95 protein-coding genes, 2 tRNA genes and 1 pseudogene (1 of these 98 only partly in view) are annotated in these 97,675 nt (G+C 64.8%); 55 read left to right on the top strand and 43 right to left on the bottom strand.

Annotated elements, in window-relative coordinates; genetic code table 11:
* The 3 genes and pseudogenes from IE00_RS19700 to IE00_RS06315 all read left to right on the top strand — a co-directional run.
* Window positions 1-568: pseudogene (locus IE00_RS19700) on the top strand (transposase); the annotation flags it as partial.
* Between the two features lie 572 nt (window positions 569-1,140).
* Window positions 1,141-1,830 (top strand): phosphoglycolate phosphatase, encoded by a 690-nt coding sequence (gene gph / locus IE00_RS06320; RefSeq protein ID WP_240493804.1) that lies wholly within the window; start codon window positions 1,141-1,143, stop codon window positions 1,828-1,830.
* 110 nt (window positions 1,831-1,940) lie between these two features.
* On the top strand, window positions 1,941-2,369 hold the full coding sequence (locus tag IE00_RS06315) for a TIGR01244 family sulfur transferase (RefSeq protein ID WP_072296234.1): 429 nt from the start codon (window positions 1,941-1,943) through the stop codon (window positions 2,367-2,369).
* A gap of 25 nt (window positions 2,370-2,394) precedes the next feature.
* Here the strand turns inward: IE00_RS06315 and IE00_RS06310 are convergent, their stop codons facing one another.
* From IE00_RS06310 to IE00_RS19455, 6 genes are all read right to left on the bottom strand, one after another.
* Window positions 2,395-2,739: an arsenate reductase family protein gene (locus IE00_RS06310; RefSeq protein ID WP_083554123.1), complete on the bottom strand. Its 345-nt coding sequence runs from the start codon at window positions 2,737-2,739 to the stop codon at window positions 2,395-2,397.
* A 146-nt stretch (window positions 2,740-2,885) separates the two neighbouring features.
* A complete protein-coding gene (locus IE00_RS06305) occupies window positions 2,886-4,190 on the bottom strand; it encodes a DUF3422 family protein (protein WP_072296233.1) in 1,305 nt (434 codons plus the stop codon).
* Window positions 4,191-4,203: 13 nt separating this feature from the next.
* Window positions 4,204-5,637, bottom strand: a complete 1,434-nt coding sequence (locus IE00_RS06300) for an NCS1 family nucleobase:cation symporter-1 (protein ID WP_072296232.1) — start codon at window positions 5,635-5,637, stop codon at window positions 4,204-4,206.
* 186 nt (window positions 5,638-5,823) lie between these two features.
* Window positions 5,824-7,266, bottom strand: a complete 1,443-nt coding sequence (locus IE00_RS06295) for an NAD(P)(+) transhydrogenase (Re/Si-specific) subunit beta (RefSeq protein ID WP_072296231.1) — start codon at window positions 7,264-7,266, stop codon at window positions 5,824-5,826.
* 10 nt (window positions 7,267-7,276) lie between these two features.
* The gene (locus IE00_RS06290) at window positions 7,277-8,851 is read right to left on the bottom strand and encodes a Re/Si-specific NAD(P)(+) transhydrogenase subunit alpha (RefSeq protein WP_072296230.1); all 1,575 of its coding nucleotides are present in this window, start codon (window positions 8,849-8,851) and stop codon (window positions 7,277-7,279) included.
* Between the two features lie 212 nt (window positions 8,852-9,063).
* Window positions 9,064-9,744 (bottom strand): hypothetical protein, encoded by a 681-nt coding sequence (locus tag IE00_RS19455; RefSeq protein ID WP_083554121.1) that lies wholly within the window; start codon window positions 9,742-9,744, stop codon window positions 9,064-9,066.
* Between the two features lie 181 nt (window positions 9,745-9,925).
* On the opposite strand from IE00_RS19455, the gene pepN reads away from it, so the two are divergent.
* Together pepN and IE00_RS06275 are read left to right on the top strand one after the other, a co-directional pair.
* Window positions 9,926-12,505, top strand: coding sequence for an aminopeptidase N (pepN, locus tag IE00_RS06280; protein WP_072296228.1), 2,580 nt, complete (start codon window positions 9,926-9,928; stop codon window positions 12,503-12,505).
* Window positions 12,506-12,543: 38 nt separating this feature from the next.
* Window positions 12,544-13,455, top strand: a complete 912-nt coding sequence (locus tag IE00_RS06275; protein WP_072296227.1) for a 1-acyl-sn-glycerol-3-phosphate acyltransferase — start codon at window positions 12,544-12,546, stop codon at window positions 13,453-13,455.
* Between the two features lie 10 nt (window positions 13,456-13,465).
* Here IE00_RS06275 and proB read toward each other — a convergent pair whose 3' ends face one another.
* Window positions 13,466-14,584 carry a glutamate 5-kinase gene (gene proB / locus IE00_RS06270; RefSeq protein WP_371328431.1) on the bottom strand — a complete coding sequence of 373 codons (1,119 nt, stop codon included), beginning with the start codon at window positions 14,582-14,584 and terminating at the stop codon, window positions 13,466-13,468.
* On the bottom strand, window positions 14,581-15,618 hold the full coding sequence (gene obgE / locus IE00_RS06265; protein WP_072296226.1) for a GTPase ObgE: 1,038 nt from the start codon (window positions 15,616-15,618) through the stop codon (window positions 14,581-14,583). Before obgE ends, proB begins: the two co-directional genes overlap by 4 nt.
* 111 nt (window positions 15,619-15,729) lie before the next feature.
* Between obgE and IE00_RS06260 the strand changes: the two genes are divergently transcribed.
* The 3 genes from IE00_RS06260 to eno all read left to right on the top strand — a co-directional run bounded on the left by IE00_RS06260 (window position 15,730) and on the right by eno (window position 19,170).
* Window positions 15,730-17,130: a YdiU family protein gene (locus tag IE00_RS06260; RefSeq protein WP_072296225.1), complete on the top strand. Its 1,401-nt coding sequence runs from the start codon at window positions 15,730-15,732 to the stop codon at window positions 17,128-17,130.
* A gap of 15 nt (window positions 17,131-17,145) precedes the next feature.
* Window positions 17,146-17,826 (top strand): endonuclease/exonuclease/phosphatase family protein, encoded by a 681-nt coding sequence (locus tag IE00_RS06255; RefSeq protein ID WP_072296224.1) that lies wholly within the window; start codon window positions 17,146-17,148, stop codon window positions 17,824-17,826.
* Window positions 17,827-17,895: 69 nt separating this feature from the next.
* Window positions 17,896-19,170 (top strand): phosphopyruvate hydratase, encoded by a 1,275-nt coding sequence (gene eno, locus IE00_RS06250; protein ID WP_072296223.1) that lies wholly within the window; start codon window positions 17,896-17,898, stop codon window positions 19,168-19,170.
* Window positions 19,171-19,175: 5 nt separating this feature from the next.
* Here the strand turns inward: eno and IE00_RS06245 are convergent, their stop codons facing one another.
* On the bottom strand, window positions 19,176-20,600 hold the full coding sequence (locus tag IE00_RS06245; protein ID WP_072296222.1) for a PLP-dependent aminotransferase family protein: 1,425 nt from the start codon (window positions 20,598-20,600) through the stop codon (window positions 19,176-19,178).
* Between the two features lie 226 nt (window positions 20,601-20,826).
* Here IE00_RS06245 and IE00_RS06240 point away from each other — a divergent pair, with 226 nt between their 5' ends.
* The gene (locus IE00_RS06240) at window positions 20,827-21,963 is read left to right on the top strand and encodes a TRAP transporter substrate-binding protein (RefSeq protein WP_072296221.1); all 1,137 of its coding nucleotides are present in this window, start codon (window positions 20,827-20,829) and stop codon (window positions 21,961-21,963) included.
* A gap of 56 nt (window positions 21,964-22,019) precedes the next feature.
* Here IE00_RS06240 and IE00_RS06235 read toward each other — a convergent pair whose 3' ends face one another.
* The 5 genes from IE00_RS06235 to cobU form a co-directional block, all read right to left on the bottom strand.
* Window positions 22,020-23,831, bottom strand: a complete 1,812-nt coding sequence (locus IE00_RS06235; RefSeq protein WP_072296220.1) for a TRAP transporter large permease subunit — start codon at window positions 23,829-23,831, stop codon at window positions 22,020-22,022.
* A complete protein-coding gene (locus IE00_RS06230; RefSeq protein ID WP_083554137.1) occupies window positions 23,828-24,454 on the bottom strand; it encodes a TRAP transporter small permease subunit in 627 nt (208 codons plus the stop codon). The genes IE00_RS06235 and IE00_RS06230 overlap by 4 nt, the downstream gene beginning before the upstream one ends.
* A gap of 102 nt (window positions 24,455-24,556) precedes the next feature.
* On the bottom strand, window positions 24,557-25,273 hold the full coding sequence (locus tag IE00_RS06225; RefSeq protein WP_083554115.1) for an adenosylcobinamide-GDP ribazoletransferase: 717 nt from the start codon (window positions 25,271-25,273) through the stop codon (window positions 24,557-24,559).
* Window positions 25,266-26,219, bottom strand: coding sequence for a nicotinate-nucleotide--dimethylbenzimidazole phosphoribosyltransferase (gene cobT, locus IE00_RS06220; protein ID WP_072296217.1), 954 nt, complete (start codon window positions 26,217-26,219; stop codon window positions 25,266-25,268). The genes IE00_RS06225 and cobT overlap by 8 nt, the downstream gene beginning before the upstream one ends.
* Complete coding sequence (gene cobU / locus IE00_RS06215) at window positions 26,206-26,736, bottom strand: bifunctional adenosylcobinamide kinase/adenosylcobinamide-phosphate guanylyltransferase (RefSeq protein ID WP_072296216.1); 531 nt, start codon at window positions 26,734-26,736, stop codon at window positions 26,206-26,208. The genes cobT and cobU overlap by 14 nt, the downstream gene beginning before the upstream one ends.
* A gap of 129 nt (window positions 26,737-26,865) precedes the next feature.
* On the opposite strand from cobU, the gene IE00_RS06210 reads away from it, so the two are divergent.
* The 6 genes from IE00_RS06210 to IE00_RS06185 all read left to right on the top strand — a co-directional run bounded on the left by IE00_RS06210 (window position 26,866) and on the right by IE00_RS06185 (window position 34,392).
* Entirely contained in the window at window positions 26,866-28,467 is a 1,602-nt protein-coding gene (locus IE00_RS06210) for a peptide ABC transporter substrate-binding protein (RefSeq protein ID WP_072296215.1), read from the top strand.
* A gap of 88 nt (window positions 28,468-28,555) precedes the next feature.
* Window positions 28,556-29,479 carry an oligopeptide ABC transporter permease OppB gene (gene oppB, locus IE00_RS06205; protein WP_072296214.1) on the top strand — a complete coding sequence of 308 codons (924 nt, stop codon included), beginning with the start codon at window positions 28,556-28,558 and terminating at the stop codon, window positions 29,477-29,479.
* 24 nt (window positions 29,480-29,503) lie between these two features.
* Complete coding sequence (locus IE00_RS06200; RefSeq protein ID WP_072296345.1) at window positions 29,504-30,409, top strand: ABC transporter permease subunit; 906 nt, start codon at window positions 29,504-29,506, stop codon at window positions 30,407-30,409.
* Between the two features lie 2 nt (window positions 30,410-30,411).
* A complete protein-coding gene (locus IE00_RS06195) occupies window positions 30,412-31,518 on the top strand; it encodes an oligopeptide/dipeptide ABC transporter ATP-binding protein (RefSeq protein WP_083554113.1) in 1,107 nt (368 codons plus the stop codon).
* Entirely contained in the window at window positions 31,515-32,537 is a 1,023-nt protein-coding gene (locus IE00_RS06190) for an oligopeptide/dipeptide ABC transporter ATP-binding protein (protein ID WP_072296213.1), read from the top strand. Before IE00_RS06195 ends, IE00_RS06190 begins: the two co-directional genes overlap by 4 nt.
* A gap of 1 nt (window position 32,538) precedes the next feature.
* Window positions 32,539-34,392, top strand: a complete 1,854-nt coding sequence (locus IE00_RS06185) for an ABC transporter ATP-binding protein (RefSeq protein ID WP_072296212.1) — start codon at window positions 32,539-32,541, stop codon at window positions 34,390-34,392.
* An 18-nt stretch (window positions 34,393-34,410) separates the two neighbouring features.
* Here the strand turns inward: IE00_RS06185 and IE00_RS06180 are convergent.
* Window positions 34,411-34,487: transfer RNA gene (locus tag IE00_RS06180), tRNA-His, on the bottom strand.
* Window positions 34,488-34,588: 101 nt separating this feature from the next.
* Between IE00_RS06180 and IE00_RS06175 the strand changes: the two genes are divergently transcribed.
* On the top strand, window positions 34,589-34,789 hold the full coding sequence (locus IE00_RS06175) for a DUF6324 family protein (RefSeq protein WP_072296211.1): 201 nt from the start codon (window positions 34,589-34,591) through the stop codon (window positions 34,787-34,789).
* Here IE00_RS06175 and IE00_RS06170 read toward each other — a convergent pair.
* Window positions 34,770-35,237, bottom strand: a complete 468-nt coding sequence (locus tag IE00_RS06170; protein WP_072296210.1) for an MmcB family DNA repair protein — start codon at window positions 35,235-35,237, stop codon at window positions 34,770-34,772. The genes IE00_RS06175 and IE00_RS06170 overlap by 20 nt on opposite strands.
* Window positions 35,238-35,348: 111 nt before the next feature.
* On the opposite strand from IE00_RS06170, the gene IE00_RS06165 reads away from it, so the two are divergent.
* Both IE00_RS06165 and IE00_RS06160 read left to right on the top strand, forming a co-directional pair.
* Window positions 35,349-36,110: a sulfite exporter TauE/SafE family protein gene (locus tag IE00_RS06165; RefSeq protein ID WP_072296209.1), complete on the top strand. Its 762-nt coding sequence runs from the start codon at window positions 35,349-35,351 to the stop codon at window positions 36,108-36,110.
* Window positions 36,107-36,454: a RidA family protein gene (locus IE00_RS06160; protein WP_072296208.1), complete on the top strand. Its 348-nt coding sequence runs from the start codon at window positions 36,107-36,109 to the stop codon at window positions 36,452-36,454. Before IE00_RS06165 ends, IE00_RS06160 begins: the two co-directional genes overlap by 4 nt.
* Here the strand turns inward: IE00_RS06160 and lpxB are convergent.
* The 8 genes from lpxB to IE00_RS06120 all read right to left on the bottom strand — a co-directional run bounded on the left by lpxB (window position 36,438) and on the right by IE00_RS06120 (window position 46,540).
* Entirely contained in the window at window positions 36,438-37,592 is a 1,155-nt protein-coding gene (gene lpxB, locus IE00_RS06155) for a lipid-A-disaccharide synthase (RefSeq protein ID WP_072296207.1), read from the bottom strand. The two genes, IE00_RS06160 and lpxB, sit on opposite strands and share 17 nt — an antisense overlap.
* Window positions 37,593-37,668: 76 nt before the next feature.
* The gene (locus IE00_RS06150; RefSeq protein WP_072296206.1) at window positions 37,669-38,478 is read right to left on the bottom strand and encodes an LpxI family protein; all 810 of its coding nucleotides are present in this window, start codon (window positions 38,476-38,478) and stop codon (window positions 37,669-37,671) included.
* A gap of 24 nt (window positions 38,479-38,502) precedes the next feature.
* Window positions 38,503-39,291 carry an acyl-ACP--UDP-N-acetylglucosamine O-acyltransferase gene (gene lpxA, locus IE00_RS06145; RefSeq protein ID WP_072296205.1) on the bottom strand — a complete coding sequence of 263 codons (789 nt, stop codon included), beginning with the start codon at window positions 39,289-39,291 and terminating at the stop codon, window positions 38,503-38,505.
* Complete coding sequence (gene fabZ / locus IE00_RS06140) at window positions 39,284-39,763, bottom strand: 3-hydroxyacyl-ACP dehydratase FabZ (protein WP_072296204.1); 480 nt, start codon at window positions 39,761-39,763, stop codon at window positions 39,284-39,286. The genes lpxA and fabZ overlap by 8 nt, the downstream gene beginning before the upstream one ends.
* A gap of 78 nt (window positions 39,764-39,841) precedes the next feature.
* Window positions 39,842-41,926 carry a hypothetical protein gene (locus IE00_RS06135; RefSeq protein ID WP_072296203.1) on the bottom strand — a complete coding sequence of 695 codons (2,085 nt, stop codon included), beginning with the start codon at window positions 41,924-41,926 and terminating at the stop codon, window positions 39,842-39,844.
* Window positions 41,923-44,670, bottom strand: coding sequence for a DUF4159 domain-containing protein (locus tag IE00_RS06130; protein WP_072296202.1), 2,748 nt, complete (start codon window positions 44,668-44,670; stop codon window positions 41,923-41,925). Before IE00_RS06130 ends, IE00_RS06135 begins: the two co-directional genes overlap by 4 nt.
* Window positions 44,670-45,536, bottom strand: a complete 867-nt coding sequence (locus IE00_RS06125) for a DUF58 domain-containing protein (RefSeq protein ID WP_072296201.1) — start codon at window positions 45,534-45,536, stop codon at window positions 44,670-44,672. The genes IE00_RS06130 and IE00_RS06125 overlap by 1 nt, the downstream gene beginning before the upstream one ends.
* The gene (locus IE00_RS06120) at window positions 45,533-46,540 is read right to left on the bottom strand and encodes a MoxR family ATPase (RefSeq protein WP_072296200.1); all 1,008 of its coding nucleotides are present in this window, start codon (window positions 46,538-46,540) and stop codon (window positions 45,533-45,535) included. Before IE00_RS06120 ends, IE00_RS06125 begins: the two co-directional genes overlap by 4 nt.
* 64 nt (window positions 46,541-46,604) lie before the next feature.
* Between IE00_RS06120 and IE00_RS06115 the strand changes: the two genes are divergently transcribed.
* The 7 genes from IE00_RS06115 to metK all read left to right on the top strand — a co-directional run bounded on the left by IE00_RS06115 (window position 46,605) and on the right by metK (window position 53,649).
* Window positions 46,605-47,150, top strand: coding sequence for a DUF1285 domain-containing protein (locus tag IE00_RS06115; protein WP_072296199.1), 546 nt, complete (start codon window positions 46,605-46,607; stop codon window positions 47,148-47,150).
* Entirely contained in the window at window positions 47,150-47,914 is a 765-nt protein-coding gene (locus tag IE00_RS06110; RefSeq protein ID WP_072296198.1) for a hydroxypyruvate isomerase family protein, read from the top strand. Before IE00_RS06115 ends, IE00_RS06110 begins: the two co-directional genes overlap by 1 nt.
* 75 nt (window positions 47,915-47,989) lie before the next feature.
* Window positions 47,990-48,112 carry a hypothetical protein gene (locus IE00_RS20760; RefSeq protein ID WP_256374802.1) on the top strand — a complete coding sequence of 41 codons (123 nt, stop codon included), beginning with the start codon at window positions 47,990-47,992 and terminating at the stop codon, window positions 48,110-48,112.
* Window positions 48,113-48,268: 156 nt separating this feature from the next.
* The gene (gene typA / locus IE00_RS06105) at window positions 48,269-50,089 is read left to right on the top strand and encodes a translational GTPase TypA (RefSeq protein ID WP_072296197.1); all 1,821 of its coding nucleotides are present in this window, start codon (window positions 48,269-48,271) and stop codon (window positions 50,087-50,089) included.
* A gap of 277 nt (window positions 50,090-50,366) precedes the next feature.
* Window positions 50,367-51,002: a TetR-like C-terminal domain-containing protein gene (locus IE00_RS06100; protein WP_170864093.1), complete on the top strand. Its 636-nt coding sequence runs from the start codon at window positions 50,367-50,369 to the stop codon at window positions 51,000-51,002.
* A gap of 78 nt (window positions 51,003-51,080) precedes the next feature.
* On the top strand, window positions 51,081-52,466 hold the full coding sequence (gene ahcY / locus IE00_RS06095; protein ID WP_072296195.1) for an adenosylhomocysteinase: 1,386 nt from the start codon (window positions 51,081-51,083) through the stop codon (window positions 52,464-52,466).
* 4 nt (window positions 52,467-52,470) lie between these two features.
* Window positions 52,471-53,649: a methionine adenosyltransferase gene (gene metK, locus IE00_RS06090; RefSeq protein WP_072296194.1), complete on the top strand. Its 1,179-nt coding sequence runs from the start codon at window positions 52,471-52,473 to the stop codon at window positions 53,647-53,649.
* A gap of 45 nt (window positions 53,650-53,694) precedes the next feature.
* On the opposite strand, the gene IE00_RS06085 is transcribed toward metK, so the two are convergent.
* Window positions 53,695-54,048, bottom strand: a complete 354-nt coding sequence (locus IE00_RS06085; RefSeq protein ID WP_083554110.1) for a hypothetical protein — start codon at window positions 54,046-54,048, stop codon at window positions 53,695-53,697.
* Between the two features lie 15 nt (window positions 54,049-54,063).
* A complete protein-coding gene (locus IE00_RS06080; protein WP_072296193.1) occupies window positions 54,064-54,525 on the bottom strand; it encodes a type II toxin-antitoxin system RatA family toxin in 462 nt (153 codons plus the stop codon).
* A gap of 70 nt (window positions 54,526-54,595) precedes the next feature.
* Here IE00_RS06080 and IE00_RS06075 point away from each other — a divergent pair, with 70 nt between their 5' ends.
* The gene (locus IE00_RS06075) at window positions 54,596-54,781 is read left to right on the top strand and encodes a hypothetical protein (protein WP_072296192.1); all 186 of its coding nucleotides are present in this window, start codon (window positions 54,596-54,598) and stop codon (window positions 54,779-54,781) included.
* A gap of 132 nt (window positions 54,782-54,913) precedes the next feature.
* Here IE00_RS06075 and IE00_RS06070 read toward each other — a convergent pair whose 3' ends face one another.
* Window positions 54,914-55,747 (bottom strand): neutral zinc metallopeptidase, encoded by an 834-nt coding sequence (locus tag IE00_RS06070; protein WP_072296191.1) that lies wholly within the window; start codon window positions 55,745-55,747, stop codon window positions 54,914-54,916.
* A gap of 157 nt (window positions 55,748-55,904) precedes the next feature.
* Here IE00_RS06070 and IE00_RS06065 point away from each other — a divergent pair, with 157 nt between their 5' ends.
* The 4 genes from IE00_RS06065 (at window position 55,905) to IE00_RS06050 (ending at window position 60,968) form a co-directional block, all read left to right on the top strand.
* Complete coding sequence (locus IE00_RS06065; protein WP_072296190.1) at window positions 55,905-56,483, top strand: YqaA family protein; 579 nt, start codon at window positions 55,905-55,907, stop codon at window positions 56,481-56,483.
* Window positions 56,480-56,956 carry a disulfide bond formation protein B gene (locus IE00_RS06060; protein ID WP_072296189.1) on the top strand — a complete coding sequence of 159 codons (477 nt, stop codon included), beginning with the start codon at window positions 56,480-56,482 and terminating at the stop codon, window positions 56,954-56,956. Before IE00_RS06065 ends, IE00_RS06060 begins: the two co-directional genes overlap by 4 nt.
* Before the next feature lie 172 nt (window positions 56,957-57,128).
* On the top strand, window positions 57,129-59,822 hold the full coding sequence (gyrA, locus tag IE00_RS06055; RefSeq protein WP_072296343.1) for a DNA gyrase subunit A: 2,694 nt from the start codon (window positions 57,129-57,131) through the stop codon (window positions 59,820-59,822).
* Between the two features lie 81 nt (window positions 59,823-59,903).
* Window positions 59,904-60,968 (top strand): AI-2E family transporter, encoded by a 1,065-nt coding sequence (locus tag IE00_RS06050; RefSeq protein ID WP_240493803.1) that lies wholly within the window; start codon window positions 59,904-59,906, stop codon window positions 60,966-60,968.
* Window positions 60,969-61,061: 93 nt separating this feature from the next.
* On the opposite strand, the gene IE00_RS06045 is transcribed toward IE00_RS06050, so the two are convergent.
* From IE00_RS06045 to IE00_RS06030, 4 genes are all read right to left on the bottom strand, one after another.
* A complete protein-coding gene (locus IE00_RS06045; protein ID WP_072296187.1) occupies window positions 61,062-63,500 on the bottom strand; it encodes a DUF3772 domain-containing protein in 2,439 nt (812 codons plus the stop codon).
* Window positions 63,501-63,508: 8 nt separating this feature from the next.
* A complete protein-coding gene (locus IE00_RS06040; protein WP_072296186.1) occupies window positions 63,509-64,540 on the bottom strand; it encodes a cysteine synthase A in 1,032 nt (343 codons plus the stop codon).
* Between the two features lie 107 nt (window positions 64,541-64,647).
* Window positions 64,648-65,727 carry an NUDIX domain-containing protein gene (locus IE00_RS06035; protein ID WP_072296185.1) on the bottom strand — a complete coding sequence of 360 codons (1,080 nt, stop codon included), beginning with the start codon at window positions 65,725-65,727 and terminating at the stop codon, window positions 64,648-64,650.
* Window positions 65,724-66,605: a hypothetical protein gene (locus IE00_RS06030; protein ID WP_072296184.1), complete on the bottom strand. Its 882-nt coding sequence runs from the start codon at window positions 66,603-66,605 to the stop codon at window positions 65,724-65,726. The genes IE00_RS06035 and IE00_RS06030 overlap by 4 nt, the downstream gene beginning before the upstream one ends.
* Window positions 66,606-66,714: 109 nt before the next feature.
* Between IE00_RS06030 and IE00_RS06025 the strand changes: the two genes are divergently transcribed.
* Window positions 66,715-66,804, top strand: a tRNA-Ser gene (locus IE00_RS06025).
* A 305-nt stretch (window positions 66,805-67,109) separates the two neighbouring features.
* Here IE00_RS06025 and IE00_RS06020 read toward each other — a convergent pair.
* A complete protein-coding gene (locus IE00_RS06020; protein ID WP_072296183.1) occupies window positions 67,110-67,796 on the bottom strand; it encodes a FadR/GntR family transcriptional regulator in 687 nt (228 codons plus the stop codon).
* 147 nt (window positions 67,797-67,943) lie between these two features.
* Here IE00_RS06020 and IE00_RS06015 point away from each other — a divergent pair, with 147 nt between their 5' ends.
* From IE00_RS06015 to IE00_RS05955, 13 genes are all read left to right on the top strand, one after another.
* A complete protein-coding gene (locus IE00_RS06015) occupies window positions 67,944-68,738 on the top strand; it encodes an ABC transporter substrate-binding protein (RefSeq protein WP_205949654.1) in 795 nt (264 codons plus the stop codon).
* Window positions 68,739-68,783: 45 nt separating this feature from the next.
* Window positions 68,784-69,455, top strand: a complete 672-nt coding sequence (locus IE00_RS06010) for an amino acid ABC transporter permease (RefSeq protein ID WP_045982421.1) — start codon at window positions 68,784-68,786, stop codon at window positions 69,453-69,455.
* 1 nt (window position 69,456) lies between these two features.
* The gene (locus IE00_RS06005; RefSeq protein WP_072296182.1) at window positions 69,457-70,194 is read left to right on the top strand and encodes an amino acid ABC transporter ATP-binding protein; all 738 of its coding nucleotides are present in this window, start codon (window positions 69,457-69,459) and stop codon (window positions 70,192-70,194) included.
* A 12-nt stretch (window positions 70,195-70,206) separates the two neighbouring features.
* On the top strand, window positions 70,207-71,436 hold the full coding sequence (locus IE00_RS06000; protein ID WP_240493802.1) for a cysteine desulfurase-like protein: 1,230 nt from the start codon (window positions 70,207-70,209) through the stop codon (window positions 71,434-71,436).
* Window positions 71,433-72,845, top strand: coding sequence for a dihydropyrimidinase (gene hydA / locus IE00_RS05995; protein WP_072296180.1), 1,413 nt, complete (start codon window positions 71,433-71,435; stop codon window positions 72,843-72,845). Before IE00_RS06000 ends, hydA begins: the two co-directional genes overlap by 4 nt.
* Window positions 72,846-73,098: 253 nt before the next feature.
* Window positions 73,099-73,707, top strand: coding sequence for a response regulator transcription factor (locus IE00_RS05990; RefSeq protein ID WP_072296179.1), 609 nt, complete (start codon window positions 73,099-73,101; stop codon window positions 73,705-73,707).
* A 12-nt stretch (window positions 73,708-73,719) separates the two neighbouring features.
* Window positions 73,720-76,824, top strand: coding sequence for a hypothetical protein (locus tag IE00_RS05985; RefSeq protein WP_072296178.1), 3,105 nt, complete (start codon window positions 73,720-73,722; stop codon window positions 76,822-76,824).
* A 22-nt stretch (window positions 76,825-76,846) separates the two neighbouring features.
* Window positions 76,847-77,863: a hypothetical protein gene (locus IE00_RS05980; RefSeq protein WP_205949653.1), complete on the top strand. Its 1,017-nt coding sequence runs from the start codon at window positions 76,847-76,849 to the stop codon at window positions 77,861-77,863.
* Window positions 77,860-79,413, top strand: a complete 1,554-nt coding sequence (locus IE00_RS05975; RefSeq protein ID WP_072296176.1) for a hypothetical protein — start codon at window positions 77,860-77,862, stop codon at window positions 79,411-79,413. The genes IE00_RS05980 and IE00_RS05975 overlap by 4 nt, the downstream gene beginning before the upstream one ends.
* Window positions 79,414-79,510: 97 nt before the next feature.
* On the top strand, window positions 79,511-80,746 hold the full coding sequence (locus tag IE00_RS05970) for a glycosyltransferase (protein ID WP_072296175.1): 1,236 nt from the start codon (window positions 79,511-79,513) through the stop codon (window positions 80,744-80,746).
* Between the two features lie 121 nt (window positions 80,747-80,867).
* Complete coding sequence (locus IE00_RS05965) at window positions 80,868-81,686, top strand: glycosyltransferase (RefSeq protein ID WP_083554108.1); 819 nt, start codon at window positions 80,868-80,870, stop codon at window positions 81,684-81,686.
* A gap of 4 nt (window positions 81,687-81,690) precedes the next feature.
* Window positions 81,691-82,944, top strand: a complete 1,254-nt coding sequence (locus tag IE00_RS05960) for a hypothetical protein (RefSeq protein ID WP_072296174.1) — start codon at window positions 81,691-81,693, stop codon at window positions 82,942-82,944.
* Window positions 82,945-82,952: 8 nt separating this feature from the next.
* Window positions 82,953-83,756, top strand: a complete 804-nt coding sequence (locus tag IE00_RS05955) for a hypothetical protein (RefSeq protein WP_072296173.1) — start codon at window positions 82,953-82,955, stop codon at window positions 83,754-83,756.
* 76 nt (window positions 83,757-83,832) lie between these two features.
* Here IE00_RS05955 and IE00_RS05950 read toward each other — a convergent pair whose 3' ends face one another.
* Window positions 83,833-84,345 carry a superoxide dismutase family protein gene (locus tag IE00_RS05950; protein WP_072296340.1) on the bottom strand — a complete coding sequence of 171 codons (513 nt, stop codon included), beginning with the start codon at window positions 84,343-84,345 and terminating at the stop codon, window positions 83,833-83,835.
* A 200-nt stretch (window positions 84,346-84,545) separates the two neighbouring features.
* On the opposite strand from IE00_RS05950, the gene IE00_RS20080 reads away from it, so the two are divergent.
* The 3 genes from IE00_RS20080 to grxD all read left to right on the top strand — a co-directional run bounded on the left by IE00_RS20080 (window position 84,546) and on the right by grxD (window position 85,509).
* Window positions 84,546-84,713, top strand: a complete 168-nt coding sequence (locus IE00_RS20080) for a hypothetical protein (protein WP_170864092.1) — start codon at window positions 84,546-84,548, stop codon at window positions 84,711-84,713.
* 126 nt (window positions 84,714-84,839) lie between these two features.
* A complete protein-coding gene (locus IE00_RS05945; RefSeq protein ID WP_072296172.1) occupies window positions 84,840-85,082 on the top strand; it encodes a BolA/IbaG family iron-sulfur metabolism protein in 243 nt (80 codons plus the stop codon).
* A 64-nt stretch (window positions 85,083-85,146) separates the two neighbouring features.
* Complete coding sequence (gene grxD, locus IE00_RS05940; protein WP_072296171.1) at window positions 85,147-85,509, top strand: Grx4 family monothiol glutaredoxin; 363 nt, start codon at window positions 85,147-85,149, stop codon at window positions 85,507-85,509.
* 38 nt (window positions 85,510-85,547) lie between these two features.
* On the opposite strand, the gene IE00_RS05935 is transcribed toward grxD, so the two are convergent.
* Window positions 85,548-86,174 carry a phage holin family protein gene (locus IE00_RS05935; RefSeq protein ID WP_139291345.1) on the bottom strand — a complete coding sequence of 209 codons (627 nt, stop codon included), beginning with the start codon at window positions 86,172-86,174 and terminating at the stop codon, window positions 85,548-85,550.
* Between the two features lie 40 nt (window positions 86,175-86,214).
* Window positions 86,215-86,646, bottom strand: a complete 432-nt coding sequence (locus IE00_RS05930) for a YqjD family protein (RefSeq protein WP_072296169.1) — start codon at window positions 86,644-86,646, stop codon at window positions 86,215-86,217.
* A gap of 305 nt (window positions 86,647-86,951) precedes the next feature.
* Here IE00_RS05930 and IE00_RS05925 point away from each other — a divergent pair, with 305 nt between their 5' ends.
* The 8 genes from IE00_RS05925 to IE00_RS05895 all read left to right on the top strand — a co-directional run bounded on the left by IE00_RS05925 (window position 86,952) and on the right by IE00_RS05895 (window position 93,595).
* Window positions 86,952-87,449 carry an Lrp/AsnC family transcriptional regulator gene (locus IE00_RS05925; protein ID WP_072296168.1) on the top strand — a complete coding sequence of 166 codons (498 nt, stop codon included), beginning with the start codon at window positions 86,952-86,954 and terminating at the stop codon, window positions 87,447-87,449.
* Window positions 87,450-87,654: 205 nt separating this feature from the next.
* Window positions 87,655-88,797, top strand: a complete 1,143-nt coding sequence (locus IE00_RS05920; RefSeq protein WP_072296167.1) for a glycine cleavage T C-terminal barrel domain-containing protein — start codon at window positions 87,655-87,657, stop codon at window positions 88,795-88,797.
* A gap of 64 nt (window positions 88,798-88,861) precedes the next feature.
* Window positions 88,862-88,999: a hypothetical protein gene (locus IE00_RS20075; RefSeq protein WP_170864091.1), complete on the top strand. Its 138-nt coding sequence runs from the start codon at window positions 88,862-88,864 to the stop codon at window positions 88,997-88,999.
* Window positions 88,989-89,789, top strand: a complete 801-nt coding sequence (locus IE00_RS05915) for an enoyl-CoA hydratase (protein ID WP_072296166.1) — start codon at window positions 88,989-88,991, stop codon at window positions 89,787-89,789. The genes IE00_RS20075 and IE00_RS05915 overlap by 11 nt, the downstream gene beginning before the upstream one ends.
* A 4-nt stretch (window positions 89,790-89,793) precedes the next feature.
* Window positions 89,794-91,425, top strand: coding sequence for an acyl-CoA synthetase (locus IE00_RS05910; RefSeq protein WP_072296165.1), 1,632 nt, complete (start codon window positions 89,794-89,796; stop codon window positions 91,423-91,425).
* Between the two features lie 48 nt (window positions 91,426-91,473).
* Window positions 91,474-92,052 carry a methylenetetrahydrofolate reductase C-terminal domain-containing protein gene (locus IE00_RS05905; RefSeq protein WP_072296164.1) on the top strand — a complete coding sequence of 193 codons (579 nt, stop codon included), beginning with the start codon at window positions 91,474-91,476 and terminating at the stop codon, window positions 92,050-92,052.
* Window positions 92,049-93,035, top strand: a complete 987-nt coding sequence (locus IE00_RS05900) for a methylenetetrahydrofolate reductase (protein ID WP_072296163.1) — start codon at window positions 92,049-92,051, stop codon at window positions 93,033-93,035. Before IE00_RS05905 ends, IE00_RS05900 begins: the two co-directional genes overlap by 4 nt.
* Before the next feature lie 263 nt (window positions 93,036-93,298).
* Window positions 93,299-93,595 (top strand): PRC-barrel domain-containing protein, encoded by a 297-nt coding sequence (locus IE00_RS05895; RefSeq protein ID WP_072296162.1) that lies wholly within the window; start codon window positions 93,299-93,301, stop codon window positions 93,593-93,595.
* A gap of 578 nt (window positions 93,596-94,173) precedes the next feature.
* On the opposite strand, the gene IE00_RS19695 is transcribed toward IE00_RS05895, so the two are convergent.
* The 8 genes in view from IE00_RS19695 to IE00_RS05860 are tightly spaced (at most 15 nt apart) and all read right to left on the bottom strand, a layout consistent with a single transcriptional unit that may run on beyond the window.
* Window positions 94,174-94,404, bottom strand: a complete 231-nt coding sequence (locus tag IE00_RS19695) for a hypothetical protein (RefSeq protein ID WP_139291344.1) — start codon at window positions 94,402-94,404, stop codon at window positions 94,174-94,176.
* Window positions 94,352-94,633 (bottom strand): hypothetical protein, encoded by a 282-nt coding sequence (locus tag IE00_RS05890; RefSeq protein ID WP_072296161.1) that lies wholly within the window; start codon window positions 94,631-94,633, stop codon window positions 94,352-94,354. Before IE00_RS05890 ends, IE00_RS19695 begins: the two co-directional genes overlap by 53 nt.
* On the bottom strand, window positions 94,630-95,121 hold the full coding sequence (locus IE00_RS05885) for a lysozyme (protein WP_072296160.1): 492 nt from the start codon (window positions 95,119-95,121) through the stop codon (window positions 94,630-94,632). Before IE00_RS05885 ends, IE00_RS05890 begins: the two co-directional genes overlap by 4 nt.
* A gap of 2 nt (window positions 95,122-95,123) precedes the next feature.
* Entirely contained in the window at window positions 95,124-95,381 is a 258-nt protein-coding gene (locus IE00_RS05880; protein WP_072296159.1) for a hypothetical protein, read from the bottom strand.
* A gap of 15 nt (window positions 95,382-95,396) precedes the next feature.
* Window positions 95,397-95,804 (bottom strand): hypothetical protein, encoded by a 408-nt coding sequence (locus IE00_RS05875; RefSeq protein WP_072296158.1) that lies wholly within the window; start codon window positions 95,802-95,804, stop codon window positions 95,397-95,399.
* Entirely contained in the window at window positions 95,797-96,240 is a 444-nt protein-coding gene (locus tag IE00_RS05870) for a hypothetical protein (protein ID WP_072296157.1), read from the bottom strand. Before IE00_RS05870 ends, IE00_RS05875 begins: the two co-directional genes overlap by 8 nt.
* On the bottom strand, window positions 96,240-96,629 hold the full coding sequence (locus tag IE00_RS05865) for a hypothetical protein (protein WP_072296156.1): 390 nt from the start codon (window positions 96,627-96,629) through the stop codon (window positions 96,240-96,242). Before IE00_RS05865 ends, IE00_RS05870 begins: the two co-directional genes overlap by 1 nt.
* A protein-coding gene (locus tag IE00_RS05860) for a hypothetical protein (RefSeq protein ID WP_072296155.1) crosses the window boundary here: on the bottom strand, window positions 96,629-97,675 show its end. The gene runs 1,254 nt beyond the window's last position; the window shows 1,047 of its 2,301 coding nt (coding positions 1,255-2,301); its start codon lies off the right edge, out of view; the stop codon is at window positions 96,629-96,631. Before IE00_RS05860 ends, IE00_RS05865 begins: the two co-directional genes overlap by 1 nt.

Here is a 97,675-nt window from a genome sequence, read left to right as displayed (position 1 = left end):
CCACAAGACCTATCCCTGTCTGCCGAGAGGGTTGCGGGTGGACCGGCACAACCAGGTCTGGTGCCGGGACATCACCTATCTGCCGATGCGGCGTGGCCTTTCCCTATCTGGTGGCCAGTTTGGACCGGTTCACGCGCAAGGTGCTGGCCTGGCGCATCTCGAACACGCCGGAAGCCGAGTTCTGCAAGCGGCCCTGAACCAGGCCATCCATAGGTTCGGCCCGCCCGAGATCATGAACACCGACCAGGACAGCCGGTCCACGTCCTTCACCAGGACGGACCGACTTCGCAAATCAGGGGTGCGAATGTCGATGGATGGGAAAGGCGTTCGCAGGCTCACCCTCGACACCATCTTCATCGAGAGGCTGTGGCGGAGCCTGAAATACGAATGCGTTGACTTGCATGCCTGGGAGACCGGATCGGAGACGAAAGCGGCCATCAGGCCATGGATGACCTTCTACAATCACCAGCGCCCTCACTCAGCCCTCGGCGCCAAGCCACCGGCGCTGGTCCATTGGCAGCGAAATGATCTCAACCAACCCGATCAGCAGGTGCAGCGAGTGGCTTAGATTACGCCAGATCCCGTCCAAGAGATGGCGAGTGGCTCAGTCCGTACTAGCGAAGCAATTCGCATGTAGGCTGTGACAAGCGGACACTGCAGACTGGGCTCGTCTGGATTCTTAATAATCCGTATTATGTATCATGCCGACATCTTGAAATTGTAGTAGCGTTTCTATCCGGCCTTGCAGCTCCCGATGCCAACGCGCATGCTGAAGGCAATCGAACTCCGTAAGGAGTATGATAGCAGTCTCGATCTCGGAATGTGATTACAATGTTTCAATATGTGATTTTAGCTTGGTGTCACAGGAAGAAAGCTTAGAATGCTGAAGGATATCGTCGGGGCCAAGGCCGTGCTGGCGACGTTTACGGCCGATTATCGTTCCTTCGTCCGTCCGAACCTTAGGCAGTTCAACCTTTTCACTAGTGAGACAAATCCTAGGTATCTCGGCAACCACCCCATGTGCAGTGACACGTCGGCGCGACATGCCATGCCCTCAACCGATTGCGGCGGGCTTTATGAGACCCATCATGCCGGTTGGGCCGCGGTAACAACCCAGGCATCCCTAGACTGCTCGTACACATGGAAGACAATATGACGATGAACACGCCCTGCCCGATTATCTTCGACCTGGACGGCACACTGATCGACAGCGCCCCGGACATCCACGGTTGTGCTAACAAGGTTCTTGACCAGTTCGCGCTGCCCTCGTTGACACTGCCGCAAGTTCGCAGCTTCGTCGGGGGTGGTGTCGATATCCTTTGGACCCGTATTATCGCCGCGCAGGATATTGACCCCGTTCAAAAGCCGGCTCTGGTTGCGGCTTTCATGCAGCGTTACGAGCATGCCCATGACCTCACCCGAATGTATCCCGGCGTGCAACAGGCCTTGGAGCGGCTTTCGGACAATGGACATCCGCTCGGCATCTGCACGAACAAGCCGCTTCATGCCACGCACAGCGTCCTGCGCCATTTCGGGCTGGATCGCATGATGCGGACGGTCGTCGGAGGAGATTCTTTACCGCAGAAAAAGCCCGATCCCGCGCCGTTGCGGCTGGCCATGAGCCAGATGGGCGTCACGTCCACAGATCCCGACGCGATCTTTGTGGGCGACAGCGAATTTGACGCCGAATGTGCAGCGGCGGTGCCGGTTCCTTTCCTCCTCTACACCGAAGGCTATCGAAAAAGCCCCGCGAAGGATTTGCCGCATCGCGACATGTTCGATCGATTTGAGGATCTGCCAGGATTGGTCCTGTCGGTGGCCAACGCCTGAAATCCGTGCAGATCGTTGTCGGCGGGACCGCTTCAGGGGCATGGGCTTGACAACACGGTGCAAAAGTCGGCAGTTCCGGGGGTGAACTTGTGTCTTGAAAGGGCCCCGCCATGGATCTGCGTCAGCTGAGCGCCACTCTTGCCGTTTCGCCTCAGATCCTGCCCGAGGATGTTCCGGCGCTTGCCGAAGCCGGCTTCAAGGTTCTCGTCAACAACCGTCCCGATGATGAGGTCGGGCCCGATCTGGACCATGATGTGATGGCCAAGGCCGCCGCCGATGCCGGCATGGGCTATCGCTACCTGCCCTTTCATCCCGGACAGGTGACGCCGCAGCTAATCTCCGATTTTGCCGCAGCGACGGCAGGCCAAGGTCCGGTCATCGCGTATTGTCGCTCGGGGAACCGTTGCAGCGTGCTTTGGGCGCTGACCCAGGCAGGCAAAATGCCCGAAGATGACATCATCCAGACCGCGGAAAAGGCCGGTTACGACCTTGACGGCATCCGGCCCCTGATCGCCTCCCTGGCCAGCCGCAAGGGCTGAAAAGCCCCTGCCCTGCGATCTCTTTTCAGGCCGGGACGTCCAGCGCGCGCTTGACGTTTGCGGTCCACCCCAACAGGTGCAGATCGCCCGCGATGATGGCCGGCCGCTTCATCACGCTTGGCTTATCGCCCATCATCTCGACAGGATCGGCAGTACGTTCGTCCTCGGACATGCCACGCCATGTCAGGCTGGCCCGGTTGATGATCTTGTCGCCGAATTGCGCAACCAGATCCGCGCGTTCAGCGCCTGACAACGGCTGCTGCTGAACGTCGTGAAACGCGACCGTCCAGCCGTGTTCCTCCAGCTGAGCCTTGGCATTCTTACAGGTCGAACATTTTGCAAGACCAAGTATTTTCAATGACTTGTTCATAGGATGCCGCCTCAGATCAGGGGAACGAAAGGCACTCCGCAGGCGGTCAGCGCCAGCAGAGAAGCAAGGGACAGGATGATGCGCATGTGATGTCCTTGGGGTAATGTCTTCACAAGGTTATGAAACGCGGCCCATCCGTCATCAAGTCACAAATCACCTGATCCCTCATGGTGAAGCCTGCGACGGATGCGCCCCATCGCCAGCCAGACCAGCAGAACGGTCAGTGGCGTGATGACTGCCACCAGATGGGATTTCGGAGCATTCATCATGGCAGCCACAGGTTCCAGCGCATGTCCCAGCAGGCCGACGGCGTAATAGCTGATTGCTACGACCGACAGGCCTTCGACCGTATGCTGCAGCCGCAATTGCAGGTCGGCGCGGCGGTCCATGCGGGTCATGATGTTCTGGTTCTGCGCGCTGCGTTCGACATCGACGCGGGTCCGCAGCAGTTCGGCGGCGCGCGCCGCCCGTTCCATCATCTTGCCCAAGCGCAATTCGACCGATTTCGTGGTGCGCATGGCAGGCTGATAACGACGACGCATGAATTCCGTCATCATCTGGCGGTCCATGAAACGCGTTTCGCGCAGCGCCTCGATCCGGTCGCTGACGATCGCCTCATAAGCCGATGTCGCGCCGAAACGAAAGGAATGCTGCACCGCCTCGGCCTCCAGCTGGGTCGAGACCGACAGCAATTCGTGCAGCATCTGTTCCGCGGGGCGATCGTCGTCGGTCATCGCTTCCAGGATCGCGCTCAGACGCGGCTCGATATCGTTCAGCCGATGCGCCAGCTTGCGGGCCCGACCAAGTCCCAGCATGGACATGGCGCGATAGGTTTCCAGTTCGACCAACCGGTGCACCAGCCGCCCGATACGGCCCTCGGACGTGCCGGGACGGACGAATACCGCGAAACGCATCCAGCCATCCGCATCGATGCGGAAATCGCTCGCGACCATCGCGGCCTCGTCCAGCACCCAAACCGCCGCCATGCTGTCGCGCGCGAACCAGCCCGACAACCGCTCCAATGCTTCGGAAGGGTCGTCGGGCAACCAGTCCACCTGCACCAGAACGGCCGCAACCCGCTTGCCGGGCGCCCGCACCTGCCATTCCGAGGAAAAGATGGCCGCCGCCGACGGATCGAAGGGCCGGATGGGCAGGCCGGGAGTCATCGCCATATAGGTCACGAACTCGGTATGGCTTTCCCATTTCAGATCGTGACGACCCAATTTGCCCTGATAGTGGCTGTCCTGGGGATCTGGGCGCGGTCCGCCGTGACGCGACACCAGCAAGGCCAGATGTTCGGCGTCCTTGCTGTGATCGCGGTTGGCGGCCTCCTTGGGTTCCTTGAAGGCCACGAAGGCGGCCGTCGCGGGCGCGGAGAGCCGTGGCGAGGGCCGGGCGTGCAGCTCATTCACCAAGGCATAGCGCAAGGGATGTTCCAGTGCCGGGTCCACGCGAATTCTCCTGTCAGGGGCGCTTGTTCAGGACCACGTATAGCAGGCCGCCGAGGAATGCACCGATCAACCAGCCGAAGCCCGACAAAGATTGCAGACCGGGCAGCCAAACCGTGCCCACCGAAAACAACGCCGCCAGCGCCAGGGCGATCAGCGCGCGATGGTTCCATCCGTTCCGATAGTAGTACCGCCCAGCCTTGTCTTCGGAAAACAGCGCGTCGACGTCCAGTTCGCGCTTCTGCACCAGATAATAGTCGGCGATCAGGATGCCATAAAGCGGCGCCAGCAGGGCGCCCACAGTCTCGACGAAACCGGCGATCCCGATGGCCGAGATGAAGGCGACCCAAAGCGCACCGATAAAGAAGGCGATGCCCGCGGCGATCAGCCCGCCCGCCTTAGCGTTGATCCGCGCGGGCGCCATGTTGGCGATGTCATAGGCAGCCGGGATGAAGTTCGCCACCAGGTTGATGCCCACCGTCGCCGCAAAGAAGGTGACTGCGGCAATCAATGTCAGGGCCAGGTTGTCCACCCGCGCGACGATCTCGGTCGGGTCGGTCAGGCGTTCGCCGTAAAGCACCACCGCGCCCGCCGTGATGAACAGCGCGATCAGCGAAAAGAACGCCATCGAAACCGGCAGCCCCCAGAAATTGCCCGCGCGCATCTGGCCTTCAGTCTTCACGAAGCGCGAAAAATCGCCGAAATTGATCACCACCGCCGCGAAATAGGCGACCATGACGCCGACCACCGCGACAAAGCCCGACAGGTTGTTCCCGTCGCCCTCGCCCTGGAAGATGACGCCGATCTCGGACCAGATGCCGTTGCCGGCCTGCCACCAGATCATCAGCGCCAGCGCGATCATCACGGCATAGACGAAGGGGCCTGCCCAGTTCAGGAAACGGCCCACCCATTCGATGCCCATCAGGAACAGCCCGATCTGGAAGGCCGCGACGATCAGATAGGCCAGCCAGTCGACCCCCGCCATGCCTAGGAACGTCCCTGCCCCATCCGCCGCCAGCGCATCGATGCCAAAGACCGCGCGCAAGGCCAGCGCCACCGCGGTCGAGGCGAAATAGGTCTGCACCCCGTACCAGAAGATGCCGACGATCCCGCGCGCCAGCGCCGGAAAACGTGCACCATGAACCCCCATCGACGCCCGCGCCATCACGGCATAGGGGATGCCATAACGGACCGACGGACGTCCCGACAGGTTCACCAGAAACATCACGATGAAGCCCGCAAGGATGATTGCGGCAAAGGTCAGCCAACCGTTCAACCCATAGGTCAGAAACAGCGAAGCCGCCAACGTATAGCCGAACAGGCTCTGGATGTCGTTGTTCCAGACGTTGAAGATCTCGAAGGCACCCCATTGCCGCTTTTCGGGTGGGACCGGTGCCAGATCCTCGTTGTAAAGCGCAGATGCGTCCCGTGGCGTGCCTGTCGGTATCATGATGCCGTCCCCGTTCTCGTTTTACGGTCATGACAGCGCGCATGACGCCGTCGTCGCAAGCACAAAGGCGTGATCAACTTTCCCTTGGGGAAAGAAACAGAGTTCGGGAAATATGATGAATGGTTCTGCCTGATCCGCAGGCATTCGGAAAATGGTGCGGCGAACAGGCCGCCGCACCAAGAGCGGTCAATCGACCATGGGAAGCAGCTTGTTGATGCTGTCCTTGGCGTCGCCATAGAACATCCGGGTGTTCTCCTTGAAGAACAGCGGGTTCTCGATGCCGGAATAGCCGGTGCCCTGGCCGCGCTTGGACACGAACACCTGCTTGGCCTTCCAGACCTCCAAAACGGGCATCCCGGCGATCGGGCTGTTCGGATCATCCTGCGCCGCCGGGTTCACGATGTCATTGCTGCCGATGATGATCACGACGTCGGTCGAGGGGAAGTCCTCGTTGATCTCGTCCATCTCCAGCACGATGTCATAGGGCACCTTGGCCTCGGCCAGCAGCACGTTCATGTGCCCGGGCAGACGCCCCGCGACGGGATGGATCGCGAACCGCACCGACTTGCCCGCCGCGCGCAGCTTGCGCGTCAGTTCGCTGACGGCGCCCTGCGCCTGCGCCACCGCCATTCCGTAACCCGGCACGATGACCACGCTGTCGGCCTCGTTCAGGGCCGATGCCACGCCGTCCGCATCGATGGCGATCTGTTCGCCCTCGATTTCGGCCGCAGGTCCGGTCTCGCCGCCGAAACCGCCCAGGATCACGCTGACAAAGTGACGATTCATCGCCTTGCACATGATATAGGACAGGATCGCGCCCGACGAACCGACCAGCGCACCCGTCACGATCAACAGGTCATTGCCAAGCGTAAAGCCGATGGCCGCAGCCGCCCAACCGGAATAGCTGTTCAGCATCGACACCACGACCGGCATGTCGGCGCCGCCGATACCCATGATCAGGTGATAGCCGATGAAGAAGGCCAGAAGCGTGATCAGGATCAGCCAGAAGACGCCTGCGCCGAACCCCGTGAAATAGAGGATGCCGAACAGCACCGCCAGCGCCAGTGCGCCCGCATTCAGCATGTGGCCGCCCGGCAGCTTCTTGGGCTTGCCATCGACGCGTCCCGACAGCTTGGCGAAGGCCACGACCGAACCCGTGAAGGTCACGGCACCGATAAAGATGCCCAGAAAGACCTCGATCTTCAGCATCGCGATCTCGGCCGAGGTCTTGTCGGCCAGCACGGCGGCAAAGCCGTGGAAGACCTCCTCCAGACCCTGCGCGCGGGCGCGCATGACGCGGCCCAGCTCGATCTGGGCGTTGAAGCCGACAAAGACGGCAGCGAGGCCCACAAGGCTGTGCATGGCCGCGACCAGCTGGGGCATTTCGGTCATCTGCACGCGCTTGGCCACGATCCAGCCGATCGTGCCGCCGATGGCGATCATGATGACCGACAGCAGCCAGTTTCCGGCACCAGGGCCGAACAGCGTTGCAAGCACGGCCAGCGCCATGCCCGCGATCCCGTACCAAATGGCACGTTTCGCGCTTTCCTGTCCCGACAGCCCGCCAAGCGACAGGATGAACAGGACCGAGGCGACCACATAGGCCGCGGTGGTGAATCCGTATTCCATCACCCTCTCCTTACGACTTCTGGAACATGGCAAGCATGCGCCGGGTGACCATGAAGCCACCAAAGATGTTGATGCCCGCCATCAGCACGGCCAGCGCGCCCAGCAGCACGACCCACCAAGACCCGGACCCGATCTGCATCAGCGCACCCAGGATGATGATCGAACTGATCGCGTTGGTGATGGCCATCAGGGGCGTGTGCAGCGAATGGGCCACGTTCCAGATCACGCGGAAACCGATGAAGCAGGCCAGCACGAAGACGATGAAATGCGACATGAAGCTGACAGGCGCGACAAGTCCGATCAGCAGCAGCAGCAGACCGCCGCCGACCAGGATGCCGACCTGTTGGCGGGTGTCGGCCTTGAAGGCGGCGGCCTCGGCGGCGCGGCGCTCCTCGGGGGTCGGTTCCTTCTTCTTTTCCTTGGGCTTTTGCGCCGCAATGGCTGCGACCTTGGGCGGGGGTGGCGGCCAGGTCACGTCGTGATCGCGTGCGACCGTCGCCCCACGGATGACGTCATCTTCCATGTTGTGGTCGATGACGCCGTCCTTCTTGGGGGTCAGGTCGGCGATGAAGTGGCGGACATTGTTGCCGTAAAGCTCGGACGCCTGCGCCCCCATCCGCGACGGGAAATCGGTATAGCCGACGATCACCACGCCGTTGTCCGACACGATGCGTTCGTCCATCACCGTCAATTCGCAGTTTCCGCCCTTTTCGGCGGCCAGATCGACGATGACGCTGCCGGGCTTCATCGCCGCAACCATGTCGGCCGTCCACAGAACCGGGGCATCGCGTCCCGGGATCAGCGCGGTCGTGATGACGATGTCCATCTGGGGCGCCAGTTCGCGGAACTTGGCCAGCTGCTTTTCACGGAATTCAGGGCTGGAGGGGGCCGCATAGCCGCCCGTCGCGGCGCCATCCGCCGTCGGCTGGTCGAATTCCAGAAAGACGAACTCGGCGCCCATCGATTCGATCTGTTCCGACACTTCGGGGCGCACGTCGAATGCATGCACCTGCGCGCCCAGACTGGTCGCCGTACCGATGGCGGCCAAGCCCGCGACGCCCGCACCGACGACCAGGACCTTGGCCGGCGGCACCTTGCCCGCCGCCGTCACCTGCCCTGTGAAGAAGCGCCCGAAATTGTTCGCGGCCTCGATCACGGCGCGATAGCCCGCGATATTGGCCATGGATGACAGCGCATCCATCTTCTGGGCGCGGCTGATGCGTGGAACCATGTCCATCGCGATCGCCGTGACGCCCTTCTCCTTGGCCCGGGCCAGCAGTTCTGAGTTCTGCGCGGGATAGAAGAACGAGATGACCGTCTGCCCCTCGCGCATCTGATCCAGCTCGGCCTCGGTGGGTTGGCGGACCTTGGTCACCACGTCGACGGCACCGATCAGCTCGGATGCCGACTGGCAGATGGACACGTCGGCCTTGCCATAATCATCGTCGGAAAAGCCCGCGCCCGTTCCGGCACCGGCCTGGACAAAGACCTCGTGGCCCAGCTTGGCCAGATGCCCGGCCGAGGCCGGGGTGATCGCCACCCTCGCCTCTCCGGGATGGTTTTCTTTCAGTGCGCCAATCTTCATGGCTTGCTCAGCCCCCCGCCTTGTTGGTTTCGCAGTCGCAGAATTAATAGCATCACGAAATTATATTTCACAAGTCCGTGCCCCTGCGAAGATAGTTGTACTTGTAATGCCCGTCACAGGACGGAAACGGATCAATTGCCCGTTTCGACCCGTCAGACGTGAAAAAGCCCGGACGATGAACGTCCGGGCCTGTCTTCAGACCTGCGCAGGTCTCAGTTCGCGGGTGCGGTCGTGGTGTCGGCCTCGACATCCGCTTCCGGAGCGACGGCGGGCTCTTCCTCGACGGTGATCGCATCGTCCAGCGCGTCGGCTGCATCCTGAGCGGCCTCGGCAGCTTCATTTGCAGCATTGGCAGCGGTCTCGCCAGCGCTGTCCAGCGCGTCGTCCACAGCGTTGCCAGTTGCTTCGGCGGATTCCTCGGCGGCGTCAGCTGCGCTCTCGGCGGCGGATTCAGCCTCTGCAGCCGCATCCTCGGTCGCCGTTTCGGCGGTGGTGCCTGCACTTTCGGCGGCGTCATCGGCTGCCGCAGCAGCGTCTTCGGCTGCCGCTTCGGCATCGGCTGCGGCCTGATCGGCTTCGGCTTCCGCCTCAGTCTCGACGGCGGCGGCATCAGCCTCGGGCTCGGCCACGGGCTCGGTCACCACGGCGGGTGCCTCGGGCTCGGTCGGATCGGCGTTTTCAGACGTGGTGACGGTGGTGGTGTCGCCATCGACGGTCACCGTGTCGTCGGTCATGAAGCGCTGCAGGACGAAATAGGCCAGGGCCAAGGCCAGAAGCACACCGATGATCAGCGGCAGCGCCGAAGACTTGCGCTCGACAGGCTCGACATAGGTTTCCTTGTGATCCGGGGTGCCGGGTTTCGGGCGGTTGGGATCGTTGGGATCATAGCTCATGGTGGCCTCCAAATTAATGCTGTCAAATGACAGGTTTAGGTCGCAGTTATGTGCGGCGGCATCCTGCGCAAGTCAATCTTGCAATCCCAGCACCCGGCTTGCGACCCGGCTTTCAGGCGATTAACACCGGCTCAAGGCAAGGGTTCCGCCCACGCCACATTTTTCAGAAAGGTCGCCGCCGATGTCCTTGACCAAAAGCCAGCCGGTTCAGTTGTTGTCCGACTATGCCCCCTACCCGTTCGTCCTGTCGCAGACGCGGCTTGATTTCACGTTGGCGGCGCAGGGAACGCGGGTGATCGCGCAGCTTGACCTGGCCCCGCGCGACGCCGATGCGGTGCAGGATCTGGTCCTGGATGGTGGCAAGGATGTGACACTTTTGTCACTGACGATCGACGGGGCGGCCATCGACGCCACCCATGTCACCCATGATGACGAACGGCTGGTCATCGCGGCAGCTGCCCTGCCCCGCCAGCCCTTCACCCTGGCATCCGAGGTGTCGATCGACCCCGCCAGCAACACGGCCTTCGAGGGCCTCTATCAATCCGGCGGCATCTTCTGCACCCAGTGCGAGGCCGAGGGCTTTCGCCACATCACCTTCTATCCCGACCGTCCCGATGTCATGACGACCTTCCATGTGACGGTGCGCGGCGCCCTTCCGGTCCTTTTGTCGAACGGCAATCCGGTCAGCGCCGAAGATGGCGTGGCCGTCTGGCACGACCCCTGGCCCAAGCCCGCCTATCTCTTCGCGCTGGTCGCAGGTGATCTGAAAGCTGTCAGCGACAGCTTTACCACCACCTCGGGCCGCAAGGTCGATCTGAATGTCTGGGTCCGTCCCGGCGACCAGGACCGCGCGGGCTTTGCCATGGAATCGCTGATCAAGTCGATGAAATGGGACGAGGACGTCTATGGCCGGGAATACGACCTGGATGTCTTCAACATCGTGGCCGTCGATGATTTCAACATGGGCGCCATGGAGAACAAGGGGTTGAACATCTTCAACTCAAAACTGGTCCTGGCCAGCCCGGAAACCGCGACCGACACCGACTACGAACGGATCGAGGCGGTCATTGCCCATGAATATTTCCACAACTGGACCGGCAACCGCATCACCTGCCGCGACTGGTTCCAGCTGTGCCTCAAGGAGGGGCTGACCGTCTTCCGTGATCAGAGCTTTACGAGCGACCTGCGCAGCGCGGCCGTCAAGCGGATCGAGGACGTCCGTGCCCTGCGCGCCCGCCAGTTCCGCGAGGATCAGGGTCCCTTGGCGCATCCCCCGCGGCCCGACCGCTATGAGGAAATCAACAACTTCTACACGGCGACCGTCTATGAAAAGGGCGCCGAGGTGATCGGCATGCTGAAACGCCTGGTTGGCGACGCCGATTACGTCAAGGCGCTTGACCTGTATTTCGACCGCCATGACGGCGACGCCGCCACGATCGAGGACTGGCTGAAGGTCTTCGAAGACGCCACAGGTCGCGACCTGACCCAGTTCAAGCGCTGGTACACTGACGCAGGCACCCCCACCGTCACCCTGTCCGAGGAATGGCAGGACGGCACGCTGACCCTGACCCTGTCGCAATCGACCCCGCCTACGCCCGGTCAGGATCAAAAGCCCCCCCGCGTCATCCCGGTCGCCGTGGGCCTTCTGAGCCCGAACGGGCAGGAAGTGCAGACCACCCGCGTCCTGGAACTGACCGGAGAGCGTGACAGCTTTACCTTCGAAGGGCTGTCGGCCCGCCCGGTCGTGTCGGCCCTGCGCGGGTTCTCGGCGCCGGTGATCCTGCAGCGGCAGATGGACGACGCCACGCGTGCCTTCCTGTTCGCCCGTGACACCGATCCCTTCGCCCGTTGGGAAGCCGGTCGTGAACTGGCGCTGTCGGCGCTGGTCGCCTTGGCGCGGGGCGAGCAGGCGGGTGCGGATTACGTCCAGGCCATTGGCGCCCTGGCCGGCGATCACGCCGCCGATCCGGCCTTTCGCGCCTTGTGCCTGAACCTGCCCGGAGAGGATGAGATCGCGACCCGTCTGACCGCCCTCGGGGACGTGCCCGATCCCGACGCCATCCATGCGGCGCGGGGCGATCTGGCGCGCAGGGTGGCCGAAACCCATCGCGACCTGCTGGTCCAGATCTATGACGCGATGCAGGTTACCGGCCCCTATTCGCCCGACGCGACGTCGGCGGCGAAACGGTCGCTGCGCATCGCGGCGCTTGGCCTTCTGGGGCGCGTCGAAGGGTCCGACCGCGCGCAGGCGCTGTTCGACACCGCCACCAACATGACCGAGCGCATGGCCGCGCTGGCCGTGCTGCTGCGCCTTGGCCAGGGCGACGCGGCGCTGCAGACCTTGCACCGGGAATTTGCCGATAACCGCCTGGTGATGGACAAATGGTTCAGTATCCAGCCGATGGCCGCGCCGCCCGCCGATGCGGTGCGCATCGCGCGGGACCTGGCCCAACGCGATGATTTCGACTGGAAGAATCCCAACCGTTTCCGCGCGCTTCTGGGCGGTCTTGCGGCCAATCATGCGGGGTTCCACGCGGCCGACGGATCGGGCTATGATTTCACGGCGGATTGGTTGATCCGCATGGATGCGGCCAATCCGCAGATCGCCGCGCGCATGTCGACCGCGTTCGAGACCTGGCCGCGTTATGACGAAAACCGCAAGGCTCTTGCGCTGGCCGCCTTGGAACGTATTGCAGCCGTTACGGGTTTGAGCCGTAATACGCGCGAAATGGTCTCGCGGATGATCGGGGCGGGCCGCTGAGGCGGCGCGCCCGCGAGGGGGGAAGGATGGCACAGACCATGACTGCAAATGATGACGCCCGCGCCGAAATGCATGCGCGGATCGACCCCCTGATCGCCGAACGTGCGCCGTGGCTCTATTCAGGCAAGCTGCACCATCGGCTGATCCGTCTTGGGATGATGGGTCTTCTGCATTATCCCAAGACCGTCACGCTTGGCGTGGAATTCCGCGACCTGCCTGCGGCCGAAATCATGCGCCGCATGTCGGACCTGATCGTCCACGATCTGCAGGTCGAGGGGTTAGAGAATCTTCCCGCCACCGGTCCCGCGCTGATCGTGGCCAATCATCCGACAGGCATCGCGGACGGAATCTTTCTGCATGCGATGATATCGCAGCTGCGCGATGACCTGTTCATCTATGCCAACCATGACATGATCCGCGTTTTGCCACAGACGGTCGAGATGATCGCCCCTGTGGAATGGCGCGTGGAAAAGCGCAGCCACGCCAAGACCCGCGCCACCATGGATTACACCCGCGACGCCCTTGGCGCGGGGCGCATGGGCCTGATCTTTCCCTCGGGGCGTCTGGCCAAGCGTCAGGGACTGACCCTGCATGAGCGTCCCTGGATGGCCAGCGCGGCAATGATCGCGCGCAAGTTCGACGTGCCGATCATCCCGTTGCGGATCAGGGCGCGCAACTCGGCGCTGTTCTATCTGCTGGATGCCATTCACCCGACGCTGCGCGACGTGACCCTGTTCAACGAGGTTCTGAACAAGACCCGTCATCCCTATCGCGTCACGGTGGGCCGCCCGGTGGATCCCGCCGATCTGCCGCGCAACAGCGAAGAGGCAATTGCGCTGTTGCGGGACAAGGTCCTCAGCCTGCCCGCGCCCGCACCGGGATGCGCCAAGCTGACCCGCGAACGCGGCATCACGCGGTTCCGGCGCGCCGTCAGCCCCGTCAGGGGCTGACAAAGGCTTCTCAGACCGCCATGTCGTCGCGGTGGACCAAGGCCGCGCGGCCCGAATACCCCAGAATATCCGCGATCTTGGCCGATTGGTGCCCCGCAATCCGGGCGGCTTCGATGGCGGTATATCGCGTCAGACCGATCGCCAGGCGCTCACCCGCCGGACCTTCGATCTGCACCGGATCACCACGGCCGAAATCACCGATCACGCGCGTCACCCCTGCGGGCAGCAGCGATTTTCCGCGCGACAGGGCCTGCGCCGCGCCGTCGTCGATGATCAGCGTGCCACGGGGTTTCATGGCTGCGATCCAGCGCTTGCGCGCCAGTTGGGGATCGGCCTCGGGCAGGAACCAGCTGCTGCGCGCACCATCCGCCACCGCCGATAACGGATGCAGGACCGAGCCTTCCGCGATGGCCATGGCGCAACCGCCCGCCACGGCGGTCCGCGCGGCCATCAGCTTGGTCTTCATGCCGCCCTTGGACAGGCCCGAAACCGGATCGCCGCCCATCGCCTCGATCGCGGGGGTGATCGCCTCGATCACCGGCAGGTGACGCGCGGTCGAATCCGTCTTGGGGTTCGCGGTGTAAAGCCCGTCGACGTCGGACAGCAGCAAAAGCTGGTCCGCCCCACAGGTGACCGCGATCTGTGCCGCAAGGCGGTCGTTGTCGCCAAAGCGGATCTCATCGGTGGCAACGGTGTCGTTTTCATTGACGATCGGCACCACCCCAAGCGACAGAAGCGTCTGCATGGTGGCACGGCTGTTCAGATAGCGGCGGCGGTCGGCGCTGTCCTCAAGGGTCAGCAGGACCTGTGCGGTCGTGACCCCATGCGGTGCCAACGCCTGTTCATAGGCGCGCGCCAGCCGGATCTGGCCAACGGCCGCGGCGGCCTGCGCCTGTTCCAGCGCCAGCGGGCCGTCGGGAAGGCCCAGCACCCGGCGACCAAGCGCGATCGATCCCGACGAGACCAGCACCACGTCGCATCCCATGCCGCGCCATTTCGCGACATCATCGCACAGCGCGCCCAACCATTCGTCGCGCAATCCGTCGGGGCCGACCAGCAGGGCCGACCCGATCTTGACGACCAGCCGCCGGGCTGCCTGCAGTCGCGGCGCCGTCACGGCTTCGCTCAGGGCTGCCACGGCGTGTCTTCCGCGTCCCGATCCGCCTTCGGCGCACGCGAGGGCGCGATTTCGGTCCAGAGCGACCGCAACACCTCGGTCACGCCCTCGCGCGACACGCCCGACATCAGCATGACCGGCATGCCCAACTCGGCCTCGACCGCGGCGCGGCGTTCGGCCAGCAGATCCTCGTCGATGGCATCGATCTTGTTCAGGACCGTGACGCGCGGCTTTTCCATCAGCACCGACGAATAAGCGGCCAGTTCGTTCAGGATGGTGCGCGCATCGCCCGCCGGGTCCTCCGACGTGCCGTCGATCAGGTGCAGCAGGACCGAACAGCGTTCGATATGACCCAGGAAGCGGTCCCCGATGCCGCGCCCTTCATGCGCGCCTTCGATCAGGCCCGGAATGTCGGCCATGACGAATTCGCGCCCGTCAATTCCCACGACGCCCAGGTTCGGGTGCAGCGTGGTAAAGGGATAATCGGCGATCTTGGGGCGGGCGTTCGACACCGCCGCCAGAAAGGTCGACTTGCCGGCATTGGGCAGACCCACCAGCCCGCCATCCGCGATCAGCTTCAGCCGCAGCCAGATGGTGCGTTCCACCCCTGGCAGGCCTGGATTGGCGGTGCGCGGCGAACGGTTGGTCGAGGTCTTGAAATGCAGGTTGCCCCAGCCCCCGTTGCCGCCCTTGGCCAGAACGACCCGCTGACCGGGCTCGGTCATGTCGGCGATGACGGTTTCCTCGTCCTCGTCCAGGATCTCGGTGCCGACGGGAACGCGCAGGATGACATCGTCGCCCGAACGGCCGGTCATCTGGCTGCCCATGCCGTGCTGGCCGGACTTGGCAAAGAAGTGCTGCTGATAGCGGAAATCGATCAGCGTGTTCAGGCCTTCGACGGTTTCGACGATCACGTCGCCGCCACGGCCGCCATCGCCACCATCGGGTCCGCCATATTCGACGAATTTTTCGCGCCGGAACGACGCGCAGCCCGCACCGCCGCCGCCCGAACGGATATAGACTTTCGCAAGGTCAAGAAATTTCATGGACACGGCTCCTTTTGCGGACTGCCGATACGCTTTTGTGGGCATTCGCGCAAGGGTGGCGGGCTGGCAATGCGGATGATGCACCTTATGTAAAGGTCAAAGGAGACCGCCATGATCCGTTTCGACAACAGCTATGCCCGCATGCCCGACGGCTTTTTCGCGCGGGTCCGCCCCACGCCCGTCAGCGCTCCGGCATTGCTGGCGCTGAACGACGCGCTGGCCGAACGGCTGGGATTGACGCCCGCGCAGCTGCGCAGCACCGAGGGTGTGTCCGTCCTGGCGGGCAATGCCGTCCCGCGCGGTGCCGAACCCATCGCCCAGGCCTATGCCGGCCATCAGTTCGGCGGCTTTGTGCCCCAGCTGGGCGACGGGCGTGCCGTTCTGCTGGGCGAGGTCGTCGCCCCTGACGGCGCCCGCTTCGACCTGCAGCTGAAGGGCAGCGGACCGACGCCGTTTTCCCGCCGGGGCGACGGCCGGGCCTGGATGGGACCGGTGCTGCGGGAATATCTGGTCAGCGAATTCATGGCCGCGATGGGTGTCCCCACGACCCGCGCGCTGGCTGCGGTCGGCACCGGCGACATGGTCTGGCGCGAAGAGGGCGGCCTGCCCGGAGCCGTGTTGACCCGTGTCGCCGCCAGCCATATCCGCGTTGGCACCTTCCAGTATTTCGCGGTGCGCGACCGCCGCGATGCCTTGGCAGCGCTGACCGATCACGTGATCGAACGCCATTATCCCGATGCCACGGGCCCGCTGGATCTTCTGAACAAGGTGGTGGCACGGCAGGCGCAGACCATTGCCGACTGGATGTCGCTTGGCTTCATCCACGGCGTGATGAACACCGACAACATGGCGATCTCGGGTGAGACGATCGATTACGGGCCTTGTGCCTTCATGGATGTCTATCACCCCGACACGGTCTTCTCCTCGATCGACCGGAACGGGCGCTATGCCTGGGCACAGCAGCCGCAGGTCGCCGTCTGGAACCTGGCGCAGTTCGCCACCTGCCTGATCCCGCTGATGGGCGACGAGGAACAGGCCGTCGAAGATGCCACCAAGGCGGTCCACAGCTTTGGCCCGCTTTATCAGGCGGCATGGCAGCGGCGCTTTGGCGACAAGCTGGGCATCGAAGGCGCGCCCAACCAGCAGCTGATCGAACGGCTGCTGACGCTGATGGCGCAGCAGCGGGCCGATTTCACGCGCGTCTTCTCGGGCCTTGCCGCGGGGACCGCGCGCGACGAATTCACCGACCGCGCGGCCTTCGACGCATGGGCGCGCGACTGGCAGGCCCTGTCGCCCGACATGGCGACGATGCGCCGGGTCAACCCGGTCCGCATCCCGCGCAACCACCGGATCGATGAGGCGATCGCCGCGGCCGTGGCGGGCGACATGGCCCCTTTCGACCGGCTGTTCGACGCCGTCACCCATCCCCGCGACCCGCGTCCGGAATGGGACGACCTGTCCCGCGTCCCGTTGCAATCCGAGGTGGTTCGGGCGACGTTCTGCGGAACCTGACGGACATCGCGCGACATGCTGAAACTGGCCAGCTACAACCTGCATAAATGTCGGGGCCTGACGGGACCGCACGCGCCGGAACGCAATCTGGCCGTCATCCGCGCATTGAACCCCGACATCATCGCCCTGCAAGAGGTCGATTTCCGCCTTGGCCCCCGCATCGAGGCCCTGCCCCGCAAGCTGATCCTGTCGGAGACGGGGCTGGTCCCCGCCGACATCTTCGGCACATCCGAAAGCAGCTTGGGCTGGCATGGCCAGACGATCCTGATGCGCCCCCACCTGGCCGCACAGGCGACCCTTCGCCGCCTGCCCCTGCCCGGCCTGGAACCGCGCGGTGCCGTCGCCCTACGGCTGCCGCACCTGACGATCATCGGGATCCACCTTGGGCTGGCGCGGTCGTCGCGGCGGGCGCAGCTGGCCCGCCTGACGGCACAGGCCGCGCGCATCGGGTCCGATCACGTGGTGATGATGGGGGATTTCAACGAATGGCGCGATGATCGCGGGCTGGAATCGCTGGCGGGGTTCCGGGTCGTCGCCCCTGGCCCGTCCTATCCGGCCCCGATGCCGCAACTGCGTTTCGACCGGATCGCCATGTCGCGCGACCTGACATTGCTGGAGTCGGGTGTCTTTCACGGGGCGGGTGCGCGCGATGCATCCGACCATCTGCCGATCTGGGCGCGGATCGCGCTTCCGTGAAAATTGCGACTTTCCGATAGGGGCCTGCGCTTGTATGTAAGCGCTAACGCAGATCAACGGAGGGTCCTCATGACTGCCATTATCGACATCTATGCCCGTGAAATCCTTGACAGCCGTGGCAACCCCACGATCGAGGTCGACGTGACGCTGGAAGACGGCACGATGGGCCGCGCGGCGGTCCCTTCGGGCGCATCGACCGGCGCGCATGAGGCCGTCGAGAAGCGCGATGGCGACAAGTCGCGCTATATGGGCAAGGGCGTCCTTGAGGCCGTCGCCGCCGTCAACGGCGAGATCGCCGAAGCCCTGATCGGCGAAGACGCGACCGAACAGCGTGCCATCGACGCGATGATGATCGACCTGGACGGCACCCCCAACAAGGGCCGTCTGGGCGCGAATGCGATCCTGGGCGTGTCCATGGCCGTGGCCAAGGCCGCCGCCGAGGCGACCTCGCAGCCGCTCTTCCGCTATATCGGCGGCACCTCGGCCCATGTCCTGCCCGTGCCGATGATGAACATCATCAATGGCGGCGAACATGCCGACAATCCAATCGACATCCAGGAATTCATGATCATGCCGGTCAGCGCGGAAAACATCCGCGAAGCCGTCCGCATGGGTTCGGAAATCTTCCACACGCTGAAAAAGGAACTCTCGGCGGCGGGCCTGTCCACGGGCATCGGCGACGAGGGCGGCTTTGCGCCGAACCTGTCATCCACCCGCGACGCGCTGGACTTCATCCTGAAGGCCATCGAAAAGGCCGGCTACAAGCCCGGTGACGACATCATGCTGGCGCTGGACTGTGCCTCGACCGAATATTTCAAGGACGGCAAGTACGAGATGAAGGGCGAAGGCAAGTCCCTGACGCCCGCCGAGAACGTCGACTATCTGGCCGCGCTGTGTGACGACTATCCGATCCTGTCGATCGAGGATGGCTGTGCCGAGGATGACTGGGACGGCTGGAAATTGCTGACCGACCGTCTTGGCGACAGGGTCCAGATGGTCGGCGACGACCTGTTCGTCACCAACCCGACCCGCCTTGCCGATGGCATCGAAAAGGGCTGTGCCAACAGCCTGCTGGTCAAGGTCAACCAGATCGGCACCCTGTCGGAAACGCTGGACGCCGTCCGCATGGCCGACCGCGCAGGCTTCACCAGCGTCATGTCGCACCGTTCGGGCGAAACCGAGGACGCGACCATCGCCGACCTGGCCGTCGCCACCAATTGCGGTCAGATCAAGACCGGTTCGCTGGCCCGTTCGGACCGGTTGGCCAAATACAACCAGCTGATCCGCATCGAGGAAATGCTGGGTGCCACGGCGGTCTATGCCGGCCGCAGCATCCTGCGCTGATCCTCTCAGTCGGGGCCGTTCGTCGGCCCCGACCTTGCCAGATCGGCCAGCGTGCCAAGCGCCGCTGCCAGGATCTGCGGCCCCATCCGACAATTCAACGCGATGCGGACCCCCTGCGGCATGCGCGCTGTCACCGTGCCATCCGTCATGAAATCCGTGGCGGGACGCACGATGATGCCTGCGGCGGCAGCCCGGATCACGAAATCCTCGGACCGCCAGGGGCCGGGCAGTTCCAGCCAGATCATCGGCACGCCGGGCCTGCTGGCGATCTTCAGACCGCTCAGCTGCGACAGCGCCATATGGCGGCGTTCCTCGACGCGCTTGTGGACATCGGCGGCGATGCGGCGCGCGTCGCCGGACCCGATCAGGCGCGTCACCAGTCCCGTGATCGGCAAGGACAGACCCATGTGGCTGTGCTGAGCCCCGATGCGCCCCGCCTGCCCCATGCCCGGCGGACACAGAAGGATGCCAAAGCGCAACCCCGCGGCGATGATCTTGGACAGGCTGGTCACGTACCAGACGCGTTCGGGCGCCAACGCGCGCAGGCTTTGCGGGGCATCGGGATCAGGGCCGGTGGAATAACATTCATCCTCGATCACCTGCAGGTCGTGCCGCCGCGCGATCCGCATCAGCTCCGCCCGCCGTTCTGGCCCCATTCCCGCCATCGTCGGGTTCTGCGCCGAGGGCGTCAGGCAGACCAGCCGCGCGCCGCTTTCACGCGCGACGCGGTCCAGATCATCGGGCAGCATCCCCTGTTCGTCCATCATCACGGGCAGCGTCTCGGCCCGCATCAGGCGCGCGGCATGGGTGATGCCGGGATAGGTCAGCGCCTCGGTCATTACCTTGGCGGGCTGATCGGCCAGGCACAGGGCCATGACCAGCATGATCGCGTTCTGGCCGCCATGGGTCAGGACCAGGTCCTGGGCCGAAACCTCGCCCAAGGGGCGCACCGACATCCAGCGCAGCAGCGATTCCCGGCAATGCAGATCACGACTGAGCGGCGTGTAATCAAGGATGTCGGCCCCCAACTCGGCGCCGATATCGGCCAGGTGGCGGCCGATGATGCGCGCCTGGTCGCAATCAGGCAGCTGAGGGATGCGCAGATCGGCCGGACCGTCCGCGTTCAGGGGCCGGTCCAGGCTTTCATAGAGCAGCGGTTCCGGCACCGGCCTGCGCGGCTTGGGGGCGGCGATGAAGCTGCCGCGCCCGACATGGCTCTCGATGACCCCCTCGGTCGCGGCCAGCTGATAGGCGCGCGCGACGGTGCCGGTGGTCACCTTCAGCCGCCATGCCAGATCGCGCATCGGTGGCAGGCGCGTGCCGGGGGCCAGTTCCCCCGAACGGGCCGCCTGACGCAGCGCATTGGCCAGCGCCCGGAACTTGGGACCCTTGTGCAGGGTCAGGTCCGGTTGCCAATCTTCGATCCGCATCTGGGCCCCCTTCATCTGCGCGAAGCACAAGGTAATACGCGAAAAAGGCGGGCACAATCATCGCTTTGGCCCATATCGCCCCCTTGCCCGCCCCGACCCGCATTTTTTAGTCCCGAAAGCGGACCTGCACACTCGACACATGGGGAACTGCGGCTAAACTGCCTTCCATGCAGGGCGGGTTTACGATGGACCGCAGAGTCCACCCGACCCGAGCGGAGGAGAAAACATGAAAGATTCCAAGACGCTTGACCGCCGGTCCTTTCTGACCCGTGCCTCGGTCGGTGGTGCCGCCGCAGCCGCGGGCGGGGTGCTGGCAGCACCCGCCATAGCGCAGGCCAGCCAGAAGGTGACGTGGCGACTGGCCTCGTCCTTCCCCAAATCGCTGGACACGATCTATGGCGGCGCCGAGGAGCTGTCCCAACGCCTGTCCGAGGCCACGGATGGCCGCTTCACCATCCAGGTCTTTTCGGCCGGTGAAATCGTTCCGGGCCTGGACGCCATCAACGCGACCACCGAAGGCACGGTCGAATGTTCGCATTCCGTCGGCTATTACAACTGGGGCAAGGACCCGGCATTCGCCTGCGGCGCCGACCTGCCCTTCACCTTCTCGGCCCGGTCCAAGGCTGCCTACAACTATCACGGCGGCGGCATCGACAACTACAACGAATTCCTGCAGCAGTATAACCTGGTGGCCTATCCGGGCGGTAACACCGGCACCCAGATGGGCGGCTGGTACCGCAAGGAGGTCAACACCCTTGACGACATGAAGGGCCTCAAGCTGCGCATCGCGGGCCTTGCCGGTCGCGTCATGGAACGTCTGGGCGTGGTTCCCCAGCAGATCGCCGGCGGCGACATCTATCCCTCGCTGGAACGCGGCACGATCGACGCGGCCGAATGGGTCGGTCCCTATGACGATGCCAAGCTGGGCTTCCAGAAGGTCGCGCCCTATTACTACTATCCCGGTTTCTGGGAAGGCGGCCCGACGGTCAGCTTCTTCGTCAACCAGTCGGCATGGGATGCGCTGTCGGAATCCGACAAGGCGCTGTTCCGCACCTGCTGCCAGTCCGTCGATCAGAACATGCTGGCCAAATACGACATGAAGAACCCGACCGCCCTGAAGGAACTGGTCGGATCGGGCGCGCAGCTGCGCTCCTTCAGCGAGGAAATCCTGACTGCCGCCTTCAACGCGTCGCAGGAGGTCTATGCCGAACTCAGCGCGGAAAACGCGGCCTTCAAGAAGATGTATGAGGCGATGCTGGCCTATCGCGACGACTGGTATCTGTATCAGCAGACTGCGGAATACACCTTCGACACCTTCATGATGATCCAGCAGCGCAATGGCGGCCTGGCCACCGAAGGCTGATCGCCGGACGTCACGACCATGAAAAAGGGCCGGATGATCCGGCCCTTTTTTGCATCCTAGTTTCCGCCAAGCCCCGGCGGGGGACCGCCAAAGCCAAGGCCCATCCCGCCCGACGGCGCGGCTTCGGACCCGGTCTCGGGTTCGGGCGGCGTTTCTGCACCGGGCTGGGGCGCATCGGCCGCCGGCTGGCCGCCGAAGGGCGATCCGCCCAACCCGCCAAGCGAACCGAAGCCAGATCCACCCTGATTGCCGCCGCCCAGGCCCCCCATCGGGATCTGGACCTTGATCGTCGATGTATCCACGACCGGCCCCTTGTAGTGCATGACCATGCCCGGGAAGATGATGACCGCCGCGATCATCAGGATCTGCAGCCCCACGAAGGGCACCGCCCCGCGATAGATGTCCAAGGTGCTGACCTCGGTCATGGTCTTGCCGGTCACGTGATCCTTGTAGGGTTTTCGCGGCGCCACCGATCGCAGGTAGAACAGCGCGAAGCCCACGGGCGGCGTCAGGAAGGATGTCTGCATGGTCACGGCCAGGATGACCCCGAACCAGACCAGGTCGATCTCCAGCGCGTTGGCCGCAGGGATCAGCAGCGGCACGATCACGAAGGCCAGTTCGAAGAAATCCAGGAAGAAGGCCAGGAAGAAGATGATGATGCAGACCGCGGCCAGAAAGCCGTATTCCCCGCCCGGCAGCGCCGTCAGCAGGTCCTTGACCCAGATATGCCCGTTGATCGAGTAATAGGTCAGCGAAAAGACCGTCGCCCCGATCAGGATGAACATGACGAAGGCCGACAGCCGCACGGTCGCCAGCAGGGCCTGGTTCACCACGTTTAAATCCAGGCGGCGCTTGAAGGCCGCCAGGATCAGCGCGCCGGTGGCCCCCATGGCGCCGCCCTCGGTCGGGGTGGCGATGCCCAGGAAAATCGTGCCCAGCACCAGAAACACCAGCGCCAGCGGCGGGATCATCACGATGATCACCTGACGCGTCATGGGCGACATCATCCCGGTGCGCAGCTTTTCATCCGCCAAGGCCAGCACCAGCATGATCAGAACGGTCAGGGCCGCGGCCCAGATCTGGCTGTCATCGCCCAGATGGTCGCCCATCAGTCGCACCGACAGGACATAGATCGCGACCGAAGCCAGGATGGCCCCCAGCAGCGACCAGCCGCCGCTGCCCAGGCTGCGCGCCTCGGGCGGCAGGGCCGGCATCAATGACGGGCGCAGGATCGACATCACCATAACATAGACCAGATAGATCCCGGTCAGCGCCAGGGCGGGGATCATCGCCGCCTTGTACATGTCGCCCACCGAACGGCCCAGCTGGTCGGCCAGCACGATCAGCACCAGCGAGGGCGGGATGATCTGCGCCAGCGTGCCCGACGCCGTGATGACGCCGCTGGCCAGACGCTTGTCATAGCCATAGCGCATCATGATCGGCAGAGAGATAAGCCCCATCGAGATGACCGATGCCGCCACGACGCCCGTCGTCGCCGCCAGCAGCGCGCCGACCAGGATGACCGCATAGGCGAGGCCGCCCCGGATCGGGCCGAACAGCTGACCGATCGTGTCCAGCAGTTCCTCGGCCATGCGGGACCGTTCCAGCACGATGCCCATGAAGGTGAAGAAGGGAATGGCCAGCAGCGTGTCGTTGCGCATCACGCCAAAGACCCGGTCGCCAAGCGCCCCCAGCAGGTTCCAGCCCAGGTTGATCTGGTCCGACAGCGGGGTCAGGAAGACGCCGAAAAAGAAGAACAGCAGGCCGTTCGCGGCCAGCGCGAAGGCGATGGGGTATCCGAACAGCAGGAAGCCCACCATCGAGAAGAACATGATGGGGGCAAGGTTATGGGCGATGAGTTCGATCACGGGCGGTTCCTCGGGTCGGCAGAGGCGGCGTCGGCCCGATCTTTTTCAAGACCGACGGTCATGATGGCGGCCTCTTTCAGGACCGAGTCGTGGCTGCTGGCATGGGGGCTGGGATCGGGGATGATGCCGCGCATGACGGCGATCTTCTTGATCAGCTCGGATATGCCCTGGATGAACAGCAGCACGAAGCCCGCGACCAGAATGGCCTTGGCGGGCCAGATCAACAGCCCGCCCGCGTTCATCGAGATCTCGTTCGTGCGCCAGCTGATCAGGAAGGACGGAAACAGCAGCCAGATCATGATCGCCGTGAAGGGCAGCAGGAACAGGATCGTGCCGATCAGGTCGATCCAGTGCTGCACCCGGCGCGACCAGCGGCCATAGATCACGTCGATGCGGATATGTTCGTTTTCCAGCAGCGTATAGGCCGAGGCCAGCATGAACGCGCCCCCGAACAGATACCATTGCAGTTCCAGCCAGGCATTCGACGAAACGCTGAAGACCTTGCGCACGATCGCGTTGATCGCGCTGACCAGGATGGCCAGCAGGATCAGCCACGCGACGCTACGCCCGATCGCGGTGGTGGCGCGGTCGATGCCGCGCGACAGGGCCAGTAGGCCGCCCATGAAATCCCCTCCCTCATGGATCATGCCTTGTTGGGCCGGCATGAGTTCCCATGTGCAGGGATATGCGGCATGGGGACGGTGCGGGTCAAGCGCGACGGCGGATCACGCCGTCAGGGCAAGCGTCGCCAGCACCGCGATTTCAGTGACAAGAACGGCCGCGCCCAGCACATCCCCGGTCTGCCCACCGACAAGACGCAAGGCACGTCTGGCCACCATCCAAGAGGTCACGGGCATGATCAGCATGGCCGCCAGAACCCCGGTGACGCCGGTCGCCAGCGCGATGACAAGAGCGGCCAACCCTGCGGCGACGGCACAGGCTGCGCCTCCCGGACGCCCCGCACCCTGGCCCAGGCCGTCAGTGCGAGCGGGCGGGATGGTCTGCATCAGCAGGACGGGCGCCAGACGCCCGGCGGTCGCCGCCGCAATCAGCGCCATCGGCCCCAATTCCGACAGCGCTGCCACGCGGATCAGCGTCGCGCAGACCAGTGCCGCCGCGCCGAAGCTGCCGATGGTGGAATCGCGCATGATCCGCAGTCGATCGGCCCGGTCGCGTCCCCCGCCCGCATCGGCGAAATCGGCCAGCGCGTCTTCGTGCAGGGCGCCGGTCAGCCAGATGGTCAGCGTCACGGCCAGCGCTGCGGGCAGCAATCCGTGACCCACCCACAACGGAATGCCCGCGATGGTCCCGACGACCGCCCCCGCCACCGGAAAGGCCCAGGCCGCTCCCGCCAGCGGCAGCACCTTGGGCGGCAGAAAGCGCCCCAAGGGCAACCGCGTCAGGAAGACCAGCGCCAGGATCAGCTGCTGCAGCCTAGCCAATGCCGGCCTCGGCAAAGGTGGCCATGCCGTTATGGCAGGCCAGCGCCGCGCGCAGCACCAGCAGCGCGACCCCTGCCCCCGACCCCTCGCCAAGACGCATGTCCAGCGACAGGATGGGCTGCTTGCCAAGGGCGGCGATCAGCTGCCTGTGGCCCGGCTCGGCGCTGACATGGCCGATCAGGCAGTGATCCAGCGCCTGCGGATCGTCGCGGGTCAGCACGGCGGCGGCGGCACAGCAGATGAAGCCGTCCAGCATCACCGGAATGCGCAAGTCGCGCGCCTTCAGAATGGCACCGCAGATGGCCGCCTGTTCGCGGCCCCCGAAGGCGGCCAGGGTTTCCACGGCGCTTCGTGGCGCATGCAGGGCAAGCCCTTCGGCCACGGCGGCGATCTTGGCCTGCAGCATCGCCCCCTGCGCGCCGGTGCCGGGACCGACCCAATCTTCGGCACGCCCGCCCAGCACCGATGCGGCCAAGGCTGCGGCGACGGTCGAATTGCCGATGCCCATCTCCCCCAGCATCACAACATCGGCGGCGGGGTCGACAGCATCCGCGCCGGTGGCCATCGCATGCCGGACCTCGGCCCCGGTCATGGCGGGGCCCGCGGTGAAATCGGCGGTCGGGCGGTCAAGGTCCAGGGCGACGACCTGCAGTTCGGCCCCCGCGACCGTGCAGATCTGGTTGATGGCCGCCCCGTCATTGCGGAAATTGCGGACCATCGCTTCGGTCACGGCGGGGGGAAAGGGCGTGATGCCGCGCGCGACGACGCCGTGATTGCCCGCAAAGACGATCGCCTGCGCATGATCCATGACGGGCCGCGACGTGCCGCGCCATCCGGCCATGAAGATCGCCAGCTCCTCCAGCCGTCCAAGCGAGCCTGGGGGCTTGGTCAGATTATCCTGCCAGACTTGGGCGGCGTCGGCGGCTTCCTGGTCAAAGTTGGTCATGCATTCCCTCGGGCATGGGTTTCAGTCGCAGGGGTTGGCCGCTGACGGCCATCCAGACCTGATCGGCCAAATCGCCGATGGTCTGGTTCATCCAGCCGTGTTCATCGCGGAACCGGCGCGCAAGGGCGTTGTCGGGCACGATGCCCTGCCCAAGTTCATTGGTTACAAGAACGACAGGACAGGATTGCTGACGTAACGTCACCGCCAATGCGCTGATATCCGCCTGTCCCATCATGTTCGACATCCACAGGGTCAGGCAATCGACCAGCCGAACGCCTTGGCCATCGGTTGCGCGCAACGCCCCGCAAAGGTCATAGGGCTCTTCGACGGTTTTCCAGTTTCCACCGCGACCTGCCTGATGTCGCTGGATTCTTTCGCGCATTTCCCCGTCGCGCGCTTCGGCCGTGGCGATATAGATGCGCGGCAGGGCGTGGCGCGCCACAAGCCGTTCGGCCAAAGCCGACTTGCCCGACCGGGCGCCGCCCGTCACCAGCGTGATATGTCCGTGATGCGTCATGGCGGCATCTGTTCCACAAGGCGGGACGGTTGAAAAGCGGCAAAGCCCGCTTGCTCATCGCGCAAGTTTGCGTAACGTCGCGCCATTCGGGCGCAGAAGACGCCCACACGCAACAAGGAGGAGCTGGCCATGACCAGACTTTTCACCACCACCGCGCTGTTGGCAGCGCTGGCCCTGCCCGCCTATGCCGTCCAGCCCGCCGAGGGCGAGACGCTGGCCGACAGCCAGACCTATACCTATTGGCTGCTGGACGCGATCAAGTCGCTGGACCCGGCCAAGAACACCGATGTCGAAGGGTCGGACGTGCTGCGTTCGCTGTTCGAAGGGCTGATGAACGAAAACGCCAAGGGCGAGATGATCCCCGGCGTCGCCGAGAGCTATGACGTCAGCGACGATCAGCTGACCTATACCTTCAAGCTGCGCGACGCCAAGTGGTCGAACGGCGAACCCGTCACCGCGCAGGATTTCGTCTTTGCCTGGCAGCGCGTCGTCAATCCTGAAACCGCGTCGGAATACGCGTGGTACATGGAGCTGATGAACGTCAAGAACGCGACCGAAATCGTCGCCGGCGAAGCCAAGCCCGAGGAACTGGGCATCACGGCCATCGACGACAAGACGCTGGAAGTCACGCTGACCACCCCGACCCCCTATTTCGTCAGCACCCTGTCGCATGCCACGACCTATCCCGTGCCGCAGGCCGTGGTCGAGGAGTTCGGCGACAACTGGACCCAGCCCGACCACCTGGTCGGCAACGGTGCCTTCACGCTGGCCAGCCACAATCTGGGCGTCGAGATCGTGATGGAGAAGAACCCGGAATATTGGGATGCGGAAAACGTCCTGATGGAAACGGTCCGCGGCGTCACCGTGAACGACAACAACGTCGCCCTGACCCGCTATCAGGCAGGCGAGCTGGACCGCGTGCAGATCCCCGCAGGCCAGTTTCCGCGCCTGTCCGAGGAATTCCCCGACCAGGCCGTTTCGGTGCCTTACGGCTGTTCCTATGCCTATGTGATGAACCTGTCCGACAAGGGCCCCGAGGCGCTGAAGGACGTGCGCGTCCGTCAGGCCATGGCGCTTGGCCTGAATCGCGAGGTGATCGTGGACCAGGTCCTGCAGGGCGGCCAGAAGCCCGCCTATACCTGGACGCATTGGGCCATCAACGGCTTTACCCCGCCCGAAGGCAGCATGGGCGACATGTCCATGGAAGACCGGATGGCCAAGGCCAAGGAATTGCTGACCGAGGCCGGATACGGTCCCGACAACCCGGTCAAGGTTTCGCTGCAGTACAACACCGATGACAGCCACCGCCTGCTGGCCATCGCCGCCCAGCAGTTCTGGCGCCCCCTGGGCATCGAGGTCGAGCTGAACAACGTCGAATGGAAGGTCCATACCGACCGCCTGCAGTCGCAGGATTTCGACGTTGCCCGCTATGCCTGGTGCGCCGATTACAACGAAGCCTCGACCTTCCTCGACTGGTTCCGCACCGACGGCTACAACAGCGGCAAGTGGTCGAACGAGGAATATGACAAGCTGCTGGTCGATGCCCGCACCGCCGAGGACACCACGCCGCTTTACCAGCGCGCCGAGGAGATCCTGGCCGAGGAGATGCCCGCGGTCTTCGTCTATCACTATGCCAAGGTCGACATGATCAACCCGGCCATCAAGGGCTTGCCGCGCGAGAACCTGCTGAACACGTGGTACGCCAAGGACCTGTACCGCATCGCGGAATAAGGCGGCCGAACCTCAACCACCGGGCCGGGGCGGGTTTTGACCTGTCCCGGCCCTCGGTTTTCAACCATCCCGCAGGGAGCCCAACGCGATGATCGCATTCATCCTGCGACGGCTGGCGGTGGCGATACCCACGCTGCTGCTGCTGATCGTCTTTTCCTTCGTCCTGATGCATATGGCACCGGGCGGTCCCTTCACCGCCGAACGCGCTCTGCCACCCCAGGTGATCGCCAACCTCGAGGCGCAATACGGGTTGAACGACCCGCTGTGGCTGCAGATCTGGAACTATCTCTACAACATCGTGGTGCATTTCGACTTCGGTCCCAGCTTCGTCTATCCCGACCGGACCGTGAACCAGCTGATCGCCGCGGGCTTTCCCGTGACGCTGACCTATGGCGTGCTGTCCTTCGTGTCGGCCATCGTGCTGGGCGTGTCCCTGGGCGTGATCGCCGCCATCTGGCACAACAGCTGGGTCGATTACATCGCGGTGGGGATTTCCATCGGCGCGCAGGTGCTGCCGAATTTCGTGATGGCACCGCTGTTGGTGCTGGTCCTGACGCTGTGGTACGGCCTGCTGCCGGGCGGCGGCTGGAGCTTCAGCGACCCCAGCTTCTGGATCATGCCGGTGATCGCGCTGGCGACCAGCTATATGGCATCGATCGCGCGCATCACCCGGTCATCCATGCTGGAGGTGCTGGGCAGCAACCATATCCGCACGGCCCGCGCCAAGGGGATGCCGGAATACCGGGTCATCATGCGCCACGCGCTGAAGCCCGCGATGCTGCCGGTGATCAGCTATCTGGGACCGGTCTTCGTGTCGATGATCACCGGGTCGGTGGTGATCGACATGTATTTCTCGACCGGCGGGATCGGCAAGGCCTTCGTGGATTCGGCGCTGAACCGGGACTATGCGGTGATGATGGGCGTGACCATTCTGGTGGGGGCGCTGACCATCCTGTTCAACCTTATCGTCGACGTGCTCTATGCATGGATCGACCCCAAGATCAGGTACTGAGCCATGGTCATTGACGAACAAAAGATGAAATCCCTGTCCGACCGGCTGGTCCAGGACGAGGTTCGCGGCCGCAGCCCTTGGGCGGATGCCCGCAAGCGGTTCCTGAACAACAAAGGCGCGATGCTGGGTCTGATCATCCTGATCCTGGTCGCGATCTTCGCGATCGTCGGCAATTACTTTGCCGTCTGGTCGAACGAGGAGCTGGACTTCAGCGTCATGGGACAGGTCGCCCAGATGGGCCAGCCCTCGCTGGAAAACGGCCATTATTTCGGCACCGACAACCTGGGCCGCGACCTGTTCGCGCGGGTCGTTCAAGGCACGCAGATCAGCCTGATGGTCGGCGTCGTCGGCGCGGGCATCGCCGTCATCGTCGGCACGCTTTACGGCGCGACGGCCGGATATGTCGGCGGGCGCACCGACCAGATCATGATGCGGACCGTCGATATCCTGATGTCGATCCCCTACATGTTCGTGCTGATCCTGCTCTTGGTGATGTTCGGGCGGTCGATGTCGATGCTGTTTCTGGGCATCGGCCTGATCAGCTGGCTGGACATGTCGCGCATCGTGCGCGGCCAGACCCTGTCGCTGAAGAACCGCGAATTCATCGAAGCCGCCCGCGCCACGGGCGTACCGGCATGGAAGATCATCATCCGCCACATCGTCCCGAACCTGCTGGGCGTGGTCGCGGTCTATGCGACGCTGCTGGTGCCGCTGATGATCCTGACCGAAAGCTTCATCAGCTTCCTTGGCCTTGGGGTCCAGGAACCGCTGACCAGCTGGGGCGCGTTGATTTCCGAAGGGGCGGGCACGATGAACTATGGCACCTTGTGGCAGCTGGCCTTCCCGCTGTTCTTCTTTGTCATCACGCTGTTCGGCTTCTTCTTCGTGGGCGATGGCCTGCGTGACGCCCTCGACCCGAAGGAGCGCTGAACATGAGCCTTCTAGACATCCGGGACCTTTCGGTCCGCTTCCAGACCAACGATGCCGAGGTCTGCGCCGTCAACGACGTGAACCTGTCGGTCGAAGCCGGCCAGACCCTTGGCATCGTGGGCGAATCCGGCAGCGGCAAATCGCAACTGTCCTTCGCGATGATGGGCCTTCTGGCGCGTAACGGGCGCGCCTCGGGCTCGGTCATGTTCGACGGCCAGGAAATCCTGAACGCCCGGCCCAAGGTGCTGAACAGCATCCGCGCCGAAAAGATGGCGATGATCTTTCAGGACCCGATGACCTCGCTGAACCCCTATATGCGGGTGGCCGACCAGATGGCCGAGGTGCTGACCCTGCACAAGGGCCTGTCCAAGCGCGACGCTGTCGCGCAGGCCGTCCAGATGCTGGACGCCGTCAAGATCCCCGACGCCAAGGGCCGCGTGCGGCTTTATCCGCATGAATTCAGCGGCGGCATGCGTCAGCGCGTGATGATCGCCATGGCGCTTCTGTGCAAGCCCAAGCTGCTGATCGCGGATGAACCGACCACCGCGCTGGACGTGACGGTTCAGGCGCAGATCATGCAGTTGCTGAAGGAATTGCAGCGCGATTTCGGCATGGCGATGATCCTGATCACCCATGATCTGGGCGTCGTGGCGGGGTCCTGCGAACGCGTGGCGGTCATGTATGGCGGGCGCATCCGCGAAACCGGACCGGTCCGCCCGATCTTTGCCGCACCCACGCATCCCTATACCCAGGGTCTGCTGGACGCGATCCCGCGCGTCGATCAGCAGGACGAGGAATTGCGCGCCATCCCCGGCCAGCCCCCGAACATGAGCCGACCCCCAAGTGGCTGCGCGTTTTCCCCGCGCTGCCCCTATGCGCGCGAGGGCTGCGACACGATCGATCCGCCGCTGGAAGGCTTTGCCCCCGAGCAGGCCCGCGCCTGTCACGCCCCCGTGGCCGAGGTCATCGCCCGGCAGATCCGACATGTTCCTGACGAAGACCAGCCCGCCCGCAACCCCGGCGCCGGTCCCGGACAGGCCATTCCCCGCGGTGCCGTCGCCGGAGCAGGCGCGGCAGGAACCCCCAGCACGGTGGAGGGACAGCAATGACCCCGCTTCTTGATGTGCGCGACCTGCGCGTGACCTTCCAGATCCGTCGCGAAGGCGATCTGCCTTGGGCCAAGCCCCGGCCCCTGCATGCCGTCGCAGGCGTCGATTTCACCCTGAACCCCGGTGAAACGCTTGGCGTCGTGGGCGAATCAGGCTGCGGCAAATCCACGCTGGCCCGCGCCCTGATCGGGCTGGTCCCTGCCGAGGGTCAGGCGGAATGGATCGACGGCAAGGACCTGCTGGCCATGTCGCCGCGCCAGATGATGAAATATCGCAGCGACATCCAGATGGTCTTCCAGGACCCGCTGGCCAGCCTGAACCCGCGCATGACCGTGGGCCAGATCATCGCCGAACCCCTGGCGACGCACCGCCCCGACCTTGGCCGCGCCGAGGTCCGCGACCGCGTCAAGGCGATGATGGAGCGGGTGGGCCTGCTGCCGAACCAGATCAACCGCTATCCGCATGAATTCAGCGGCGGGCAGTGTCAGCGCATCGGCATCGCCCGCGCGCTGATCGTGGAACCCAAGCTGATCATCTGCGACGAACCGGTTTCGGCGCTGGACGTGTCGATCCAGGCGCAGGTGATCAACCTGCTGATCCGGCTGCAGAAAGAGCTGGGGCTGGCGCTGGTCTTCATCGCCCACGACCTGTCGGTGGTCAAGCATATCAGCGACCGGGTGATGGTGCTGTATCTGGGCAAGGTGATGGAGGTCGCGTCCTCGGCCGATCTCTATGGCGATCCGCAGCACCCCTATACGCAGGCGCTGCTGTCGGCGGTCCCGGTGCCCGATCCCACGATCGAGACGGCCAAGACCATCGTGCCGCTGGCGGGCGACCTGCCCTCGCCGATGAACCCGCCCTCGGGCTGCGTCTTCCGGACGCGCTGCCCCCGTGCGCAGGCCCGCTGCGCCGAGGAAGTGCCCCAGCCCCTAGGCGGCGATCACAAGATCGCCTGCCACTTCCCCGGCCCTCTGACCGAGGCCGAGATCGCCCACGCCCGTCGACACGAGGCCGCGTAACATGCCGCCGTCCGACCCGACTGCAACCACATTTGCGGCGCGTTGGGCGGCGCTGAAGAACATCCCGCCCTTCCTGGCGATGGTCTGGCAGGCCAGCCGGACCCTGACCCTGGCGATGATCATCCTGCGGCTGCTGCGGGCTCTGATGCCCGTCGCGATGCTGTGGGTGGGCAAACTGATCATCGATCAGGTGGTGGGCCTGTCATCCCTGCCCGGCCACCCCGAAACCCTATCCGGATGGTGGGACAGCGGGCTGGCGTCCGGGCTGATCGCGCTGGTCGCGGCAGAGCTGGCGCTGGCGCTGACCCAGGACATCCTGGGGCGGCTGGTCAGCTATACCGACAGCCTGCTGCAGGAAAAGCTGGTGATCGACATCTCGATCCGGCTGATGGACCACGCGGGCGACCTGGACCTTGCCAGCTTTGAAGACCCCGCCTTTCAGGACCGGCTGGACCGCGCGCGCCGCCAGACGATGGGGCGCATCCCGCTGGTCAACCAGGTCATGCAGCAACTGCAGGATCTGGTCACCGTGGGCAGTTTCGCGGTCGGCCTGCTGGTCTATAACCCGTGGCTGGTCCTGCTGCTGGCCGTAGCGCTGATCCCTTCGCTGTTCGGAGAGATGCATTTCAACGCGCAGACCTATGCGCTGAACCACCGCCGCGCGCCCGACCGGCGCGAACGCGACTATCTGCGCATGATCGGGGCCAGCGCGGAAACCGCAAAGGAGGTCAAGATCTTTGGCCTGTCGCCCTTCCTGCGCGACCGCTACCTGACGCTGGCGCGGCGCTTCTATCTGGAAAACCGCGCCATCCAACGCCGCCAGCTGACGGTGATGGCGGGGCTGACGGCCATGGGGACGCTGGCCTATTACGGGGCCTTCCTGTGGATCATCGCCAATGCCCTGACCGGCGATCTGACGCTTGGCGACCTGACCTTCCTGTCGGGCAGCTTCCTGCGGCTGCGCGGGCTGCTGGAAGGGCTGCTTAGCAGTTTCTCCAGCATGGCGGGACAGGCCATGTATCTGGACGACCTGTTCGAGTTCTTCACCTCGACCCCCGCCATCGCGTCGCGCCTCGATGCGCTGCCGGTCCCCGCGCCGATCCGGCGGGGTTTCCGGTTCGAAAACGTGGGCTTCCGCTATCCCGGGCGCGACGATTGGGCCATCCGCGGCATGAGCTTTGACCTGCATGCGGGGGAAACCGTCGCGCTGGTGGGGGAAAACGGCGCGGGCAAGACCACCATCGTCAAGCTGCTGGCGCGGCTCTACGACCCCGACGAAGGGCGTATCCTGCTGGATGGCCGCGATCTGCGCGACTATGACCTGGACCAGCTGCGCGGCGCCGTGGGCGTCATCTTCCAGGATTTCGTCCGCTATGCCGTCACCGCGTCGGAAAATATCGCCATCGGGCGAATCGAAGAACGCGACGACCGTCCCCGCATCGTCGCCGCCGCCGAACGATCGCTGGCCGATCAGGTCATCGCGAAGCTGCCGCAGGGATATGACCAGATGGTCGGCAAGCGCTTCAGCAAGGGCTTGGACCTGTCGGGCGGCGAATGGCAGAAGCTGGCCATCGCGCGCGCCTATATGCGCGACGCACAGCTGCTGATTCTGGACGAACCCACCGCCGCCCTGGACGCACGCGCCGAATACGAGGTGTTTCAGCGCTTCAAGGAACTGACGCATGGGCGCACGGCCCTGCTGATCTCGCATCGCTTCTCCAGCGTGCGGATGGCCGACCGGATCATCGTGCTGGAAAAGGGCCGTGTGGACGCACAGGGCAGCCATGACGAATTGCTGGCGCAGAACGGCCGCTATCGCGAGCTGTTCGAGCTGCAGGCCCAAGGGTATCGGTAACTATCGGGAGGGTGGTGGTGGTACCGCCTACCCGTCTCGAACGGGTGACCTCTAGATCCACAATCTAGCGCTCTAACCAACTGAGCTAAGGCGGCACTGGGCGGTTCAATAGCCCCAGTGCGCGGCGGTTGCAACCCTCGCTTGCCGTGAAATTGCGTCCGCGTTACAGAAAGTTTCTCAGCTGAAAGGACAGACCATGGGTATCAACAGCGAAAGCGATGTCACGGCCAATCTACAGATCGGCCCGACCGATCAGGGAATGGTCCGCATCTACGTCCAGGGCGACGGCATCGACCTGCCGATGGATTTCGACGCCGAAGAAGCGACCGAGATCGCCGAAGAACTGCTGGCAGCCGCCGAGGCCGTCCGCAGCACCTCTAAAAAGCCCCGGCGCTGAGCCCTTCCGGGTCGCACAGCCCCTGCAGGCGCAGGGCCGCGGCCCGGGCAAAGTCGCGTTGCACCTTGGTGCGGCGCGCGGATGCAAGCCGGGTTTCGGGCGCCATGCGGACAATGTCGGCACCATAGGCATCGGCCATGATCAGGCCGGTGTCCTGGGGCAGCAGATCGATGGGGAAATCACCGTCCACCGCCCAGAAATAGCGGTCGCACCATTCCAGATATCCCTGCCACTTGCGGTCGGACTGGAAATCGGCGCGGCTGCTTTTGCATTCGACGATCCACAATTCGCCCTTGGGACCAAGGCTGATCAGATCGACGCGCAACCCGCGCGCCGGCACGAATTCGGTCAGCACGGCATGGTCCAGCGACCGCAGCATCCGACCGGTGCCGCGCGCAAGCCGTTGTCCCGGCATGCCGGGAAGGCAGGTCTGTTCAACTGCGTCCATGGGCCGAAACTAGAACGAAGCGGAAACGATCTCAAGCCGCCTTGCCGCTGGCTGACGCGGCGTATAGCGTCTGGCAAAACGCGAATTGCCGAAGCCGCCTGAAAGGATTGCATGTTCGATATCGCCCTGCTTTTCCTTGCCGGGCTGGTCGGCGGCATCCTGAATGCCGTGGCGGGCGGGGGCACCTTCATCACCTTTCCGGCGCTGGTCTTCGTGGGCGTGCCCCCGGTGATCGCCAATGCCACGGCGACCGTGGCCGCCCTGCCCGGCTATCTTGCCGCGACCTATGGCTTCCGTCGCGATCTGGCCGCGATGGAGGACGTCAGGATGCGGCACCTGACGCTCTGGACCATGGCGGGCGGCGTGATCGGGGCCGGGTTGCTGCTGGTCAGTTCGAATCAGGCATTCTCGGCGCTGGTCCCCTTTCTTCTGCTGATCGCGACGGTCATCTTCATCTGGGCCCAGCAGGTCCGGGCATGGGCCGCGCGCTATGCGCGGGTCGTGACGCCCTTCGGGCTGGGAACACTGCTGCCGGTGGCGGTCTATGGCGGGTATTTCAACGGCGGGCTGGGGATCATCCTGCTGGCGCTGTTCGCGATGTGGGGACTGCGCGACATCCACCAGATGAACGGGCTGAAAAGCTGGCTCAGCGTCGCGTTGTCGCTGATCGCCTGCGTGATCTTCGCCCTTGGCGGATCGATCGCCTGGGGTCCCGGCGCGCTGATGGCGCTCGGCACCGTTCTGGGCGGGTTTGTCGGCCCGTCGGTCGCGCGGCGCATCCCCATGCCGACCCTGCGCGCGCTGATCGCCTGCATCGGCTTCGGCACCACCGCAATCTTTTTCTGGCGTCTCATTCAAGGAGCATCAACATGAGCGACATCACCCGTATCGAAACCGGAACCCGCATGAGCCGCGCGGTCATCGCCAACGGCTTCGTCTTCCTGGCAGGCCAGGTCGGCGAACCGGGCAGCTCGGTCGCCGATCAGACCCGCGAATGCCTGGCGCAGATCGAGGATCTGCTGGCCAAGGCCGGCACCGACAAGACGCGCATCGTCTCGGCCCAGATCTGGATGGCCGACATGGCCGATTTTGCGGAAATGAACGCGGTCTGGGACGCCTGGGTGCCGGAAGGTTATGCCCCCGCCCGCGCCACCGGCGAATCCGCGCTGGCGACCCCCGACTACAAGGTCGAGATCATCGTCACCGCGGTCCTGTGATCGCCTGAATGACCGAGCGCGCCGCGCGATGGCCCGGCGCCTCACCACCCCTGCCAAGGCGGTCCATGGTCAGATCCATGGCCTGCAGCTGCGCGGCGCGCGAGGTCGGATCCTCAAGCGCCGCCTGCAGCGCCAGTGAAATCGGGCCGGGCTGACAGTTGCGGCCCAGATATTCCGGCACCGCGCGCGTATCGCTGACCAGATTGACCAGCGTCACCGTATCGGTCCTCAGCAACGCGCCCAGGATCCAGCGGCTGAAGGGCGCCATGTCATAGCCGATGACCATCGGAATGCGGTTCGCGGCCAGTTCCAGACTGACCGTCCCCGATGCCGCCAGCGCCAGATCGGCAGCCGCGAAGGCGGCACGTTTCTCACCCGCCTCCTCGATGACGATGGGGGCGGTGGGCCAGCGGCGCGTCATGTCGCGGACCATGCCGGCAACGCCGGGAACGGTAGGCAGGACGACCCGAATTTCAGGGACGCGGTCGCGAAGCCGCATCAACGCCTCGTCAAAGCGGGGGCCAAGGCGCGACACCTCGGACCGGCGCGATCCCGGCAGGCAGAGGACGATCGGCGCATCACGCGCGATCCCATGCGCATTCCGGAACAGGGTGGCATCGTCGCGACCGGCCACATCCGCCGTGGCGACCGGATGACCCACGAAATCGCAGGTCATGCCCGCGGCCTGCATCAGCGGCGGTTCGAACGGCAATATCGCCAGGACATGGTCGATGACCTTGGCCATCTTGACCGCCCGCCCCGGCCGCCAGGCCCAGACCGACGGCGCGACATAATGCACCGTCCGAAGTTCGGGCCGCGTCGCACGCACGATCTTGGCCACGCGCAGACAGAAATCCGGGCTGTCGATCGTCACCAGGACATCGGCCCCCGATTGAAGCACGGCTTGGGCGGTTTCCGCGATGCGACGCTTCAGATGGCGATACTTGGGCAGCACTTCCCAAATGCCCATCAGGCTCAGTTCATCCATGGAAAACAGGCTGTCCAGCCCATGCGACTGCATGCCATGCCCGCCGATGCCGATGAATTCGGCGGCAGGGTCGAAATGCGTCAGCCCCGCCATCAGGGCGGCGCCAAGCTGATCACCTGAGGGTTCGCCTGCGATCAGGAAATACTTCATGCCGGTTCACCTTGCTGCTGTCTGGCCATAGGTATTGGCCCGCAGGCCAAGAAGCCAGCGCTTCCTGACGACGATCCTAGGCTTCGGCGTCCACTGCCCACAGGAACAGCCCGGCTGCCTCTGCCCGACGCATGGTTTCGGCCCGGTCCAGCAGGATCGTGCCGCCCGCCTCCCACGCGATGCCCGCAAGCCCTGCGCGCGCGGCCTGATCGACGGTATCGGGACCGATGGTCGGCAGGTCGATGCGGCGGTCCTGTCCGGGCTTGGGCGCCTTGTAGAGAACGCCTTTCGCGCCGTCGGGATTGGGACGCATGTCCGCATGCAGCGCCGCAAAGTGCAGCATCGCCTCGGTTCCCGGCAGGGTTTCCAGCGCAAGGCAAAGTCCCTGCGCCACGACCGCGCCCTGACCGATATCCAAGCCACCCGTGCCGGCAAGGATCTGCGCGGCGCGCTGGACGTCGCGTTTGTCGGCCGCCGAAGGTGTCCCGGCAAGAATACCGGCATCCGGCACCATGTCGGGGCAGATTTCCTGTACGGAACAAATGCTCAGATCATTTTCTTCGAAGATGTCGAGGACAGTCCGCAGGGCCGCGTCATCGCCCGATTGCATCGCCATCAGGATGCGCGGGACCATTTGCGCGGTACGTGGATCGAAGGCCTCGGGGTCCAGCCGAGGACGGCGGATGGCCCCTGCAAAGATAACCTGCGTGATGCCCTGGTCGATCAGATCGTCGATGAAGGGCAGCAGGCGTTCCAAACGGAATGTCTTGTGGTCCAGGCCTTCCGGCGCAAAGCCGTCCAGCGCATAGACGGCAGGGTCCGTCAGGGCGCGCGCTATGGCGGGGGCAAGATGGCCCTTGCCTGCGATCACTGCGATGCGTGTCATCTGTTCTGCCTTGTTGCGCGAATTTCAGGTGCTGCGCGGCGTCAGGAAACTGCGATCGGACGGTCCCAGGATGAATTCCAGGACGTCTCGCTCCATCGCGGAAACCTCGGTCTCGGCGCGGCTGCGGGCGGTGTCGCGGAACGACCCCTGCCCCAGGGCGGCCAGCAGATCCCGCAAGGCCATGATATCGGCGCGGCTTGCCCCGCGCCGCTTCAGACCCACCAGGTTCAGCCCGTCCAGATGGCCGCGCGGCCCCTGCACCAGACCATAGGGAATGACATCGGCCGTCACCATCGTGACCGCGCCGATCATTGCCCCGCGCCCGATGCGCACCCATTGATGCACACCCGACAACCCGCCGATGATGACGTCATCCTCCAGGTGGCAATGTCCCGCGACCGAGGCGTTGTTCACCAGGATCACGCGGTCGCCAACATGGCAATCATGCGCGACATGCGATCCCGACAGGAACAGCCCGTCATTTCCGACGGTCGTGATGCCGCCGCCGCCTTCGGTGCCGGGGTTCATCGTGACATATTCGCGGATGCGGTTGCGCGCGCCGATACGCAGGCTGACTTCCTCGCCCCGGAACTTCAGGTCCTGGGGGACTTCGCCGATACAGGCGAAGGGAAAGACGACCGTGTCCTGCCCGATGCTGGTATCACCGGCCACGACGACGTGGGACTTCAGAACCACCCCCTGCGCCAGCTTGACCTTGGCACCGACGACGCAGAAAGGCCCGATGGTGACGCCATCGGCAATCTGGGCGCCCGGTTCGATGACCGCAGTGGGGTGGATCAGGGTCTCAGGCATCGGTTTTCCGCGCCATCATGGCGGTGAACTCGGCCGAGGCGCAGAGCTGGCCTTCGACCAGGGCCCGGCCCTCGAATTTCCAGATCTTGCCGCCGCCGCGGATCGCCTTGACATGCAGCTCGACCACGTCGCCCGGAACCACCATGCGGCGGAACTTGCATTTGTCGATGCCCATGAAATAGGTCAGCATTTCCTCGTCCAGGACGTTGATGCTGATGCCCACCACCACGGCAGCGGTCTGCGCCATCGCCTCGATGATGGTGACCCCCGGCATGATCGGCTGATCGGGGAAGTGCCCCTGGAAATGGGGTTCGTTGCAGGTGACGTTCTTGATGCCGACGGCGCTTTCGAACGGCACGATGTCGCGCACCTTGTCGATGAACAGGAAAGGGTAACGGTGCGGAATGATCCGCTTGATCAGCGACAGGTCTGCCTCGGTATAGGGGGCGGGATTGCGCGCGTCGTCGGCCATTTTCGTTCCTTCAGGCGGTTTTCAACGGGTTACCAACCGGATGGACGGTTGGCAAGCATGCAGGGTGGCCACAGGCGATCATGCGCCGCGGCCCCGCCGACCCTCGGCCAGCCATCCGGCCAGCGCCAGCCCCGCGATGATCGCGAGCCATAACCAGTCCGGCATGACGGGGCGGCGCTCAAGTCCGGTGACGGTGGCGGCATCGCGCGGGGTGATCCCGATCCAAGGGCCGCCGACGCCGCTGCCGGTGGCGCGTCCGGGACGCGCCTGTCGGACATCCGGCACGCCCTCGGACAGGGCCAGCACCGCGCCTCCGGATGCCGTCACCAGCGGCTCCAACAGCGCCGCATCCGCCACCGTCTGTTCGAATTCGCGCGGTGCTGCGGGCCCAAGCGCCAGCACGCGGCTTTCATTGCCGTTCTGCAGACGATAGAGACCCGGCGCGTCGGCCGTCCAATCGGCGACAAAGCGCCCCGGCCCGTCAGGCTCCAGCGGCAGCGACCGCGTCGTCCCATCGGGCGTGATCACCACCAGCGGACCGATCCGATCCTCCATCGACCGACGGGTCACCCGAACGTCCAGGCCGTTGGTCACCTCGGCCAGCAGGGCTTCCTCCTCCAGCTCGGGTTCCTTCATCGACCAATGGGCGATGCGGCGCAGCAGCTCGAGCTGCGGACCACCGCCTTCGAAGCCGCGTCCCCACAGCCATGCCTGGTCCGAGGTCAGCAAGGCCACCCGACCTTCCCCCACCCGGTTCAGGATCAGCAGCGGATCGTCGTCCACCCCCGTCATGGCGACCTGGGCATCGGGGTTGGGTGTCACCTGCGCCATGCGTAACCAACGGCCCCAATCGGGATCGCCTTCGGCCGCGACGCCGGGCAGATCGGCGGTCACGGGGTGGCGGCGACCTTCGGCCGTCAGGCGCGGCAGGAACGGTTCCTCGATCACGCGACCGGTCGGACGGGCGGGCAGGATCTGGCCCATCGGCGACAGGTTCAGGCTTTCGACCGAGGCCATCTCGGGGCCCGCCGCCACCAGAACCGCCCCCCCGTCGCGCACATAGCGGACAATGTTCTGATAATATTCGGGCGGCAGGATGCCCCGCACGCGATAGCGGTCAAAGATGATCAGATCGAAATCGTCGATCCGTTCCAGGAACAATGCGCGCGTCGGAAAGGCGATCAGGGCCAGTTCACTGATCGGCACGCCGTCCATCTTGTTGGGCGGGCGCAGGATGTTGAAATGGATCAGATCGACGGATGCATCCGATTTCAGAAGGTTGCGCCATGTTCTTTCACCGGCGTGCGGCTCTCCGGACACCAGCAGAACGCGCAACCTGTCGCGCACGCCATTGATGCTGATGGCGGCGGAATTGTTGCGATCGGTCAACTCGCCTTCGATCTGGGGCAGGATGATCTGCACGACGTTCTGCCCCGCATGGTTCAGCGTGACCGGCAGCGACAGCGTGGTGTTCAGGGGAACCGCGAAGGTCTGTTCATCCTTGCCGTCCAGGGACAGGCGCAACGTGGCGCTGCCTTGACCCAGACCGGGTGGAACGGCGCCTTGGTCTTCGACACGCAGCCGGATCGTGACCTCCTGGTCGATCAGGCCAAAGGCGGGGGCCTGTTCGATGACCAGGCGGCGGTCCCAGTCCTGCGGCTGGCCGGTCAGCAGCACATGCAGCGGCGCGGGCAGACCCGTCGGCACCATCTGCGGGTCATGCAGGCGGCCATCGGTCAGCGCGATGACCCCGGCCAGGCGGGCGTCGGGTTCGGCGGCGACGGCGCGGGTGATCGCCGTGCCCAGCATCGTGCCATCCTCATCGTCGCCCACCGTGACGCGGCGCAGTTCGGTGTTCGGCAGCGCGCCGATCGCATCGCTCAGCTGCGCGACCGCGCGATCGACCTGTTCGCGCCGCCCCGGCAGATCCTGGCTGGCCGATCGGTCGTCAAGCAGGATGACGATATCGGACAGGCCGGCGCGCGTGCCGATCTCGAAGGCGGGGCCGGCAAGGGCGATGGCTGCGGCCATCAGCGCCAGTCCGCGCCATGCCCAACCGCGCAACCCGCGCCACAGCGCAAATCCCGCGACCAGCAGCGCCAGCGCCGCAAGTCCGGCGATGGCCCACCAGGGCAAGGCAGGGTCGAAACGCAGCGCGGTCATCGGGTCAGGGCCTCCTCGGTTCTCAGGCGGTCCAGCAGGGCGGGCACGTGGACCTGATCCGACTTGTAGTTGCCGGTCAGCACATAGGTGATCAGGTTCACGCCAAAGCGCAGTGCCATTTCCCGCTGTTCCTCGCCCTCCCAGCCCGATCCGATGGGAAAGACGGGATAGCCGTCATCGTCGATGGCCCAGGCCTCGGCCCAGCTGTTGCCGCCGATGATGACCGGGCTGACACCGTCGTTCAGCTGGCGGAAGGGGTTGCCTTCGGCGGCCTGTGCCCCCACCGGCGGGGCCTCGACCCAGACCGGGTTGCCGCGCCATCTGCCGGGGAAATCGTCAAGCAGATAGAAGGTGCGGGTCAGGACGTGATCCTGGGGGATGGGGGCCAAGGGGGGGATGTCCAGGGGGGCGGCCAGGGCCTGAAGGGTATCGCTCATGTCGGGGCCGCCGACACCCGCCACATCGCCGTCGCGGGTGTCGAACATGATGACCCCGCCCGACCGCATGAAGGCGTTCAGCCGCATATAAGCGCGCGGCGAGGGCGCCGGTTGATCCGCGGTGATCGGCCAATAGAGGAATGTCAGCAGGGACAGGTCGTCGCTGTCCAGATCCACGCCGATCGGGGCGCCCGGCTCGACCGAACTGCGCTGCCGCAGCGTTGCCGACAATCCGCGCAGACCCTGTTCGGATGCGGTATCGATCCGGTCGTCGCCCGTCACGACATAGGCCAGGGCAACCTCGTTGGCGGCGCGCATCAGGTCGGGGTCAAGTTCCTGCGCCATGGCGGCCGGCCTTGGCAGCAGCGCCAAAGCCAGCATCACCGCCGCGACCCGTCCGCCACGACCCAGCCAGGCCGAGCCGACCGCATCCAGCGCCAGCAGCACTGCCGCGCAAGCCAGCAGCAGTCCCATCAGGTCACGCCCCGACGTCGCATCGGGACGCGCGACGCTGGCCTCGGGCCAGTCGGCAAGGGTGATCGGACCACCGGCATTCAGCGCCTGCTGGCGTTCGCCCGCCACATAGATGCCCGCGGGACGGTCCGCGCCCGGACCCTGCGCCATCTGGGCCGCCGGGACCGGGGCCAACCCTTCGACCGCAGCCGCGTTGCCGAAACCATCCAGCACCTCGACCGGCGTCCAGAAGGGCTGCTGGCGGTCGTCGGCGCCATCGTCGCGCGCGGCGGCGCCCGCGGTGGCCACAAGGCGCTGCATCATCTGGACGAACAGCTCGGACAGGGGCAGCGACGACCATTCCGCATTGGCGGTGACATGCACCAGAACGACCTGTCCCTGCCCCAGGCGGTCGCGGGTCATCAGCGGCGTGTCGTCGGTCAGCGCGGCGATGGTCTTGCCCGCCAGATCGGGCGCGGGCTGCGCCATCAGCTGGGCCCGCACCGTCACGTCATCGGGAATGCGCAGCCCCGCGAAGGGGCCTTCCTGATCGAAGGGCTTGATCCCCCGCTGTTCCCCCCAGCTGAGCGCCCCGCCGATATCGCGCCCCCCTTGCCGCAGATCGACCGGCAGCAACGGTTCCTGGTCCAGTCGGTCGTAACCGGCCATTCGCGGTCCGCCGAACCTTATCAGCAAGCCGCCCTGGTCCACCCATTCGGCCAGCTCTCCGATTTCGGCCAGCTGGACCTGGTCGGCCAGAACGATGACATCGGGCGCGGCATCCAGGACATCGCCCAGGCTGCCCTCGATCAGGTCCGATGTCGGGGCCAGCGCCTGCCGCAGATAGTGAACCTGCGACAGCAGTTCCTGCGCCTCGGATTGTTCGGCGGGATCACCGACCAGTGCCACCTTGCGCCGCTTGACGCGATCATCGGCCAGGACGACCGCACCGGCATGGGTGTCACCCTGAATGCGAAAGCTGGTGATGCGGTTGCGCAGCTCGGGCGGAAGATCGATGGCGACCCGGCGCGTGGTGATGCCGCCGCTTGTCTCCGGGGCATCTGGCGTCAGCTGCGCCAGCGCGCGGGGAATGCCCTGCGGGTCGGGGCCGATCGCCTCGACCTGCGGGGCGGCGTCGGTCGTCCCGCGCAGGATCAGGGCGGGCATCTGCCCGTCCTGCAGTACCAGCGTCCGCAATGCGCGGGTTGGCGGGATGACGGTCACCGGACCCATTCCGGTGACCTGCGCCAACCAATCGGCCCGTCCCCCGTAATCCGTGCCATCGGCCAGCCACAGCGTGGAAAGCCTGCCCCGAGGCGCGTCGGCCAATGACGCGGTTGCATCGGACACCAGCCCCGATTGCCATGCAACCGGCCTTGCCGCCCGCAGCGCTGCAATCAGGCTGTCGGCCGCCTGAAAGGCGACGGACCCCGCGATGGGGCGCGCATCGGCCATCACCAATGCAGCCGGACGTCCGGCGGTTGCGGCATCGGCCAGGGCTGCCTCGGCGCGTGCTTGCCGTGCGGCCCAGTCAGGTGCGGCGGCCCATCCGGCATCCATGACGACCAGCAGCGGGCCGGTGGCATCGTCACGGGGTGCGGGCTTCCAGACCGGTCCGGCGAATGCCAGGATCAGCGCAGCCACCGCCAACAGGCGCAGCAACAGCAGCCACCAAGGCGTGCGACGGGCGACGGGGCTTTTGTCGGTCAGACCCTGCAGCAGCGCCACGCCGGGGAAGACGATGCGCTTGGGTGACGGCGGCATCGCGCGCAGGATCACCCACAGAACCGGCAGCGCCACCAGCGCGCCCAGCACCCAAGGTGCGGCAAATCCCAACGGCCCAAGGATCAGCATCAATGCACCCCCTTGGGGCCCAGAACCGCCCAGATCCGGCCCAGAATCTGCGCCGGATCGTCCGATGTCACATGGTGGTCGAACTGCCAGCCGGCCTGCGCGCACCGTTCGCGCAGCCAATCGCGTCGCGCGGCTAGGCGGGCCAGATAGGCATCGCGAAGGCCTCGCGCGTCGCGGCTGTCATGGCGGGTCGCAGCCGCGGGGGCGCGGAATTCGACAGCACCTTCAAAGGGGAAGTTTTCTTCATCCGGGTCAAGGATTTGCACAACAATCCCTCGAATTCCAAGACCGGCTGCACGTTGCAGGGATTGGGCGATCCAATCGGGGTCGGTCAGAAAATCCGACAGGATCAGGACGTGGCGATCCGGGCGCAGTTCGGTCAGTGGAAAGTCTGCCGGTGCGGGCCTGCACAGGGCTTCGGCCAGGCGATCGGCCTGCAGCCGCCCCGTCCCGGCCGCCTGTCCCAGCAATCCCACCTTTTCGCCGCCGCGCAGCAGCAGCATCCCCAAGGCCAGCGCCAGGACGCGGCCCCGTTCGGCCTTGGTGGGGCGATCCGGGCCGCCGGAGAAATTCATGTCCGGGGAAGGCGACAGCCAGATCTGGGCGGTCTGGGCGCTTTGCGCCTCGCGGTCGCGGACGAACTCCGTGTCCGAACGGGCCGAGCGTCGCCAATCGATGCTGCGCGCGCCGTCGCCGACGCCTGCGGGGCGATACTGCCAGAAATCCTCGCCGGGGCCTGCGCGGCGCAGACCATGCGCCCCCGGCGCGATCATGGCCGCCAGCCGTTCCGAGGCCAGCATCAGGGCGGGCAGATGGGCGCTGGCCGCATCGGCCCGGGTGCGAAGGTCGGACGGTTTCCCGATCATGCCGCGCGACGGCCGCCGATCCGGTCATCCAGCAGGCGGTTCACAAGCGCGTCGATGCCCTGCCCCTGCGCCCGCGCCGCAAAGGACAGCGCCATGCGATGGCGCAGGACGGGCGCCGCCATCGCCGCCACATCGTCCAGCGTCGGCGCATAGCGCCCGTTCAGGACCGCCCGGGCCCGCGTCACCAGCATCAGCGCCTGCGCCGCGCGCGGACCCGGACCCCAGATCAGCGCATCGCGGATGAAGGCCGGTGCCTCGGGGGCCGACGGACGGCAGGCGCGGACCAGATCCAGGATCGCCTCGACCACCGTTTCGCCGACGGGCATCTGGCGGATCAGGCGCTGCGCGGCGATCAGGTCATCGGCGGCGAAGGCGGCATGGGGCGCGCCCTCCAGCAAGCCGGTCGTGGCCAGCAGGATGTCGCGTTCCGTGTCGCGGTCGGGATAATCGACGTCGATCTGCAGCAGGAACCGGTCCAGCTGCGCCTCGGGCAAGGGATAGGTGCCTTCCTGTTCGATCGGGTTCTGGGTGGCCAGCACGTGGAAGGGGCGGCCAAGGGGGCGGTGCTGGCCGCTGACCGTCACCTCGCGTTCCTGCATGGCCTGCAGAAGGGCCGATTGGGTGCGCGGGCTGGCGCGGTTGATCTCATCGGCCATCAGCAGCTGGGTGAAGACCGGACCTTCGATGAACCGAAACGCGCGGCTGCCGTCGGGCAGCGCGTCCAGCACCTCGGACCCCAGGATGTCGGCGGGCATCAGATCGGGGGTGAACTGGATGCGCTGGCTGTCCAGCCCCATCACGGTGGCCAGCGTGTCGACCAGCATCGTCTTGCCCAGACCGGGCTGACCGACCAGCAGCGCATGCCCGCCCGCCAGGATCGCCGCCAGCACCTGCTCGACCACGTCGTGCTGGCCGACGAAACGCTGTTCCACACTGAGGCGTGCTTCGGACAGGCGCGCCGCAAGGGCCTGAACCTCTTGCACCAGAATTTCGTCCGACGTCATGACAATGCCCTTCTGCTGCTTTAGACAGAAGCATATGCAGTTGGGGTGGAGGCGACCAGATCGAATGGCGGAAAACAGTGACAAAACCGTGAGCGCCGAGGGCCTGGCCCAGATTGCAAGCAAGGCGGCCAAGGGTGGCCTGCCGCCCGTGCATCTGTGGAACCCGCCCTATTGCGGGGAGATGGACCTGGTGATCCGTACGGACGGCACCTGGATCCATGACGGCACGCCCATCGGGCGACAGGCGATGGTGCGGCTTTTTTCGACCATCCTGAAGCGTGAGGGCGACAAGTTCTTTCTGGTCACGCCGGTCGAAAAACTGGGCATCACCGTCGAGGACGCCCCCTTCATCGCCACGGATGCCGATGTCGATCCCGACCGGATCACCTTTACCACCAATATGGGCGACCAGGTCGTGGCGGGGCCCGAACACGCCATCATCATGCGCGGCGACGTGCATGAGCCGCGCCCCTATGTCCATATCCGCGCGGGCCTTGAGGCGCTGATCGACCGCAAGACCTTCTATCGGCTGGCTGCCGCGGCCGATCCCGGCCCCGACGGGCGCGTCGGCGTCACGTCGCAGGGCGCCTTTTTCGCATTGGAGCCCTGATGCCGCGCTTTGCCGCCAATCTGACACGGATGTTCACAGAACTGCAGATGTTCGACCGTTTCGCGGCGGCGGCCGAGGCGGGTTTCGCCGGGGTCGAGATCCTGTTCCCCTATGACCTTGCGGCCCCGCAGATGTACCGCGCCGCCGTCAAGGCCGGGGTCGAGATCGTGCTGATCAACGCCCCGCCCCCGAACTGGGCCGGAGGTCCGCGGGGATTTGCGGCGATTCCGGGCAATGAAACGCGGTTCCGCCACGATTTCGAACGCAGCCTGCGCGTGGCCGAGGCGTTGCGCGCGCGCCATGTCCACATCATGGCCGGCAAGGCCGCAGGCGCCTTGGCCATGCCGACCTATGTCGAAAACCTGAAATGGGCAGCCCAACGCGCGCCGCATACCAGCCTGACGATCGAGCCGCTGAACCAGACCGACCATCCGGGCTATTTCCTGTCAGGCTATGACATGGCCGCGGAGGTGATCGACCGGGTGGGGGCGCCCAATGTCGGGCTGCAACTGGATACCTATCACGCGCAGATCATCACGGGCGACATGCAGGGCGTCTGGTCGAAACACGCATCCCTGGTGCGGCACATCCAGATCGCCGGCCATCCCGGACGGCACGAGCCCGATATCGGCACGCTGGACCACAGCGGATTCTTTCGTGACCTGGACGCCAAGGGCTATCGTGGATGGGTCAGCGCCGAGTACGAACCCGCCCGGACCACGGTTTCGGGCCTTGATTGGCTGCGGCGTGCAGGTCAGCCTTGACAGTCCGCGTGATAATTTCCAACGATCAGGGGAACTTGCACAAGGGCTGCGCCGTTCAATGATCGACGCGCCGATATGCAGGGACAAAATCAGGCACTCGGCGCCTGCAACAAGGGGAACACCATGAATTCGATCATCTATATTGTCGGCCTTATTGTCGTCGTCCTGTTCATCCTGTCCTTCCTGGGCCTGCGCTGATACATCTTTGAACGACGCGGGGCAGCCGTTTCGACTGCGGCCCTGACGCCACGAAAGCGGAACCTCTGCCCCTTGGGCGGGGGTTTCGATCATTTGCGGGCTAGCCTTTGGACGCTGCATCGGGTAGGGCAGCCGCGAACGTTAAAGAAGGCCGCCATGGATATCCGCAACATCGCCATCATCGCCCACGTCGACCACGGCAAGACCACGCTGGTGGACCAGCTGCTGCGGCAGTCCGGCTCTTTCCGCGAAAACCAGGCCGTTGCCGAACGGGCAATGGACAGCAACGACATCGAACGTGAACGCGGCATCACCATTCTTGCGAAGGCAACTTCGGTCGAATGGAAGGGAACCCGCATCAACATCGTCGACACGCCCGGCCACGCCGATTTCGGCGGAGAGGTCGAACGCATCCTCTCGATGGTGGACGGGGTCTGCCTGCTGGTCGATGCCGCCGAAGGTCCGATGCCGCAGACGAAATTCGTCACCTCGAAGGCTCTGGCCCTTGGCCTGCGCCCGATCGTGGTGCTGAACAAGGTGGACAAGCCCGCCGCAGAGCCCGAAGACGCGCTGAACGACGTCTTCGACCTGTTCGCCAACCTTGGCGCCAATGACGAACAGCTGGACTTCCCGCATGTCTATGCCTCGGGCATCGGCGGTTGGGCCGACACCACGCTGGACGGCGATCGCCAGAACATGGACGCGCTGTTCGACCTGATCCTGAAGCATGTCGATCCCCCCAAGCAGATCAGCCGCGCGGAAGAGCCCTTCCAGATGCTGGCGACCACGCTTGGCGCCGACAACTTCCTGGGCCGCCTGCTGACCGGCCGTGTCGAGGCCGGCACCGCCCGCGCCGGCGACACGCTGAAGGCGCTGTCGCGCGACGGCGAACGGATCGAGCAGTTCCGCATCAGCAAGATCCTGGCCTTCCGCGGCCTGACCCAGACCCCGATCGACCTGGCCGAGGCCGGCGACATTGTCACCATCGCGGGCATGGCCAAGGCGACCGTCGCCGACACGCTCTGCGCCCCCGAGGTCGAGACCGCCCTGCCCGCGCAGCCGATCGATCCCCCGACCATCAGCGTCACCTTCGGCATCAACGACAGCCCCCTTGCCGGCAAGGAAGGCAAGAAGGTCCAGTCGCGCGTCATCCGTGAACGCCTGATGAAGGAAGCCGAGGTCAATGTCGCGATCAAGGTCGAGGACACGCCCGGCGGCGATGCCTTCGTCGTGTCGGGTCGTGGCGAATTGCAGATGGGCGTTCTGATCGAGAACATGCGCCGCGAAGGCTTCGAGCTGTCGATCAGCCGTCCGCGCGTCATCTTCCGCGAGGAAGACGGCGTCCGCCTGGAGCCGATCGAAGAAGCCATCATCGATGTCGACGACGAATATACCGGCGTCGTGATCGAAAAGCTGACCGGCGAACGCCGCGGCGACCTGGTCGAGATGCGCCCCGCAGGCGTCGGCAAGACCCGCATCGTGGCCCATGTGCCCTCGCGCGGTCTGATCGGCTATCAGGGCGAATTCATGACCGACACGCGCGGCAACGGCGTGCTGAACCGCATCTTCCACAGCTGGGCCCCGCACAAGGGTTCGATCCAGGGTCGCCGTCAGGGCGTGCTGATCAGCATGGAAAACGGCGTTTCGGTGTCCTATGCGCTGTGGAAGCTGGAAGATCGCGGCAAGTTCTTCATCGGTGCCCAGGAAGAACTCTACCAGGGTATGATCATCGGCGAACACAGCCGCGACAACGACCTGGAAGTGAACCCGCTGAAGGGCAAGCAGCTGACCAACGTCCGCGCTTCGGGCACGGACGAAGCCGTGCGCCTGACGCCCCCTGTCCGCCTGTCGCTGGAAGAGGCCATCGCCTATATCAACGACGACGAATTGGTCGAGGTCACGCCCAAGAACGTCCGTCTGCGCAAGCGCCATCTGGACCCCCACGAGCGCAAGCGCGCGTCCCGTTCGGACGCCTGATCGCCACCGCATGAACGATTGGTTCCCGAAGCACGTCTTCGGGAACTTTTTTTATGGCGACGGCTTGTCGACAGGATGACCTTGGGTATGCACAACCTGTGGCAACGATGAAGCAGATAAAATCTTCATCCAAATGAAAGCATTGGACCATTGATTGTTTGGTTGCCAATTTGGTTCCATTTGGGTCAGATGGGGACGTACCCTGTTTCGCACTGTTTTTGTACCGTCATTCGACTCACCAATCAGTCCGACCGGATCCATCTCAATGGAAAATGCGATGTCCACACCCGAAAACGCCCGCGTCCATGAACGCGCGGTCACCGCGACCCTGCGGCTGATCGAGGCTTCGCAGTCGCAAATTCCCGCATTGCAGGACGTGGCCAATGCGATGGAGGTGCCGCTGGACCGTCTGCGGGCGATCTATGCGGACGAAACGGCGCTGTTGTCATCGGTGGTGGAACAGGCCTGCATGGTCCTGATGGACCGCTGCACCCGCGCGGTAGTGCGCGTCGACCCCGACGATCCGATGGAGCAGTGCAATGCCCTGATCTATGCCTATCTGTCATGGGTCGTGGAATACCCGTCGCAATTCCGCCTGATGTCGGATCAGCGGCTGTTGAACATGCGCGAACATCCCGACCTGCGCCGTTATCAGGAATCGATCAACGATCTGGCCATGCGGATGATGCAGCGCGCCCATGCCAAGGGACAGCTGCACCCCAAGGAAGATATCGCGGCGCTGGTCTTGACGGGACGGTGCTTCGTCTATGGCACCGCGCGGATGATCGTGGACGGCCGCCTTGAGGATCTGGCGCAGGATGCCGACCCGATGCTGGTGGCCCAGAAGATCGTCAACGACTATATCCGCCGCATCGCCCGCGGCTCTCAGCCCAGGTCAGGCCGGGGCGGCTGACGTGACAGTTTAACCCCTTTCGAACGACCGGACCATGCGGTATCCCCAAGGCAACCTGGGAATGACGAAAGACACGACGTGACCGATTACATCATCAAAGATATCGCGCTGGCCGAGTACGGCCGCAAGGAACTGGACATCGCCGAGATCGAGATGCCGGGCCTGATGGCCCTGCTGGAGGAATACGGCGACAGCAAGCCGCTGAAGGGTGCCCGCATTGTCGGCAGCCTTCACATGACCATCCAGACGGCCGTCCTGATCGAGACGCTGGTCGGACTTGGCGCCGATGTGCGTTGGGCGTCGTGCAACATCTATTCGACCCAGGATCATGCGGCCGCCGCCATCGCAGCAGCCGGCATCCCGGTCTTTGCGATCAAGGGACAGAGCCTGGAAGAGCATTGGGATTACCTGGACCGGTCCTTCCAGTTCCCCGAAGGCCCGAACCTGATCCTGGATGATGGCGGCGACGCGACGCTTTACGTGCTGCTGGGCGCCCGGGCCGAAGCCGGCGAGGACATCATTCCCGTCCCGCAATCGGATGAGGAAGCCGTCATCAAGGCGCAGATCGCCAAGCGGATGGAACAATCGCCGGGCTGGTTCACCAAGATCCGCGACCAGATCCTGGGCGTGTCCGAGGAAACGACGACCGGCGTTCATCGCCTCTATGATCTGCAGAAGAAGGGCCAGCTGCCCTTCCCCGCGATCAACGTGAACGACAGCGTCACCAAGTCGAAATTCGACAACAAATACGGCTGCAAGGAATCGCTGGTCGACGGCATTCGTCGCGCCACGGACGTGATGATGGCCGGCAAGGTCGCCGTCGTCTGCGGTTACGGCGATGTCGGCAAGGGCTGCGCCGCCAGCCTGGTCGGGGCCGGTGCCCGCGTGAAGGTGACCGAGGTCGACCCGATCTGCGCCCTGCAGGCCGCCATGGATGGGTTCGAGGTCGTGACGCTGGAAGACGTGGCCGACAGCGCCGACATCTTCGTCACCACCACCGGCAACCGCGACGTGATCCGGCTTGAGCATATGCGCGTCATGAAGAACATGGCGATCGTCGGCAATATCGGCCATTTCGACAATGAAATCCAGGTCGCAAGCCTGCGCAACCACAAATGGACCAACATCAAGGACCAGGTGGACATGATCGAGATGCCCTCGGGCAACCGCATCATCCTGCTGAGCCAAGGCCGCCTTTTGAACCTTGGCAACGCCACCGGTCACCCGTCCTTCGTGATGTCGGCCAGCTTCACAAACCAGGTTTTGGCGCAGATCGAGCTGTGGACCAAGCATGACGAATACCAACCCGGCGTCTACATCCTGCCCAAGGCGCTGGATGAAAAGGTGGCGCGTCTGCATCTTGAGAAGGTGGGCGCCAAGCTTTCGACGCTTTCGAAGGAACAGGCCGATTACATCGGCGTGACGCCTGAAGGCCCGTTCAAATCCGACCATTACCGGTATTGATCCCATGACAGAATATTCGCTGTTTACCTCCGAGTCCGTCTCGGAGGGGCATCCCGACAAGATTGCCGACCAGATTTCGGACGCCATCCTGGATGCCATCCTGACCGAAGACGCACGCGCCCGCGTCGCTTGCGAAACGATGGTGAAGACCGGCGTCGCCATCATCTCGGGTGAAATCACCACCAGCGCATGGGTAGATCTGGAATCCATCGTGCGCGGCGTGATCAACGATATCGGGTACAATTCCTCCGATGTGGGCTTTGACGGCGCGACCTGCTCGGTCATCAATATCATCGGCAAGCAATCGCCCGAGATCAACCAGGGCGTCGATCGCGCCAGCCTGGAAGAACAGGGCGCGGGCGATCAGGGCCTGATGTTCGGCTATGCCAGCGACGAAACCGACGTGCTGATGCCCGCCCCCATCACCTATGCCCACCGCTTGGTGGAACGTCAGTCCAAGGTCCGCCGCGACGGGTCGCTGTCCTGGCTGCGTCCCGATGCCAAATCGCAGGTCACGCTGCGCTATGGCGCCGACGGTCGTCCCGAAGGGATCGACGCGGTGGTGCTGTCGACCCAGCACAACCCCGAGATCAGCCTGGCCGACCTGCGCGAGGCCGTGATCGAGGAGATCATCAAGCCGGTCCTGCCCGCCGAATGGCTGTCGGGGGATACCAAGTATTTCATCAACCCGACGGGCAAATTCGTCATCGGCGGTCCCGTCGGTGATTGCGGCCTGACGGGGCGCAAGATCATCGTCGACAGCTATGGCGGCATGGCGCGTCACGGCGGCGGGGCGTTTTCCGGCAAGGACCCGTCCAAGGTCGACCGCTCGGCGGCCTACGCAGGTCGTTGGGTTGCCAAGAACATCGTGGCCGCCGGTCTTGCCAAGCGCTGCGAGATCCAGGTCAGCTATGCCATCGGCGTGGCGGAGCCGACCTCGATCAGCATCAACTGCTTTGGGACGGAAACGGTGCCCGCCGACAAGATCGTCGCAGCCGTGCGCGAGGTGTTCGACCTGCGTCCCTTCGCGATCATCCGCGAGCTGGACCTGCTGCATCCGATCTATCGTCCCACGGCCAGCTATGGCCATTTCGGACGCGATCCCTATGTGCTGGCAGGCGCGACCGCATTCAGCTGGGAGCGGACCGACCGCGCCGAGGCGTTGAAGGCCGCGCTGACCTGATACCAGAAAGGCCGCCCAACCGGGCGGCCTTTTCAGTCGGAATGCCTAGTAGGCCATCACGCCCCAGTATTTCGTGCCGCTGATCGGCTTGCCGTCATTGGCCAGCAGAAATCCCGACACCACGCGGATCAGCCCCCATACCGCCAGAAAAGCCCAGACCAGAAAACCGATCCCGACCATCATGGTCACCATCCCGATCACCGCCAGCAGCAGGCTGATCCAGAAGGTGCGGATCTGGAACCGCAGATGCGTGTCCAGGACCGCGTTCTTACCACGCGACAGATAGGCATAGACGACCCCTGCCAGCGTCGTCAGGGCCACCAGATACCCCACCGCGTAAAGGCCATAGATGATCTTGGCGGGCATCAGGTCATTGGTGGTGTGGGTGTCTGGCGTCATGTCGGGGCCCTTTGATCAGGAATACAGCTTGCGCGCCCGATCTTCGAAGGCGCGGATGATGCGCGACATCGCCTCGTTGAAGACGACGCCGATCAATCTTTGCAGGATGGCGTTCTTGAACTCGAAGTCCACGAAAAATTCGACATGGCAACCGCCTTCGGGACGATCCTTGAAGGTCCAGCCGCTGCGCATGTACTTGAACGGCCCGTCCAGATATTCGGTGTCGATCTTCAGGACGCCGTTTTCATCTTCGGGCCACAGGACCACGCGGCTGCCAAAGCGTTCACGAAAGACCTTGAAGCTGATGACCAGGTCGGCGGTGATCTCCTCGGCGCCGTCGGGCCGGGTGTCGCGCGTACGGATGCGCGCGGCGCTGTTCCAAGGCAGGAACTGGGGATAGGATTCAACATCGGCGACCAGATCATACATCTGGCGGGCGCTGTAAGGCAGATCTCGGCTGTCATGAGTTTTCGGCAAGGTATCGCTCTTGAGTTTCGTCGCGGCGTCTGTTTCGATTCGGAACAGGCATTAACAGGCAGGGCCCGCGATGAACAACATGATCTGGCTGATGCGCGCCGCGAAATGGGCACGACGGCCGCCAAGCGCCAAGATGGTCAAGCTGGTCTTTGCCATCATCGCTGCCGGTCTTGCCATGCTGCTGCTGGAAAAGATGGGCATGTGGCCCGAATGGGCCACAATGGATCAGGGTCGCGGCATGCGGGTCCCGCGTTAGTCCTTGCGGACCGGAACGGGTTCCTGGCGCGGTGCGCCCAGTTTCAGCGTGATCGCGAAGGCGGTCAGCAGACCCATGGCCATGAAGATCATCGTCATCCCGTTTTCCTTTCGTCCGGCCATTCAAGCCTAATCACAGATCGGTGGCACTGAAAGTGTCACATTGTCCCATCTGCCCGGTTTCGAAGCCGCGCATCAGCCAGGTCTGGCGTTGTTCGGCCGAGCCATGGGTAAAACTGTCGGGCATCGGGTTCCGCCCGGCATTGGACTGGATGACGTCGTCACCCACGGCCTCGGCTGCCTGCATCGCCTCTTGCATGTCCCCAACTTCCAGCGTGCCAAATCGTTCCTGCGCCTGACGCGCCCAGATGCCGGCATAGCAATCGGCCTGAAGTTCGGTCATGACCGAGAGGCGGTTCGACTCCGCTTCCGACCGACGGCCGCGTTCGTCGTTCACGGCGCCAAGCGTGCCGGTCAGGTTCTGGACATGGTGGCCGACCTCGTGGGCGATGACATAGGCGGCGGCGAAATCACCGCCCGCGCCCATGCGTTCCGCCATCAGGTCGAAGAAATCGGTATCCAGATAGACCTTCTGATCGCCGGGGCAATAGAACGGCCCCATGGCCGATGACGCGCCACCGCAGGCCGATTGCACGACGCCACGGAACATCACCAGCGTCGGTTCGACATAGGCGATGTCGGCCTGGTCGCGCAGGACGGGGGTCCAGACCTCCTCGGTATCGGCCAGGACGACGGACACGAACTGACCCATCTGTTCGTCACGCTCGCTCAGTTCGGTCTGCTGGCTGCCGCCATCCATGCCCTGCACCAGGGGCGACACGTCGATGCCGAAGAAATACCCGACGGCAAGCACCACCAGCGTTCCCGCGATGCCAATGCCGCCTGCCCGGCCCATGCCACGACGATCCTCGATGTTGCTGCTGCCCCGCCGTCCACGCCATTTCATTCGCTGTCTTCCCTGTGCTGGGGGTTGTTTCGCAGGCAACGCGCAGGGCCGCATCGGGTTTCACGTGGCCATCACAGGCCTGCGAACGCCCTCCAAGATGCTTGACCTTTCGCGCCCCCAAGGGGATGGACAGGCCAGACAGGGAAAAGGGAACGCGATGCTGCGCAAGCTATATGACTGGACGATGGGGCTGGCGGCGCACCGGCATGCCTCGGGCTGGCTTTTCGGGATCAGCTTCATCGAAAGCAGCTTCTTTCCCATCCCGCCCGATGTGCTGATGATCCCGATGGTGCTGGCGCGGCGTGCGCGCGCATGGGCCATCGCCACGATCGCCACCCTGGGGTCGGTCCTGGGCGCGCTGCTTGGATACTGGATCGGGGCCGCGCTGATGGATTCGGTCGGGCAATGGGTGCTGACCGTCTATGGCAAGGAAGACGCCTATGACCATCTGGCCCAGCAATTCGCGGCCTATGGGGGCTGGGCGGTGCTGTTCGCGGCGCTGACGCCCTTTCCCTTCAAGGTCATCACCATCTTTTCCGGCGCCGTGGGCATGTCCCTGCCGCTATTCATCCTGACGACCATCATCGGACGTGCCGCGCGCTTCTTCATCGTGGCGGGGCTGCTGTGGCGTTTCGGACCGCCGATCCGCGACTTCATCGAAAAGCGGCTTGGCCTTGTCTTCACCGTCTTCATGGTCTGCCTGATCGGCGGATTTGTCGCCTTGAGGTATCTATGACCGGTCGCGAACTTTCCTATCTGGCGGGCGCGGGTTCTGCCGCCCTGCTGATCGCAGCCCTTGGGTTCCAGGCCGCAGGCTATGCCCCGTGCGAGCTTTGCATCCTGCAGCGCTGGCCGCATGTCGCGGCGGTCATCATCGCCGCGCTGGTCTGGCTGACCGGCTGGACGCGGGCGCTGGCCGTGCTGGGAATGATCGCGGCTGGGATGGCCATGGGTTTCGCCATCTATCATGTCGGCGTCGAGATGACCTGGTGGAAGGGCCCCGCGCATTGTTCGGGCGGCGTGGCGGATTTCGCCCGCATGTCGGCCAGCGACCTGATGACCAAGCTGCAGGGCACCCCCGTCACCCGCTGCGACGAGGTCGCCTGGCGCTTCCTTGGGGTGTCGATGGCGGGGTGGAACGCGATCTGTTCGGCGGTTCTGGCCATCATCTGGGGCATGGCTGCGCGAAAGGCAGGAAATGCGGCCTGAACGGGCGTTTTCCTGACCCGGCAGGCGGGGGCGCGATTGCCCCCTGCACCTGCCTCGGCTATACCGGAACTCGACAAGATGTTGAGGAATACCCGTGGCCGACACCCCAGAAGACGATCTGCCCCAATCCCCCGAAAATGGTGACGACAACAGCACCGAAGCGCGCGTGGTGATGCACCATGACGGACCGGTCATCGACATCAGCGACGAGATGCGGACCTCGTATCTGGACTATGCCATGTCGGTCATCGTCAGCCGTGCGATCCCCGATCTGCGCGACGGGCTGAAGCCGGTTCACCGCCGCATCCTCTATGCGATGGATGAAAGCGGGAACACCCCGGACAAATCCTATCGCAAATCGGCCCGCCCGGTCGGCGACGTGATGGGTAAGTATCACCCCCATGGTGACAGTGCGATCTATGATGCGCTGGTGCGTCTGGCGCAGGATTTTTCCATGTCGCTGCCGCTGCTGGACGGCCAGGGCAATTTCGGCAGCATGGACGGCGACAGCGCGGCGGCCATGCGCTATACCGAAGTGCGCATGGACAAACCTGCCAGCTATCTGCTGATGGATATCGACAAGGACACCGTCGATTTCCAGGACAATTATGACGGCAAGGACCGCGAACCGACCGTCCTGCCCGCCCGCTTCCCCAACATGCTGGTCAACGGCGCAGGCGGCATTGCCGTCGGCATGGCCACGAACATTCCGCCCCACAACCTGGGCGAGGTGATCGACGCCACGCTGGAACTGATCGCGGACCCCGATCTGCCGACCGAGCGTCTGTTGGAGATCATCCCCGGCCCCGACTTTCCGACCGGCGCGACGATCCTGGGCCGGTCCGGGGCGCGCAAGGCCTATCTGGAAGGGCGCGGCAGCGTCATCATCCGCGCCAAGACCCATATCGAGGAACCGCGCAAGGACCGCTTTGCCATCGTCGTGGACGAAATCCCCTATCAGGTGAACAAGGCCACCTTGATCGAGAAGATCGCCGAACTGGCCAAGGAAAAGCGCGTCGAGGGCATTTCCAGCGTCCAGGACGAATCCGACCGCCAAGGTGTCCGCGTCGTGGTCGAGTTGAAGCGCGATGCGACCCCCGAGGTCGTGCTGAACCAGCTGTTCCGCTTTACCCAGCTGCAGACCACCTTCGGCTGCAACATGCTGGCGCTGAACGGCGGCAAGCCCGAGCAGCTGAAGCTGCGCGAATTTCTGACCTATTTCATCAGCTTCCGCGAGGAAGTTGTCGCGCGCCGCACCGCCTATGAGCTGCGCAAGGCCCGCGAACGCAGCCACGTTCTGTGCGGTCTAGCCGTCGCCGTCAGCAATGTCGACGAGGTCGTGGCCACGATCCGGTCATCGGCCGACGCCGCCGAGGCGCGCGAACGCCTGATGGAACGCCGATGGCCGGCCCATGACATCGTCGAATATCTGCGCCTGATCGACGATCCGCTGCACCCGGTCAACGAGGACGGCACCTACAACCTGTCCGAAACCCAGGCCCGCGCGATTTTGGACCTGCGCCTGCAGCGCCTGACCCAGATCGGCGTCAAGGAAGTCACGGACGAACTGCAGTCGCTGGCCGACAGCATCCGCGATTTCTTGGCGATCCTGGCATCGCGCGAACGCATCATGGAAATCATCAGCGACGAGCTGCGCGAGATTCGGGGCCTGTTCGCCGTTCCCCGCCGCACCGAGATCGTCGACTGGTCCGGCGACATGATGGACGAGGACCTGATCGAGCGTGAGGACATGGTCGTGACCATCACCTCGGGCGGTTACATCAAGCGCACCGCGCTGGCCGAATTCCGTGCGCAGCGCCGTGGCGGCAAGGGCCTGTCCGGCATGGCCACCAAGGAAGACGACGTGGTGACGACGCTGTTCGTGGCCAACACCCATACCGAACTGCTGTTCTTCACCACCGACGGGATGGTCTATCGCCTCAAGACCTGGCGTTTGCCGCTTGGCGGTCGCACCTCCAAGGGCAAGGCCATCGTCAACATCCTGCCGATCGAACCGGGCGTCTCCATCGCGGCGCTGCTGCCGATGGATGCCCCGGAAACCGAGTGGGAGAACTATCAGGTCATCTTCGCGACCGATCAGGGCGACGTGCGCCGCAACGCGCTGTCGGATTTCACCAACATCATGCGCAACGGCAAGATCGCGATGAAGCTGCCCGAGGGCGTGACGCTGATCGGCGTGCGTCTGGCGACCGAGCAGGATGACGTGATGATGTTCACCTCGTCAGGGCGGGCCATCCGCTTCCCGACCACCGCGGTGCGGGTCTTCCAGAGCCGCGCCTCAACCGGGGTGCGCGGGGTCCGGCTTGGCAAGGACGACAGCGTCGTCAGCATGTCCGTCATCCGCCACTTCGAGGCCGATCCGGCGGAACGTGCGGCCTATCTGAAGATGCGCCGTGCCGTCGCCGGTGCGCTGGATGACGGCGCCGAGGCTGACGATGACGAGGAGGCCGTGGCCGAGGGCAGCATCACCCAGGAACGCTATGCCCAGATGTCCGCGGCCGAGGATCTGATCCTGACCATCACCGCGAACGGTGCGGGCAAGATCAGCTCCAGCCATGATTACCCGGTGCGGGGTCGCGGGGGCCAGGGCGTGATGGCCATGGACCGTGCAATGCGGGGCGGTGCCATCGTGGCCAGCTTCCCGGTTGAAGGCGATGATCAGATCATGCTGGCCACATCGACCGGCCAGTCGATCCGCGTTCCGGTCGAAGGCATCAGCTTCCGGTCGCGATCGGCAGGCGGCGTGCGCGTCTTCAACACCAGCAGCGACGAAGTCGTCGTCTCGGTCGCCCGCATCGCCGAACAGGCCGATGCCGAAGCCCTGCCCGACGACACCCAGGACTGAACACAACACGCCCGCCCCTGACCGGGGCGGGCTTTTTTCAAATGGGCGGGAATGGCCTTGGATCAATCGAACGACTCGGTCTTGCGAGAACGCCTTCAGACGGGCTTTTTGGGAATCATCGCGTTTTCGCTGCTGCTGTTCATGCTGGTGCAGGCACGCTTCATCCTGATTTCACTGGCCATCGCGATCATCCTCTTCTCGCTGACCTCGGATGCGATCCACGCGATATCGTCGCGGCTGAAGGTGCCGAACTGGCTGGCGACGACGCTTGCTCTGATCGGCATCGCGCTTGGGCTGCTGTGGATTTCAACCACCATCGTGGCGCAGGTGAACGAGATCGTCTTTTTGTCCATCAGCTATGCTGAACGGGCGCAGGCCGCCATTCCCGCGCTGACCCAACGCCTTGGCCCCGAGGCGCAGGAACGCATCATCACCGCGCTGACGAATTTCAACATCACCGGCTGGATCAGGTCGCTGGCCGGCCAGGCATCGGGCATCCTGTCGGGCAGCGTGCTGGTCATCCTGTTCGTGGGCTTCATGTTTGCCGAACAGGTCTGGTTCCCCCAGAAGGTCGAACGCCTGTCCGAGGATGCCGACCAGGCGCGCCAGGTGCGTCGGATCATCACCTCGATCATGCACCGGGTGAACCGATATCTGGTCGTCAAGACCGGCGTCAGCCTGGTCACGGCGACGCTGGTCTGGCTGATCTTCAACGGTTTCGGGCTGGAGCTGGCAACCGCGGTGGCGATCCTGACCTTCGTGCTGAACTTCATTCCCTCGGTCGGATCGATCGTGGCGACGCTGGTGGCGGCGCTTCTGGTCTTTGTGCTGACCGGTGACATGACGACGACCCTGATCGTGGGGGCGCTGTGTACGCTGGTGCAATTCGTGATCGGCAATGTCATCGACCCGATGCTGCTGGGTCAGACCCTGCGCCTGTCCAGCTTTGGCATCATCCTGTCGCTGGCCTTCTGGGGGGCGGTCTGGGGCGTGCCGGGAATGTTCCTGGCGGTGCCGATCATGGTGGCGCTGATGATCGTCTGCGCGCATATTCCCTGGCTGCGGCCGGTGGCGGTGATGCTGTCGCGCGAAGGGCTGCCCGATGACGGGACCAGCGACCGACAGGACAGCCCCCACCCGGCCTGAGCGCTGCCATTCGCGACCATGGGAAAGGGCGCCCCCGATGACGGGGGCGCCCTTCTTTCGACTTCAGTCCCTGCGCGGCCGGGTATGACCGCCTTAGCGGTCGCCGTCACCCGCGTCGGCATCGCCGTCGAAGATCAGGGCCGGATCGTGCTTCTGAGGGGCGGAAGGGGCCTCTCGCGTCGGTTTCTCTGCACCGGTCAGGGCTTCGGGGTTGCGCAGCCAGATATCGCGCTGTGCGAAGGGCACTTCGATATCCTCTTCCTCGAAACGGCGCACGATCTCGTGCAGGACGTCCGAGGTCACGCCCAGGCCCGCGCCCACATCGGCCAGGATGGCCCGGATCTCGAAATCGAGCGAATCCGCGCCAAGACCTCGGAACAGCACCGCGGGCGGCGGATCGATGGCCACCATGGGCTGATCCTCGATGATCTCGCGCAGGATACGCTCGACCTTGCGGGTGTCGCTGCCATAGGCCACGCCGACAGGCACGATGATCCGTCCCACCTTGTTGTGGCGGGTCCAGTTCGTCACCGGCTGGCTGATCAGGTCGCTGTTCGGAACGATGACCTCGGTCTTGTCGAAGGTCTCGACCTGGGTCGAGCGGACCGAGATGCGCTTGACGATCCCCTGCTGTCCACCGGCGCTGATCCAGTCACCGACACTGACCGGGCGTTCGATCAGCAGGATGATGCCGGACACGAAGTTCGACACGATGTTCTGCAGACCGAAACCGATACCGACCGACAGCGCACCGGCCACGATGGCCAGCGAACTGAGGTCGATGCCGGCCGAGGTGATGGCCAGCATGGCCGCCAGGACGATGCCCACATAGCCCAAACCAGACACCACGGCGTTCTGTCCGCCCGCATCCAGCTTGGTCTTGGGCAGGATCGAATTGCGGAAGGCACCCTGGATGGTCCGCGTCACGAAATAGCCGATGAAGAAGACGATCAGAAAGGTGATTATCGCACCCGGCGAGAGAGTGATGCCGCCAAGGCTGACGCCAGCACGGAAGCGGACCCAGTATTCGCCCAGCTCCTGCGCCGAGGCACCCCAGATGACCATGAAGACGGGCACTGACAGGATGACCAGCGCAAAGCCGATCAGCAACGGGGCCAATCCGTCGCGGGCACCCTCGGCGCCCCGCTGAAGCATGTTGAAGACATCCGCGATGAAGTCCTGCAACAGGATCAGCAGACCCACCAGCCCAAGCGACAGCAGCCACGGCCAGACCAGCAGGTTGCCCAGGTTGATGTAACCCGCCGCCATCGCGACCAGCGCCAGGATGGGCACGATCCGCGTCAACTCGCCTGCCCAGGCCACGATCCAGTGGCGATAGGACAGGTCCTGGGTGACGGCATCGCGGGTCAGGCGGCGAAGGGTGTTGCCCAGCTTGACCATCGCCAGGCCTGCCAGCACCACCATGACGACATGCCAGACCCCTGCGGCGGCGTCGCTGAACTGCAACGGCACGCGACCGACCTGGGCATCGCCTTGTTCGTAAAGGCCCGAAAGCGGCAGCACCGCGCGGGTCAGGATGTGATGCACCGACAGAAGCGCGGCCAGTGTCCTGACCATGCGGCCCGCGGAAACGCGCGCTGCCTCACCCATCTGCAGGGAGGTATAGGCAATCGCCTCGCGCGGGAAAAGCGCGCGTGCCAGCCAGATGCCGCCAAACAGGATCACCGCCGCCACGGGCAGCGCTTCCAGGAAGGGCGTCGTCCAGGGGCCGGGCAGTCCCGTCGCCTGGATCGCACGAATGGCCAGATTGACGCCAACCATCGGCACGGCGATCTGTCCAAGCGACACGACGAAGGCCATGACGGCCCGGCTGTAGGAGGATGCACGCGCTGAAAGCCGCGACGGCAGATTGTCGATCCAGCGGCGCCCGAAGGTCAGCAGCAGAAGCGCGGCCAGAAGATAGGCCCCCGCGATGGGCAGACGCGGCCGGACATCCGACAGCACCTCGGGTGAGGTGTTCTGGACCGAAACCTCGGAAGCGACCCCTTCGATCAGGCCGAACCCGTCCGCCACGGCGGCGGCCCAACTGGCCGGCAGCAGAGGCGACGGGGTCTGCCGGGCCAGCGCCAGCGCCTGGCGCTCGCGGATGACCTCGTCGATCTGCGAGATGATGGAATTGGCACGGCTGACGGCCTCGGTCGCGGCCAGACGGGGCGCCTGCGCGGTGGACAGCTGGGCGTTCAGTTCCTCGCGGCGGGCAGCGACATCACCGTCCTCGGTCTCGCCCTCGGCGGGTGCCGGGCCAAGCGCCTCGATCTGGTTGCGCAGGGTGGCGATGCGGTCGGCATTGACGTCCTGCCCCTGTTCCAGTCGCCCGCGCCATTCGACGATGGTCTCACGCGCGTCATCAAGGGCGGCTTCGGAAGCCTGAGGATCGACGGACAGCGCCTCGACCTTCTCGGCGGTCCGTTCCCATTGTTCATAGTTCAGGGTCTGACCGTTCTGGGCCAGCAGTGGCGTTGCCGTGATGGCCAGAAAGGCCACCGTCAGCATTGCTAGGAAATGTCGCATGGAGTGCTTCAACCTTCAAAGACTTCGGGCAGGTCCGGTGCGGGTCGCGTCAGCCATTCGGGAACCGGCAATCCCTTGGCGCGCAGGAATTCGGGGTTGAACAGCTTGGTCTGGTAACGGTTCCCGTAGTCGCAGAGGATCGTGACGATGGTATGGCCCGGACCCATTTCCCGCGCCATGCGGATGGCGCCGGCGATGTTGATCCCCGACGATCCGCCAAGGCAAAGCCCCTCGTCCTTCAGCAGATCGAAGACGATCGGCAAGGCTTCGTCATCCGAAATGCGCCAGCTGAAATCGGGGGTGAAGCCCTTCAGGTTGTCGGTGATGCGCCCCTGACCGATGCCTTCGGTGATCGAGCTGCCGGGGCTGTCGAATTCCCCCGTGGTATAGAAGGAGTGCAGGGCCGCGCCTTCGGGATCGGCCAGGCCGATCTTGACGCCCTTGTGCTGCAACGCATCGGCGACGCCCGCCAGCGTCCCCCCCGACCCGACGGCGCAGACAAAGCCGTCGACCTTGCCGTCGGTCTGTTCCCAGATCTCGGGGCCGGTGGTTTCCACATGCGCCCGACGGTTGGCCGTGTTGTCGAACTGGTTGGCCCAGATGGCGCCATTGGGTTCGGTGCGGGCCAGCGCTTCGGCCAGGCGACCGGAATAGCGGACATAGTTGTTGGGGTTCTTGTAGGGTGCGGCGGGAACCTCGACCAGGGTGGCGCCGGCAAGGCGCAGCATGTCCTTCTTTTCCTGGCTTTGGGTCTCGGGGATGACGATCACCGATTTGAACCCCATCGAGGCACCGACCAGCGCCAGACCGATGCCGGTATTGCCCGCGGTCCCTTCGACGATGGTGCCGCCGGGGCGCAATTCGCCGCGCGCGACCGCATCCTTGATGATATAGAGCGCCGCGCGGTCCTTGACCGACTGGCCGGGGTTCATGAATTCGGCCTTGCCGAGGATCTCGCAGCCGGTTTCTTCGCTTGCGCGGTTCAGACGGATCAACGGCGTGTTGCCGATCGCGTCGGCCAGATCAGAACAGATTCGCATGGCGATCGACCTTCTTTTCCAGTGGGTTCAATATGATGATTACCTACACATGCAGGTGGCAAAGGGGCAACCCCGCCCCACGGTGCCGTGACCCGCAGGGAACGAGCCTAGCGCCCGGCCAGTTCCGCCCGCAGCCGATCCACGCGCGCATCCAGCCACAGCGACAGGGTCGACAGCGGCCCGTTCACGATCTGCCCGCAATCCACCAGATCCGACAGGCGCGTCCGGTCCATGACATGGCTGCGGATATCCTCGGCCTCGGTATCCAGGCCGTGGACGCCCGCCACCTGATCGGGCAGATCGGCAATGCCCACGAACTGGTACAGGAATTCGCAGACCGCCCCCGGGCTGGGATAGCAGTTGAAACAGGGCAACAGGGTTTCGATCTGCAGCGCCGCTTCCTCGCGCGCCTCGCGCAGGATCGCGGCTTCGACCGTTTCGCCGGCATCGACCCGGCCCGCGATGGGTTCCAACTGCCAGGGCTGGCGGTCGCCCCGCAGATAGGGCGCAAAGCGGAACTGCTCGATGATCAGGACGCGGTCGCGAACCGGGTCCCAAGGCAGCATCACCACCGCATCGCCCATCAGGAACCCCTCGCGCGTCACGCGGGTCGATGTACCGCCATCGTGCAGGGCATGGGTCAGGCTGCGCTCCTCGACCGCGAAATAGCCGTGGAAACGTTGCTGACGCTGGATCGTCTGGACGGCATCCGGGTCGCGCCGGGCGATGACCCCCTGCCCCGAAATCGGCATGGCCGCCGCCCTGATCCGGGATGCGGCCCAGATCCCGATCATCGGCAGCCGCCCCGCCAGAACCGTCGGATCTACACCGTCGCCCGCCGCCAGGATCTGGCGTGCGATCTGGGCATTCAGGACGTCACGATCGGGATCGGCTGTCCAGGGATCGAAACCGTCGCCCTGCCCCGCAATGCCCATGACGCGGTGCCCGGCCACGTCATGCGCGTCCAGACCCATCACCTGGGCATAGCGCATCAACTGCGGCGTCGGCGTGACCGCCATGCCAGCCAGGTGGTCCGCGCCATTCCGCCAGACGGGCCAGCCCGCCCGTCCAAGACCGGCACGCGATCCGCCCAGCAGGGTGCCCGGCACCTCAACGGGGCTGCCTTGCAGGTCCAGGGCCTGCAGCACCTGCGGCTGGGCAAGCGGACCGACCAGGGTCACGGTCATAGCTGCTGCCCCTGCAGGCGCAAGCCCGCCGCCATGCCCATATCGCGCGAGGTCTGCAGGAAGACCGTGTCATAGGCCGCAAACATCGCGCTGGCCAGTTCCCGTCCCTGAGGCGAGGATGCGAAGGCGATGTAACGCTCGACCTCTTCATCCGTCAGCGTCGAATAGGCCAGCATCAGGAAGGATTGCAGCCAGTCGCGGGTTTCCGCCTCGATCTGGTCCTGCTGGGCCCAGGTTTCCTGCAGCATCTGGTCCTGCGACAGCGGCATGTCGAAACCGCCCGTCGCACCGAACCCCTCCGAAAACGCGACCGACGCATTCAGACCGCTGGTGACATTGGGGGACACCAGATCCGCCACCTCGATCAGGCGCAGTATCTGTTCGGCACGCGCATCGTCGCGCGACACCGCCCGCGCAAAGGCAACACCGGCCTGCGCCGTCACCTCGTCCTTCAGCATTGCGCGTCGTGCGGCGATCTCCAGGGGGACCAGGCGTCGGCCCAGACCATCCTCATAGAACTGCAGCGCCTTGGCGATCAGGGCGGGGTCTCTGCTGTCCATCGCCTTTTCCAGCCCGTTGCGGAACAGGATCTGCAGACGCGCCGGGTCATGGATGTCGCCGACCGTCGCCGCCCAGGACCGACCCGAGCCCGCGATCATGCCCTCGCCGTCAAGGCGGCCAGCCTCCTGCACGGCCTCCTGCTGAAAGATCCGCATTTGCGGCCCAAGCGCCAGTGTCGACCAAAGGCGGTCGACCGAAACCGGCCTTGCACCCGCTTCGGCCTGGACATGGATGTACCGATCGGGCCCAGGCACCGCGGTTTCCGGAAGGACCGGGCCGCCAGCCAGCGCGGTCCCCAGCCACAAGATCGTCAGCATCGCCCGCACCTTCCCAAGAAAAATTCGACACTTATGCTTTTTTTGGTCGAAACCCCCTTGCGCTTCAACCCCTCTCAATTTAATCCCCGCCTCACCACCCAAGAAGCGCGGAGAGGTGCCGGAGTGGTCGAACGGGGCGGTCTCGAAAACCGTTGAGCCCGAGAGGGTTCCCAGGGTTCGAATCCCTGTCTCTCCGCCACTTTCCCACAATCTTGCGGGCCTTGGGATCAGATGTTTTGCATCTGTTTTCAGGCTTCCCCACATTCGCGTGATGCGCCAAGGCGCCGATTGTCGTCGGGCCGTCCGAACGTCGGCGCTGCACGAAATTCAGCAAGGCATGACCGGCGGTCATCTGGTCGCATCGGCAACAGCCGCTACGTTTCTGTGTTTGCGGCTGCGGGACGGACGGCGCGACTGGTCGCGCCGCTTTAGCCCAAGGATCGTCCGCATGAAACGGGTCGCGGCCACCTCCTCGGGCGCCGGCAGGCCTTTGGAGCCTTCAGGTCAGTTCAGATCAAGACCCGCGCAACGCGCCGTATTGCGGATATGCGCCCGCATTGCCTGACCTGCACCAGGGGGATCGCAAGCCTTCAACGCCGCGACGATCGCCTTGTGTTCGGCGATCGACTGGCGCATCCGGTCGGGGTCGGTGTTCGGAATGGGCTGGCGTTGCGTTTCGCTCAGAAGATGCTGCATGTTGGCATAGATGCTGGCCAGCATGCGGTTGGGACAGGCATCGGCGATGCCGCGATGGAAGGCCAGGTCTGCCTCGACATGCGCGACCAGATCGCCCTTTTGCCAGGCGTCGTCGAATGTTTGTGCCAAGGCCGCCAAGGCGTTTGAAACATCGGTGGTCATGACCGACGCCGCCAGGGCGCAGATTTCACTCTCGATCAGCATGCGGGTCTGGAAGACATCGCGCAGATCATGCGCGTCGTCGTAACGCCAGCCGGACCGGGGTGCCTGGTCGGCCGGGTCCAGAACGAACGTGCCCCGCGCCGGCAAGGTCCGTAGCAGGCCCAGGGTCTCGAGCGTCAGCAAGGCTTCTCGCAGGGTCGGACGCGAGACGTGAAGCTGCTCGGACAGAATGCGCTGCGAGGGCAGCTTGTCACCGGGTTTCAGCACGCCCGTGCGGATCATCTCCTGCAAGCGGCTTGCCACACCCTGCGCCACGGGTCCCTTGTCCCACATCACCTGTCATCTGCCTTTCCTGTTGGCAGTCTTTTTGCGGCATCGCCGAAGGCTGTCAATCTTATTGCAAAAAGCCGATGGCTATGGTCACACTGGTCAGACCGGTTTGTCCGGTTAAACAAAAAAACAAATGACGGGGAGTTTCAGATGTTCGGATACGGCATGCGGATCACCATGGCCGCAGCGATGGCATTGGCAGGGTCGGCGCTCGCCGCCTCGGCACAGGACACACTGACGGTGGGCGCCAATATCGGCAACGTCCCGTGGGAGTTCCAGGACGATACCGGCGCGTTCGTGGGCTTCGAGATCGACCTGGTCGCCGCCGTGGCCGAGCGGATGGGCGCCGAGGTCGAGACGGTCAACATTCCCTTCAACGGGCTGTTTTCGGCGGTGCAGTCGGGTCGGATCGACATCGCGACCAGTTCCATCACCATCACCGACGAACGCCTGGAATCGGTGACCTTCGCCCAGCCCTATTACGACAGCGACCAGTCGCTGACCGCCCTGTCTCAGGGGCCGAAATCCCTGGCCGAGATGAAGGACAAGGTCGTCGGCGTCGACACCGGATCGACCGGCGACATGTGGGCGACCGAAAACCAGGCCAAGTACGGATTTTCCGAGATCCGCCGCTATGAAGGGCTGGCCCCCGCGATGCTGGATCTGCAGGCGGGGCGGATCGACGGGTACGTGTCGGACATCCCGGCGCTGCAGTACTACGTCAAGGACAAGCCGCAGCTGGCCGTCGTCGAACGCATCCCGACCGGAGAGAAGTATTCGATGATGTTCGCCAAGGACGCCGAACTGGCGACCGAGGTCAACACCATCCTGGACGCGCTGAAGACCGAGGGCGTGGTGGCCGAGCTGCACGAAAAATGGTTCGGCGTCGCCCCCGATGCGGGGTCGTCCACCGCCACCGTCCTGCCGATGCCGACGCTCAACTGATCCGACGCCCGGGTCCGGGCCCGTCCCGGACCCGAAAGGATGCATATGGATATCTTCGACACCTTCCTGAACGCCGAGGTGATGCGGCGCACCTTTCCGATGCTGCTGCAGGGTCTGTGGATCACGCTGCAGCTGGGCGCGGCCAGCATCGTCGCGGGGCTGGTGCTGGGCCTGGGGCTGGCGATGGCGCGGCTGTACGGGCCCGGCCCGGTCCGGTTCGTGACGCGGCTCTATATCGACATCTTCCGGTCGATCCCGCTGCTGGTGCTGCTGATCATCGTCTATTACGCGCTGCCCTTCGTGGGCCTGCGCCTGTCGCCCTTCGCATCCGCCATGAGCGCGCTGACGCTGGTGTCCGGCGCCTATACGGCCGAGATCTTTCGCGCGGGCATCGAGGCGATCCCCAAGGGCCAGTTCGAGGCCTCCGCCGCCTTGGGCCTGAACGGCCGCCAGACCATGGCCGACGTTATCCTGCCGCAGGCGGTGCGGATCGTCATCCCGCCGCTGACCAACAATTCGATCAACGTGGTCAAGGACACCGCGCTGGCATCGGTCGTGGCCATGCCCGACCTGCTGAAGCAGGCGACGCAGGCGCAGGCCCTGGCCGCGAACCCCACGCCGCTGATCGTGGCGGCGGTGATCTATATCGCGTTCCTGTGGCCGCTGGTCGCGTTGGTGTCGCGCATGGAACGCCGCTTTGCGGCCCGGAGGCGCTGAGATGACCGGTTTCGTCAGCATCCGCAACCTGCGGAAGTCCTATGGCAGCTTCGAGGCCCTGCGCGGCATCGACCTGGACGTCGCCAAGGGCGAGGTGGTGTGCATCATCGGCCCGTCAGGGTCCGGCAAATCGACCCTGATCCGCTGCATCAACCGGCTGGAGGGGTTCTACCCCGCAAGCGAGATCCGCGTGGACGGCACCCCCGTCACCACCGGCCGCGCGCTGGCCAAGGTGCGGGCAGAGGTCGGCATGGTGTTCCAGTCCTTCAACCTGTTCCCGCATCTGACGGTGCGCGAGAACGTCATGCTGGCGCCCCGCCGCGTGCGCCGCACGTCGCGGGCGGATGCAGCCACCCAGGCCGACCGCCTGTTGGCCCGTGTCGGCATTTCCAGCCAGGCCGACAAGTACCCCGAGCATCTGTCCGGCGGCCAGCAGCAGCGCGTCGCCATCGCCCGGGCGCTGGCGATGGAGCCGCAGGTGATGCTGTTCGACGAACCGACCAGCGCGCTGGACCCCGAAATGGTGGGCGAAGTGCTGGACGTCATGCGCGATCTGGCCCGGACGGGCGTCACCATGATCGTCGTCACGCACGAGATGGGATTCGCGTCCCAGGTGGCCGACCGCGTCATCTTCATGGATGCGGGCCAGATCGTCGAACAGGGACCGCCCGCGCAGGTGCTGTCCGACCCCCAAGAACCACGCACGCGCAATTTCCTGGGCGCCGTGCTGAACCACTGAAGGACGACCCTGATGACACAGCTGGACATGGCCTATGTGCAGTCCCAATTCCCCGGCCTGACGCAGGACTGGGTGTTCTTCGACAATGCCGGCGGCGCGCAGATCGCTCAGCCCGCGCTGGACCGCATGGTCGAGTTCCTGACGCACCGCAACGTCCAGATCGGGGGCAGCTATGCGGTGTCGCAGGCCGCGGCCGAGGCGCTGATGGCGGGCCGTCGCGCCGCGGCGACGCTGGTCAATGCCGCCCGCCCCGAGGAGATCGTCTTCGGCCCCTCGACCACGGTGCTGATGGGCAACCTGATGCAGGCCATGCGCCGCCAGTTCGCGCCGGGCGACGAGGTGATCGTCACCATGGCCGATCACGAAAGCAATATCGGCCCCTGGACCCGGCTGGAGGAGTTCGGCGTCGTCATCAAGGTCTGGCCGCTGAACGCGGACACGATGGACCTGCAGCTGGCCGATCTGGCCCCGCTGATGACCGACCGCACCCGTTTGGTCTGCGTGACGCATGTGTCCAACATCCTGGGTCAGGTGCATCCGATCGCGGATTTCGCCCGCTTCGTCCACGACCATGGCGCGCGGATCTGCGTCGATGCGGTCGCCTATGCGCCGCACCGGCTGATCGACGTGCGGGCCTGGGATGTCGATTACTATGTCTTCAGCCTGTACAAGGCTTACGGGCCGCATGGCGCGCTGATGTACGGGAAATACGACCTGCTGGCCGAACTGGACGGGCTGTACCATTACTTCTATGGCAAGGATAAGGTTTCGGCCAAGCTGGAGCCCGGCAATCCCAGCTATGAGGCCGCCTATGCCACCGACGGCATCCTTGAATACCTGACCACGCTGGCCCGCCATCACGGCGCGACGGGCGACGACCGCGCCCTGCTGGCTGCCGCCTTTGATCTGATCACCGCGCAGGAGGATGCGCTGACCGACCGCCTGCTGGCCTGGCTGTCGGCGCGCAACGATTGCCGCGTCATCGGCGGATCGGTCAACCGCGACAGCACCCGCGTGCCGACCATCGCGTTCAAGTTCGACGGCATCGATTCCGGCGCCGTCGCCCGCGCGATGGACGATCACGGCATCGCCATGCGGTTTGGCGATTTCCATTCGCGGCGCCTGGTCGAGCATCTGGCCGAGGATCAAGACGGCGGCGTGCTGCGCGTGTCGATGGTGCATTACAACACGCTGGACCAGGTCGACCGCCTGACCGATGCGCTGGCCCAGATCGTCGCATGAGCGGGCTGGACCTGGTCATCGCAGGCGGCACGGTCGTCACCGCCGCCGACAGTTATGCCGCCGATATCGGCATCCGCGACGGGCGCATCGCCCAGATAGGACATGACCTGACCGGGGCCGAGCGGATCGACGCCACGGGGCTGCTGGTCCTGCCGGGCGGGATCGACGCGCATGTGCATCTGGATCAGCCGACATCGGACGGCACCACCATGGCGGACGATTTCGCCAGTGGCACCCGGTCGGCGGCGGCCGGGGGCAACACGACCGTGCTGCCCTTTGCGCTGCAGATCAAGGGCCAGTCGCTGCGCGCCTGCGTCGAGAATTATCACCGCAAGGCGCAGGGCAACTGCCACACCGACGTGTCCTTCCACCTGATCGTCACCGACCCGACCCCGCAGGTGCTGGGGCAAGAATTGCCGGCGCTGGTGCGCGACGGGTACACGTCCTTCAAGGTCTTCATGACCTATGACGACCTGGTCCTGAACGACGCCCAGATCCTGGACGTGTTCGAAGTGGCTCGCCGCGAACGCGCCTTGGTCATGGTCCATGCCGAGGGGCATGACGCGATCCGCCACCTGACCCGCCGCCTGGAGGCCGAGGGCCGCACCGCGCCCTATTACCACGGCCAGGCCCATGCCCAGATCGCCGAACGCGAGGCCACGCACCGCGCCATCAGCCACGCCCAGCTGATCGACGTGCCGGTGGTGATCGTCCACGTGTCGGGCCGCGACCCGATGGAGCAGATCCAGTGGGCCCGCGCCCGCGGCATGAAGGTTCATGCCGAGACATGCCCCCAATACATCGCCCTGACCGCCGACGACCTGCGCGGGCTGAACATGGATTTCGACGGCGCGAAATACGTCTGTTCCCCGCCGCCGCGCGATGCGGACAGCCAGGCGGCGATCTGGCAGGGGTTGCGGGACGGGACGTTCGACATCTTTTCGTCCGACCACTGCCCGTTCCGCATTGACGCCACGGGCAAGGACACGCCCAGCGCGCGATCGTCGTTCAAATACGTGCCGAACGGCATTCCGGGGGTGGAAACCCGTCTGCCGATCCTGTTTTCCGAAGGCGTCGGCAAAGGGCGCATCAGTCTGCAGCGTTTCGTGGCGCTGACATCGACCAACCCGGCGCGGCTCTATGGCCTCTATCCGCAGAAGGGCAGCATCGCCATCGGCGCGGATGCCGACCTGGCACTGTGGGATCCGTCCCTGACCCGGCCGATCCGGCAGGCCGACCTGAACCACGGTTGCGACTATACCCCGTATGAGGGGCTGGAGATCACCGGCTGGCCCGTCCGCACCCTGCTGCGGGGTCGGACCATCGCGCAGGACGGCGTCCCGGTGGGCGATCCCAGCGGCGGCCACCTGTCGCGCGGCACCAGCGAGGCTTTCCTTCAGGGCAAGTGAGTTGACGATGCTCAGGGGCACGGGCCATCGGCGGGTATAAGCCGTTGCCAAGATGGCAGGCCCATGCCGCCATCCCCCCATACCCGGCGCAATCCTGATGTCTGCCGTCGTCTTGCAATCCCATCGGCCACAGGATGCGTAAAATTCGGCATTCGCGACATATGGACCGGGGTGAAACGACCTGCGAACTGGTATATCCAAGGGGGGATGACAGATCCCATGTTCCCTTTACCAGTCGCAAAGGTTGCCCGACATGAAGATCCTCTTTGCAGACGATCATGATCTGATCCGCGAAACGCTGGTCATGTTCTTGGCATCGCAGGGCCTGGGCCCCATTACCGAAGTCGGGGATGTCGAAGCCGCCGAACAAGCCCTGCGCGACGAAAAGACCGGCTTTGACCTGATCCTGTTGGACTACGACATGCCCGGTATGAACGGTCTTGCAGGTCTGGCGCAGGTCCGGCAGCTGGCGGGGACATGCCCGGTCGCCATCCTGTCGGGCACGGCCAGCAGCGCCATCGCGCGCAGCGCGATCGCGGCGGGGGCACGTGGCTTTCTGCCCAAGACCATCGGCGCGAAATCGATGGCCTCGGCGATTTCGCTGATCGCCGCTGGAGAGGTCTTCGTGCCCTATGGCTTTCTTGACAAGGCGACCGAACAGCCGGTCGGCGATCTGACGACGCGTGAGACCCAGGTTCTCAGGGGGCTCAGCGAGGGACGCTCCAACAAGGACATCGCGCGCGACCTGGGCCTGCACGAGGTCACGATCAAGCTGCACGTCAAGACGCTGTGCCGCAAGCTGGACGCCAGGAACCGGACCCAGGCCGCGATGATCGCACGCGACCGTCATCTGCTGGGCTGATATCAAGGCCCCATGACCTTATCCATCGGCCAGCCCGCACCTTTGTCCAGATCCCGGCTGACGCTGTCCGATGACAGCATCGCGACGCGGCTGCTGATGGTCGCGCTGGCGGGGGCGGTGTTGTTTCACGGCGGGCTTCTGCCCTTCACCCATGCCAATACCTACGACGCCTTCATCCACATGTTCTTTGCCGACAGCTATCACCGCAGCTGGTTCGACCTGTGGGAGCCGCGCTGGTACACGGGCTTTGCCACCACCTCCTATCCACCCGGCACGCATATGGCGATCGCCGCGCTGATGCAGGTGATGCCGCTGCGGGCCGCCTTCGTCGTGGTGATGCTGGCCGGGGTGCTGCTGCTGACGACGGGCGTCTTCCGCTTTGCCAAGCTGTGGGTGGGACCGGTCCCTGCGGGATATGCGGCGATCCTGCTGGTCATCGCGTCATCGATCTCGGAAACGGTGCATCTCTTTGGACAGCTGCCGACGATCTTTTCGCTGGGCGTCTTCCTGAACGGCCTGCCTTTCGCCTATCGCTGGATCCTGCAAGGGGGGACGGCGCAACTGGCCGGGGCCGTGATCTTTGCTTCGGCCACGACCGCCTGTCATCACGTCACCACCATCTTCGGCGGCGCGCTGTTCGTCTTGCCTCTGGGGGTCCGGGCGCTGCTGGATGTCGGCGTGATGCACCCGGCGCGCCGGCCCATCCACCGCCTGACCCGCCTGATCAGGCCCATCCTGCGCGGGCTTCTTCTGGCGGTGCTAATGCTGTCGGCCATCGCCATCACCGTCTGGCCTTATTGGAGCTGGTCGGTCAGCGACCCCATCACCCAGGTTCCCATCCCCCATGGCAGCCGCGAGAATTTCCTGGCGCGGCCCAACCTGGGCTTCATCTTCTTCGTGCTGCCCTGGGGTCTGTTGATCCTGTTCCTGCCCTATGTCATCCTGCGCCTGTGGGGTCGGCGGATGTGGCCGTTGGGCTTTTCGATCCTGCTCTGCTCCCTGCTGGGCACCGGCGGCACGACCGAACTGCCGCGCAAGCTGTTGGGCGGGGCCTTCGACATCCTGACGCTGGACCGCTTCACCTTCTGGGCCAGCATCCTGATCCTGCCCTTCGGCGGGCGATTGGTGACCAGCCTGATGCATGGTCGCGGTGCGGATGCCCTGCGCGACGCCTTCGGGCGGGGGATGCACCGTGTCATTATCGGCGGCGGCTTTGCAGCCATGGTCTGCATCGCCGTCGGGGCGGCCATTCTGCCGGTGCTGCAACCGACCCAGCCGCGTTTCATCGAACCGGACCCCATCGCGAATTTCATGTCCAGCGACGACCATGACCGCTGGCGATACCTGACCTTGGGGTTCGGCGACCAGTTCGCCTATGTTTCTGCCATGACGACGGCGCAATCGGTGGATGGCAACTACCACTCGGCCCGCCGCCTGCCCGACATGACCCGGTTTTCCGTCGAACGGCTCGAGAATGCCAAATACCTGGGCGTCCCAGGCCTGGGGTCGCTGCAACAGTTTCTGGTCAATGCCGATGGCTATCGGCTGAAATACGTCTTCTCGAACGACGAATTCTATGACCCTCTGCTGTTCTTCACGGGGTGGACCCGGCTGAACCGGCTGCAGAACGGCGTCACGGTCTGGGAACGCGCCGATGTCACCGCCCTTGAACCTGTCCAGCCGCGCCGAGAGATGAGCCCCGCCGATACGATCCTCTGGGGGGTGCTGCCACCCGGCGCCCTGTTGCTGGCGGCGGCGATCTTTCTGGGCCAGGCGCTGCGGGGTGGGTTCGGATCGGCGGGGACGCTGCCCGTGGCCCCGCCGCCGGACCCGGCCGGATTTCGCCATCCCCGGCTGATTCGCTGGTCGTTGCGTATCGGGGCGGCGCTGGCGGTGGCTTTGATCATCACCGGGGGCGTGGCGCTTCAGCGGCATCTGCGACCGCCGGACGGCCCGGAATACGTGATCACCCGCTATTTCCAGGATCTGGATTTCAGGCGGTTCGAAGAAGCCTGGGGACGTCTTGACCCCGAAACCCGCCCCAGCTTTCAGGCGGCGCTTTTTGGCTGGCGTTGGACGGGGGGGCTTGTCGCCTCCTATGCAAAGCTGACCGACATCCGGCTGATCCCTGGCCAACGCAGCAATAACATCGCCGATTTCGAGGTCGAGCTGCATTGGCTCAGCGCGCTCGACACCCACGAACAGAAGATCGCAATGCGCGCGGTTCGCCGCGATGACGGATGGTTCCTGCTGCCCCGTGGATTGCGCCCCCAGCAAAGCCCCGAACGCCTGACCCGCCTGGCCGAAATGGGGTGGAACCTGACCGGCCGACGCCAGCCGCGGATCGAGACGGACCTGCATCGCGACCGTCTGGACCGGCCCCGCATCGTCGTGCCATCGGCCGTGCTGGTCCAGCACAAGGGGCGCTTCCACCTGCTGGGCCGCATCTGGAATGCCGACAGCGAACCCGCGCTGACCAGCCTGTTCGGCGACATGCTGGCGGGCAAACGGATCCTGTCCCATCAGGCGGCGGGGCTGGCGGGCGGCCAGCGCCTGATGCCCGGGCAAAGCGCGGGCTTCCGCATCGATTTCGAAGGCGTGCCGCGGCTGGATCATGCGGGTCGGAACTATGACCCGGCCATCTATGTCCCACCAGTGCTTGATCGGGCGCCGGAACGCGCGGCGCTGCAGGCGCGGGCGCTGACGACGGGCCAGGACCTCTATCCCGCGATCATGCTGTCGGGGCTGCGCGTCGCGCGGGGTGCTGACGGCCATGTCCTGACGGGGCTTGCGACCAATACCGGCACGCAATCCGCCGCACTGATCCGCATCACGGCAGAGCTTTCGGGCGCCGACGGCCAGCCCATCTGGGTCGAACCCGGCTTTCTGGAGGAAAACATCCATCCCGGCCAAAGCGCCCCTTTCCGCGTCATCCTGCCCCTGCGATCCTCGATCAGGGTGATCGACCGCCTGACCGCGCCGCAGATCGTGGTGAACGGCAGCAACCAGCAGGCCGACCTGACCCTGGCCCCGCCCCCCAGCCTTCCGGTCACGGTGCCGGGATATGGGGGGCTGCGGCTGCATGCCTCGACGATGACCCATGATCCGGTGTTCTAAGATGATGCGACCCCTATGCATGATGATCCTGCTGGCCGGCCCCGCCGGGGCCGAACCGGTCGTCACCGACGGCTTCGGCATCCTGCCCACGCGGCTTCTGGGCCCAGATCGGGCGACATGGACGGATGCCCCCACGGGCGGCGCACCGGCAGATCCCGGCGATCCGGCCACCGTCCTGCTGTTTGCGGGGCCGAAGCTGCTGGTGGCCGGGCGTGACAGGGCGCATCTGGTCGCCCTGGGTCTGGACCAGCACGGCAACCTTGTCCGCGATGGGCAGATCACGACCTTCAGCATGCCGGACGGCACGTTGCCCGACCAACGGACGCGGAACGGCATCGCCGACATCCTGCACCTGCCGCCACCCAAGGCGCGCCGCATGACCGTGGGTGCCCAGATCGGCGACCGCCAAAGCCCGCCCGCCGATCTGGCGGTGACGGCGGATCTGTCCGCGCTTGTCCCCCGGATCCGGGCCCCCGAACCCCCATCGGCCCGGATTGACCTGCTGCAGCTGGAAAGCCTGCCCCTGACCGACCGCCATGGCAACGTCGTTCCCGACGGGATCGCGCTGGACCTGACGATGCTGGGCGCAAATGGGGCCGCGCTTGCCACGCCCGTGACCCTGGCCGGACGCGCGCAGACCGTCCTGGTGCCCCGCGACATGCAGGGGACACAGGATGCGCGGATGGCGCTTGGGGCGCAGCAGGGGCCTGTCGCGCCGATCGATTTCGGGCGGGTGGTTCCCCTGCCCGCCCCGCCGATTGCGGCATGGTCCCTTGGGGCCCTGGATCTGATGGTCCTGCGCATAGGCCCCATCGGCACGCAGGACGGACACCTGATGCCCGATGGCACCCCGGTCCGTGTGACGACCGATGACGGCATCGCGACTGGCTGGTTGCGGGATGGCCAGGTCGAACTGCAGCTGCCCCGGCCTGCGGGCCTTGGTCCGATGATGCTGCAGCTGGATCTGCCGGGGCTGTCGGAACGCCGTCGGGTTGCCCCCGGCCTGCCCCCGCCCGCCCCGATCGAGGCCAGCGAATGATCCGGCGCGTCAGGATCGCCGCGCAGGTCGCGGCCGCGCTGGTCTTCGTGGCGGGTCTGTGGGCCGCGCTTGGCGCGACCGCCGAGGTCTATCGCCAGCTGGAGGAGCGCGAGGTGACCCATCGCTATCTGGCCGAGGCTGTCACGCCCGTGCCGGGCGCGCGCGACATGGTCGACTGGCAGGCCCCCCGCGCAGCCTTGGCGCGTCCTCTGACCGAAGGCGATGCGGTCCAGATCGGTCGCGCGATCACCGCCGCATGGCAGTTGCTGACCGTGGCCCAGGACGAGGGCACCCCCGATCTGCTGTCGGACGCCTTCAGCGGCGTCGCGCTTGGGCGGGCGCGCCGGTCGGTCGCGGATGCGCAGGCCGGGGGCGGACGGATGGCAGTCCTGTCGATCACCGCCCAACCGACCTTCTTCCATCGGGATGGGTCGGTCTTTCAGGCACGGCTGCGGATGCGGGTCTCGCGCCACATCGCCTCGGCGACCACGCTGCTGCACCATGAGGTGACAGAGGACGCAGGCATCATCACCCTGATGAACGAAAGCAGCGGCTGGCGCGTCTATCAGTACCAGCGCGATGCCGGTCTGCCTGCCGCGCTGCCCGCGCTGCCCGCGCTGCGACAGGACCATCCCGCCCTGGGCAACGGCCTGAACTATTTCCCCGCCGACCGGCCTTGGCGGCGGTTCTGGCCGAATTTCGACATCCTGCAGGTCCGGACCGATTTCGCACGCATCCGCGCCCTGGGCGGCACATCGGTGCGGATCTTTCTGACGCATGACGATTTCACCGCCCCCGACCCATCCGACGCGCTGCAGAACCTGGCCCGCCTTTTGGCCGTGGCCCAGCTGGAGGGGCTGCAGGTCGTGCCCACGCTGTTCGACCAGCGGCCCGGATATCGCACCGGCCTGTGGGGGCAGGATGCGGTGATGCTGGCCAATGTCCTGCCGATCCTGGCGGCCAAGGGCAGCGTGGCGATGATCGACCTCAAGAACGAACCCGATCTGGATTTCGAAAGCCATGGCCAAGGCCAGGTCGAGGCATGGCTGCTGACCATGCTGTTCCAGGTCCGGCTGCTGGCGCCGGATCTGCCGGTGACCGTCGGCTGGTCTTCGGCGCGATATGCGGGGGTACTGGCACCCTTGCTGGATGCGATCAGCTATCACGACTACACGCCGCCGGGCGAAAGCCTGTCGGCCCTGCAGGCGGCGCATCAGGCGGCGGGCGACAAACCGGTTCTGGTGACGGAGATCGGATACACCTCCTATGACGCGCTGCTGGGATGGCCAGCATCCGAAACGGCCCAGGCCCAGGCGCTGGACGCGCGTCTGGACGCGCTGTTGAACGCGCCCCGGCCCGCCGATGCCGTGATGGTCTGGACGCTGACCGATTTCGTCCGGGTCGATCCCGGTGCGGTCGGCGCCAATCCCCTGATCCGCAAACGGCAGGCCGCTTACGGGATGGTGGACATCCACGGTCGCGAAAAGCCGGCCGCCGACGTCCTGCGCCGCCATTTCAGCGCCGCCCCATCCGAAAGCATAGCCGACTGACCCGATGCACCGCCCGCCGATGCACAGGAAACCGCGCGTGATACAACGCAGGGGCGTATGAACAGGCGTATTTGCTGACAGCAGAAAGGCCGATGTCATGCCCCGCATCCGACTTGCCCTTGTGACTGCCTTCCCACCGGGACGGCAGAGCCTGAACGAATATGGCTGGCACCTTGCGCTGGCACTGGCCAAACACCCCGATGTCGCGGACCTGGTCGTGCTGGCCGACCGGCTGGAGGACGGAACGGCCGACCTGAACCCAACCGATCTGCCGGCAAACCTGACCCTGAAGCGGGTCTGGCGGTTCAACAGCCTGGGGACCACACCATGCCTGCTGCGATGCCTGTCGCAACAGGCGCCCGACGGCGTCATCTGGAACCTTCAGATGGGCAGCTTCGGCGACCGCGAAATTTCGGCGGCCCTGGGCCTGCTGGCCCCGGCCCTTGCCCGCATCGGGCGGCCCAGCGGGGTCATCGCGCACAACATCCTGGCGGGGATGGATCTGGACAAGACCCAGCTGCAGGGCCAGCGCCTGCGCCAGGGCGTCGTGCGGGCTGGGGCGGCGGTCGTGACCCGCGCCATGCTGGCCGCCAGCTATACCACCGTCACGCTGCGCAGCTATCGCGACCTGCTGGGGGCGCGGCATCCGCAGGCGCGCGTCGATCTGGTGCCGCATGGCACCTTCGCGCAGGCGCCCCGCCGCCCCATGCCCCTTTCCTCACGCCCGCCGCGTATCGTCACCATGGGCAAGTTCGGAACCTACAAGCGGCTCGAGACCCTGCTGGAGGCTTTTGACATCCTGCGGCAAGGCCCAGGCTTCGCCGATGTCAAGCTGCATGTCGGCGGTGGCGATCATCCCGCGACGCCGGGCTATGTCGCGGGCATTGCGGCGTCGCGACAGCATGATCCGCGCGTGCGGTTCCACGGCTATCTTCCCGAAAACCAGATCGAGGATTTCTTCGGTCAGGCCCGGCTGGCGGTCTTTGACTATTCCGCCACGACGGGCAGTTCGGGCGTGCTGCATCAGGCGGCCAGCCTGGGGGCCGTCCCCGTCTTTCCCCATATCGGGGATTTCGTCGATGTCTGCCGCGACGAAGGCCTGGACGGGGCGCATTTTGCGGCCGGCGATGCGGCCGACATGGCGCGCGCGATCGCCCGCATGCTGACCGATGCCGATTCGGCACAGGCTCTGGCCGACAGCAACCTGGCCGCATCGGCCCAGATGCCCATCGCCGATGTCGCCGCCTATCACGTCCGGCGCATGATCGCGTTGCAGCCGATCGGATCATCGGCCTGCCCCAGCGGACAGCAAGGCGACTGTCCGAAAGGTTAACGCCCTTGTTGCGGACGGGCAGGACCTCTGCGGATGCCCGTCCGACCATACCGGACGCGACCGGGCGAGATGCAGCGAAAGCCGCGACAACGGTGACAGCCACCCGCCAAGGAAAGTCGCCATGCAGATGCTTTCGATCATCACCCCGTCGCGTGCCGTCCAGCCTGCCGTAATCCTGTCGCTGGACATCGTCATCCCCTGCTTCAACGAGGAACGCCGTCTGGACATCGATGCCCTTCTGGGCGCCCTGGATGCGACGCCGGGGCTTCGCCTGACCTGCGTCGATGACGGCAGCAGCGACGCCACGCTGTCGGTGCTGCAGCGCCTTGCCGCCGCTGCGCCCGGGCGGGTCCGCGTTCTGCCCCTGTCCCGCAATCAGGGCAAGGCCGAGGCCGTCCGCCAGGGCCTGCTGAAAGCCTGCACCGGGCCGGATGCCGCCCAGCTGGTGGGATACTGGGACGCCGATCTTTCGACGCCTCTGGACGCGATCGAGGATTTCCGCCGGGTGATGATCCGCCTGCCCGAGGTTCAGATGGTCTTTGGGTCGCGCCGGGCGCTGCTGGGCCACCGCATCCGGCGCAGCGCGATGCGGCGGATCATTTCACGCATCTGCGCGACGCTGGCAGGCGCGGCCATCGGCCTGTCCGTGGGCGACAGCCAGTGCGGCGCCAAGCTGATGCGCAATTCGGACGATTTGCGCGCGGCCCTTGCCCGCCCCTTCGACAGCGGTTGGTTGTTCGACGTCGAGCTGTTCGCCCGGCTGTCAAACCGTTGGGCCAGCCCGCGCGAGGCCTTTTTCGAACTGCCCCTGACCCAATGGCACGAGGTTCCCGGTTCCAAGGTCACCAGCCGCGCCGTCCTGTCCAGCGGCTTGCTGATGCTGCGGCTGATCGGGCGCAACCGCCTGGCGCCGTCGCGGCCCCACGGCAGGGCGGCCTGACGCCATGCGCATCCCCGCCGCATCGACCGCCCTTCTGATCTTCCTGTCCTCGAACCTGGCAAACCTGGGCAACCTGGTCTTCAACATGCTGTTCGGGCGCTGGATGAGCCCCACCGATTTCGCCCTTCTGGCCGCCTGCCTGACGGTTCTTCTGGGCGGGATGGGCCTTCTGGAGGCCCTGCGCATGGCCGCCAGCCACCAGATGGCCGACGCCGCCCCCGACCGCCGCGCCGCGCAGGAAGCGGCCTTGGCGCGCCTGTCCCGCCGCGCCTTGCTACCCGGCCTGATCCTGTCGATCCTGGGGGCGGCTGTCTGGTTGGCGCTTCAGGGGCGCGATGCCGCGCCTTGGGTCCTGCTTTTCATGGCACTGCCCGTGGCGATGCCGCTGTCGATCCTGCGCGGGCTGGCCCTGGGTCGGATGCAGGCGGTCCCCGTCGTCGTGTCAGCCCAGGCCGAGATGCTGTTCCGGCTGCTGGGCGCTGTGCTGGCCTGGCAGGCCGGGCTGGGCATGGGGGGCGTCGTTTTGGCATTGGCACTGTCGATCGGGGCGGCGTGGCTGGTTCTGGACCGTAGCGTGGTGATGCCCGCGCTGCGCCGCCACGCACCGGCCAATCTGCCGGTCGGCCGACTGGTGGTCGCATCGCTTCCCTTCGCGGCCCTGCAGGCGGCCCAGTTGGGGGCGCTGGACGCGGATGTCCTGCTGGCCTGGCTGGTGCTTCCGGCGGACCAGACGGGATTGGTCGCCGCGCTGTGCCTGTTCCAGCGGGTGCAATTCTATGCCTGTTTCGGTCTGGCCTCCGTCCTGCTGCCGGCCGTGGCGCTGGCCCGAGCCCAAGGTGCCCCTCTGGGTCCGGCAGTCCGTCCCATCATCCTGCTTTCCGGGGCCGTGGCGGCAACCTGCCTTCTGGCCGCGACCGTCTTTCCGACATGGGTGCTGAACGCGCTGGTCGGGCCGCAATATGCGGCGGCGGCGACCGGCCTTGGCATGGCCTCGGGGGCTGCGGCGCTGTTCACCTTCGGCTATATGGCCGCGACGCTGATGTTGGCGCAAGGTGACTGGCGCGGTCTGGCCATTCTGACGGCGGGGGCCGCGTGCCAGGGGCTGGCCATAATCGCCCTGCCCCATGCCACCCTGGAGGGGTTCCTGATCACCAAGCTGGTCGCCCAAGGCGCCGCGGCACTGGGCCTGGCCATGGTGCTGCTGTTGCCCGCACGATCACAACGCCCACAGCCCGCATCGGTTGGGATCAGACCATGATCGGGGTGATGCGCCTTTTTGCCCTGCTGGCGATCCTGCTTGCAGATGCCGCCCCGGCATCGAGCCAGGAAAAGCCTTGGACCGGCGCAACCGGGGGCATCCTGCGCCTGCCCAATTCGAACCAGGCCCATGATGACGGCAATGCCTTCGGCGAGGCCTGGGGCAAGATCGACCGGACATTGTACCGGACCACCAAGGACAGGATGACGATCTTTGCCTTGGGCAATGCCGTCACGGATTCGGCCGGGCATGGCTATAACAGCACATCCAAGATCGGCGTCGGGCTGGCATGGTCGCGTCAGGTGACCCCCGCGCTGAATGTCACGCTCAGCCTGCGCCACGACTGGGCCCGTGAACGCGACACGGGTCTGCGCCAGCAGGGGCTGCGGGCGGCGCTGGACTATTACTACTATCGCTATCGCGAGGCCGAACCGGGGCTGCGGATGTGGGGTCTGCCGATGCGTGGCACGATCCTGAAAAGCTATGGCACGCTGGCCTATCCGGGATCCCTGCAGGATGGCGACCGGAACCTGGTGCTGACGATGGGGGGCGAATTGTCCCGCGACCTGACATTGGGGCGCGCCGGTCTACTGATATCGCCATTCCTTGATGTCGACATGGCATGGGATCTGGACGGGAATGATTACAACAACAAGCTTGTCTTGGGTGGAGGTATCAAGCTGCGCCGCCCCTTGCCGACCGGAGAGGTCTTCGCATCCGCACGGCTGCAATCGGACTATCGCTGGCAGCAGGATCGCGACCGCCTGACGGTGCGGCCCGGCGTTCAGATCGGCTGGTATGTCGGATTTTGAAGGCGCGGACAATTGATGGCCCGCGAAGCCCGCACGGCAGGGCGAAATGCCCCGCCGCGTGGAATTGCGTCCCGGATCAGCTGGCTTCGGCCAGAACGCCGCACAGCATCCGGTCGCCCGCGTCGCCCGACGGTTGCGAGGTCAGATCATCGGCCTGCGCGTGCAGCATGAAGGCCGTGCCGTCATCATCCGAAATCAGGTCTGCGCCCAGTTCGGGGATGAAATATTCGACGATGATGGCTCCGTTCTCGGGGACATGGACATTGGGCATGTCCCCGATATGGGGGCCGTTTTCCGACAAAACGCCATGGTCTTCGCCATCCTGGGCCAGATGGCCGCCGGCGCTTTTGAAATCGGGGCCCTCGCACAGGCCGGTTTCATGCAGGTGCGCGCCATAGATGCCTTGCGGCACATCCATCAGCTGGATCTTGACATGCATCATGCCGGACGGCGTTTCGGTCGCTTCGACCGTACCGCGGGCATTGTCCTGACCATCGGCCAGATCGGCGGACAAGGATGTGGTTTCGGCCGCCATCACCGGACCGGCGGCAAGAATGGCAAGAAGGGTGGCTGTTTTAACGCGGGTCATCATGTCATCCTGTGTGTTGTGTCGGTTCTGCCCAATCAACGGCGCGGGGCGGACGATGTTCCATCCGCAGGGCGCCGCAACCCTTCAGCAGACAATCCCAAGATGCTGTTTTCCGACCGATCACGCGTCAAAACGGGAACTTTGGCGGGGTTTCCGCGTCAATTTGCAGAGTGAACATTCCCCGATCAAAGGATTTGACCATGCGCTTCGTGACCCTTGGACTGACCGCCGCCATCCTGACCCTGTCGGCCTGCGGCGACACCACGACGGAACGGGCCGCCACGGGTGGGGTGGGCGGTGCCGTCGTCGCCGGACCCGTCGGTGCGGTTGTCGGCGGGACGGCCGGTGCCCTTGGCGGCATGAACTGATCGCCTCCACCGATCCGCAGGATGATGACAAGGCCGTGCCCCAAACCGGGGCGCGGCCTTTCGCATGGCCTTGCGAGGCGGATTGCCATCCCCTACATCTGACACGAATGACAGAAGGAACACCCGATGGCGATGGAAGCCCATGACATCGAAGCCCTGATCCAGGCCGCATTTCCCAATGCGAAGATCACGATCACCGATCTGGCCGGCGACGGAAACCACTATGCCGCCGAGGTTATCGATGAAAGCTTCCGCGGCCAGAACAGGGTCCAGCAGCAGCGCGCCGTCTATGCCGCGCTGCAAGGCAAGATGGATGGCCCGGCCGGTGCGCTGCACGCATTGGCGCTGACCACCAAGGCACCCGCCTGAGGCGGTCCCTGCCCCGAATTCCGGCCCTTCGATCACAGGGCCCGCGACCAAGAGGATTGCGCAAATGAGCGACGTGACCACGAATATCAAGGAAATCATCGACACGAACCCGGTGGTTCTGTTCATGAAGGGCACCAAGGAAATGCCGCAATGCGGATTTTCCAGCCGGGTTGCCGGGGTGCTGAACTATATGGGCGTGTCGTTTCAGGACGTGAACGTTCTGGCCGATCAGGACCTGCGTCAGGGCATCAAGGATTTTTCGGACTGGCCGACGATCCCGCAGTTGTATGTGAATGGTGAATTCGTCGGCGGCTGCGACATCATCACCGAGATGACCCTGTCGGGCGAGTTGGACCAGCTGTTCGCGCAGAAAGGCATCGAATATGATCAGGCGGCGGCGGACAAGATCCGCGAAGCAAACGCCTGATATGAAAAAGGGCGCCGCAAAGGCGCCCTTTTTTTCTGTCAGATCACGTCGTCTGGATCGTGATAGATATCGCTTCGGCGGCTTTCCTGTACCTTGGCGGCCAAGGTGATGCCGACCGCGAAGGCACCGATCAGCTTGGCCATGCTTCCGGCGTTGCTGTTCGAGCTTTGACGCGCCTGCTGGACGAATTTCTCCGTCGAACGCTGTGCCGACTGGATATTCCTTGTCGACAGCCCCAACGACGTTGCCGTGTCCCGCACCGTGCCAAAGACCCGGCGTTCGGTATCGTTGGCCAGCTTGGCGGCGCGAAACCCTGCCTCGTCCATCAGCGAATGCGCCTTGGATTCGACCGTGGCGACAACCTTGTCGGCTTCGGACCGTGCCCGGGCAACAGCGGCATCGGTGGCAAGCGAGACCCGTGCTTCGACCTCTTTCTTGAGATCATCGGAACTGGGCATCTTGTGCTTTTCACGCGATGACATGGCGATCAGCACCAGCGCGATGACCACAAAGCCACCACCGATGGCCAGCGACGCCAAGGCGGCACCCCAGTCAAGTTCGGTTGCCAGATAGGACCACAGTGCCGCGACCAGAAAACCAAGGCCGACGGCACCGACCAGACCGGCGACACCTTTCAGTGCCGCACGGCGGGCCTTGTCCGTCAAAGCGAGTTTTGCATTGCGGGCAAAATCAAACATCTGCGGCTCAGCGACGCGCGATCAGCAGGCCGACCAGGAAGCCGACGCCAGCCGCGATGCCCAAGGATTGCGCCGGATTGCGGCGAACCATTTCGGACACTTCGTCATAGCGCTCTTCGGCATAGATCGCGGCTTCATGGGCCTTCTGCTGACCGGCGTCGTACAGACGCTCGGCCTCCAGGCGTGCGCGCTCGGCATATTCCTGGCCGGTTTCGCGTGCGCGATCGGCATAGTTGCGCCCCGCCTCGACCGCGTCATTGGCCAGTTCCGAACCGCGCTGTGCAAGACGATCTGCGCCCGAGTTGTTCGCCAGGTTGTTTACCGTGTCCCGAACGTCGTTCTGCACCTTGCGCGCACCCTCGTTCAGGTCGTTCTTGGCTTCCTGTGCGGCGGCTGCTGCGTCGCGCTTGACGTCGTCGGCGGAGGTCGAATTTGCCATCGTAAAATCCTTTCATCGGTGTCGTTTCACCTTCGATGGACAAACAAATGTGCAAGATGATTGTTCCCGACCGGATCAAAAATCTTTGTTGACAGCCCCGGATACCCCAACGCGTCCTGCGCGCAGGCCGCGCGGGTCTTGCCATTGCGGCACCGGCCCGGATCAGCCTGCCGATGAAGCCGGTTGCACAATTCCGGCACGGCATGCTGATAATGCGCCAAGCGGCAGGCAGGACGGACGCGCCCCATCGACACAAGATCCACAAGGATCGGCTGACGCGCGGCTGTCCACAGGGGGGATGAGACATGAGCAGGATTGGTCTTGATGCGACGGATATCCGCATCCTTGCAGCCGTCCAGAAGCACGGTCAGCTCAGCAAGACGCGGCTGGCCGAGATCGTCAACCTGTCGCCCACCCCCTGTCTGGCACGATTGACGCGGCTGAAGGGAGCCGGCCTGATCCGCGGATATCATGCCGATATCGCGCTGGAACGGATCGGAAGCTTTTCGCAGGTCATCGTCACGATATCGCTGGCCCTGCATCGCAAGGTCGATTTCGACCGTTTCGAGACCCATATCCGCGCCCTGCCCGAGGTGACCGAATGCATCGCGACGGGTGGCGGGATGGATTACGTCCTCAAGGTCCTTACCCCGAACCTGGCTGCCTTTCAGACGCTGATGGAAACCATGCTGGAGGCCGAACTGGGGATCCAGCGCTACATGACCTATATCGTCACCCGACAGGTCAAATCCGCGCAGCCGGATATCGTCGGATTGATGCGCCAGACCGCCGCGCAGGACTGAGCGCCCTTGCAGGAGCCGCGTCCCGCGCCGGATCGTCTGAGGCCAGCTGACCGAACGGTCTGAACAACCCGGCAAGAACAGACCGTCCGGGCGTATCCCGATCCGATTTCAGCCCGCGATGTCAGAAAATCCGCGCTTAGATCGCGTCATCGGCCCCATCATCCCCGGCCCGCATCGGCCCATGTTGCGCGAAAGAAGACGACAGATGACACAGACGCAAGATTTCGGTTTCGGCACGCAGATCCGCAAATCCCCCTATTTCGACGCGACGGTCAGATGGGGCGCCACGGGGTTTTCGGTCTATAACCACATGTATATTCCGCGCGATTTCGGGGACCCTGTCCAGAACTTCTGGAACCTGATCAACGAAGCGATCCTGTGCGATGTGGCCGTCGAACGCCAGGTCGAGATCACCGGCCCCGACGCGGCCCGCTTTGCCCAACTGCTGACGCCGCGCGATCTGTCCAAGATGGCGGTCGGACAGTGCAAATACGTCCTGATCACCAATGCCCAGGGCGGCATCCTGAACGACCCGATCATGCTGCGCTTGGCGGAAAACCATTTCTGGATATCACTGGCGGACAGTGACATCCTGCTGTGGGCACAGGGGGTCGCGGTGCATTCGGGGATGGACGTCACGATCAGGGAACCGGACGTATCGCCTCTGCAGCTGCAGGGGCCGAAATCGGGTCAGGTGATGCGGGCGCTGTTCGGCGACGCCATCACGGACCTGCGCTATTACTGGCTGCGCCAGGTCGAACTGGACGGCATCCCGCTGATCGTGTCGCGCACCGGCTGGTCCAGCGAACTGGGATACGAGCTGTATCTGCAGGACAGCAGTCGCGGGGACGAATTGTGGGAAAAGATCATGGCCGTCGGTGGCCCGATCGGTCTGAAACCGGGGCACACGTCGTCGATCCGCCGGATCGAGGGGGGAATGTTGTCCTATCACGCCGATGCCGACATCAACACCAACCCCTATGAGCTGGGACTGGACCGGCTGGTGAACCTGGATACCGAGGCCGATTTCATCGGCAAGGCCGCCTTGCGCCGCATCAGGGACGAAGGTCCGGCCCGCCGCCAGGTCGGCCTGGTGATCGAGGGCGAACCGCTGGCGGGTCCGAACACCACCTTCTGGCCCGTGACCCTTGACGGACGGACCGTGGGCAAGGTTACCTCGGCCATCCATTCGCCGCGACTTGGACAGAATATCGCACTGGCGATGCTGTCGGTCGCCGCGGCCCGTCTGGGCGCCCGCGTCCAGGTCCAGACCCGCGCCGGCGTGATGGCCGCCACCATCGTCGAACAGCCGTTCTACGACCCCAAGAAGTCCATCGCCGCGGCCTGAACCGCATGACCCGAAAGGAGCCAGAACCATGACAGACCCGTCGAACCCGCCTGAAGGGCAACGCATGGCACCTGGCTTCTTTCCCGACATGCCCGCGGATAACATCGCCCCCGGCGCCCCATCGATGGCCGACCCGCAGGGCGTCGTGGCACCGTTGAAGACCCCTGAACAACAACATCCCGGAGGCACCCATGTCGGCTGAACCGATCCTTCTGCAAGATCTGGACGGAACAGGCATCCTGCGCCTGACCCTGAACGATCCCATGCGCCGCAACGCCCTGTCCGAGGAGATGCTGGAAGAACTGGGGGCGGCCATCGCCCGGGCCGATACCGATGCGGCGGTGCGGGTGGTCGTGCTGGCCGCGAATGGCTCTGCTTTCAGCGCAGGCCACGACCTCAAGCAGCTGACCGCCGCGCGCGCCGCCCCCGATGGCGGCCAAGCCTATTTCGCGCGCATCATGGCGCTGTGTTCCGCGGTCATGCAGGCCATCGTGGCTTGTTCCAAGCCCGTCATCGCCGAAGTCACCGGCATCGCCACCGCCGCCGGCTGCCAGCTGGTGGCCAGCTGCGATCTGGCAATTGCGGCCGATGACGCGCGCTTCAGCACGCCGGGCGTCCATATCGGGCTGTTCTGTTCCACCCCCATGGTCGCCCTGTCGCGCAACGTGGCCCCGAAACACGCGATGGAGATGCTGCTGACCGGCGACATGACCCCGGCCGCCCGTGCAGCCCAGATCGGGCTGATCAACCGCGCCGTGCCCGCCGCCGACCTGCGCCGGACGACCATGGAGATCGCCGCCAGCATCGCGTCGAAATCGGCCATGACCCTGGCCGTGGGCAAGCGCGCCTTCTATGACCAGCTGGATATGACGCTGGCGCACGCCTATGACCACGCATCCGACGTGATGGTCCGCAATATGCTGGCGCGCGACGCCCAGGAAGGCATGGGCGCCTTCATCGACAAGCGCAGCCCCGAATGGCAGGATCGATAGGGCCATGGGTGCGAACCCCTTCAACACCGATCTGGACCGCAACCCGGCCAACCATCAGCCGTTGACGCCGCTGACCTTTCTGGAACGCGCGGCCAGCGTCTTTCCCGACCACAAGGCGATCGTGCATGGCGGGATCAGCCGCAGCTATCGCGATTTTTATGCACGGTCGCGGCGGCTGGCATCGGCCCTGACACGGGCGGGGATCGCGCGGGGCGACACGGTGTCTGTCCTGCTGCCCAACGTTCCGGCCATGCTGGAGGCGCATTACGGCGTGCCGATGTGCGGCGCGGTCCTGCATTCGATCAACACCCGCCTGGACGCGGCCACCATCGCCTTTCAGCTGGATCATGCCGGGTCGCGCGTGGTGATCGTCGATACCGAATTCCGGCCACTGCTGCGCCAGGCCTTGGCGCTGACCCGCGTGACGCCGCTGGTCTTGTCCAGCGCCGATCCGGAATGGGCGGGGGTCGCGGATGGGGACGAATACGAAGCCTTTCTGGCCGGCGGCGATCCCGATTTCGCGTGGGTGATGCCCGATGACGAATGGGACGCGATCGCGATCAACTACACCTCGGGGACGACGGGTGATGCCAAGGGCGTCGTGTCGCATCATCGCGGCGCCTATCTGCTGGCGCAGGGCAATGCGCTGACGACGGCAATGGGCCGGCATGCGGTCTATCTGTGGACGCTGCCGATGTTTCACTGCAACGGCTGGTGCTTTCCCTGGACGATGTCGGCGGTGATCGGCACCCATGTCTGTCTGCGACAGGTGCGGGCGGAGCCGATTTGGGCGGCACTGGAGGGTCACGGCGTCACGCATCTGTGTGGTGCACCGATCGTCATGTCGCTGCTGCTGGGCGCCGAGCCGGGCGTCAGGCGCGATCTGAACCGCTCCGTCCATTTCATGACCGCCGCCGCGCCGCCGCCCGAAAAGGTGCTGGCCGACATGCAGGCGGCGGGGTTCGCGGTGACCCATCTTTACGGGCTGACCGAAACCTATGGCCCGGCGGTCGTCAACGAATGGCAGGACGGCTGGTCGGTCCTGCCGCCCTCGGAACAGGCGGCGCTGAAGGCGCGGCAGGGTGTCCGCTATCTGCCGCTGGAGGGGCTGGACGTGCTGGACCCCGACACGATGCAGCCCGTGCCCCGCGACGGTCAGACCATCGGCGAGGTCATGTTTCGCGGCAATGTCGTGATGAAGGGCTATTTCCGCAATCCCGAGGCCACCCGAAAGGCATTCGCCGGCGGCTGGTTCCATTCGGGCGATCTGGGGGTGATCCATCCCGACGGCTATGTCCAGCTGAAGGACAGGTCCAAGGACATCATCATCTCGGGCGGCGAAAACATCTCCTCGATCGAGGTCGAGGAGGCGCTGTACCGCAACCCTGCCGTCGCCGTCTGCGCAGTGGTGGCGATGCCCGACCCGAAATGGGGCGAACGTCCCTGCGCCTTCGTGGAGCTGGTCCCTGACGGGCAGGTAAACGAGGCTGCGCTGCTGATCTGGTGCCGTGCCCATCTGGCCCCCTACAAGATGCCGGCACGGATCGTCTTTTCGTCCATCCCGCGCACTTCGACCGGCAAGATCCAGAAATTCCTGCTGCGTGAGCAGGCCCGGCAGCTTGGCGTGGCGACATGAAGCGTGATCGGTGCCCATCGGGCGGGCCTCTGCGGCGGGGCGGTTAGCATGTATCGCATCCGCCGCTTTGCCGTCCGCCACGCCCGCACCTTCGAATGGGTCTATGTCCGGTTCGAGGCGGCTCTGGTCGCCTTGGACCCGCTGTTCCGGCGCATCGGATATCACCGCCTGGAACGCCCCGTGGCCGCAGTCGAAAAGCTGACCAAGGGTTTGCTGTTCGACTGTCGGATGTGCGGGCAATGCGTGCTGTCTTCGACCGGCATGTCCTGCCCGATGAACTGTCCCAAGAATTTGCGGAACGGCCCCTGCGGCGGCGTGCGTCCCGGCGGCTTCTGCGAGGTCGATCCGCAGATGCACTGCGTCTGGGTGATGGCCTGGGACGGGGCCGCCCGGATGCGGGACGGCGCACGCATCAACGACGTCCAGCCACCCGTGGATCGCAGTGTGGAGGGGTCGTCATCCTGGCTGCGCGTGGCGCGCGAAAAGGCCGCGCGCCCCACTGGCCCGGCGGATGCGCCCCGCGGCACCATGGCCCGCGCCTTTCCGCAGGCCCGCGCCCATGAACCGGCAGCGGCCCCCGTGGCACCCGAGCCGCGCTCGGCGTCCGACGGAAGGCCTCGCCGATGACCAATGCCCCGCCCGTCGATTTCGGACGCTGGCAGCCGTCCTATGATCCGCCACCGCCCGGCCACGTGTCAGGCAGCCGGTTGGAGCGGGTGCTGCGCCAAGGTCGTTTCGCCGTCACCGCCGAGTTGAACCCGCCTGACAGTGCCGACCCCGCCGATGTGTTTGCAGCCGCGCGTCCGCTGGCCCAGGTCGCCGACGCGATCAACGCGACGGATGCGTCGGGGGCGAATTGCCACATGTCATCGATCGGCATTTCGGCCCTGTTGACGCGGGCGGGCATCGGGACGGTCTATCAGATATCCTGCCGGGACCGGAACCGCATCGCGATCCAGGGCGACGTGTTGGGCGCGGCAGCGATGGGGGTGCGCAACGTGCTGTGCCTGACCGGCGACGGGGTGGGCGTGGGCGATCAGCCCGGCGCGCGCCCAGTCTTCGATCTGGACTCGATCTCGCTTTTGCGCACCATCCGCACGATGCGCGACGACGGCGTCTTCCTGTCGGGCCGCCGCATCACCAGCCCGCCACGCATGTTCCTGGGCGCGGCGGAAAACCCCTGCATCACCCCTTTGGACTGGCGTCCCGATCGCCTGGCGAAAAAGGTCGAGGCGGGGGCGGATTTCATCCAGACGAACTATATCTTCGACATTCCGACCTTTGAACGCTTCATGGCCCGCGTGCGCGACCTGGGCCTGGACAAGCGGGTGTTCATATTGGCGGGCGTCGGCCCCTTGGCCTCGGCCAAGGCTGCCCGCTGGATGCGCGACCACGTTCCTGGCGTCCATATCCCCGATGCCGTGATCGCCCGGATGGAGAAGGCCACCGATCCCGGCAAAGAAGGCAAGCGCCTGTGCATCGAGCTGATCCAGCAAATCCGCCAGATCGCGGGCGTCAGCGGCGTGCACGTCATGGCCTATCGGCGCGAGCATCTGGTTTCGGAAATCATCGCCCAGTCCGGCGTGCGACAGGATCATTTGTCGGACTGAGCCTTGTGCGGAACGCAATGCGTCGCCTTTGGCGGTGCCTGTGCCCCGGACATCGGCCGGGCGACAGCAACTGAGGCGTGGTGTTTCGCGATGCCACTGTACTGGATCAGCGCAACTCGGTTTTTTTAAATGGGTCGTCTGGCCATGTTCGCCGCGGAACCGGCTCGCGTCATCGCGTTCCCCAAGCCTTTGACCAATTTAAGTTGATGGAACACCGACCTCCCGCATGCGTTTTCACGCACACAACAAGCAAGGAGCATATCATGGACCATGCACAGCACACTCGCCTGGATGTTTCCGAATATACCGAAGCCGTCCTGACCGGCGCGACCGTCTATGGACCGGGCGACGAGACCGTCGGCACGATCTCGCACACTCATGGTACGGGGCAAGGCGCTCAGGTGGTAATCGACGTGGGTGGTTTCCTGGGGATTGGCGCCAAGCCGGTCTTGGTTCCCGTCACCCAACTGGACTTGATGCGCGATGAGAACCGCGGAGTTCATGCGGTCTGCAACTGGACCAAGGATGAACTGAAATCGATGCCCGAGCATCGCGACTGATCGGTCGCTTCACCTCTGTCCGCGCAAACGATTTTCGCGGGCAGAGGCATGTCTTATGTTTCATACAGTATCGTAATTTTGCAAGATACAGTTCGAAGGATCAGGAACTTGTTGAGAAGGCCATGATCAATTTTCGGCAGGATTTATTTGGTCAACCTATGCCGTCCAACCGAGTGGACAGAAAGCTTTCATCGACGCTCGATGTCTAAAGTCCGAAAGCCCACAGAAGGTGCCGAAACATGCCTGCCTTTATCCAGTACCAGACGGCACAGGGCTATCCTATCAATTCAGATTGCAGAAATGGCGGCAACATAGGTCAGGCAGATAACGACCAGATTTTTTATGCAGGTGTACCTGTTTGCAAACTGAGATCGTCGTCAAAAGCGCAACATTCTTGCACACATGCCGACAATACCAGGAACGCGGATGAAAGAGCGTGGTAGGGGCGGCCGGACTCGAACCGGCACTCATCGCTGAAACGGATTTTGAATCCGCTTGAATAGTCATGATTTGCAACGTGCTAGGCGGGAAACCCACTCAAGACATAGCACGAACGAATCATGAATGCGGGAATTGCATTAGCCCTGCCCGACGATCTCCTTTATCCCCTCGATCTTCTGATTGGCGCATTGCCGCCCGGTCTTCTCCGCCAAGGCGGCGCGCAGCAGTTCGCCCTGCGTCTCGGGCGTCCGGCCCTGCCATCCGGGGCACGGCGTCAGCATGTCGGCCGGGATCGGCGGGGCCACCGGCACCGGGTCAGGGCCACAGCCGGCCAGCGCCAGAGCGCAGATAATCAGGTAGCGCGTCATCGGCTCCATCCTTCTCCTGAAATTCGCGGTCGAGCTGGGCAGCGCCATCGGCCAAGGCCTGCAGCCGCCTGATCGACTGGCGCTGGATCTCGGAAACCCGGGCCTGTTCCACTAGCTGCGCCTCGCGCTGCTCCAGCTTGACGGCCAGCGCGTCGGCCCGTTGCATCTGAAACCAGCCCCAAAGGCCGAGGGACAGCACGACCGCCCCGGCCAGCAGATAGCGGGTCATAGGTCGCGCACGCACATGGCCTGCGAGGCGTTGCGGCGGTTCACCAGACCCTTGAGCGTCCGGCCCGATGCCTTCACCCACCGGTCAAGCTCGGCGCAGGCGCCGGCATAGTCCCCGGCGTTGGCCTTGCGTACCATCGTGGACTTGCAGGCCGCCGAGGTGCCCACGTTATAGCCCAGCTCCAGAATGCTGGCCTGCACGCTGACCGGCACCGCATCATCGACGCACGGATCCATCCGGGCCCAGAACTCGCCCACCTCACGCTTGAGAAGGGCTTCGCATTCCGCGTCGGTCTTGTAATCGCCCAGCTTGACGCCCGCCGTGCTGCCGTAGCAGATCGTCGGCACGTCGCCAGGCACCGGGATATAGGCATAGTTGCGCTTGCCCTCCCATCCCGCGACGAACGGCGTGGCCAGCGCGATGACAGCGGCGGCCACCGCCCCGGTCTTCTTGACGCCCCGGCTGGACGCCTTCCCCTTGAGACACATGGTCAATCCTCCATGTCGCGCTGCGCCCAGATGCGAGCGACGAGGCCCGCAGCGGTGGCGACAGCAGATGCAGCTGCGAAGGTGCCTTGCGACAGCCCCAAGGCCTGCGCGTCATAGAGAGACAGGCCCACCTCGATGGCCGACAGGACGGCGGCCAGCCCCATGAAGCGGACCGACCAAGCGCGGGACAGGATCAGCGCCCAGTTGGTCACGATCACCGCATCCTTCTTGGCGGGGTCTTTGGTGGTTTCGTCGGTCATGGCTTTCCCTTTCGGTTATCGCGAGCGGTTCATCCGCGCGCTGAATTCCAGTTCCTTCGCCATCTCCTTCACCGCGTCCTGGATCGGCGTGATCCGCTCAGCGACGCGGTCCGCCGACTTGCTGTTCACGTCCAGCCGTTCGGTGTTTCGCCGCAGCTCCTCCGCCACCATGTCGTTGGCCTTGGTCAGCAGGTCGATGGATCGCTTGAGGCTGGCGACAGCGTCGGCATCGAGGCCGCCGCGTTCGAGCTTCTCGTGCATCTCGTAGAGCGCGCGCTTGACCTCGTGCGGCTGCGGCGCCCGGTCGGCCGGCGGCTTGCCGCTGGATTTCCGTGATGCGATCCATGGCGCGAGGGTGATGATGCAGGCGGCGAAGGCCAGCCCAAGGCCTTGCCAGAACTGGTTCCAGTCAATCTCAGGCATGCCGCCGTCCTTCTTTCCAGATCTTGTATTCTCGGCCGCAATCTTCCCCGGCAGCCCAAAGGGCGACCCAACAGAACAGGGTCGCGATCACGGCATAGGTGAAGACCCCGGACCCGGCCGGGTTCGAGTGAGCGAATGCCAGAGCAAAGGCGAGGAAGACCTGGCTATTGAGGAACAGGGTCACGACACGCGCGAAGGGCGTCCAGGCGGCGCGTCCATTGACGTGCAGGGCGACGTTGTGAAGGATGCCGGTCAGCAGGTAGACCAGCCCCCAGCTGAACTCCGACATCAGCGTCAGCACACCGCGATAGCCCGCCGTGGCAAAGCTGACGAAAGGCAGCATCAGGAACGCACCAAAGCCCACGGTGTAGAGGGCGATGCACCACTCCAGCCGTCGCTGTCTGAAATTCGTGAACCACCAGGACAGGATCGACATCAGCACGGGCGCCTCGCTTCCCGGACGAACCAGCCCACGACCGCGACGGGCATCAGGGCGAGGAAGCAGATCAGTGCCATATGGTCGAAATTCAGGCCGAGGAACGCCGCGCCGAAGCACCCGAAGGCAACGCCCACAGCATCTAGGACCCCATCCCAGAACAAGGCCCAGGTCCGGTAGTGCCGTTCCAGCATCCAGAACTGGAGGCCTTCCCAAAGGAGGAGGTAGGCGGGCGGAACGATCAGCGCGGCCGTCCACATATCGAGGCCCATGGCGACCACGCCCCAAAGGACGATGCCGACATAGACATGGCCGGCAAGGGTGGCGACCCAATGGTGCGGATCGCGTTGACTGTCTGCGCGCAGCAGCTCGCGGAGCATCTCACGCATCAGATGATACTCCAGGCCAGCAACGTCTCGCCGCTCGGAAGTCGGTTGCGAAACCTGATCTCGCCCGGCCAAGCCGAGAACGAAATGTTCCCGTCCGGCGTGTTGCCGTTGTCCGGCGTGGTTTCAGGGTTCAGGATCGTCACGCTGGCGCCGGTCAGGCCACCGGCCTGCAGGAGCGGCGTGTTCGCCACGTCAAAGGCGAGGAACGCCGCCGCTGGCAGCAGGACCGCCCCCGACCCGATGCCGCCCGGTACGATCGAGATATGCCCACCGCTGCGGGTCATGATCTTGATAGTGCCGTTGCCCCCGGCGGGGGCTGTCACCATGCCGCAGTCAAGTCCACGCTTCCGCCCTTGCCGGTCAATAAGCTGGGTCCATTCCCAGCTGTAAACCCACTTGGTGAAGATCGAGAGAACCGTGTTCTCCCAGGTGACGCGACCCGTGTCCGCGTTCGTGCAGAGGTGGCCGTAGAAGTGGGTATCCTCGTTCACGCGGTTCGCGAAGATGTCACCCCCGGCAGTGTCGAACAGCTGGCTCGGCGTGCCGTTGCTTTCCGCCCAGGTCCGCTGCCCGAAATAGAGTTCTTTCACCTGGCCCAAGCGGGTGCTGAACGCTTCGCGGGTGACATAGCGCAGATCGTCCAGGATGATGCCGCGTGCCGCTGCCGTTGGCCCCGCCACGTCAGCGCCGTTGGTGTTGCCGCTGTCGATGTATTGCACGGCTGGCGCGAAGTCCGGCTCCAGCATCATGTTGGCATAGGTCAGCGTCGACCCGTAGCCGATCGGGTCCTTCATCCGATAGTTGCTGTGATGTTCCGCCCGCAGGATGCAGTCGCGCGAGCGGAAATCGCTGGCGCCCGACTGACCCCGATCATCGGCATAGGTCGCATTCGTGACCCAATCGTAATACGGTGCCCCTGTCCGGTTGCGATCTGGCCCGAGGATAACCCGCGGCAGGCGGCCTCGGATCTCGCAGCGGTGCATCCAGCAGCCATCCGAACCGGACCCCCGGCCATAGTTCGGCCCCGCGTCTGCCCCTGCAGTCGG

Source organism: Paracoccus sp. SM22M-07 (assembly GCF_001887735.1).
In the GTDB taxonomy this organism is placed as follows: Bacteria; Pseudomonadota; Alphaproteobacteria; order Rhodobacterales; family Rhodobacteraceae; genus Paracoccus.
This window is presented reverse-complemented; position numbering and strand designations above follow the sequence as displayed.

Coding starts and splice junctions, on each gene's coding strand:
- IE00_RS06245 (WP_072296222.1), bottom strand. CDS start 20,600: ATGCGGATCGAAGATTGGCAACCGGACCTGACCCTGCACAAGGGTCCC.
- IE00_RS06185 (WP_072296212.1), top strand. CDS start 32,539: ATGCCGCCGTCCGACCCGACTGCAACCACATTTGCGGCGCGTTGGGCG.
- IE00_RS05985 (WP_072296178.1), top strand. CDS start 73,720: ATGACCTTATCCATCGGCCAGCCCGCACCTTTGTCCAGATCCCGGCTG.
- IE00_RS05865 (WP_072296156.1), bottom strand. CDS start 96,629: ATGCGTGAGATGCTCCGCGAGCTGCTGCGCGCAGACAGTCAACGCGAT.
- metK (WP_072296194.1), top strand. CDS start 52,471: ATGACAGAATATTCGCTGTTTACCTCCGAGTCCGTCTCGGAGGGGCAT.
- IE00_RS06310 (WP_083554123.1), bottom strand. CDS start 2,739: ATGAACAAGTCATTGAAAATACTTGGTCTTGCAAAATGTTCGACCTGT.
- IE00_RS06300 (WP_072296232.1), bottom strand. CDS start 5,637: ATGATACCGACAGGCACGCCACGGGACGCATCTGCGCTTTACAACGAG.
- IE00_RS05915 (WP_072296166.1), top strand. CDS start 88,989: ATGTCGGCTGAACCGATCCTTCTGCAAGATCTGGACGGAACAGGCATC.
- IE00_RS05905 (WP_072296164.1), top strand. CDS start 91,474: ATGTATCGCATCCGCCGCTTTGCCGTCCGCCACGCCCGCACCTTCGAA.
- IE00_RS20760 (WP_256374802.1), top strand. CDS start 47,990: ATGCAGGGACAAAATCAGGCACTCGGCGCCTGCAACAAGGGGAACACC.
- IE00_RS06130 (WP_072296202.1), bottom strand. CDS start 44,670: ATGCTGATCCTTGGGCCGTTGGGATTTGCCGCACCTTGGGTGCTGGGC.
- lpxB (WP_072296207.1), bottom strand. CDS start 37,592: ATGAAGTATTTCCTGATCGCAGGCGAACCCTCAGGTGATCAGCTTGGC.
- IE00_RS05870 (WP_072296157.1), bottom strand. CDS start 96,240: ATGTCGATCCTGTCCTGGTGGTTCACGAATTTCAGACAGCGACGGCTG.
- IE00_RS06160 (WP_072296208.1), top strand. CDS start 36,107: ATGAGCGACATCACCCGTATCGAAACCGGAACCCGCATGAGCCGCGCG.
- IE00_RS05875 (WP_072296158.1), bottom strand. CDS start 95,804: ATGCCTGAGATTGACTGGAACCAGTTCTGGCAAGGCCTTGGGCTGGCC.
- IE00_RS06195 (WP_083554113.1), top strand. CDS start 30,412: ATGAGCCTTCTAGACATCCGGGACCTTTCGGTCCGCTTCCAGACCAAC.
- lpxA (WP_072296205.1), bottom strand. CDS start 39,291: ATGCCTGAGACCCTGATCCACCCCACTGCGGTCATCGAACCGGGCGCC.
- IE00_RS06190 (WP_072296213.1), top strand. CDS start 31,515: ATGACCCCGCTTCTTGATGTGCGCGACCTGCGCGTGACCTTCCAGATC.
- IE00_RS05975 (WP_072296176.1), top strand. CDS start 77,860: ATGATCCGGCGCGTCAGGATCGCCGCGCAGGTCGCGGCCGCGCTGGTC.
- IE00_RS06040 (WP_072296186.1), bottom strand. CDS start 64,540: ATGCGAATCTGTTCTGATCTGGCCGACGCGATCGGCAACACGCCGTTG.
- IE00_RS06165 (WP_072296209.1), top strand. CDS start 35,349: ATGTTCGATATCGCCCTGCTTTTCCTTGCCGGGCTGGTCGGCGGCATC.
- IE00_RS06115 (WP_072296199.1), top strand. CDS start 46,605: ATGGCGGAAAACAGTGACAAAACCGTGAGCGCCGAGGGCCTGGCCCAG.
- IE00_RS05970 (WP_072296175.1), top strand. CDS start 79,511: ATGCCCCGCATCCGACTTGCCCTTGTGACTGCCTTCCCACCGGGACGG.
- IE00_RS06295 (WP_072296231.1), bottom strand. CDS start 7,266: ATGGAATACGGATTCACCACCGCGGCCTATGTGGTCGCCTCGGTCCTG.
- grxD (WP_072296171.1), top strand. CDS start 85,147: ATGAGCGACGTGACCACGAATATCAAGGAAATCATCGACACGAACCCG.
- IE00_RS06075 (WP_072296192.1), top strand. CDS start 54,596: ATGAACAACATGATCTGGCTGATGCGCGCCGCGAAATGGGCACGACGG.
- IE00_RS06085 (WP_083554110.1), bottom strand. CDS start 54,048: ATGACGCCAGACACCCACACCACCAATGACCTGATGCCCGCCAAGATC.
- IE00_RS05945 (WP_072296172.1), top strand. CDS start 84,840: ATGGCGATGGAAGCCCATGACATCGAAGCCCTGATCCAGGCCGCATTT.
- IE00_RS06070 (WP_072296191.1), bottom strand. CDS start 55,747: ATGAAATGGCGTGGACGGCGGGGCAGCAGCAACATCGAGGATCGTCGT.
- gyrA (WP_072296343.1), top strand. CDS start 57,129: ATGCACCATGACGGACCGGTCATCGACATCAGCGACGAGATGCGGACC.
- IE00_RS05960 (WP_072296174.1), top strand. CDS start 81,691: ATGCGCATCCCCGCCGCATCGACCGCCCTTCTGATCTTCCTGTCCTCG.
- IE00_RS05890 (WP_072296161.1), bottom strand. CDS start 94,633: ATGACCCGCTATCTGCTGGCCGGGGCGGTCGTGCTGTCCCTCGGCCTT.
- IE00_RS06230 (WP_083554137.1), bottom strand. CDS start 24,454: ATGGGCGGCCTACTGGCCCTGTCGCGCGGCATCGACCGCGCCACCACC.
- IE00_RS05990 (WP_072296179.1), top strand. CDS start 73,099: ATGAAGATCCTCTTTGCAGACGATCATGATCTGATCCGCGAAACGCTG.
- IE00_RS06210 (WP_072296215.1), top strand. CDS start 26,866: ATGACCAGACTTTTCACCACCACCGCGCTGTTGGCAGCGCTGGCCCTG.
- IE00_RS05900 (WP_072296163.1), top strand. CDS start 92,049: ATGACCAATGCCCCGCCCGTCGATTTCGGACGCTGGCAGCCGTCCTAT.
- IE00_RS06135 (WP_072296203.1), bottom strand. CDS start 41,926: ATGACCGCGCTGCGTTTCGACCCTGCCTTGCCCTGGTGGGCCATCGCC.
- IE00_RS06150 (WP_072296206.1), bottom strand. CDS start 38,478: ATGACACGCATCGCAGTGATCGCAGGCAAGGGCCATCTTGCCCCCGCC.
- gph (WP_240493804.1), top strand. CDS start 1,141: ATGGAAGACAATATGACGATGAACACGCCCTGCCCGATTATCTTCGAC.
- IE00_RS06065 (WP_072296190.1), top strand. CDS start 55,905: ATGCTGCGCAAGCTATATGACTGGACGATGGGGCTGGCGGCGCACCGG.
- IE00_RS06110 (WP_072296198.1), top strand. CDS start 47,150: ATGCCGCGCTTTGCCGCCAATCTGACACGGATGTTCACAGAACTGCAG.
- IE00_RS06060 (WP_072296189.1), top strand. CDS start 56,480: ATGACCGGTCGCGAACTTTCCTATCTGGCGGGCGCGGGTTCTGCCGCC.
- hydA (WP_072296180.1), top strand. CDS start 71,433: ATGAGCGGGCTGGACCTGGTCATCGCAGGCGGCACGGTCGTCACCGCC.
- IE00_RS06290 (WP_072296230.1), bottom strand. CDS start 8,851: ATGAAGATTGGCGCACTGAAAGAAAACCATCCCGGAGAGGCGAGGGTG.
- IE00_RS19695 (WP_139291344.1), bottom strand. CDS start 94,404: ATGACGCGCTACCTGATTATCTGCGCTCTGGCGCTGGCCGGCTGTGGC.
- IE00_RS05955 (WP_072296173.1), top strand. CDS start 82,953: ATGCGCCTTTTTGCCCTGCTGGCGATCCTGCTTGCAGATGCCGCCCCG.
- IE00_RS06170 (WP_072296210.1), bottom strand. CDS start 35,237: ATGGACGCAGTTGAACAGACCTGCCTTCCCGGCATGCCGGGACAACGG.
- IE00_RS05895 (WP_072296162.1), top strand. CDS start 93,299: ATGGACCATGCACAGCACACTCGCCTGGATGTTTCCGAATATACCGAA.
- IE00_RS06020 (WP_072296183.1), bottom strand. CDS start 67,796: ATGTGGGACAAGGGACCCGTGGCGCAGGGTGTGGCAAGCCGCTTGCAG.
- IE00_RS05910 (WP_072296165.1), top strand. CDS start 89,794: ATGGGTGCGAACCCCTTCAACACCGATCTGGACCGCAACCCGGCCAAC.
- IE00_RS20075 (WP_170864091.1), top strand. CDS start 88,862: ATGGCACCTGGCTTCTTTCCCGACATGCCCGCGGATAACATCGCCCCC.
- IE00_RS05920 (WP_072296167.1), top strand. CDS start 87,655: ATGACACAGACGCAAGATTTCGGTTTCGGCACGCAGATCCGCAAATCC.
- IE00_RS06100 (WP_170864093.1), top strand. CDS start 50,367: ATGTCCACACCCGAAAACGCCCGCGTCCATGAACGCGCGGTCACCGCG.
- IE00_RS06015 (WP_205949654.1), top strand. CDS start 67,944: ATGTTCGGATACGGCATGCGGATCACCATGGCCGCAGCGATGGCATTG.
- IE00_RS20080 (WP_170864092.1), top strand. CDS start 84,546: ATGCGCTTCGTGACCCTTGGACTGACCGCCGCCATCCTGACCCTGTCG.
- IE00_RS05885 (WP_072296160.1), bottom strand. CDS start 95,121: ATGTGTCTCAAGGGGAAGGCGTCCAGCCGGGGCGTCAAGAAGACCGGG.
- IE00_RS06035 (WP_072296185.1), bottom strand. CDS start 65,727: ATGACCGTGACCCTGGTCGGTCCGCTTGCCCAGCCGCAGGTGCTGCAG.
- IE00_RS05950 (WP_072296340.1), bottom strand. CDS start 84,345: ATGACCCGCGTTAAAACAGCCACCCTTCTTGCCATTCTTGCCGCCGGT.
- eno (WP_072296223.1), top strand. CDS start 17,896: ATGACTGCCATTATCGACATCTATGCCCGTGAAATCCTTGACAGCCGT.
- IE00_RS05925 (WP_072296168.1), top strand. CDS start 86,952: ATGAGCAGGATTGGTCTTGATGCGACGGATATCCGCATCCTTGCAGCC.
- IE00_RS06120 (WP_072296200.1), bottom strand. CDS start 46,540: ATGACGTCGGACGAAATTCTGGTGCAAGAGGTTCAGGCCCTTGCGGCG.
- IE00_RS19455 (WP_083554121.1), bottom strand. CDS start 9,744: ATGAGCTATGATCCCAACGATCCCAACCGCCCGAAACCCGGCACCCCG.
- oppB (WP_072296214.1), top strand. CDS start 28,556: ATGATCGCATTCATCCTGCGACGGCTGGCGGTGGCGATACCCACGCTG.
- IE00_RS05980 (WP_205949653.1), top strand. CDS start 76,847: ATGATCCTGCTGGCCGGCCCCGCCGGGGCCGAACCGGTCGTCACCGAC.
- pepN (WP_072296228.1), top strand. CDS start 9,926: ATGTCCTTGACCAAAAGCCAGCCGGTTCAGTTGTTGTCCGACTATGCC.
- IE00_RS06045 (WP_072296187.1), bottom strand. CDS start 63,500: ATGCGACATTTCCTAGCAATGCTGACGGTGGCCTTTCTGGCCATCACG.
- IE00_RS06200 (WP_072296345.1), top strand. CDS start 29,504: ATGAAATCCCTGTCCGACCGGCTGGTCCAGGACGAGGTTCGCGGCCGC.
- obgE (WP_072296226.1), bottom strand. CDS start 15,618: ATGAAATTTCTTGACCTTGCGAAAGTCTATATCCGTTCGGGCGGCGGC.
- cobT (WP_072296217.1), bottom strand. CDS start 26,219: ATGACCAACTTTGACCAGGAAGCCGCCGACGCCGCCCAAGTCTGGCAG.
- IE00_RS06275 (WP_072296227.1), top strand. CDS start 12,544: ATGACTGCAAATGATGACGCCCGCGCCGAAATGCATGCGCGGATCGAC.
- fabZ (WP_072296204.1), bottom strand. CDS start 39,763: ATGGCCGACGACGCGCGCAATCCCGCCCCCTATACCGAGGCAGACCTG.
- IE00_RS06260 (WP_072296225.1), top strand. CDS start 15,730: ATGATCCGTTTCGACAACAGCTATGCCCGCATGCCCGACGGCTTTTTC.
- IE00_RS05880 (WP_072296159.1), bottom strand. CDS start 95,381: ATGACCGACGAAACCACCAAAGACCCCGCCAAGAAGGATGCGGTGATC.
- IE00_RS06005 (WP_072296182.1), top strand. CDS start 69,457: ATGACCGGTTTCGTCAGCATCCGCAACCTGCGGAAGTCCTATGGCAGC.
- IE00_RS05965 (WP_083554108.1), top strand. CDS start 80,868: ATGCAGATGCTTTCGATCATCACCCCGTCGCGTGCCGTCCAGCCTGCC.
- IE00_RS06175 (WP_072296211.1), top strand. CDS start 34,589: ATGGGTATCAACAGCGAAAGCGATGTCACGGCCAATCTACAGATCGGC.
- IE00_RS06240 (WP_072296221.1), top strand. CDS start 20,827: ATGAAAGATTCCAAGACGCTTGACCGCCGGTCCTTTCTGACCCGTGCC.
- IE00_RS06125 (WP_072296201.1), bottom strand. CDS start 45,536: ATGATCGGGAAACCGTCCGACCTTCGCACCCGGGCCGATGCGGCCAGC.
- IE00_RS06000 (WP_240493802.1), top strand. CDS start 70,207: ATGACACAGCTGGACATGGCCTATGTGCAGTCCCAATTCCCCGGCCTG.
- cobU (WP_072296216.1), bottom strand. CDS start 26,736: ATGACGCATCACGGACATATCACGCTGGTGACGGGCGGCGCCCGGTCG.
- IE00_RS06010 (WP_045982421.1), top strand. CDS start 68,784: ATGGATATCTTCGACACCTTCCTGAACGCCGAGGTGATGCGGCGCACC.
- IE00_RS05930 (WP_072296169.1), bottom strand. CDS start 86,646: ATGGCAAATTCGACCTCCGCCGACGACGTCAAGCGCGACGCAGCAGCC.
- IE00_RS06255 (WP_072296224.1), top strand. CDS start 17,146: ATGCTGAAACTGGCCAGCTACAACCTGCATAAATGTCGGGGCCTGACG.
- IE00_RS06030 (WP_072296184.1), bottom strand. CDS start 66,605: ATGCTGACGATCTTGTGGCTGGGGACCGCGCTGGCTGGCGGCCCGGTC.
- IE00_RS06315 (WP_072296234.1), top strand. CDS start 1,941: ATGGATCTGCGTCAGCTGAGCGCCACTCTTGCCGTTTCGCCTCAGATC.
- typA (WP_072296197.1), top strand. CDS start 48,269: ATGGATATCCGCAACATCGCCATCATCGCCCACGTCGACCACGGCAAG.